At 59.7% G+C, this 113,774-nt stretch carries 104 protein-coding genes, 2 tRNA genes and 2 riboswitches (2 of these 108 cut by a window edge); of the genes, 68 read left to right on the plus strand and 38 right to left on the minus strand.

Features of this window, described 5'->3' with window-relative positions; genetic code table 11:
* A protein-coding gene (locus AC1DV6_RS15230) for a polyhydroxyalkanoate depolymerase (RefSeq protein WP_477978832.1) crosses the window boundary here: on the minus strand, positions 1-399 show its start. It extends 822 nt beyond the left edge of the window; the window shows 399 of its 1,221 coding nt (coding positions 1-399); its start codon is at positions 397-399; its stop codon lies beyond the left edge, outside the window.
* A 143-nt stretch (positions 400-542) separates the two neighbouring features.
* Here AC1DV6_RS15230 and AC1DV6_RS15235 point away from each other — a divergent pair, with 143 nt between their 5' ends.
* Positions 543-1,199, plus strand: a complete 657-nt coding sequence (locus AC1DV6_RS15235; RefSeq protein WP_477978834.1) for a glutathione S-transferase family protein — start codon at positions 543-545, stop codon at positions 1,197-1,199.
* Between the two features lie 5 nt (positions 1,200-1,204).
* On the opposite strand, the gene AC1DV6_RS15240 is transcribed toward AC1DV6_RS15235, so the two are convergent.
* A complete protein-coding gene (locus AC1DV6_RS15240) occupies positions 1,205-1,630 on the minus strand; it encodes a cupin domain-containing protein (protein WP_477978836.1) in 426 nt (141 codons plus the stop codon).
* Positions 1,631-1,763: 133 nt separating this feature from the next.
* Here AC1DV6_RS15240 and AC1DV6_RS15245 point away from each other — a divergent pair, with 133 nt between their 5' ends.
* The 5 genes from AC1DV6_RS15245 (at position 1,764) to AC1DV6_RS15265 (ending at position 8,218) form a co-directional block, all read left to right on the plus strand.
* Positions 1,764-2,255, plus strand: coding sequence for a hypothetical protein (locus AC1DV6_RS15245; protein WP_477978838.1), 492 nt, complete (start codon positions 1,764-1,766; stop codon positions 2,253-2,255).
* Between the two features lie 59 nt (positions 2,256-2,314).
* Complete coding sequence (locus tag AC1DV6_RS15250; RefSeq protein ID WP_477978840.1) at positions 2,315-6,286, plus strand: S8 family serine peptidase; 3,972 nt, start codon at positions 2,315-2,317, stop codon at positions 6,284-6,286.
* Positions 6,287-6,327: 41 nt separating this feature from the next.
* Entirely contained in the window at positions 6,328-7,425 is a 1,098-nt protein-coding gene (gene aroC / locus AC1DV6_RS15255) for a chorismate synthase (RefSeq protein ID WP_477978842.1), read from the plus strand.
* Between the two features lie 65 nt (positions 7,426-7,490).
* Positions 7,491-7,943 carry a type II 3-dehydroquinate dehydratase gene (aroQ, locus tag AC1DV6_RS15260; protein WP_477978844.1) on the plus strand — a complete coding sequence of 151 codons (453 nt, stop codon included), beginning with the start codon at positions 7,491-7,493 and terminating at the stop codon, positions 7,941-7,943.
* Positions 7,944-7,996: 53 nt separating this feature from the next.
* A complete protein-coding gene (locus AC1DV6_RS15265) occupies positions 7,997-8,218 on the plus strand; it encodes a DUF1161 domain-containing protein (protein ID WP_477978846.1) in 222 nt (73 codons plus the stop codon).
* A gap of 22 nt (positions 8,219-8,240) precedes the next feature.
* On the opposite strand, the gene AC1DV6_RS15270 is transcribed toward AC1DV6_RS15265, so the two are convergent.
* Both AC1DV6_RS15270 and AC1DV6_RS15275 read right to left on the minus strand, forming a co-directional pair.
* The gene (locus AC1DV6_RS15270) at positions 8,241-8,726 is read right to left on the minus strand and encodes a C40 family peptidase (RefSeq protein WP_477978848.1); all 486 of its coding nucleotides are present in this window, start codon (positions 8,724-8,726) and stop codon (positions 8,241-8,243) included.
* A complete protein-coding gene (locus tag AC1DV6_RS15275) occupies positions 8,717-8,962 on the minus strand; it encodes a hypothetical protein (protein WP_477978850.1) in 246 nt (81 codons plus the stop codon). Before AC1DV6_RS15275 ends, AC1DV6_RS15270 begins: the two co-directional genes overlap by 10 nt.
* A gap of 31 nt (positions 8,963-8,993) precedes the next feature.
* Here AC1DV6_RS15275 and AC1DV6_RS15280 point away from each other — a divergent pair, with 31 nt between their 5' ends.
* The 4 genes from AC1DV6_RS15280 to AC1DV6_RS15295 all read left to right on the plus strand — a co-directional run bounded on the left by AC1DV6_RS15280 (position 8,994) and on the right by AC1DV6_RS15295 (position 13,377).
* Positions 8,994-9,650: a glutathione S-transferase family protein gene (locus AC1DV6_RS15280; RefSeq protein ID WP_477978852.1), complete on the plus strand. Its 657-nt coding sequence runs from the start codon at positions 8,994-8,996 to the stop codon at positions 9,648-9,650.
* Between the two features lie 60 nt (positions 9,651-9,710).
* Positions 9,711-10,496 carry a DODA-type extradiol aromatic ring-opening family dioxygenase gene (locus AC1DV6_RS15285; RefSeq protein WP_477978854.1) on the plus strand — a complete coding sequence of 262 codons (786 nt, stop codon included), beginning with the start codon at positions 9,711-9,713 and terminating at the stop codon, positions 10,494-10,496.
* Positions 10,497-10,608: 112 nt separating this feature from the next.
* The gene (locus AC1DV6_RS15290) at positions 10,609-11,769 is read left to right on the plus strand and encodes a glycoside hydrolase family 18 protein (RefSeq protein ID WP_477978856.1); all 1,161 of its coding nucleotides are present in this window, start codon (positions 10,609-10,611) and stop codon (positions 11,767-11,769) included.
* Positions 11,770-11,781: 12 nt separating this feature from the next.
* Complete coding sequence (locus AC1DV6_RS15295; RefSeq protein ID WP_477978858.1) at positions 11,782-13,377, plus strand: peptide ABC transporter substrate-binding protein; 1,596 nt, start codon at positions 11,782-11,784, stop codon at positions 13,375-13,377.
* Positions 13,378-13,404: 27 nt separating this feature from the next.
* On the opposite strand, the gene AC1DV6_RS15300 is transcribed toward AC1DV6_RS15295, so the two are convergent.
* Entirely contained in the window at positions 13,405-14,019 is a 615-nt protein-coding gene (locus tag AC1DV6_RS15300; RefSeq protein ID WP_477978860.1) for an energy transducer TonB, read from the minus strand.
* A 295-nt stretch (positions 14,020-14,314) separates the two neighbouring features.
* On the opposite strand from AC1DV6_RS15300, the gene AC1DV6_RS15305 reads away from it, so the two are divergent.
* Genes AC1DV6_RS15305 through AC1DV6_RS15325 form a run of 5 tightly spaced genes read left to right on the plus strand, consistent with a single transcriptional unit; the run spans position 14,315 to position 24,893 of the window.
* Positions 14,315-15,466: a response regulator gene (locus AC1DV6_RS15305; protein WP_477978862.1), complete on the plus strand. Its 1,152-nt coding sequence runs from the start codon at positions 14,315-14,317 to the stop codon at positions 15,464-15,466.
* Positions 15,467-15,472: 6 nt separating this feature from the next.
* Positions 15,473-17,053, plus strand: a complete 1,581-nt coding sequence (locus tag AC1DV6_RS15310) for a GAF domain-containing protein (RefSeq protein WP_477978864.1) — start codon at positions 15,473-15,475, stop codon at positions 17,051-17,053.
* Positions 17,050-19,743: a PAS domain S-box protein gene (locus AC1DV6_RS15315; protein WP_477978866.1), complete on the plus strand. Its 2,694-nt coding sequence runs from the start codon at positions 17,050-17,052 to the stop codon at positions 19,741-19,743. The genes AC1DV6_RS15310 and AC1DV6_RS15315 overlap by 4 nt, the downstream gene beginning before the upstream one ends.
* Positions 19,744-19,748: 5 nt before the next feature.
* Positions 19,749-23,237: a response regulator gene (locus AC1DV6_RS15320; protein WP_477978868.1), complete on the plus strand. Its 3,489-nt coding sequence runs from the start codon at positions 19,749-19,751 to the stop codon at positions 23,235-23,237.
* A 24-nt stretch (positions 23,238-23,261) separates the two neighbouring features.
* Entirely contained in the window at positions 23,262-24,893 is a 1,632-nt protein-coding gene (locus tag AC1DV6_RS15325) for an ATP-binding response regulator (RefSeq protein WP_477978870.1), read from the plus strand.
* A gap of 29 nt (positions 24,894-24,922) precedes the next feature.
* On the opposite strand, the gene AC1DV6_RS15330 is transcribed toward AC1DV6_RS15325, so the two are convergent.
* Positions 24,923-25,837 carry a LysR family transcriptional regulator gene (locus AC1DV6_RS15330; RefSeq protein ID WP_477978872.1) on the minus strand — a complete coding sequence of 305 codons (915 nt, stop codon included), beginning with the start codon at positions 25,835-25,837 and terminating at the stop codon, positions 24,923-24,925.
* A gap of 95 nt (positions 25,838-25,932) precedes the next feature.
* On the opposite strand from AC1DV6_RS15330, the gene AC1DV6_RS15335 reads away from it, so the two are divergent.
* A complete protein-coding gene (locus tag AC1DV6_RS15335; RefSeq protein WP_477978874.1) occupies positions 25,933-27,159 on the plus strand; it encodes an MFS transporter in 1,227 nt (408 codons plus the stop codon).
* Between the two features lie 55 nt (positions 27,160-27,214).
* Here AC1DV6_RS15335 and AC1DV6_RS15340 read toward each other — a convergent pair whose 3' ends face one another.
* The 7 genes from AC1DV6_RS15340 to gcvT all read right to left on the minus strand — a co-directional run bounded on the left by AC1DV6_RS15340 (position 27,215) and on the right by gcvT (position 37,783).
* On the minus strand, positions 27,215-29,488 hold the full coding sequence (locus AC1DV6_RS15340; protein ID WP_477978876.1) for a patatin-like phospholipase family protein: 2,274 nt from the start codon (positions 29,486-29,488) through the stop codon (positions 27,215-27,217).
* 103 nt (positions 29,489-29,591) lie between these two features.
* The gene (locus tag AC1DV6_RS15345) at positions 29,592-30,032 is read right to left on the minus strand and encodes a hypothetical protein (protein WP_477978878.1); all 441 of its coding nucleotides are present in this window, start codon (positions 30,030-30,032) and stop codon (positions 29,592-29,594) included.
* Between the two features lie 141 nt (positions 30,033-30,173).
* Positions 30,174-31,787: a diguanylate cyclase domain-containing protein gene (locus AC1DV6_RS15350; RefSeq protein ID WP_477978880.1), complete on the minus strand. Its 1,614-nt coding sequence runs from the start codon at positions 31,785-31,787 to the stop codon at positions 30,174-30,176.
* A gap of 25 nt (positions 31,788-31,812) precedes the next feature.
* Complete coding sequence (locus tag AC1DV6_RS15355; protein ID WP_477978882.1) at positions 31,813-33,204, minus strand: L-serine ammonia-lyase; 1,392 nt, start codon at positions 33,202-33,204, stop codon at positions 31,813-31,815.
* A gap of 24 nt (positions 33,205-33,228) precedes the next feature.
* The gene (gcvP, locus tag AC1DV6_RS15360) at positions 33,229-36,132 is read right to left on the minus strand and encodes an aminomethyl-transferring glycine dehydrogenase (RefSeq protein WP_477978884.1); all 2,904 of its coding nucleotides are present in this window, start codon (positions 36,130-36,132) and stop codon (positions 33,229-33,231) included.
* A 97-nt stretch (positions 36,133-36,229) separates the two neighbouring features.
* Positions 36,230-36,601, minus strand: a complete 372-nt coding sequence (gene gcvH, locus AC1DV6_RS15365) for a glycine cleavage system protein GcvH (RefSeq protein ID WP_477978886.1) — start codon at positions 36,599-36,601, stop codon at positions 36,230-36,232.
* Between the two features lie 30 nt (positions 36,602-36,631).
* Positions 36,632-37,783 (minus strand): glycine cleavage system aminomethyltransferase GcvT, encoded by a 1,152-nt coding sequence (gene gcvT / locus AC1DV6_RS15370; RefSeq protein ID WP_477978888.1) that lies wholly within the window; start codon positions 37,781-37,783, stop codon positions 36,632-36,634.
* Between the two features lie 64 nt (positions 37,784-37,847).
* Positions 37,848-37,966: riboswitch (glycine riboswitch) on the minus strand.
* Positions 37,967-37,987: 21 nt separating this feature from the next.
* Positions 37,988-38,090, minus strand: a riboswitch (glycine riboswitch).
* A 247-nt stretch (positions 38,091-38,337) separates the two neighbouring features.
* Here gcvT and AC1DV6_RS15375 point away from each other — a divergent pair.
* Positions 38,338-38,703 (plus strand): RNA recognition motif domain-containing protein, encoded by a 366-nt coding sequence (locus AC1DV6_RS15375; protein WP_477978890.1) that lies wholly within the window; start codon positions 38,338-38,340, stop codon positions 38,701-38,703.
* 78 nt (positions 38,704-38,781) lie between these two features.
* Here AC1DV6_RS15375 and AC1DV6_RS15380 read toward each other — a convergent pair whose 3' ends face one another.
* The 3 genes from AC1DV6_RS15380 to AC1DV6_RS15390 all read right to left on the minus strand — a co-directional run bounded on the left by AC1DV6_RS15380 (position 38,782) and on the right by AC1DV6_RS15390 (position 41,842).
* A complete protein-coding gene (locus AC1DV6_RS15380; protein ID WP_477978892.1) occupies positions 38,782-40,254 on the minus strand; it encodes a M56 family metallopeptidase in 1,473 nt (490 codons plus the stop codon).
* Positions 40,251-40,625 (minus strand): BlaI/MecI/CopY family transcriptional regulator, encoded by a 375-nt coding sequence (locus AC1DV6_RS15385; protein WP_477978894.1) that lies wholly within the window; start codon positions 40,623-40,625, stop codon positions 40,251-40,253. Before AC1DV6_RS15385 ends, AC1DV6_RS15380 begins: the two co-directional genes overlap by 4 nt.
* Positions 40,626-40,741: 116 nt before the next feature.
* Entirely contained in the window at positions 40,742-41,842 is a 1,101-nt protein-coding gene (locus tag AC1DV6_RS15390; RefSeq protein WP_477978896.1) for a hypothetical protein, read from the minus strand.
* 93 nt (positions 41,843-41,935) lie between these two features.
* Here AC1DV6_RS15390 and AC1DV6_RS15395 point away from each other — a divergent pair, with 93 nt between their 5' ends.
* Positions 41,936-42,652: a lysophospholipid acyltransferase family protein gene (locus AC1DV6_RS15395; protein ID WP_477978898.1), complete on the plus strand. Its 717-nt coding sequence runs from the start codon at positions 41,936-41,938 to the stop codon at positions 42,650-42,652.
* Between the two features lie 81 nt (positions 42,653-42,733).
* Here the strand turns inward: AC1DV6_RS15395 and AC1DV6_RS15400 are convergent, their stop codons facing one another.
* Positions 42,734-43,459 carry an AsmA family protein gene (locus AC1DV6_RS15400; RefSeq protein ID WP_477978900.1) on the minus strand — a complete coding sequence of 242 codons (726 nt, stop codon included), beginning with the start codon at positions 43,457-43,459 and terminating at the stop codon, positions 42,734-42,736.
* Entirely contained in the window at positions 43,460-45,151 is a 1,692-nt protein-coding gene (locus AC1DV6_RS15405) for an electron transfer flavoprotein-ubiquinone oxidoreductase (RefSeq protein WP_477978902.1), read from the minus strand. It lies immediately after the preceding gene.
* Positions 45,152-45,253: 102 nt separating this feature from the next.
* Between AC1DV6_RS15405 and AC1DV6_RS15410 the strand changes: the two genes are divergently transcribed.
* Positions 45,254-46,036: an SDR family oxidoreductase gene (locus AC1DV6_RS15410; RefSeq protein WP_477978904.1), complete on the plus strand. Its 783-nt coding sequence runs from the start codon at positions 45,254-45,256 to the stop codon at positions 46,034-46,036.
* A 62-nt stretch (positions 46,037-46,098) separates the two neighbouring features.
* Here AC1DV6_RS15410 and AC1DV6_RS15415 read toward each other — a convergent pair whose 3' ends face one another.
* Complete coding sequence (locus AC1DV6_RS15415; protein WP_477978906.1) at positions 46,099-47,628, minus strand: S1C family serine protease; 1,530 nt, start codon at positions 47,626-47,628, stop codon at positions 46,099-46,101.
* Positions 47,629-47,718: 90 nt separating this feature from the next.
* Positions 47,719-48,477 (minus strand): 3-hydroxyacyl-CoA dehydrogenase, encoded by a 759-nt coding sequence (locus tag AC1DV6_RS15420; RefSeq protein ID WP_477978908.1) that lies wholly within the window; start codon positions 48,475-48,477, stop codon positions 47,719-47,721.
* A gap of 120 nt (positions 48,478-48,597) precedes the next feature.
* Between AC1DV6_RS15420 and AC1DV6_RS15425 the strand changes: the two genes are divergently transcribed.
* The 3 genes from AC1DV6_RS15425 (at position 48,598) to rimO (ending at position 50,704) form a co-directional block, all read left to right on the plus strand.
* Positions 48,598-48,674 (plus strand) — tRNA-Val (locus AC1DV6_RS15425).
* 133 nt (positions 48,675-48,807) lie between these two features.
* Entirely contained in the window at positions 48,808-49,257 is a 450-nt protein-coding gene (gene phaR / locus AC1DV6_RS15430; protein WP_477978910.1) for a polyhydroxyalkanoate synthesis repressor PhaR, read from the plus strand.
* Positions 49,258-49,297: 40 nt separating this feature from the next.
* The gene (rimO, locus tag AC1DV6_RS15435; RefSeq protein WP_477978912.1) at positions 49,298-50,704 is read left to right on the plus strand and encodes a 30S ribosomal protein S12 methylthiotransferase RimO; all 1,407 of its coding nucleotides are present in this window, start codon (positions 49,298-49,300) and stop codon (positions 50,702-50,704) included.
* A gap of 94 nt (positions 50,705-50,798) precedes the next feature.
* Here rimO and AC1DV6_RS15440 read toward each other — a convergent pair.
* A tRNA-Leu gene (locus tag AC1DV6_RS15440) sits at positions 50,799-50,885 on the minus strand.
* Positions 50,886-51,104: 219 nt separating this feature from the next.
* Between AC1DV6_RS15440 and rnr the strand changes: the two genes are divergently transcribed.
* Complete coding sequence (gene rnr / locus AC1DV6_RS15445) at positions 51,105-53,372, plus strand: ribonuclease R (RefSeq protein WP_477979070.1); 2,268 nt, start codon at positions 51,105-51,107, stop codon at positions 53,370-53,372.
* A gap of 14 nt (positions 53,373-53,386) precedes the next feature.
* On the opposite strand, the gene AC1DV6_RS15450 is transcribed toward rnr, so the two are convergent.
* The 4 genes from AC1DV6_RS15450 to AC1DV6_RS15465 form a co-directional block, all read right to left on the minus strand.
* Positions 53,387-54,868 carry an NAD(P)H-hydrate dehydratase gene (locus AC1DV6_RS15450; RefSeq protein WP_477978914.1) on the minus strand — a complete coding sequence of 494 codons (1,482 nt, stop codon included), beginning with the start codon at positions 54,866-54,868 and terminating at the stop codon, positions 53,387-53,389.
* On the minus strand, positions 54,819-55,706 hold the full coding sequence (locus tag AC1DV6_RS15455; protein WP_477978916.1) for an MBL fold metallo-hydrolase: 888 nt from the start codon (positions 55,704-55,706) through the stop codon (positions 54,819-54,821). The genes AC1DV6_RS15450 and AC1DV6_RS15455 overlap by 50 nt, the downstream gene beginning before the upstream one ends.
* Positions 55,707-55,715: 9 nt before the next feature.
* Positions 55,716-56,558 (minus strand): HDOD domain-containing protein, encoded by an 843-nt coding sequence (locus tag AC1DV6_RS15460; protein ID WP_477978918.1) that lies wholly within the window; start codon positions 56,556-56,558, stop codon positions 55,716-55,718.
* 62 nt (positions 56,559-56,620) lie between these two features.
* Complete coding sequence (locus tag AC1DV6_RS15465; protein ID WP_477978920.1) at positions 56,621-57,874, minus strand: NAD(P)/FAD-dependent oxidoreductase; 1,254 nt, start codon at positions 57,872-57,874, stop codon at positions 56,621-56,623.
* A 224-nt stretch (positions 57,875-58,098) separates the two neighbouring features.
* On the opposite strand from AC1DV6_RS15465, the gene rpsB reads away from it, so the two are divergent.
* From rpsB to AC1DV6_RS15575, 22 genes are all read left to right on the plus strand, one after another.
* On the plus strand, positions 58,099-58,851 hold the full coding sequence (gene rpsB / locus AC1DV6_RS15470; RefSeq protein ID WP_477978922.1) for a 30S ribosomal protein S2: 753 nt from the start codon (positions 58,099-58,101) through the stop codon (positions 58,849-58,851).
* A gap of 86 nt (positions 58,852-58,937) precedes the next feature.
* Positions 58,938-59,867, plus strand: coding sequence for a translation elongation factor Ts (gene tsf / locus AC1DV6_RS15475; RefSeq protein WP_477978924.1), 930 nt, complete (start codon positions 58,938-58,940; stop codon positions 59,865-59,867).
* 49 nt (positions 59,868-59,916) lie between these two features.
* Positions 59,917-60,639, plus strand: coding sequence for a UMP kinase (pyrH, locus tag AC1DV6_RS15480; RefSeq protein WP_477978926.1), 723 nt, complete (start codon positions 59,917-59,919; stop codon positions 60,637-60,639).
* Between the two features lie 67 nt (positions 60,640-60,706).
* Positions 60,707-61,267, plus strand: coding sequence for a ribosome recycling factor (frr, locus tag AC1DV6_RS15485; protein WP_477978928.1), 561 nt, complete (start codon positions 60,707-60,709; stop codon positions 61,265-61,267).
* A 3-nt stretch (positions 61,268-61,270) separates the two neighbouring features.
* On the plus strand, positions 61,271-61,987 hold the full coding sequence (gene uppS, locus AC1DV6_RS15490; RefSeq protein WP_477978930.1) for a polyprenyl diphosphate synthase: 717 nt from the start codon (positions 61,271-61,273) through the stop codon (positions 61,985-61,987).
* A gap of 23 nt (positions 61,988-62,010) precedes the next feature.
* Positions 62,011-62,856, plus strand: a complete 846-nt coding sequence (locus AC1DV6_RS15495) for a phosphatidate cytidylyltransferase (protein WP_477978932.1) — start codon at positions 62,011-62,013, stop codon at positions 62,854-62,856.
* Positions 62,853-64,052 carry a 1-deoxy-D-xylulose-5-phosphate reductoisomerase gene (gene ispC / locus AC1DV6_RS15500; RefSeq protein ID WP_477978934.1) on the plus strand — a complete coding sequence of 400 codons (1,200 nt, stop codon included), beginning with the start codon at positions 62,853-62,855 and terminating at the stop codon, positions 64,050-64,052. The genes AC1DV6_RS15495 and ispC overlap by 4 nt, the downstream gene beginning before the upstream one ends.
* Positions 64,053-64,069: 17 nt before the next feature.
* Positions 64,070-65,443, plus strand: coding sequence for an RIP metalloprotease RseP (gene rseP, locus AC1DV6_RS15505; protein ID WP_477978936.1), 1,374 nt, complete (start codon positions 64,070-64,072; stop codon positions 65,441-65,443).
* Between the two features lie 27 nt (positions 65,444-65,470).
* A complete protein-coding gene (gene bamA / locus AC1DV6_RS15510; RefSeq protein WP_477978938.1) occupies positions 65,471-67,777 on the plus strand; it encodes an outer membrane protein assembly factor BamA in 2,307 nt (768 codons plus the stop codon).
* The gene (locus tag AC1DV6_RS15515) at positions 67,777-68,295 is read left to right on the plus strand and encodes an OmpH/Skp family outer membrane protein (RefSeq protein ID WP_477978940.1); all 519 of its coding nucleotides are present in this window, start codon (positions 67,777-67,779) and stop codon (positions 68,293-68,295) included. Before bamA ends, AC1DV6_RS15515 begins: the two co-directional genes overlap by 1 nt.
* Before the next feature lie 22 nt (positions 68,296-68,317).
* Positions 68,318-69,298: a UDP-3-O-(3-hydroxymyristoyl)glucosamine N-acyltransferase gene (lpxD, locus tag AC1DV6_RS15520; RefSeq protein WP_477978942.1), complete on the plus strand. Its 981-nt coding sequence runs from the start codon at positions 68,318-68,320 to the stop codon at positions 69,296-69,298.
* Positions 69,295-69,744 (plus strand): 3-hydroxyacyl-ACP dehydratase FabZ, encoded by a 450-nt coding sequence (gene fabZ / locus AC1DV6_RS15525; protein ID WP_477978944.1) that lies wholly within the window; start codon positions 69,295-69,297, stop codon positions 69,742-69,744. The genes lpxD and fabZ overlap by 4 nt, the downstream gene beginning before the upstream one ends.
* Before the next feature lies 1 nt (position 69,745).
* The gene (gene lpxA, locus AC1DV6_RS15530; protein ID WP_477978946.1) at positions 69,746-70,540 is read left to right on the plus strand and encodes an acyl-ACP--UDP-N-acetylglucosamine O-acyltransferase; all 795 of its coding nucleotides are present in this window, start codon (positions 69,746-69,748) and stop codon (positions 70,538-70,540) included.
* Positions 70,541-70,641: 101 nt separating this feature from the next.
* On the plus strand, positions 70,642-71,775 hold the full coding sequence (gene lpxB / locus AC1DV6_RS15535) for a lipid-A-disaccharide synthase (RefSeq protein WP_477979072.1): 1,134 nt from the start codon (positions 70,642-70,644) through the stop codon (positions 71,773-71,775).
* Positions 71,747-72,376: a ribonuclease HII gene (rnhB, locus tag AC1DV6_RS15540; RefSeq protein WP_477978948.1), complete on the plus strand. Its 630-nt coding sequence runs from the start codon at positions 71,747-71,749 to the stop codon at positions 72,374-72,376. The genes lpxB and rnhB overlap by 29 nt, the downstream gene beginning before the upstream one ends.
* Positions 72,373-73,152 carry a TrmH family RNA methyltransferase gene (locus AC1DV6_RS15545; RefSeq protein ID WP_477978950.1) on the plus strand — a complete coding sequence of 260 codons (780 nt, stop codon included), beginning with the start codon at positions 72,373-72,375 and terminating at the stop codon, positions 73,150-73,152. The genes rnhB and AC1DV6_RS15545 overlap by 4 nt, the downstream gene beginning before the upstream one ends.
* A gap of 7 nt (positions 73,153-73,159) precedes the next feature.
* Complete coding sequence (gene ybgC, locus AC1DV6_RS15550) at positions 73,160-73,567, plus strand: tol-pal system-associated acyl-CoA thioesterase (RefSeq protein WP_477978952.1); 408 nt, start codon at positions 73,160-73,162, stop codon at positions 73,565-73,567.
* A gap of 393 nt (positions 73,568-73,960) precedes the next feature.
* Positions 73,961-75,127, plus strand: a complete 1,167-nt coding sequence (carA, locus tag AC1DV6_RS15555; RefSeq protein ID WP_477978954.1) for a glutamine-hydrolyzing carbamoyl-phosphate synthase small subunit — start codon at positions 73,961-73,963, stop codon at positions 75,125-75,127.
* Positions 75,124-75,780, plus strand: coding sequence for a leucine efflux protein LeuE (gene leuE / locus AC1DV6_RS15560; RefSeq protein ID WP_477978956.1), 657 nt, complete (start codon positions 75,124-75,126; stop codon positions 75,778-75,780). Before carA ends, leuE begins: the two co-directional genes overlap by 4 nt.
* Positions 75,781-75,805: 25 nt before the next feature.
* Positions 75,806-79,060, plus strand: a complete 3,255-nt coding sequence (gene carB, locus AC1DV6_RS15565; RefSeq protein ID WP_477978958.1) for a carbamoyl-phosphate synthase large subunit — start codon at positions 75,806-75,808, stop codon at positions 79,058-79,060.
* A 24-nt stretch (positions 79,061-79,084) separates the two neighbouring features.
* Positions 79,085-79,561 (plus strand): transcription elongation factor GreA, encoded by a 477-nt coding sequence (gene greA / locus AC1DV6_RS15570; RefSeq protein ID WP_477978960.1) that lies wholly within the window; start codon positions 79,085-79,087, stop codon positions 79,559-79,561.
* Between the two features lie 16 nt (positions 79,562-79,577).
* On the plus strand, positions 79,578-80,009 hold the full coding sequence (locus AC1DV6_RS15575; RefSeq protein ID WP_477978962.1) for a DUF4149 domain-containing protein: 432 nt from the start codon (positions 79,578-79,580) through the stop codon (positions 80,007-80,009).
* 99 nt (positions 80,010-80,108) lie between these two features.
* On the opposite strand, the gene AC1DV6_RS15580 is transcribed toward AC1DV6_RS15575, so the two are convergent.
* A complete protein-coding gene (locus AC1DV6_RS15580; RefSeq protein ID WP_477978964.1) occupies positions 80,109-80,585 on the minus strand; it encodes a YhbY family RNA-binding protein in 477 nt (158 codons plus the stop codon).
* A 59-nt stretch (positions 80,586-80,644) separates the two neighbouring features.
* Here AC1DV6_RS15580 and AC1DV6_RS15585 point away from each other — a divergent pair, with 59 nt between their 5' ends.
* The 8 genes from AC1DV6_RS15585 (at position 80,645) to AC1DV6_RS15620 (ending at position 88,840) form a co-directional block, all read left to right on the plus strand.
* Entirely contained in the window at positions 80,645-81,310 is a 666-nt protein-coding gene (locus AC1DV6_RS15585) for an RlmE family RNA methyltransferase (RefSeq protein ID WP_477978966.1), read from the plus strand.
* 126 nt (positions 81,311-81,436) lie between these two features.
* Positions 81,437-83,350 (plus strand): ATP-dependent zinc metalloprotease FtsH, encoded by a 1,914-nt coding sequence (gene ftsH / locus AC1DV6_RS15590; RefSeq protein WP_477978968.1) that lies wholly within the window; start codon positions 81,437-81,439, stop codon positions 83,348-83,350.
* A gap of 95 nt (positions 83,351-83,445) precedes the next feature.
* Entirely contained in the window at positions 83,446-84,315 is an 870-nt protein-coding gene (folP, locus tag AC1DV6_RS15595) for a dihydropteroate synthase (protein WP_477978970.1), read from the plus strand.
* Positions 84,312-85,643 carry a phosphoglucosamine mutase gene (gene glmM, locus AC1DV6_RS15600; RefSeq protein ID WP_477978972.1) on the plus strand — a complete coding sequence of 444 codons (1,332 nt, stop codon included), beginning with the start codon at positions 84,312-84,314 and terminating at the stop codon, positions 85,641-85,643. Before folP ends, glmM begins: the two co-directional genes overlap by 4 nt.
* Positions 85,640-86,143 carry a GNAT family N-acetyltransferase gene (locus AC1DV6_RS15605; RefSeq protein WP_477978974.1) on the plus strand — a complete coding sequence of 168 codons (504 nt, stop codon included), beginning with the start codon at positions 85,640-85,642 and terminating at the stop codon, positions 86,141-86,143. Before glmM ends, AC1DV6_RS15605 begins: the two co-directional genes overlap by 4 nt.
* A 278-nt stretch (positions 86,144-86,421) precedes the next feature.
* Positions 86,422-87,042 carry an RNA polymerase sigma factor gene (locus AC1DV6_RS15610; RefSeq protein ID WP_477978976.1) on the plus strand — a complete coding sequence of 207 codons (621 nt, stop codon included), beginning with the start codon at positions 86,422-86,424 and terminating at the stop codon, positions 87,040-87,042.
* Entirely contained in the window at positions 87,039-87,560 is a 522-nt protein-coding gene (locus AC1DV6_RS15615; protein ID WP_477978978.1) for a hypothetical protein, read from the plus strand. The genes AC1DV6_RS15610 and AC1DV6_RS15615 overlap by 4 nt, the downstream gene beginning before the upstream one ends.
* A 32-nt stretch (positions 87,561-87,592) precedes the next feature.
* Positions 87,593-88,840, plus strand: coding sequence for a hypothetical protein (locus AC1DV6_RS15620; protein WP_477978980.1), 1,248 nt, complete (start codon positions 87,593-87,595; stop codon positions 88,838-88,840).
* 874 nt (positions 88,841-89,714) lie between these two features.
* On the opposite strand, the gene AC1DV6_RS15625 is transcribed toward AC1DV6_RS15620, so the two are convergent.
* From AC1DV6_RS15625 to AC1DV6_RS15655, 7 genes are all read right to left on the minus strand, one after another.
* A complete protein-coding gene (locus AC1DV6_RS15625; protein WP_477978982.1) occupies positions 89,715-90,038 on the minus strand; it encodes a hypothetical protein in 324 nt (107 codons plus the stop codon).
* Positions 90,039-90,137: 99 nt separating this feature from the next.
* Complete coding sequence (locus AC1DV6_RS15630; RefSeq protein WP_477978984.1) at positions 90,138-90,434, minus strand: immunity 53 family protein; 297 nt, start codon at positions 90,432-90,434, stop codon at positions 90,138-90,140.
* Positions 90,435-90,512: 78 nt separating this feature from the next.
* Positions 90,513-90,959 carry a GNAT family N-acetyltransferase gene (locus tag AC1DV6_RS15635; protein ID WP_477978985.1) on the minus strand — a complete coding sequence of 149 codons (447 nt, stop codon included), beginning with the start codon at positions 90,957-90,959 and terminating at the stop codon, positions 90,513-90,515.
* Positions 90,960-91,125: 166 nt separating this feature from the next.
* On the minus strand, positions 91,126-91,803 hold the full coding sequence (locus tag AC1DV6_RS15640; protein WP_477978987.1) for an aquaporin: 678 nt from the start codon (positions 91,801-91,803) through the stop codon (positions 91,126-91,128).
* Positions 91,800-92,300: an arsenate reductase ArsC gene (locus AC1DV6_RS15645; protein ID WP_477978989.1), complete on the minus strand. Its 501-nt coding sequence runs from the start codon at positions 92,298-92,300 to the stop codon at positions 91,800-91,802. Before AC1DV6_RS15645 ends, AC1DV6_RS15640 begins: the two co-directional genes overlap by 4 nt.
* A gap of 20 nt (positions 92,301-92,320) precedes the next feature.
* On the minus strand, positions 92,321-92,779 hold the full coding sequence (locus AC1DV6_RS15650) for an ArsI/CadI family heavy metal resistance metalloenzyme (protein WP_477978991.1): 459 nt from the start codon (positions 92,777-92,779) through the stop codon (positions 92,321-92,323).
* 34 nt (positions 92,780-92,813) lie between these two features.
* Positions 92,814-93,167, minus strand: coding sequence for an ArsR/SmtB family transcription factor (locus tag AC1DV6_RS15655; protein ID WP_477978993.1), 354 nt, complete (start codon positions 93,165-93,167; stop codon positions 92,814-92,816).
* A gap of 303 nt (positions 93,168-93,470) precedes the next feature.
* On the opposite strand from AC1DV6_RS15655, the gene AC1DV6_RS15660 reads away from it, so the two are divergent.
* The 7 genes from AC1DV6_RS15660 (at position 93,471) to AC1DV6_RS15690 (ending at position 100,408) form a co-directional block, all read left to right on the plus strand.
* Entirely contained in the window at positions 93,471-94,571 is a 1,101-nt protein-coding gene (locus tag AC1DV6_RS15660; RefSeq protein WP_477978995.1) for a porin, read from the plus strand.
* Between the two features lie 158 nt (positions 94,572-94,729).
* The gene (locus AC1DV6_RS15665; RefSeq protein WP_477978997.1) at positions 94,730-94,933 is read left to right on the plus strand and encodes a hypothetical protein; all 204 of its coding nucleotides are present in this window, start codon (positions 94,730-94,732) and stop codon (positions 94,931-94,933) included.
* Between the two features lie 75 nt (positions 94,934-95,008).
* Positions 95,009-95,833 (plus strand): GNAT family N-acetyltransferase, encoded by an 825-nt coding sequence (locus AC1DV6_RS15670; RefSeq protein ID WP_477978999.1) that lies wholly within the window; start codon positions 95,009-95,011, stop codon positions 95,831-95,833.
* Positions 95,834-95,874: 41 nt separating this feature from the next.
* The gene (locus AC1DV6_RS15675) at positions 95,875-96,714 is read left to right on the plus strand and encodes a UDP-2,3-diacylglucosamine diphosphatase (RefSeq protein WP_477979074.1); all 840 of its coding nucleotides are present in this window, start codon (positions 95,875-95,877) and stop codon (positions 96,712-96,714) included.
* Positions 96,711-97,793 (plus strand): glycosyltransferase family 4 protein, encoded by a 1,083-nt coding sequence (locus AC1DV6_RS15680; protein WP_477979001.1) that lies wholly within the window; start codon positions 96,711-96,713, stop codon positions 97,791-97,793. The genes AC1DV6_RS15675 and AC1DV6_RS15680 overlap by 4 nt, the downstream gene beginning before the upstream one ends.
* 40 nt (positions 97,794-97,833) lie before the next feature.
* Complete coding sequence (gene ppk1 / locus AC1DV6_RS15685) at positions 97,834-99,942, plus strand: polyphosphate kinase 1 (RefSeq protein WP_477979003.1); 2,109 nt, start codon at positions 97,834-97,836, stop codon at positions 99,940-99,942.
* Positions 99,943-99,946: 4 nt separating this feature from the next.
* A complete protein-coding gene (locus AC1DV6_RS15690; protein ID WP_477979005.1) occupies positions 99,947-100,408 on the plus strand; it encodes a SixA phosphatase family protein in 462 nt (153 codons plus the stop codon).
* A gap of 133 nt (positions 100,409-100,541) precedes the next feature.
* Here the strand turns inward: AC1DV6_RS15690 and AC1DV6_RS15695 are convergent, their stop codons facing one another.
* A complete protein-coding gene (locus AC1DV6_RS15695) occupies positions 100,542-100,685 on the minus strand; it encodes a hypothetical protein (RefSeq protein ID WP_477979007.1) in 144 nt (47 codons plus the stop codon).
* 56 nt (positions 100,686-100,741) lie between these two features.
* Here AC1DV6_RS15695 and AC1DV6_RS15700 point away from each other — a divergent pair, with 56 nt between their 5' ends.
* On the plus strand, positions 100,742-101,779 hold the full coding sequence (locus tag AC1DV6_RS15700; protein WP_477979009.1) for a M14 family zinc carboxypeptidase: 1,038 nt from the start codon (positions 100,742-100,744) through the stop codon (positions 101,777-101,779).
* A gap of 225 nt (positions 101,780-102,004) precedes the next feature.
* On the opposite strand, the gene AC1DV6_RS15705 is transcribed toward AC1DV6_RS15700, so the two are convergent.
* The 3 genes from AC1DV6_RS15705 to AC1DV6_RS15715 all read right to left on the minus strand — a co-directional run bounded on the left by AC1DV6_RS15705 (position 102,005) and on the right by AC1DV6_RS15715 (position 105,351).
* Positions 102,005-103,504 (minus strand): Ppx/GppA phosphatase family protein, encoded by a 1,500-nt coding sequence (locus tag AC1DV6_RS15705; RefSeq protein WP_477979011.1) that lies wholly within the window; start codon positions 103,502-103,504, stop codon positions 102,005-102,007.
* A gap of 69 nt (positions 103,505-103,573) precedes the next feature.
* The gene (locus tag AC1DV6_RS15710; RefSeq protein WP_477979013.1) at positions 103,574-104,713 is read right to left on the minus strand and encodes an ABC transporter substrate-binding protein; all 1,140 of its coding nucleotides are present in this window, start codon (positions 104,711-104,713) and stop codon (positions 103,574-103,576) included.
* A 125-nt stretch (positions 104,714-104,838) separates the two neighbouring features.
* Entirely contained in the window at positions 104,839-105,351 is a 513-nt protein-coding gene (locus tag AC1DV6_RS15715; RefSeq protein WP_477979015.1) for a fasciclin domain-containing protein, read from the minus strand.
* A 186-nt stretch (positions 105,352-105,537) separates the two neighbouring features.
* On the opposite strand from AC1DV6_RS15715, the gene pstS reads away from it, so the two are divergent.
* The 7 genes from pstS to phoR all read left to right on the plus strand — a co-directional run bounded on the left by pstS (position 105,538) and on the right by phoR (position 112,123).
* Positions 105,538-106,581 carry a phosphate ABC transporter substrate-binding protein PstS gene (gene pstS, locus AC1DV6_RS15720; protein WP_477979017.1) on the plus strand — a complete coding sequence of 348 codons (1,044 nt, stop codon included), beginning with the start codon at positions 105,538-105,540 and terminating at the stop codon, positions 106,579-106,581.
* A gap of 108 nt (positions 106,582-106,689) precedes the next feature.
* The gene (pstC, locus tag AC1DV6_RS15725) at positions 106,690-107,655 is read left to right on the plus strand and encodes a phosphate ABC transporter permease subunit PstC (RefSeq protein ID WP_477979076.1); all 966 of its coding nucleotides are present in this window, start codon (positions 106,690-106,692) and stop codon (positions 107,653-107,655) included.
* Positions 107,652-108,515: a phosphate ABC transporter permease PstA gene (gene pstA, locus AC1DV6_RS15730; protein WP_477979019.1), complete on the plus strand. Its 864-nt coding sequence runs from the start codon at positions 107,652-107,654 to the stop codon at positions 108,513-108,515. Before pstC ends, pstA begins: the two co-directional genes overlap by 4 nt.
* A gap of 31 nt (positions 108,516-108,546) precedes the next feature.
* Positions 108,547-109,326, plus strand: a complete 780-nt coding sequence (pstB, locus tag AC1DV6_RS15735) for a phosphate ABC transporter ATP-binding protein PstB (protein WP_477979021.1) — start codon at positions 108,547-108,549, stop codon at positions 109,324-109,326.
* A gap of 16 nt (positions 109,327-109,342) precedes the next feature.
* Positions 109,343-110,044: a phosphate signaling complex protein PhoU gene (gene phoU, locus AC1DV6_RS15740; RefSeq protein WP_477979023.1), complete on the plus strand. Its 702-nt coding sequence runs from the start codon at positions 109,343-109,345 to the stop codon at positions 110,042-110,044.
* Positions 110,041-110,763 carry a phosphate regulon transcriptional regulator PhoB gene (gene phoB, locus AC1DV6_RS15745; protein ID WP_477979025.1) on the plus strand — a complete coding sequence of 241 codons (723 nt, stop codon included), beginning with the start codon at positions 110,041-110,043 and terminating at the stop codon, positions 110,761-110,763. The genes phoU and phoB overlap by 4 nt, the downstream gene beginning before the upstream one ends.
* A 16-nt stretch (positions 110,764-110,779) precedes the next feature.
* Complete coding sequence (gene phoR, locus AC1DV6_RS15750) at positions 110,780-112,123, plus strand: phosphate regulon sensor histidine kinase PhoR (RefSeq protein WP_477979027.1); 1,344 nt, start codon at positions 110,780-110,782, stop codon at positions 112,121-112,123.
* A gap of 6 nt (positions 112,124-112,129) precedes the next feature.
* Here phoR and AC1DV6_RS15755 read toward each other — a convergent pair whose 3' ends face one another.
* A protein-coding gene (locus AC1DV6_RS15755; protein ID WP_477979029.1) for a hypothetical protein crosses the window boundary here: on the minus strand, positions 112,130-113,774 show its 3' portion. 62 nt of this gene lie beyond the right edge of the window; only the last 1,645 of its 1,707 coding nucleotides appear in the window; its start codon lies beyond the right edge, outside the window; its stop codon occupies positions 112,130-112,132.

The following is a 113,774-nucleotide window of genomic DNA, read 5'->3' on the forward strand; positions in this document are numbered from 1 at the left end:
GGTGATGTAGACGTCGTGGTCTTGCAGTAGCGTGCGCAGCGTTTCGCGCAGCAGCGTGGCGAAGTGGCCCGACAGGGGCGCGACCAGCAAGACAGGGGGCTGGTGCGGCAGGTCGGAAGGAGTGTCTTTTTTGAAATGCAGCAGGGTGCCGAAAGGCAGGGTCAATGCGCTTTCTTCGGTGACTGCCAGATCGCGCTCGCCGACCTTGACGGACGTGATGCCGTAGGCCGGGCGCGAGTGCGTCAGCCGCATGCGGGAGAACACCTCCATTGACGCGGACAGTTTGCGCAACACGCCGCCTTCGGAGTTGCCGAACCACATGGCCGCGCTGCCGCCCTGTGCCATCAGCCGGAATGGGGACATCAGGTCGGACTGGGTCTGGTAAGCCTGGTAGAGCATGGTGTTCCTGCGAAGAGTCGGACTTGTGGCCCGGAAGCCTAAATGCAGGCAAGTAACGGGCCAGTTCGGGCGTAGAACTTACAAGTGGCTGTCAGGGTTGGCACAGGGCTTGCGACGCATTTGCACCTTTAAGGAGCATTGCCATGGCCAAGGCCGTACTGACGATCAGCAGCAAAAACTACGGTGCCTGGTCCTTGCGCGGCTGGCTGCTGGCCAAGCTGTCGGGGCTGGAGTTCACCGAGAAGGTGATCCCGGCGGACGATCCGGCGATGAAGGCCGAGATGCTGCTCTTGGCGCCGAGCATGCTGGTTCCTTCGTTGCAACACAACGGCATCAAGGTCTGGGACACACTGGCGATTGCCGAATACCTCAATGAAATCAAGCCCAAAGCCGCTCTGCTTCCGGCCGACGGCAAAGCGCGTGCGCATTGCCGTGCGATCTGCGGCGAGATGCATTCGGGCTTTTCGTCCATGCGCGGCGCGCTGCCGATGAACATCAAAGGCCACTTCCCCAAATTCAAAATCTGGTCACGCGCGCAGGCCGATATCGACCGCGTGCTGAAGATCTGGAAAGAGTGCCTCAAGACCTATGGCGGGCCTTACCTGTTTGGCAAAACACCCACGGTGGCGGACGCAATGTACGCGCCTGTAGTGACGCGCTTTCTGACCTATGACGTGACGCTGGATAAGGCTTGTGCAGCCTATGCCAAGCGCATCATGGATTTGCCCGCGATGAAGGAATGGATCGCTGGTGCCCAGGAAGAACCCGAAGAACTCGAAGAGTTGTCAGCAGACTTCTAAACTGGCTACTTCCAGGGCGTGCAAGGCGGAATGTCGCAAACCGGCTCCACGTCGATGGTCTTGAAATCCGCAGGCGAGACGATCTCCAGGTATTCCATGTCGGGCGAATAGTCGAACAGGTAGTGGCGAATGCCGGGGCGTTGGTGCACCACATCGCCGGCCTGCACCAGCGTTTCCTTGTCCTCGTACATGAACTTGGCCCAGCCCTTGGTCATGATCACGATCTGGAAATCCGCCTCATGCCGATGCCAACCCGTGCCTGTTTCTGGTGCCATATTGGCCTTCACCAGGTGCGCGATCACCTTGCCGTGCGTGGCTTCGGCAATCCCGAGGTCGCGGTACAGGAAGAAATCACGCAAACCACCCGGAGCGAAAGAGGTGTCTTCGGGTTTGACATGGGAGAACTGCGTGGTGTTGGTGCGGTCCAGCATGGATGCTCCTTCCAAAAGTGGGCAAGAATCTAATAAAGACACTGAAATGGTGCGGTGCAACAACATGCATAAACCGTTCCAGTTGCCCGGGCATTGCGCTACGGGCGTGGCCATTCGCCTCTAGACTCAGCCCGTGATCGCATTACTTCGCAAGATCGTCAAGCCCTTGGTGGCCGTCCTGGCCCTGCTCCTTGTTTTTGAGGAATGGCTGTGGGAGCGTCTCAAAGCGTTCATGCGCCGCGTGGCCGATCACCCCTGGGTGCATCGCCTGGAAGCGCATCTGCGGCAGATTCCACCTTGGGCCGCTTTGCTCGTGTTGCTGCTGCCCGGTGCGCTTCTGCTGCCTTTTAAGGTTGCGGGTCTGTGGGCGATTGCGCACGGCTATCCGGTGTTGGGCCTGGTCATCTTTGTGTTGGCCAAAATCAGTGGCACCGCGCTCGCCGCCTACCTCTTCGATCTGGTTCGGGAGAACGCGCGCAAGCTTGCGTGGTTCAACTGGCTTTATCTGTGGATCAACGGTTGGCTGCAGCGCGCACGCGCTTGGCTGGCAGCGCAGCCTGCCTATGTGGCCGCAAAGGCTTGGGCCCGACGCGTCAAGGAACAGGTCAAGGCGTGGTTCGCTTAGAAGGAAAGCTGGATTTCGTTGGGTAAGATGCGCAGCGCCAACTCTTACCAAGGTTTGAAATGCGTTTTTCTTTGCAACCGGCCTTCGCGCTTACTCTGCTCGGAAGTCTCTTTGCCGCCAACATCACTCTGGCCGCACCCGCTGAACCCAACGTCGCCAAATTCCGGGCGGCGCTGATCCCCAAACATGAGATCGCTGCCGATGCCTTTGTGAAGGCGCACCCCACATGGGATGGGCGTGGCGTGGTGATCGCCATTTTTGACACCGGTGTGGATCCCGCTGCGGCGGGCCTTGCGACCACGTCGACTGGCGAGCGCAAGATCATGGACATGCTGGACGCTTCGGGCTCCGGCGATGTGGATACCACTACCAAGCGCAAGGCAGATGCCACAGGCAAGCTCACGGGTTTGAGCGGTCGCACGCTGGTGTTGCCTGCTGGCATCGTGAACCCATCCGGCGAATTCCGCCTGGGGCTCAAGCCAGCATCTGAATTGTTTTACGGCGATGTGCTCAAACGCGTGACCGACCGCCGTGCCGCGCAGCGCGCCGCCGCTGCAACCGTGCGCCTGGCCGCGCGCGACCGCGGCGATGACGCCGCCAAACTCAAAGCCGCGCGCGCCAAAGCCCCTGATGAACGCAGCCGCACCGAGCGCGACCTGATTGCGCGCGATGTTGCGCTTGCCGCATTGGAAGATGACAAGTCCTCTGACAGCACCGGCCCACTGTACGACTGCGTGCTGTGGAACGACGGCAAGACCTGGCATGTGCTGGTCGATACCGACGAAGACGCTGACTTGCGCAACGAGAAGGCATTGCGCCCCTACGGTGTGGCCGGCGAGTACGGCTCGTTTGGCGGCATTGCCAACACCACCTTTGGCGTGCAGGTGTACGAGAAGGGTGATTTGCTGTCCATCGTCACTGTCAGCGGCGCCCACGGCACGCACGTGGCCTCTATCGCTGCAAGCCACTTCGCCAATGAACCGGCCCGCAACGGCATTGCACCTGGCGCGCGCATCGTGTCGATCAAGATTGGCGACATCCGCGCCCGGGGCAGCTCGTATGGCACCAGCGAGCTGCGCGCGTCTGCACTGGCTGCGCAGTACAAGGTCGACATCGTCAATGCCAGCTGGGGCGGCCGCTCCAAGCTGCAAGACGGCCGCAACCGCAACAGCCTGGTCTACGACATGATGATGGAGCGCTACAACATGCTGGCCGTCATCTCCGCCGGCAACAACGGCCCTGCGCTCGGCACCGCCGGCAGCGCTGGTGCCGAAGCCAGCCGCGTGCTGGGCGTGGGCGCCTACATGTCGCCTGAAATGGGTCAGGTTCTCTACAACACCCTCGCAGACAGTGCCGAAGCAGCACAGCAGTTCACCAGCCGCGGCCCCACCAAAGATGGCGATTTCGGTGTGGACCTGATGGCGCCCGGAGCCGCTTATGCATCCGTCTCTGCAGAAACCCGCCAAAGCGCCGACATGTACAACGGCACCTCGATGGCCTCGCCATCTGCTGCGGGTGTGGCGGCGCTGGTTCTCAGCGCTGCGCGCCAGAACAAGCTCGATGCCAATCCGGCTCTGTTGCGTTCTGCATTGATTCTTGGGACCACACCGCTGCCCAAAGAAGATGTGTTCACGCGCGGCTCCGGCCTGATCAACGCGCCTGGCGCCTGGAAAAAGCTGAATGAGTTGCAAGGTGTCAGCGCCTTCAGCACGTTCTATGACCTGGAAGTGGACCAGGGCACATTCACCAACAAGGGCCGCGGCTTCTTGTTGCGCGAAGCGGTCACCGAGCCGCGCCGCCGTGTTGCGGTCAAGATCACACCGGCTTGGACCGAGTCCACGCCCGTCGCTGCGCGCACCGCGTTTGAGAGCGATGTGATTCTGAAGTCTTCCGCCTCTTGGGTTACAACGCCGCAGTATGTGCACCTGACTGGCGGCCCGCGCACCGTCAGCATGGTGGTGGATGTGCCGCCGGTGCCTGCCGGTGCGATTGGCTCCGTCAACGTGGCGCAGGTGGATGCTGTGTTGGCGTCCAAGCCATCCTTGGGTCCGGTGTTCTCTATCCCGGTCTCCATCATCCAGCCCGCACCCGCCAGTGCGTTTGTCGACAACAAGCTGGAAACTTCGCTGGCGTTCAAGCCTTCGGAAACCAAGCGCCTGTTTGTCAAAGCCCCGCTCGAAGCTTCGGTGCTGCGCATCTGGGTCAAACACCAGACCCGCGATTCGATGAACCGGCGCTTCGGCGTGCAGGCTGTTGCCTATTCTGCTCAGCGCGGGATTGCCGAGATGGAGACCGTGCGCACGCTGAACCTGGACCCTGGTGCGGAGCAGTCGTTTGACCTGCGCCTAAAGCCAGGCAGCGTGGCCGAGATCGCGTACACGCTGCATTTCGCTGCCTTGGGTGACGCGACATTGCAGACGCGCCTCGAATGGGTTGGCGCTGGCGTGGACACGGCGCCCTTGGTGATGCCTGCCAACTCAGGTTGGACCACGACTGAGCTGAACCCTTTGAGTGATCGCACCGTGAAAGTCGATGCCAAGATCGACCGCGCCGTGCATATCTTCCTGCCGCAAAGCACGACCGCGCTGAAGATGGACGAGCGCGCCGAGTTGCCCGCATCCGCATTGACTCCCGGACCTACGCGCGTCCACATGCTGCGCCAGCGCTTTGTGCTGGACCTCAAGGAGGCTATGACGGCCCACGTGCTGGAGCCTTCGGACTACGACCTGGAAGATGCGGTGGGAGGAGGGCGCGTAACGCTGGTGCATGAATCCGGAGAAGTGTTGTTTGACTCGACAGGCGCCAATGTGTTTACCCGTCCTGCGGTGAAATTCCCCAAGGGCAAAACCACCGGTATCCGCGAGTTCACCGCGCCCGACAGCGAACTGCTGGCCAGCATCAGCACCGCGCCCCTGCGCCTGTCAGAAGCCCTGAAGACAGCCAGCCCACTGCCGTTGCGCGCGAGTTTGCGTGATCGCCTCACTGGCAAGGACACCACGGAATTGCGCCTGAAGGCTGGCCGCGAGGAAGAGCTGTTTCTGCAGGACAAGCCGGTGGACGACCTCGCCAAGCACGAACCCAAACCGGCGCATTTCACCGGTGAACTGACCGTGCGCGACACCGAGAATCGCGAGCTTGGCAAAAAACCCATCGTCTATATGCCCGGAGCATCCCCGGCCAAGACCACCAACGTGGACCCCAAGGCCAAGCCGGTCAAGGACCCGCGTACCGAGGTGGAGAAGTTGGCCGATACCCAGTTCGACAGCCGCCTGGCCTTTGTCCGCGATCAGCGCGGCACGACCGATGCTGCGACCAAGGCGCGCCGAACAGAAGTGCTCACTGCCTTGCACAGCGAACGCCCCGCAGATGCTGCCGTAGTGTTTGAGCAGGCGCTGGATGCAGCCTTGGCCGCCGGGTTGGCGGGCGATAGCTGGCCCAAAGCCAAACCGTCTGCTGAGGGTGACGCCGACAAGGCAAAAGACAAAGACGAAGCTGCAACCAAGAGCGCTGCTGTGATCAAGCCTGTTGCCGGCGCTGAAAAATCGGTGATCGCCTTGCTGGACGAAGCCCACAAACTGGCCAAGCCCGATGCGGTAGCGCAGTACTTTGGTGCGCCACCTGCCGTCGTAGCGGGTGACCTGACGTCCAAGCCCGCGCAAGAGCGCGAGAAGAAGCTGATGACTGCACAGCGCGAAACCTTGGCCAGGATCGAACGCCTGCGCGCCGATGTGTTGCGCGCGACCGGCCAGTGGGATGCGGCTTGGAAAGCCTTCGCGCAGATCAAGCGCTGGGAACCTGAAGCCGACAAGCAGACCCGTGCCGTGGAGTCCGCGATGCTGGAACAAAACGGTTACCTGGGCTTGGCGCTGGATGCCATGAACGCCCGCATCAAGGACGAACCGGGCAGCACCAAGCTGCGCACGGAGCGCTTGGCGTTGTACGAAAAGCTGGGCTGGAGCGACATGGCGGCCCGCGAGAAACTGCGACTGGCGCAGTTTGCGCAGCAAAAGAAGGCGACCGATAAGCTTTGATGCAAATGAATGCGAAGCGGCGTCAGAGATAATGCCTCTCCATGAGCGGCAATACCTTCGGACACCTCTTCGCAGTCACCAACTTTGGTGAATCCCACGGCCCGGCCATTGGCTGCGTGATTGACGGTTGCCCCCCGGGCATGGAACTGAGCGAGGCCGACATCCAGGGTGACCTGGACCGCCGCCGCCCCGGCACCAGCCGCCACGTGACCCAGCGCAACGAGCCCGATGCCGTGCAGATCCTCAGCGGCGTCTACCAGGGCAAGACCACCGGCACGCCGATTGCGCTGTTGATCCAGAACACAGATCAGCGCAGCAAGGACTACGGCAACATTCTCGAAACCTTCCGCCCTGGCCACGCCGACTACACATACCTCCAGAAATACGGCATTCGCGACCCGCGCGGCGGTGGCCGCTCCAGCGCGCGCCTGACTGCGCCCATGGTCGCCGCAGGCGCAGTGGCCAAGAAGTGGCTCAAGGAAAAATACGGTACCGAGTTTCGTGGCTGCATGACGCAGATCGGCGAGATGTCGATTGCGTTTGAATCCTGGGAGCACGTACCCAACAACCCGTTCTTCGCCCCGATTGCCGATGTGCAGGCGCTGGAGGACTACATGGACGCACTGCGCAAAGCCGGTGACTCCTGCGGTGCACGCATCCGCGTCAGCGCGTCCAACGTGCCCGTGGGGCTGGGCGAGCCGCTGTTCGACAAGATGGATTCCGACATTGCCTACGCAATGATGGGCATCAACGCCGTCAAAGGCGTGGAGATTGGCGCCGGGTTTGCCAGCGTGTCGCAGCGCGGCACGACGCATGGCGACAGCTTGACCCCGCAAGGCTTTGCGACCAACAACGCCGGTGGCGTACTGGGCGGCATCAGCACAGGGCAGGACCTGGAAGTCAGCATTGCGATCAAGCCGACCAGCTCCATCATCACGCCGCGTGATTCGATTGACGTGCAGGGCAACGCCACGCAAGTAGTGACCAAGGGCCGCCACGACCCCTGCGTGGGCATACGCGCGACGCCGATTGCTGAAGCGATGCTGGCATTGGTGGTGATGGAGCACGCGCTGCGCAACCGCGCGCAATGTGGTGATGTGGAGAAAATTCTTGCTCCAATTGCTGCCAAAAAGGCCTAGAGCGCCCGTAGAATGTGCGTAAGCAGCTACTAAATCAATAGCATTTCACTCTGGCACCGCACCCCATGAAAACAGCTCTGATCCTCAACGGCCCGAATCTCAACCTGCTCGGCACGCGGGAGCCACAGGTCTACGGCTCGCAAACGCTGGCTGACGTAGAGGCGCTGTGCGAGCGCGCCTGCGCGGCGAATGGGTTTGCGCTGGACTTTCGCCAGACCAACCACGAAGGCGCGCTGGTGGACTGGATCCATGAGGCCGGCAAGCTGCACGCCAAGGGCAAGTTGGCCGGTGTGATCCTGAACGCTGGCGCCTACACCCACACCAGCATCGCGTTGCTCGACGCGATCAAGGGCACGGGTATTTCGCTGATCGAGCTGCACATCAGCAACGTCCACGCCCGCGAAGAATTCCGCCACCATTCGTTTATCTCGCCCGCTGCGAAGGCGGTGATGGCCGGGTTTGGCGTCAACGGCTATGCATTGGCCATTGCCGGACTGGCAGGATTTGTGGCCGCCTGAGAGGCGAACTTGCCAGTAAACTTTGCGTTCATCGTTTCAATTCGGAGAGAAAAATGAAAAAATTCGCCCTGTCCCTCGGTTTGCTGCTCAGCTTTGGTCTGGCCCATGCAGGCAAGTCCTGTGAAGAACTCAAGACGGAAATCACTGCCAAGATGGAAGCCAAGGGCGTCAAAAGCCCCAAGCTGGAAATCGTAGATAACGATAAAGCCGGCGATGCCAAGGTCGTCGGCAGCTGCGACGGCGGCACCAAGAAGATCACTTACGCAAAAAAGTAAGCGCTGATCCAGGCCTTCCCAACTAAGGCCTGCGAAAGGCCACTTGCTGCTGCGACCAGTATTTCGATTTCAACTGGTCCAGCCGCACCTCACCCCCGGTCGATGGTGCGTGCACAAAGCGCCCGTCGCCCACATAAATCCCCGCATGCGTCGCGTTGCCGCCTTGGCTGAAGATCACCAGGTCGCCCGTGCGAACACTGTCCGTTGGGACGGGCGAACCCCACTTCACCAGGGATGACACGGAGCGCGGCGCCAGCACGCCGCCCCGTGCCTTGTAAACATAGCCAATCAGCCCGCTGCAATCGAAGCCACTGGCGGGCGTATTGCCGCCGTAGCGGTACGGCGTGCCGACCAAGCCAATGGCCATCACCGTGACCTCATCGGCCTGGTCAACAGTAAGGCGGGCTGCAATGGGTTTCGGAGGAGGCTGGGGCGGAGGCGCGGTCGCACACCCGGCCACCAGCACCGTGCTGACGAATGCCATAGCCAGACGCGCCATCAGTTCCATTTGAAGTACACCCAAGCTGTCAGCAGCGCGCCGATCACCCACAGCATCCAGGTCTCGGACACTGCATAGGGATAGAACATCAAGGCGCCTCCTGCAAACATCAACTCCGTTCTTTGCGACTTCCGCCCGCGCCTAAAGCTTAGGTAGCCGACGATGCTGAAAACCAGGCAGCCCAACAGGTAGGCCGGGCTTGGTAAAGTCAGGCCCATGGACTGCAGGGTTTTCAATTCATTCATGCGCCATCGTAACGTCGAACGGTAAACCACCATGAGCCATCCAGCGACACCGACCATTACCGCCTTTGAACGCTCGCCCGATGGCGGCAAGGGGCTGGCGCGAGACACGCGCGTGCGCTGGGCGCTGGAAGAGGCGGGGCTGGCCTACGAAGTGCGGCCGGTGTCGTTCGCTGCGATGAAGGAGCCCGCGCACCGTGCTCTGCATCCGTTTGGTCAGATTCCGACCTACCAGGAGGGCGATCTGGTGCTGTTCGAATCGGGCGCCATCGTGCTGCATGTTGCGCAGCACCACGCAGGCTTGTTGCCCGACGATGCAAACGCTCGGGCGCGCGCGATCAGCTGGATGTTTGCCGCGGTCAATACGGTGGAGCCACCCATTCTGGATCTGACCACGGTCAAGCTGTTCGAGGGCGACAAACCCTGGCGCGACCAGCGGCTGCCCCTGGTGCTGGAGCGCCTGCGGGTTCGGCTGGGTGATCTGTCTGTGCGCCTGGGCAATGCCGACTGGCTAGATGGCGCATTCAGCGCGGGCGATCTGATGATGGTGTCGGTGCTGCTGCGCTCCAGGCCATCGGGCATGCTGACTGAATACCCCAACCTTGCCGCCTATGTGGCCCGTGGTGAAGCGCGGCCTGCGTATCAGAGGGCTTTTGACGCGCAATTTGCGTTCAATAACAAGCAAGGCTAAAACTTGTATCTCGCAAAACCATCGCCATATACGTTGCATCCCCGCCTTTGAGATATCGCCATGACTGCCACTGCTTTGCCCTCGCTGTTCGTTTCCCACGGTGCTCCCTTGTTTGCCATTGAGGCGGGCAACAGCGGCCCGGCGCTGGCAGCGTGGGGCGCGAACCTGCCAGCGGACCTGCGTGGCGTGGTCGTGATGTCGCCGCACTGGATGGCGCGCATGCCTGCGGTGATGACCAATCCGCAGCCCAAGACCTGGCATGACTTTGGTGGCTTTCCAGACGAGCTCTACAAACTGCAATACCCCGCACCCGGCAGCCCGGCGTTGGGCCAGCAAGTGATTGATTTGCTCAAGGCGGCTGGCATTGACGCGCCGGGCGATGCGAACCGGCCTATGGACCATGGCACCTGGGTGCCGCTGATGCATCTGTTGCCCAAGGCGAATGTGCCGGTGGTGCAGGTGGCTTTGCCTGCGGGCTTCGGTCCGCGCGAGGTGTTTGCGATGGGCGCAGCGCTGCGCCCCCTGCGCGAGCAGGGCATTTTGGTGATGGGCTCGGGTTCGATGACGCACAACCTGGGCGAGTTCTTTGGCGGCGGTGCGCCGGTTTCGCCCTATGTCACTGAGTTCTGCCGCTGGATTGAAGACCGATTGAACGAAGGCAATCTGGACGCGCTTTTCGACTACCGCACCCAGGCACCCAACGCTGTGCGTGCGCACCCGACCGATGACCATTTCCTTCCGCTGTTCTTTGCGCTGGGCGCCGCGAGCAGCGATGCGCGGCCCACCTACCTGACCCGCGAAGTGATGTACAGCATGTTGGCAATGGACAGCCTGTATTTGCAATAAAAAGTGCCCGTAACCCGCATGTAACTTGCGTGAGCAGCTACTGAAAATATAGCGCTAAGACCGGGTACGATGGCGGACGATTTCTTCGTCCCTCCAACCCCGGAGTCTTTTGATGCGCGCATTGCTTCTCGGCCTGCTGGCCGCTAGTCTGGTCACTTCCACCCACGCGGCGCCAGCCGCAGGCAACAAGGTGGTGGGCTACTACATTGCCTGGGCGCGCGACGCCCGCAGCTTCCCACCCGAGAAGATCGACGCAAAGAAACTCACCCACATCAACTACGCCTTCGCCAACATCGTGGACGGCAAAGTGGCGGTGGGTTACCCCGATGTGGACGCCAAGAACTTCGAAGGCCTGCGCGCGTTGAAGAAAGCCAACCCGAAGCTGAAACTGCTGGTGTCGGTCGGCGGCTGGGCCTGGTCCAAACACTTCTCGGATATCGCGCTGACGGACGCAAGCCGCACGCTGTTTGCGAACAGCGCAGTCGACTACATGCGCAGCTTCCAGTTGGACGGTGTCGACATCGACTGGGAATTTCCGGTCAGCGGCGGCGACCCTGGCAACAGCGCGCGGCCCGAAGACAAGCGCAACTTCACCTTGCTGCTGCAATCCCTGCGCAAAGCCTTGGATGCCGCTGGCAAGAAAACCAAAACGCATTACCTGCTGACGATTGCCACCAACCCCGGCCCCGACTACCTGCGCAACACCGAGCTTGGCGACGTTGCCAAGACGGTGGACTGGATCAACGTGATGGGCTACGACTACCACGGCCCCTGGGGCAAGCGCGCTGGCCCTCTGGCGCCGCTGTGGGCGGATGGCAAGGACGACACGCAGACCAGCACGTCGGGCAAGTTTGTTGCCGCAGGCATAGACGGCCACATCAAGGCCGGCGTACCGCTGAAGAAGATCGTGCTGGGTGTGCCTTTCTATGGCTATGTCTGGAAGGGTTGCCCCGACGCGATGCACGGCGAATACCAGACATGTACAGGCCCGGCCAAGGGCACGTGGGAGGAGGGCAGTCTGGAGTACGCGGACATCGTGGCCAACTACCTGAACAAACCCGGCTTCACACGCTATTGGAACGACGCCACCAAAACACCGTCGCTGTACAACCCCGAAAGCGGCACCTACATCACCTACGACGACGCCGAGTCCATGGCCCATAAGCTGGATTACGTGGTGCAGAAGAAGTTGGGCGGCGTGATGATCTGGGAGCTGACTACTGACCGCCAACGCGCTTTGCTGACACCAATTGCCAAGAAGCTGTTGCCGTGAGGTAATTGCGGCATGAAATATTTCCTCAATACCGCGTTAGCCCTGTCTCTGGTGCTTCTGCACGGCCCGTCCTGGGCGCAAACCCCGCCGTTGCACGCCACGCAAGAGCTGGTCCGCAGCAATGGCACCGAGCCCGAGTCGCTGGACCCGGCGCTGTCGGAGACAGTCAATTCCACCATCATCGTCTGCGACATCTTCGAGGGCCTGACCGCGATTGACCGCGACGGCAAGGTCGTGCCCGGTGTCGCGCAGTCGTGGAAGCAGACCAACCCGACGACCTGGGTGTTCACCCTACGCAAGAACAGCACGTTCTCGAATGGGGACCCTGTCACCGCCAACGACTTTGTATACGCCTGGCGCCGCTTTCTGGACCCCAAGACGGCGTCCACCTATGCCAACACCTATGGTGTATTCCTGGTGAATGGCGCTGACATCGCCGCTGGCAAGAAGCCGCCCACCGAGCTAGGCGTCAAGGCGCTGGACGCCAACACGCTGGAGGTCAAGACCACCGTGCCTTTGCCGTTCATGCTGAGCCTGGTCGCCAACCAGCAGTTCGCGCCCATCAACAAGGCCGCCATCGACAAATATGGCCGCGAATGGACCAAGCCCGGCAACCTGATTGGCAATGGCCCCTTTGTGCTGCAAGAGGCAGTGGTCAACAACAAGATCGTGCTGGCCAAAAACCCGCGCTACTGGGACGCCGCCGCCGTCAAGCTGACCAAGGTGACCTACCTGCCGATTGAAGATGGCAACGCCGATGTGCAGCTCTACAAGTCCGGCGAGACCGACATGGTTTACCAGACACCCCCGGGTAGCTACCCCGCGCTGAAGAGCGCGTACCCGCAAGAGATACGCAACACGCCGCTTTTGGCGATCCGCTATTACGCGTTCAACACCAAGGACCCGGTGGTCAAGGACGTGCGCGTGCGCAAGGCCCTGTCCATGGTGCTCGACCGCGACATCCTCGCGCAGAAGATCACCGCAGACGGGCAGCTTCCACTGTACGGGCTGATGGTCAAAGGCATTGAGGGCGCGAGCGTGGGCAATTACGACTGGGCTACCTGGCCCATGGCGCAAAAGGTCGAGGAGGCGAAGAAGCTTTTGGCCCAGGCGGGCGTCAAGCCCGGCACCAAACTCAAGCTGATGTACAACACCAGCGACTACCACAAGAAGATGGCGATCTTCGCCGCCAGCGAATGGAAGACCAAGCTGGGTCTTGAGGTGGAGATGGACAGCCTGGAGTTCAAGGTCATGGTCAAGCGCCTGCATGACCAGAGCTACCAGATCGGCCGCTACGGCTGGACCGCCGACTACAACGATGCCACCTCGTTTCTGTCCATCGTGCAATGCGACAGCGAACAGAACATGACAGCAAGCTGCAGCCGCCCGGCCGATGCGTTGGCCGACAAAGGCAATCAGGAAACCGACCCCGCCAAACGCAGCGCGCTGCTAAGCCAGGCCGCCAACCTGGCAATGGAAGACTACCCGCTGATCCCACTACTGCAACGCACGATGCCGCGGCTGGTCAAGACATGGGTGGGCGGCTACAGCGACCGCAATGCGCTGGACCGGATTCGTAGCCGGGATCTGTTTATCCTGAAGCATTGATATTTAGTCGGCAGCCGCAGGCGGTACCTACTCCAGCCGGAAGTTGAAATCCTGCGTGGCGGTCATATCCGCTGCGCCGTCATTGCTGCAGCGGTATTGCAGCATCGCGGCCCTGACCGCATCGTGAAAGATGCGCGGGCCGGACAGTATGGTCACGCTGCGAACCCGGCCGTTCTGGATCACCGCCAGGGCGCGCACCACGCCAATCGTGCCGTCCTGCAAGGCCTTGCGTGGCATCTGCGGAGCGACTTGGGTCGGGCAGGCTACGCGCATGTCGGTCTGTGTATTGCTGGTTTGCGCCAGCACGGGTTCAGCGGCGGGCGCCGGCGCGGACTCTATCGTCACGCTACTGGGCTCGGTGGGCGCGACATCCGGCACGGGCACAAACGTGTCCTGCGGCACTGGCGGTGCTTCCGATTTGGGTGGTTGCTTGACTGGCGGCTTGGGCGGCTCCGGCGGCAGCAGTTGCTCAATTTGCACGATCACCGGCGGCCTCTTGGGTGTCGGCAATACCGTTACCCCCATGCCTGCGATCAAGACCCAGGCAAGCAGCGCATGCGCGACCACCACCACGGCCATGCCCTTGTAGCGGCGTGACGGGTCGCGCTCCTGATAGTTGTATTCCATGCCGAATGTGTTCATGAGACAGGCCTCCATGGTGGTTCGATCACACTTCCAGTAGAGCACCCCGAAGGTCGCTTTGTTAGTGCGTTGACATACAGAAGGCTGCAAATTCTGCAGGCCACGCCATTCGTGGGCGGGGGCGTCAGTCGAACTACAAATCCATCTGATTTCCGGGTATCAGATGTATGGTTTGGGCGACGGATTTGGATAGGCAGCTGCTTGAAGGCCCATATCGCCAAATAGTCTGGTCTTTGCAGTGCCCAACCGGTGTATGCTTTCAGCGGCTTCAGCACATGATCCTAGGGAGAAAAGATTGGCGCACACACTGGATTTCACCGAAAAACCTACGGTCCTGGTAGTCGACGACACGCCCGACAATTTGACATTGATGTCCGGGCTTCTGAAGAGCCAATACCGGGTGCTCCTCGCCAACAACGGCGAAAAGGCGATTCAACTGGCGCGGGCAGAGGCGGAGCCGGACCTGATCTTGCTGGACATCATGATGCCGGGCTTGTCCGGCTACGAGGTCTGCAAGATCCTCAAGGACGATCCGGCGACTGCTCATATCCCCATCATCTTCCTCACTGCCATGACGGCGACCGAAGAGGAAAAGAAAGGGCTGGAGCTTGGCGCCGTGGATTTCATCACCAAGCCGGTCAATCCGCCAGTCGTCCTGGCACGGGTGGGCACCCAGTTGCAGGTCAAGGCCGCCGCCGATTTTCTGCGCGACAAGAACGAATTTCTGGATGCCGAAGTGCAGCGCCGCGGACAGGAGCTTGCGGCTATTCAGGATGTGACGATTCTGGCCATGGCTTCGCTGGCTGAAACGCGCGATAACGATACCGGCAACCACATTCGCAGAACCCAGCACTACCTGCGCTTGCTGGCTGATCAGTTGCGCGATCATCCGCGTTTTAGCCGCTTTCTGGATGAGCGCACGATAGATATTCTGTTCAAATCGGCGCCGCTGCATGACATCGGCAAGGTCGGGATTCCAGACCGGATTTTGCTCAAACCGGGCCGCTTCGAGCCGCACGAGTTTGAAATCATGAAGACCCACTGCAAGCTGGGCCGCGATGCAATCCAGCACGCAGAGGACCAGTTGGGTCTGCAAGTGGAGTTTCTGAAATACGCCAAGGAAATTGCGTACGGGCACCAGGAAAAATGGGACGGCAGCGGCTACCCCGAGGGCCTGTCGGGCGATTTCATTCCGATATCGGCACGCCTGATGGCGGTGGCGGATGTTTACGATGCGCTGATCAGCCGACGCGTCTACAAAGAAGGTATGCCGCACGAAAAGGCGGTCTCCATCATTGCCGAAGGACGCGGCACACACTTTGACCCCGACATGGTCGATGCCTTTCTGGTGATTGCGGAGCAGTTCCGGGCAGTGGCTCAAAGATTTGCGGACACGGACCAGGACCTTGTCGATAAAGAGCAGGCCTTGAACACCATTCGGGGCTAACGGTCTGTGATCCGCCCAGCCACTTATTTGGCGCAACACCGGCGGGTGGCGTGGGGGCTGATTGTCTGCATTGCAGCTGTCGCAGCGGTACTGGTGTTCTGGCTTGATTTGGCGATACGCGCTGACCAGCGCCAGACACAGTTGCAGCACGAAGCCCAGCGTAGCGGGCTGGAGATCGTGTCATCCACGCTCAACGGCAATCTGATGGGTTCAATCACGCTATTGGGCCTGCTCGATGGTGACATCAAGCAGGAGGCCACCAACGGGCTGATCAACGATGACGCCAGCGTCCAGTCCACGATGTCCATCGTGGGCAATGCTTTTGGCGCTGAGGGCGCATTTGTGGTCGGTGAAGACGGCGTTGTGAAGTCGTCATGGGACCGCGTCAACAAACCTTCTACCGGGTTGGATGTGCGCTTCCGACCCTATTACAAGACCGCTGTGCGTGGCCAATCCAGTGTGTACGCGGCGGTCAGCATGGCGCGCGGTGACCGTTCGCTGTATTTTTCGGCGCCCGTGTTTTCCGAGCGCGCACGTTCCAGCTCGGGCGTAGGTGCTGTTGTGGCCCGCACTACGCTGGATCGGGTCGACGGACTGCTGCAAGGCAAGTACGACATTGCGCTGCTGCTGTCGCCACAGGGCGTGGTGTTCGCAGGCAACCGCGTCGATTGGGTGGGACGACTGGCAGGTGAGGCCACGCCCGAACGCCTCAAGGCGATTCGCGAGCTCAAGCAGTTTGGCGCCATGTTCGAGACTGCGGTGCCGCAGGCTTTGCCTATTATCCCTGCCGCTGGCACACAGACACTGGACGGCCAGTCCTACGCGGTGGCAACAGCGTTGGTGAACTGGAACGATCCGGCCGGAGACTGGACGCTGGTGGTGATGGAAGACCTGAGTCGCACAGTGCCCCTGGCCCCAACCGCCTGGCGCGCCACTGCACTGGCGGTACTGGTGTTGCTATTGGGCTGGTTGTGGCTGCGTTTGCTGCGCGTGCGTTACGCGCAGAGCCGGGCATCAGAGCAACTGCAGGCCTATGCGCACGAACAGGAGGCGCAGGCCCGTTACCGGACGCAACTCGGTGCCTTGTCGTTGCGACTACAGCATTGCGAAGATTGGGAGCAGTTCGCCATGGCGTTCTTTCAGGGCGCGCGCGAGATGGTGGGCGCAACCCAGGGCGTGCTTTACGTGGCCACAGGTGAGCGCACGGGCGACGCGTTGAGGCTGGCGGGCTGCGCTGCCTGCGCCGAGCCGCCGGAGGCTTTGCTGCAGCCAGGTGATGGCCTGTTGGGGCAATGTGCACTGGAGCGGGAGAAGCGGGTGATCGCCACGCCGCCGGACGGAATCTGGAACATCCGCTCGGGGCTTGGAGGCGGACGCGTGGCCGCATTGTTGTTGGCGCCGCTGGTGATGCAGGATCGCCTGATTGGTGTGGTTGAACTGGCCTTGCCAGAGTTGCCAGATACACAGAATCAGGTGCAGCTCGATGAACTGGTGTCTCTGCTGGAAAACCATCTTGAAATCCACCGGCGGACATCGCAATTGAAGGCGCTTTCGCAAGCCAGGGAATTTGTTGAGGAATCTGCATGAACCGACTCACACGTGCACTGGAGCAATGGACGCTTGGCAAAAAGCTGACGGCAGGCTTCTCCCTGCTGATGCTGTTTGCTATTGGCGTGGGGCTCATCAATCTGCAGGCGCAGCGAACCCTGATTGCCCAGATCAAACAGCTCAACGACAAGGAGTTGCTGGGCGTGTCCGCTGCGCGTGCGGCGCAAGTCCAGTACGCCGTAATCGGGCGGGAAATACGCCAGGCATTGTTGGCCGGCTCCGGGCCCGAACGGGTCATCGCGTTGAAGGTGATCAGCGATGCCGAGGTGGAACTGAACAACAACATTAGTGAGCTGCGCGGCCTGATCAATCAGGACGTCAACAGGCGGCGCCTGCAAACTTTTGAGTCGGAGCTGGCCTCCTACAAGGCGCATCGGGAGAAAGTGCTGGAACTGATGCGTACGGGGCAGGATGAAGCGGCGCGTGTCTATCTGGCATCGGCCACTTTCCGTGCCCCCGGAGTCGCCGCCAACAATGCCATTGCCGAACTGGCCGAAGCCAAGGAGGCTCAGGCGCGCGCGGGAGTGGACCATGCGATTGCCGAAGCCGCCCATACGGTACGCATCGCTGTGGTGCTGCTGATCTTCGGTACGCTGCTCAGTGCGCTGATTGCGTTGCTGGTTGCGCGCTCGATTCGTAAACCGATTTCCAGTATCCGCAACGCAGTGCAAAAACTGGCGGACGGTGACTTGAGCGCCGAAGTGCCTTGCGCAGACTACAGCAACGAAATTGGCGAGGTCGCCCGCTCGGTCCTGGTGCTGCAGCAAGGTGCAACTGCAATGGACAGCATGAGCTGGGTCAAGGGAAACCTGGCGGAAATATCCAACGCATTGCAAACCGCGGGCAGCTTTGCCGAGCTGTCTCAGGTGCTGTTCTCGCGGCTGGCGCCGCTGGTGCACATAGGACACGGTGCTTTCTATATCCACGATGAAGAGGGGCACCGGCTGCGATTGTTGGGCGGTTATGCGCTGCGCGAGCGCAAGGAGCTGAATCAGTATTTTGCTATTGGGCAAGGGCTCGTCGGCCAATGCGCGATGGAGCGGGCGCCGATTGTATTGACCCAGCCACCGCCCGACTATGTGCGCATAGGCTCAAGCCTGGGCGATGCGGCGCCGGTGATGATTGCGGTGCTGCCCGTGCTGCGCAGCGAGCGGCTGTTGGGGGTGCTGGAGTTGGCCACCTTTGAGCCTCTGTCAGAACGCCAGCAGTCTTTGCTGGACGGCGTTATGCCAAATCTGGCGATGAACCTGGAAATTCTGGAGCGCAGCGTGCGCACCAACAAGCTGCTGGAGGAGACGCAGCGCCAGGCGCAGGCAATGCAGCAGCAAGCCGCAACGCTGGAAGAACAGGCGGTTGAGCTTGAAGCGCAAAAGGATTCCATTGCCGCTACTGAGGCTTGGTACCGAGGCATCATCGAGTCCGCGCCAGACGGCATGCTGGTTGCCGATGCGGATGGCACGGTGACCATGGTCAACCCGCGCCTGGTAGATCTTTTTGGCTATACCGAGGCGGAAATCGTGGGCCAGAAGGTAGAAATGCTGGTACCGATGTCCATACGCGGCCGACATCCTTCACTGCGCGAGGGATTCATGCAGATCGGGGTCTCTCGCAACATGGGTAGCACCGACGGGTCCTTGAGAGGTGTCCGCAAGGATGGCAGTGAATTCGCGGTCGAGGTTGGCTTGTCCCGCCTTCCCGCCATTGGTGGCCGTGGCGTATGCGTGTGCGCCTCGGTGCGCGATGTTACCGAACGCAACCGCGTTGAACAGGAAGTCCGAAACAGCCAGCGCCAGATTCGCACCATGGTCGACAGTATCGGGTCCATCATCACCCTGAAGGATCGCGAGGGCCGGTACCAGTTGCTGAATGCCACTTACGCGAAATTCGTTGGCATTAGCGAGAAAGATCTTCTCGGAAAAAGCGCACACGACCTGTTGCCCCAAGAAGTGGCAGAAAAAATTGGGGTGATTGAACGCCAGGTGCTGGAGACCGGAGAACCTGTCACCTATGAGGAATACATCCCCACCGTGGACCGGTCGGAAATGCGCTCATTCATGACAACAAAGACGCCACTCATCAACGAGGCTGGCGAGATTTACGGCATCTGCAGCATTGCGACCGACATTACTGAACAACAAAAGGCCCGGGAAGCCATGCGCGTTGCCAATGCCGAGCAAACCGCGATGTTCGAGGCAACCACACTGGGTATCGCCTTTATTCGCAACCGCACCATCGTGCGCAGCAACAGCCAGTTGGATGCGCTGTTCGGTATGTCCGAGGGCAGCCAAATCGGCCACTCCACGCGCATCTGGTACGCCAATGACGCGGATTACAACGTCGGAGGCGATGGCGTCTACGACCAACTCGCGCGCGGTGAAATGCACCAGCGCGAACAGGAGCTAGTGCGTGCCGACGGCTCGCGCTTCTGGTGCCAACTGAGCGGCGCGGCGATTGACCGCAACGATCTGGGCAAGGGCACGGTGTGGATGCTGCAGGACATCACCGAGCGCCGCGAGAGTCAGGCAGAGCTTGAAGAGCGCATGCGGGATCTGGAGCGCTTCAACCGACTGACCATAGACCGAGAAGACAGAATGATTTCATTGAAGCTTGAAATCAACGATTTTCTCGCCCGGTCTGGACAGCCGCAAAAATACAAGATCGTGGAGTGATGGTGATGCACAGTGATCCCAACCCCGGTGGCGACCTTCAGGTACTCAACGAACGCGCCTGGTTAATGCAGGCCGAGGACACCGTTGCGTCCAATGCACTAGCCTTGCAGGCGCTGGCGCGTGCGCAGGCGCAAACCGATAGAAAGGCCGAACTGCAGGCGCAGCTCACCAGCTTTTGCTGTGCGTCGCGACTAGGTCAGCAAGGCCCCAATGACGCAGACCGGCGAGCACTCAAGACCGCCTGCGCCGAAACGGGCGATGCACAGTTGCTACTACGTGCCAGCTTCTGCGTAGCACAATGGTCTGCCTATGCACGGGCGTCCAACACTGCGGTGGCCGAATTGGCCGAATACATGGATTCTCTGGCGGATGCGCAAGACATCGACCGGTTCCTGATCTATATCCTGCTCGGTGTCAGCAAACACGAACTCGGGGAACTGGAAGAGGGGCTGCGCCTGTTTTACCGAGCCGCTGATGCCGCGCGCCGCACAGGACTGCCCACCACTCTGGCGCGTGTGCTGAGCAATATCGGCGAAGCGCAGTTGGCCCAGGGCAATCAGGATGAAGCGCTCCGGGTGCTGTCCGAAGTGGACACCATGCTGGGCAAGCAACCCATGACCGATGCCAGCCTGCAGGTTCGGGCCAATTTGATCGATACGCATCTGGGACTGGGGCACAACGACGTTGCCATGCGGCTGGCCCGCCAGTTTGAGGATTTCGTGCAACGAGTTCCCAACGTTCTGCCGCGAGTGGTCTTCGTCATGCATTGCACCATTGCACACGCGTTTGCTGCGTGTGCCGAATGGGAGCTTGCCCGCAAGCATCTCACACTGGCCAGCGCATTTCTGGCGTCCGATCCGGACAAATCCAGGCTGCTGCGCTTCTCCGCGATTATGGCTCTGGTAGAGCGAAACACCTCCAATCCACAGGAGGCGTTGCGCTTGCTAACGGAGGCAGAACCCCATGCCGACGACTCGAGCAAGCTGCAACTGCTGCTACCCGTTGCGCAGCAGCGCATGCTCACACATGCGGCGCTGGAGCAATGGAAAGACGCCTATGCCTGGAGCGGCCGCTATTTCGCGTTGTTTCGGCAGTTACAGGACAGCGCCGCGCGCTCACGCGCCAATATGCTCAAGGTCGAGGATGAGATGTCACGGAGCCACCATGCAGTGGAAAGCCTGCAGGATCAGATCAAGCAGTCAGACCGCGCCCGTCGGGCCATGCTGAATATGCTGGAGGACCTGGACGAAGCCAGGCAAAAGGCTGATATCGCGACCCAGGCCAAGAGCGATTTCCTGGCCAATATGAGTCATGAAATACGCACCCCGATGAACGCCATCATTGGCATGAGCCATCTGGCACTGCAAACCAATCTGGACAAGAAGCAGCGCAACTACGTCGAGAAGGTGCACCGCTCCGGTGAAAACCTGCTGGGCATCATCAATGACATCCTCGATTTCTCCAAAATTGAGGCCGGCAAGATGGGCATGGAGACCATTGATTTCCGCCTCGAAGATGTGATGGACAACCTGGCGAATCTGGTGGGGCTGAAGGCCGATGACAAGGGCCTGGAGCTGCTGTTCAATGCTTCGCTTGATGTGCCCACTGCGCTGCGCGGTGACCCGCTGCGGCTTGGGCAGGTGCTCATCAACCTGGGCAACAACGCCGTCAAGTTCACGGACAAGGGTGAAGTGGTTGTCGGCATTGAGAAAACTTTCGAAGACGCAGATTCGGTGGAGCTGCATTTCTGGGTGCGCGACTCGGGCATAGGTATGACCCCGGAGCAGTGCGGCAAGATGTTCCAGAGCTTCAGCCAGGCAGATGCCTCCACCACCCGAAAATACGGTGGTACCGGGCTGGGACTGGCGATATCCAAAAATCTGGTGGAGTTGATGCAAGGCCGTATCTGGGTGGAAAGCGAGCCTGGCAAAGGGTCTGTCTTCCATTTCAGTGCGAAGTTTGGAGTGCAGGACACACCCCAGCCACGGCGCATGTTCCGGGCCGACGAACTGCTGGGTGTGCGCGTTCTTGTTGTCGATGACAACGCGACTGCGCGTGAAATCCTTTCTTCCATGGCGAAGTCGTTTGGGCTGGAAGTTGACGCCGCCTGGGATGGGCCAGAAGCCCTGCGCATGATGTCGGTTGCAGACCGCAAGCAGTTGCCGTATGACCTGGTGCTGATGGACTGGAAGATGCCCGTGATGGATGGCATAGAAACCATCCATCAGCTGCGCAGCCAGGACTTGCAGCATGTGCCCACCGTGATCATGGTCACGGCCTATGGTCGGGAAGAAGCCATGGGTGCGGCAGAACAGCGCGGGGTGCGACTTCAATACGTGCTGACCAAGCCGGTCACCGCTTCCACGCTGCTGGAGGCCTTGGGCGAGGCTCTGGGCAAGGGTGCGCTGGTTGAAACCCGCGCAACGACCAAGTCCGAAACACAGACCGAAACCGTTGCGCATCTGGCCGGTGCCCGGCTCTTGCTGGTGGAAGACAACGACATGAACCAGGAACTGGCCATGGAGTTGCTGCGCAGCGCCCAGATCGATGTGGTGCTGGCAAACCACGGCCAGGAAGCGCTGGACATTCTGGCGCGTGACGCAGATTTTGATGGCGTACTGATGGACTGCCAGATGCCGGTGATGGATGGCTACACAGCCACCCGCGAAATCCGCAAGAACCCGGCCTTCAAGGAACTTCCCATCATCGCGATGACAGCCAATGCCATGGCGGGTGACCGTGAAAAAGTCATTGATGCTGGCATGTGGGACCATATCGCCAAGCCGCTGAATGTGGAAAACATGTTCAGCACGATTGCCAAGTGGGTCAAGCCCAAGGTCAGGGCGGCCGGTATCGCGGCGCAACCTGAAACGGTTTCGATCGCTGCGCAACGGTTCCATGGTTTGCCTGACCTGCCGGGCATTGATGTGCGCGCCGGCTTGTCCACCTCTATGCAGAACGTCAAGCTCTATACCCGTCTTCTGGAGAAATTCCGTGACAGCCAAGGCCCATTTGCGGGCCTGTTTGAAGCGGCCCTACAGGACTCGGACGCTAGCGCAGCGGCAAGAGCCGCCCACACGCTCAAGGGCACTGCAGGGAATATTGGCGCACTGGAGGTGCAAGCGGCGGCGGGCGCATTGGAGAAGGCCTGCCTGGAAGATGCGGGTGAAGCAACACGCAACGCCCTTCTGCAAGCTGTGTTGCGGGCCCTGGAGCCAGTCATCGCGGGTCTGCAAAATCTGGCAGGCCCTGCGATCGAGCCTAGCCAAACGGCCTCAGCAGCCGAGTCTGGCTATGATCCCCAGCCCGCGCTGCAACAATTGGGACAGCTCCTGGCCGGCAGCGATGCTGACGCAGCCGATGTGCTGGAAGAAATCCAGATTCAAACCAAGGGGACGGCGCTTGCAAAGGAGTTGGTGGCCGTGGACCGAGCGCTGAGTGCTTTTGACTTCGACGAAGCTCTGGCGCAACTCAAACGAATACTTGCCAAATGAAAATTATGACCCGGGAGCGAAGAGATGTCTTTTGCTGAGGAACAAGGCGCTTTCCAGCTAGACAGTCGCAAGGCCTATCTGGTGGTGGATGACTTTGACACCATGCGGCGTGTGACGGTGAACCAGCTCAAGTTGCTGGGGGCATCGAACATCATCACCGCCAATGATGGCGCGGAGGCGCTACGCATTTTGCACAACCAGCGCGTCGACATGATCCTGTCCGACTGGAACATGCCGGTGATGACCGGGATAGATTTGCTCAGGGCAGTGCGCGCAGACGAGAAACTGTTCACGCTGCCCTTTGTGATGATTACCGCCGAGGCCGAGCGCCACCATGTGCAAACCGCAGTGTCCTGCGGCGTCAGCGCAATGCTGCTCAAACCCTATTCACCGAATCAGCTGGGCCAACGACTGGCAAAGGCACTTGCTGTCAGACACCGCCGGATGGTGCCCGAGCCAAAACCAGAATTGGAAGTTGCCCCCGCGTCAGACGGTATGACGGAGGGTTTCCACGGCGTAATGGTGCAGGTGCCGCCCCAGGGTGATGGGCGCATGACCGTGCTGGTCGTGGACGATACGCCGGACAACCTCACCTTGCTGGGACACCTTCTCAAGGACGAGTACCGTGTGCGACTGGCCTCCAGTGGCGCCAAGGCGCTGGAAATCTGCTGGTCTGATGACCCGCCCGATCTGGTTCTGCTTGACGTGATGATGCCGGAGATGGATGGCTTCGAAGTCGCCAAACGTATGCGTGGGCACCCCAATTCCGAAGCCACTCCGGTGATATTCGTGACTGCTCTTACCACCGCCGATGCCCACACCAAGGGCATGGCGTTGGGTGCGGTGGACTTCATCACCAAACCCATTGACCCGGAATTGCTAAAGCCCCGCGTGCGCAACTTCATGCGCTACGTCCAAATGCGCAAATCCATGCAAGCCGACTTTGATGGCATTGTCGAATCGGCACGCTTGCGTGAACAGGTCGAACACATCACGCGACACGACATCAAGGGCCCATTGGCTGGGGCTTTGGGCCTATTGCAAAGCATGGTGGCAGACGACAACACCACACACCGCCAGGCCGAGCAGCTCAATTTGATTGAAGAGACGGTCATGACCATCATGAACATCGTCAACCTGTCGTCTGAGCTACTGAAGATGGAGACCGGCACATTCCAATTGCGCGCCACGCCAGTGGACCTGCCTTCGGTATTGCGCCGCATTGCGGAACTGAATCGCCAGGCCTACGCGAGCAAACACCTGTCCATTTCGGTGGATGTGGATGTCCCGGTCGGTACCGAACTGCCCCGCGCAATGGGCGATGCCACGCTGTGCTACTCGTTGTTTCAGAACCTGGTGAAAAACGCCTGCGAAGCGGCGCCGGAGGGCAGCAAGATCACCATCACGATGTACGACGAAGAGCCGCTGCGCACGGTGGTGCACAACACCGGTGCGGTTCCTGCTTCCATTCGCGAGAATTTCTTCGAAAAATACGTGACCTCGGGAAAGCAGGGCGGCACGGGACTGGGCACCTATTCGGCAAAGCTGCTCAGCGAGGCCCAGAAAGGCGAGATCAGCCTGGAGGTGGATGATGGTGCCAACACCACGTCGGTCACCGTGCGGCTGCCCCGAAGTGGAGACTCCAGTCAAGCATGACTGCTGTGGGGCGTTTGCGGTAGCCGCAGTTAACGTCCCACATCCCAAGGCGGCGTATCTCCTAGTCTGACCGCCAGAAAGTCCACGAACGCCCGCACGCGCGGTGGCACCAATCGCCTCTGCGGCATTACGGCCCAGATGCCGGTGGCGGAGAGCGGGTAGTCCGGCAACAGCAGTTGCAAACGCCCGGCCTTCAAGTCGTCGGCCACGTGCCAGGTGGAATGCAGCGCAATGCCGCTGCCGGCCACGGCCGCATCGCGCAGCAGTTCGCCGAAATTGCTCTCCAGTCGGCCGCGCACCTGCACGGTGGTTTCACCGCCCTGGCCATCGCCCATCGTCCAACGGTCTTGTCTGCCCTGTGCGCCGGTGAGTACCAAGCAATCATGCTGTGCCAAGTCGGCAGGCACTTGCGGCGTGCCGCGTTGCGCGAGGTAATGTGGTGAAGCCACCAGCACACGCTTGTTGGGCGCAAGCCGCCTGGCGACGAGCGTCGAGTCATCCAGCGCGCCTATGCGCACGGCCACGTCGAAGCCGGCCGTCACCAGGTCCACCATGCGGTCGGTCAGATCTACATTGACGCGCACTTGTGGGTGTAGCGCCATGAACTCCAGCAGCAGCGGTGACAGATGCAGCAGCCCGAAGGTTGCGGAGGTGGTGACGGTCAGCGTGCCGCTGACTTGTTCGCCGGACTGGCGCAGACTCCCCACCAATGCGTCCAGATCCTCCACCAAGCCGCGCCCCTGCTCGGCCAGCGCCAGGCCCTCTGGCGTGGGGTGCAGTCGGCGGGTCGTGCGGTGCAACAGGCGCACGCCCAGCTCTTTCTCTAGCCGCGCCAGCCGCTGGCTGGCTACGGCCGGACTCAGGTCCAGGCTGCGGGCGGCGGCGCTGATGGAGCCCTGGTCCAGCACGCGCAGGAATAGGGCTAGGTCGTCCAAGCGTTCCATTTATAAGAATCTATTGAGAGTGATTCATCATTTTGCTGCTTTATTTAAAAACTGCAAACCGCGACCATAGCGTCAATCTTTTTTGGAACCCCAGCATGAACGCCACCGCACCCTCCAACCGCCTGCCACCAGCGCTATTCGCGCTGACCGCCGGTGCCTTCGGCATAGGCACCACCGAATTTGTCATCATGGGTCTGCTGATACAGGTGTCCAGCGACCTGGGTGTATCCATCGCTGCCGCCGGGTTGCTGATCTCTGGTTATGCGCTGGGCGTGTTCGCTGGCGCTCCGTTGCTGACCGCGCTGACCGGCCGCTGGCCGCGCAAGACGGTGCTGCTGGCGCTGATGGCCGTGTTCACGCTGGGCAACCTGGCCTGCGCGCTGGCGCCCAATTACGAGCTGCTGATGGCCGCGCGCGTGTTGACCTCGCTGGCGCATGGCACCTTCTTCGGTGTCGGCTCGGTGGTGGCCACCAGCTTGGTGGCACCTGAGCGCAAAGCCAGTGCGATCTCCATCATGTTCACCGGCCTGACCGCGGCCACGTTGCTGGGTGTGCCGGCGGGTGCCTGGCTGGGCCTGCACTTCGGCTGGCGCGCGACCTTCTGGGCCGTGGCCGTTTTGGGCGTGCTGGCGCTGGCGGTGATTGCTGCGCTGGTGCCCAAGGACGAGGCTGCGGCGCAAGGCACTTCGTTCCGTGAAGAGATCCAGGTGCTGGCCCGACCCCAGGTATTGCTGGGTCTGGCGATGACGGTGTTTGGCTTTGCCGGTGTGTTCGCACTGTTCACCTACATCCAGCCACTGCTGACGCAGATCAGTGGTTTCAGTGCGGCAGCGGTGTCGCCCATCCTGCTCGTATTTGGCGCGGGTTTCATTGGCGGCAACCTGTTGGGCGGAAAACTCGCCGACAAGCACCTGGTGCGCACGTTGCTGGGCACGCTGGTGGCACTGGCCGCTGTGCTGGGCGCGATGACGTTTGCGCTGCACACCCCATGGGCCGCCATTCTGTTCACCGGCCTGTTGGGCGCGGCCGGTTTTGCCACTGTGGCACCGCTGCAGTTGCGGGTGCTACAGCAGGCCGAAGGCGCGGGGCAAAACATGGCTTCCAGTCTGAACATCGCCGCTTTCAATCTCGGCAACGCGTTAGGCGCCTGGCTGGGGGCGAAAGTAGTGGCCAGCACACTGGGCCTTGGCGCATTGGGCTGGGTAGGGGCGTTGCTGACACTGGTGGGCCTGATGCTGGCCGGTGTGAGCGTGTGGCTGGAGCGGCGTCAGTTGGAGCCGGCTCGAAAATTCATGCAATTGAAACAGCAAGCAACGCGTTAAGTTGCTCGATAGCGCGAGAAAGTACAGGGGCTGAGGCCTGATTGGCCGCAGGCCGCTACCAGAAGTTGAAGCGCTTGCCGATCTGCATGAAGATGTTGCGGTTGTCGCCGCTGCCAGTGGCTACACCCAAATAGATGTCGCCGATCTTGCTGTCCAGCGCGAGGAACAGCGTGCCGCTGTATTTGGTGGTGCTGGTGTTGGAATGAATCCAGGCGTCGCCCGCCTCGGCCACCAGGCCCACATAGGTGGGGGAACGGAATATGCCGACGTTGACCAACTGGTACATGTAAGTGGCCTGCACATGGGCCAGGCGGTCACCGCTGAACTGGCCCAGCCGGAATGCTCCCATGCTCTGAAAACCGCCCAGGTACAGCGGGTACAGCAAGGTAGGCGCAATGCAACTTCCGCAGTTGTCGATGTAGTCTGCGCCCAGATTGGCGCCCACGTTGAAGACGTGCGGCCCGATGTGCCCGGCCCATTTGGCATTGATGCGCTCACTGGCGTTTTTGGTGCCTGATATTGAATGGTCCAGCGCCACATTCAGGAAGTAACCATCCGTCGGGAACGTGGGCGAGTCCAGCGAGTCTGCCGTGTACTGGGCTTTGAGACCGGTAAAGCTCAGTTGCAGGTCTTGCAGCGTGTACGTGGTGTTGATGCCACCCGGGTCTGTGAAGATCACCGTCTTGGCGGTGTCTATACCCAGTTGCGATTGGTTCGCCACCAGGCCCAGCCGGATGTTGGCGTTCTTGCTCAGGTTCCATGACACATTGGCGCCGAGCTCTTGTGTTTGCAATGTAGAGATCGCCAGTTTTTGAGCCAACAGTGTGTCAGGCCGGTAGATCGGCTGCACGCTGGCGTTGTACGAGGTATAGACATTGATACCCCAGTTCTCGCTCATGGGCTGGAACAGGCGCACCGCCAGCTCGGTCTGCGTGCCGCCGCGTGCGTCTATGCCCAGCTCCAGACCTGAGGGCGTGAGCCATGGCCTGCGGTAGCCCATGCCGATCGAGAACAGGTTGGTACCGCCGAACTCGGAGGAGAGCCCCAGGCTGGTCTTGAAGAAATGCGGCCCATAAGGTTTCTCGTTGACGTCAACCACCAGCTCGTAAAACTCGTCATTGACCTGGAGCAACTGGTAGTCGATGCGCTCAAAGTTGCCCGTGGTGTACAGGTCGTCAATCTGCGCGCCGACTTCCTTGGCGCGGTACTCCTTGTCCTTGAGCGCAGCCAGCCTCGCTTCGATGTAGTGGGCCGGAATATTGACGTTGCCAGTCACGCGGATGCTGCTGAGCTTGATCTCGCGCTGCTGGAAGTTGGGTGCCGGGCCATAGGCAGGCGGCTTGTTGCTGCCGGCGCTTTGCGCCAGTTGCTGGAACTGCGCATCGTGTTCGGCCACGGCGCTTTCGCCCACCATGATGACTTGCTTTGATTTGCCAAAATCCGCGAACGCGACATTGACCAGTTGCGGGTTCACCAGAATGTCTTGCGGGCGCAAGAGCGCAATGCTGCGGCGCTCGTTTTGTGTGATCAGCAGGTCCAGCATGCGGTTGGCGACCGTGAGCGCGTTGTCGGATGCGAGATACAGGTTCTCCGGCTCCTTGAGGCCCAGGTAAGACACGACAAGCACGTCCGCGCCTTCGCCCAGCGCCACCTCCACCGGTACGTTGGACACCAGCCCGCCATCCACATAGGTCTCGCCCTCAATCTCCACCGGCGCAAACACACCGGGCGCCGCCATGCTGGCGCGAATCGCCAGGTGCAGCGGCCCGCGGTCAAACACCTTCATGCCGCCGTCGCGGTAGCGCGTTGCCACCGCGCGAAACGGAATCTTCAGATCGTCAAAGCTGCCGTTGGGCGCTACGTTGCTGGTCAGCTCCTGCAGCAGCGTCAAAAACCGCTGTCCGTCGCTCACGCCGCGCGCAAACGTCAGGGCGCCATCCTTCAGGCCAAACTCGATGTTGACGGGGTACTTCTGCTGGTATGCGCGCACGCGGTTGGAGAGGTCTTTGCGCTCCACCTGGTCCAGCGCCACGCTCTCCGGGTCCAGGTTGCCTATGACTTTTTCAATCGCATCGGTAGACATGCCGCTGGCATACAGCCCGCCAATCACCGCGCCCATGCTGGTGCCGACCAGTCGGGAAATCTTCACGCCATCTTTCTCCAATCGACGCAGCACTGCCAGATGCGCGAACCCCTTCGCGCCGCCGCCCGCCAGCACGACGACGACTTTGGGCTTGTTGTCTGGCGGCGGCTTCTTGGCCGGTTGGGCGAAAGCGTGGGGACCGAGCAGGCTGGCAAGCAGGAAAAGGAGGAGGGCGCGAACTGGCATGGCCCAAGTCTAATCGGCAATCCAGTTCAGAGGCATTTCGGCCTCTGATGCGCATAGAACGTGCGTAAGCAGCTACTGAAACAATAGCATTCACTGGCCCGGACTACTTGCTCGTACCTGCCGACGCCGGTTGCTGGGGTGGGCTGGCCACTACTTCTGTGGTGACCAGCTCTCGCAGGATGCCGCCTCCGGCAACGCTACCGCTGACCGTGCCTGCGCCGCGGATTCTTGCAATGCAGGCGGTGCGCTCGTCACCTGCCAGGGCTTCGCAGCGCAGCAATGCATTGCGCTGGAGCTGCTCGGGGCTGAAGGTCGGGTTGGTGCCGGGCTTCTCGGCCAGCACGGCCTTGGCCTCCCGCATGCAGGATTCAAAGGCCTGCCCCGTGTTTCCGGTACGACAGGCTTTGATATCTGCTTCGTAGCGCCGCTGCTTTTCACCGCGGTCTTGTGCGGCAACGCCAATCGCTTGCCCGCAGAGCAGCGCCACCACGCCCACGCCCACTGCGCGGCGACAAAACTGAAAGGTGCTTGAGGTTAACTTCATCGGTACTCCTTTTGCATCGCAGAAGGCGACGCCAGGAATGCAGCGTGCCCACGCTTGCAGCGCGGGTCTGTTCGATGCCTAACGTAGGGGTAGCCAAGGGGCGCGGCAACTGCGCAACTGAGGGCAGGTGCGCGGAGCGAATCAACCGGGCGCTACGCGATAGCGTTGGCCACCATCATGTTTGGCCTGGTACATGGCGTTGTCGGCAGCAATTTGCATGGCGTGTGGTGATAGCAAGCCATCCCCCATGGCGATTCCGATGGAGGCACTGAGCGTGCGCGGCTGAGACTTCAGCATAAAGACGGGTTCCAGCGCGGCCAGGCATTTGGCGGCAACGGCCGTGGCGACTTGCAGCGCCACTTGTGGGTCTGCATCCAGATCGGCCAGCAGCAGGGCGAATTCGTCGCCGCCGACGCGCGCTAGCGTGTCGGACTCGCGCAGGATGTCCTTCCAGCGCTGCGCCACTTCGGCCAGCGCCTGATCGCCTGCCGCGTGCCCCAGTTGGTCGTTGATAGGCTTGAAATGGTCCAGATCCATGCACAGGAAGGCCACACGACTGCCTTGGCGATTCGCACGTGCCAGCGCTTGCGTCAGCCGGTCAGCCAGTAGCGCGCGGTTGGGCAAGCCGGTCAGCACATCGTGGTGTGCCATGTGCGCCATCTCCGATTGGCTGGAGCGCAACTTCTCCAGCAGGCGGTTGAAGGCTTCGGTCAGATGGCCCACTTCATCCTGGCGCACCACGGTCAAGGGCTCCAGCGGTATTTCGTCGCGCGTCATCCGGTCCGCCTGCTTGGCGGCCTGCAGCAGCGGGCGAATGACGTAGTACATCAGGATGCTGATGACCAGCAGAAATGCGATCAAGGTTAGCGTGCTGTTGATTGCCACAAACCGTTTGGTGCGTAAAACGACAACGAGGGCCTCATCAGTCGGAATGCGGGCCACGACAAACCACCCTGTGCTGGGCACCGCTGCCATCGCAGAAATTTCTTCAATACCGAAGGCGTTGACGGTAATGCCAGAGCCCCGGAAACCTTCCATCGCGCGATCGTGCAACAGGTTGACCCCGGGCGCGGGCGTGGGCTTGAGCACCATGTTGGGCACAGTGGACGCGATGAACAATTTGTCACGCGGAGAAATCAGCAGCATGCCGCCTTGTTTGCCGATGCGGTCCTGGTCGGTGAACGAGAGGAACCCTGGCGCTGCCAGAGCCGTGACACCCATCAACAGTGCGCGTACGGTGCCCGTGGCGTCCTTTACCGGCATCATCAAAGGCAGCACAGCCTGCTTGGTGGCACTGTCCCAAATCGGGCGACCGGTCACTAGCGTTCCATGCCGTGCCAGCTGAATCAAATCCTGATCACTGTCGGACAGCAAAGCCTGGTCACTCTGGCGGGCGTAGCCTGCAATGGTCTTGCCATCGGGCGTGCACAGCATCAGGCCTTCGGAAAACAGAGGCTGGTATTGGTGCCGCAAGGCTAGCCAGCTTTGCAACGCTGCGGGCTGTTGCAGCAAATCCAGCGGCAATGTGGCCGCCAGCTGCGTGAGCATGGTCTGGCGCTCCACCATCTTCTGGTCCACCTCTCGGGCCACATAGTTGGCCAACGTGAGCTGCTGTGCAGCCATCACTTCGGTGAGGTTCTCGCGCAGATAGTGGCTGAGGGTGAAGTAACGCACCACATTTCCTGCCACCAAAAGCAGGACGCCAATCAAGATGATGCGGGTGGCAATGCTGTTGGCAAAGCGGCGAAAATTCATGCCGCCATGATAAGGCCGCAAGAGGTCAGCATTCGACGATATTGACCGCCAAACCGCCCCTTGCTGTTTCCTTGTATTTGGTCTTCATGTCGGCACCGGTTTCGCGCATGGTTTTGATGACCTTGTCCAGACTCACATGGTGAATGCCGTCGCCATACAGCGCCATGCGCGCCGCGTTGATCGCCTTGACCGACGCAATCGCGTTGCGTTCGATGCAGGGGATTTGTACCAACCCGCCTACCGGGTCACAGGTTAGGCCCAGGTGGTGTTCCATGCCGATTTCGGCGGCGTTTTCCACCTGCTCGGGCGTGCCGCCCATCACGGCGCACAGTGCAGCGGCGGCCATCGAACAGGCCACGCCCACTTCGCCTTGGCAGCCGACTTCGGCACCGCTGATGGACGCGTTCTCTTTGTAGAGGATGCCAATCGCCGCAGCGGTCAGCAGGAAGTCGATCACGCCTTTGTCATTGGCGCCATAGACGAAGCGGCTGTAGTAGTGCAAGACGGCCGGGATGATGCCTGCAGCGCCGTTGGTGGGAGCAGTGACCACGCGGCCACCTGCGGCGTTTTCTTCGTTGACAGCCAGCGCGTAGAGGTTGACCCAGTCCATCACCTGCAGCGGATCACGCAGTGCGGCTTCGGGGTTGCTGGTGAGCGCCTGGTGCAGCGCCAGCGCGCGGCGCTTGACCTTGAACGGGCCGGGCAGAAAGCCCGGTGTTGCGCAGCCGCGCTTCACGCAGTCTTGCATGACCTGCCAGATGCGCAGCAGGCCCGCATCAATCTCGGCATCGGTGCGCCAGTGTTGCTCGTTGCGTCGCATGATTTGCGCAATGCTCAAGCCTTCGCGCTTTGCCAATACCAGCAATGCATCGCCACTGGTAAACGCCAGCGGCAACACTGTTGCGTCGGGCGCAATGACCTTGTGGCGCGCGCCATCGGCGGCCACTTCGTCCGTGACGATAAAGCCACCGCCTACCGAGTAATAAATGCGGTTCGCCAGCTCATCACCAGCCGCGTTGAACGCGGTAAAGCGCATGCCGTTGGCGTGGAAGGGCAGGGTTTCGTTGCGCAGAAAGAGGAGGTCGTCGCGCTCGTGGAATGCAATGGGGTGCGTGCCCAGTAGCGGCAGTTGTTTGGATTCGCGGATACCTGCGAGCAGGCCGGGTATCGCGTCGATCTCCACGACGTCCGGCTCATGGCCGCACAGGCCCAGCAAGATCGCGACATCGCTGGCGTGGCCCTTGCCAGTGGCACCGAGTGAGCCGTACAGACGGCACTCAATACGCGTGGTTTGCTTCAACAAGTCGCCATGCTCCAGCCGCAGCGCGAACTGCCGCGCAGCCCGCATCGGCCCCACGGTATGGGAGCTGCTGGGGCCTATGCCGATCTTGAACAGGTCAAATACTGATACAGCCACAGCAGTTCCTTAGAGAGAAGCCAATCAGGCTTCAGCGTATTCCGACAGCGGCACGCAAGAGCAGAACAGGTTGCGGTCACCATAGACGTTGTCCACGCGACCTACGGGCGGCCAGTACTTCACTTGCTTCAGCGTTGCCAAGGGGAATGCGCCCGTCTCACGTGGATAAGCGCGGTCCCACTCGGCGCCCAGCAAGCTGGCGGCAGTGTGTGGCGCATGCTTCAGCGGATTGCTGTCTTGCGGCCACTCGCCCTTTTCAACGCGGGCAATCTCGCCGCGGATCGCGATCATTGCATTGATGAAGCGGTCCAGCTCGGCCAGCGTTTCGCTTTCGGTGGGTTCCACCATCAGCGTGTTGGGTACCGGGAAGCTGAGTGTCGGCGCGTGAAAACCGTAGTCCATCAGGCGCTTGGCCACGTCTTCGGCCATCACGCCGCAGGTGTCCTTGAAACCGCGCAGATCCAGAATGCACTCGTGCGCCACGTGGCCGTTCTCGCTGGCGTACAGCGTGGGGTAGTGGTCTGCCAGGCGCGAGCTGATGTAGTTCGCTGCCAGGATGGCCGCTTCGGTCGCGTGCTTCAGGCCTTCAGCGCCCATCATGCGGCAGTACATCCAGCTGATAGGCAGCACGGCCGCGTTGCCCAGTGGTGCTGCGCTGACTGCGCCCACCTTGCTAGCAATACCGCTGGCAGCATGGCCGGGCAGGAACGGCACCAGATCTTCCACCACGCACACAGGGCCGACACCGGGGCCGCCGCCGCCGTGCGGAATGCAGAATGTCTTGTGCAGGTTCAGGTGGCTCACGTCGCCGCCAAACTCGCCGGGCGCAGCCACGCCCACCAGTGCATTCATGTTCGCACCGTCCACATAGACACGCCCGCCATGGCGGTGCACCAGTGCGCACAACTCCTTGACCGAGGTTTCAAACACGCCGTGCGTGCTGGGGTAAGTGATCATGATGCAAGACAGATTCGCACTGTGCTGTTCGCACTTGGCTTGCAGGTCCGCCATGTCCACGTTGCCCATGTCATCGCACTTGGTGACGACAACCGTCATGCCCACCATCTGCGCGGAGGCGGGGTTGGTGCCGTGCGCGCTGCTTGGGATCAGGCAGATATTGCGGTGTTTGTCGCCGCGCGACTCGTGCCAGCCCTTGATCGCCAGCAGACCCGCGTACTCGCCCTGGCTGCCCGCGTTGGGCTGCAGGCTGATGCCCGCGTAGCCGGTGGCGGCGCAGAGCCATGCGCGCAGTTGCTTGTCCAGCTCGGTATAACCCAGGCGCTGGTCGGCAGGCGCAAACGGGTGGATGTTCGCAAACTCGGGCCAGGTGATCGGAATCATCTCGCTGGTCGCGTTCAGCTTCATCGTGCACGAGCCCAGCGGGATCATGCTGCGGTCCAGCGCCAGATCTTTGTCCGACAGCATGCGGATATAGCGCAGCATGCCGGTCTCACTGTGGAAGGTGTTGAAGACCGGGTGCGTCATGAACTTTGATGTGCGGCGCAGCGCGGCCGGGATCAACGGCGCAGCGTCGGCTTCGAAGTCGGCAACCTTAGGAATCGCTTGACCGGGCTTGGCGAAGAAGCTCCAGATCAGCGCCACGTCGTCGCGCGTGGTCGTTTCGTCCAGCGACAGCAGGATGTATTCATCCCAGGCGATTTGCACGTTGGCGCCCATGGATACTGCGCGGGCAGCTATCTCTTTGGTAGCGCCGCCGGTTTTGATGGACAGCGTGTCGAACGCGCTGAGCAAGGTTTCGCGATGGCTCATCGTGTAGCCGAGTGCCTGCAAACCCTTGGCGGTGATCGCGGTCAACGTCGCCACGCGGGTGGCGATGCGCGTCAGGCCTTCGGGGCCGTGGTACACGGCGTACATGCTGGCAACAACGGCGGGCAATACCTGCGCGGTGCAGATATTGGACGTGGCCTTTTCACGGCGGATGTGCTGCTCGCGCGTTTGCAGCGCGAGGCGGTAGGCCGGGTTGCCATGCGTATCAATGCTGACGCCCACCAGACGGCCAGGCATCGAGCGCTTGTATTCGTCGCGGCAAGCCATATAGGCCGCGTGCGGGCCGCCGTTGCACAGCGGCATGCCAAAGCGCTGGGTTGTGCCGACCACGATGTCCACGTCCATTTCGCCGGGCGATTTCAGCAGCGTCAGCGCCAGCAAGTCGGCGGCCAGGATGAAGGCGGCGTTTTTCGCGTGCACCTTTTTCACTTCATCGCTGAAGTCACCAATTGCACCGCTGGTCGTGGGGTACTGGTCCATCACCGCGAAGTAGTCGCGGTTAGCGGTCCAGTCGTTCCAGTCTTCACCGCTCATCGCCACCAGCACTTCAATGCCCAGTGGCTCAGCGCGGGTCTTGATCACTTCAATGGTTTGCGGGTGGCAATCGCCGCTGACGATGAACACATTGCCCTTGCTCTTGACCGAGCGCTTGGCCAGTGTCATCGCTTCGGCGGCGGCAGTCGCTTCATCCAACATGGACGCGTTGGCGATGGGCATGCCAGTCAGGTCGCAAACCATGGTCTGGAAGTTCACCAGTGCTTCCATACGGCCTTGCGAAATCTCGGCCTGGTAGGGCGTGTAGGCGGTGTACCAAGCGGGGTTTTCCAGGATGTTGCGCAGGATCACGCCGGGCGTGTGCGTGCCGTAGTAGCCCTGGCCGATGAAGCTCTTGAACACCTTGTTCTTCGCCGCCATCGCCTTCAGCTCGGCCAGCGCAGCCGCCTCGGTAATCGCAGCGGGGATGTCCATCTTGGTCGTGCGCGCGATCGAGCGCGGCACGATGCTGTCGATCAGCGTGCGGCGAGACGTCTCGCCAATGGCCTTGAGCATCAGCGTTTCGTCTGCGACGGAAATGCCGATATGGCGCGCGACAAACTCGCTGGGGTTTTCGAGTTGTTTCAGAGTGGGTGTAGTGGACATGGCGGCAAACTATCAAACCGTTCGCCCTGAGCCTGTCGAAGGGCTGGCGAAACAGTGAAGAGAGAGGGCTTCGACAGGCTCAGCCCGAACGGAGCTTTTAAGCAGCCGCAGCGAAGCTGGTGTAGCTGGTTTCGTCCATCAGCTCGTCCAGCTCGGCAGCGTTGGAGAACTTCACCTTGAAGAACCAGCCTGTGCCCAGCGGGTCGGAGTTTGCCAGCGACGGATCAGCGCGCAGCGCTTCGTTCACTTCGGTGATCTCGCCGGTGACGGGCATGTACACGTCAGCCGCAGCCTTGACGGACTCGACCACACCGGCAATGTCTTTGGCGTTGAAGGTGGTGCCCACTGCAGGCAGGTCCACAAACACCACGTCGCCCAGTGCGTCCTGCGCGTGGACGGTAATGCCCACCGTGGCGGTGTCGCCATCAATCTTGAGCCATTCGTGTTCGGGTGTGTACTTGATCGTCATGGTGCGCTCCTGAAAAGTGAAGAGTAAAAATTAACCGCGGAAATAATTGGTGGGGACAAAGGGCATGCTGGATACCAACATCGGTACAGGCTTGCCGCGCACGATGGCGACGACTTGCGTGTCCAGCGCGCTGAACGCCGCGTCCACGTAGCCCATGGCCACGCACTTGTCGATGGTGGGGCCGAGCAGGCCGCTGGTGACTTCGCCGATCTTGTTGCCATTGCCGTCCTGCAACTCGGTGTGGTCACGCACTGGAATGCGCTCCTGTGCGATCAATCCAACACGTTTTCGGGCTCCAGGCCGCGCGGGGTCTGCGAGAGCAGCTAGGATTTTTGTAGCGCCGGGGAAGCCGCCTTCGCGCGCACCGCCTGCGCGGCGCACCTTTTGCATGGCCCACAACAGGCTGGCTTCGACCGGCGTGGTGGTCGTATCAATGTCGTTGCCATACAGGCACAAGCCTGCCTCCAGGCGCAGCGAGTTGCGCGCGCCCAGGCCAATCGGCTTGACTTCGGGTTGCGCCAGGAGTGCGCGGGCCAGCGCGTCTGCGTGGTCGTTGTGCACGGAGATTTCAAACCCGTCTTCGCCGGTGTAGCCGCTGCGGGTCAGGAATACATCGATCTTTTGCGTGTCCGTGTTGATCGTGAAATTGCCGCCGGTCATGAATACCAGCTTTTCAACGCCGGGAGCCAGACGGGAGAGGGCGGTCACGGCCTGCGGCCCCTGCAGCGCCAGCAGCGCGTATTCGGGCATGGTGATCACATCGCAGCGGCTGCCGATCTTGGCTTGGATGTGTGCAATGTCGCCCACCTTGCAGGCGCCGTTGACGATCACGAAAAGCTCATTGCCGCCCTTGTTGAAAAACATCAGGTCGTCAATGATGGTGCCTTCGTCGGTCAACAGCAGGCCGTAGCGCTGCTTGCCCACGGCCAGGTCGATCACGTCCACCGGCATCAGGCTCTCGAACGCAGCAGCAGCGTCGGGGCCGACCAGGCGCAACTGGCCCATGTGGGACACGTCAAACAGACCCGCGGCTTTGCGGGTGTGGTGGTGTTCGGCCATCAGGCCAGCGGGGTATTGCACCGGCATGGAGTAGCCGGCAAAGGGCACCATGCGGGCGCCCAGCTCAATGTGCAGCGCGTTCAGCGGTGTGGTCAACAGGGATTCAGCAGAGGGAGCGGACATGAAGTCTCCAGGGGCAGGGGCAACTCAAATCTCGGGGGGCGCACACGATGGTACGCCGCCTGAGGCTGCCCCCACTGTCCGCTTTACCTGAGAGATTCACCGGGCCTGCTGCATCAAGCGCAGACTGCGGTTTGCTCCTTCGGTGGGCTGCAACGCATGCAGCCTCTCTCCAGTGGGGAAACGTCAACTCCGGGTGAGGGATGTCAACGCTGGTCAGTCCTTTTGCCTGAGCGTTCAGACCGCTGCAATCAGCAATCCTGCGCCTTCGGCGGCTTCCTCACGGGAAACTCTCTCCTGACGGGTGTGAATTCTAAAGCAGATGTGATTCAGGGAGTAAACTCCTCGTGTTACTGCATTTTGCTTTCCTTTGCAGTATTTGTTGTCTGACACGGTTACGGCACCTCACACGCCGCTCCGCACCTCTTTGGCCGATAGTCTCGGCCTTCCCGGTCGTCAAACTCCCCCAGCGGCGAGCTTTACTCCGGAATTATTTCCTCCCCCCAGCTTCATACGGTTTACAAAAAACCGTGGTCGCTTTTTTGAAAGATCCCACCATGGGCAAGAAACTTTACGTCGGCAATCTCTCCTACTCGGTAGATGACCAATCCCTGAACCAGAACTTCTCCGAATTCGGCACCGTCTCGTCGGCCAAGGTCATGATGGACCGCGACAGCGGCCGCTCCAAGGGCTTCGGCTTTGTTGAAATGTCCAGCGACGCAGAAGCCCAAGCAGCCATCGAAGGCATGAACGGCAAGAACATCGGCGGCCGTGACATGGTCGTCAATGAAGCCCGCCCAATGGAGCCACGCACCGGCGGTGGTGGCGGCTTTGGTGGCGGTGGCGGTCGTCGCGAAGGCGGCGGTGGTGGTTACGGCGGTGGCGGTGGCGGTGGCTACGGTGGCGGTGGCAATCGCTACTAAGGTCTAGACCTCAGTGAAAAAAAACCGGCTCCAGGGCCGGTTTTTTTTCGTGCGACTGCTGCATGTCTAAACCAGTAATTACATGGCCTTGGGCGAAATCAGCAGCGTGAATTCGTGCGTGGGTTGCTGGTCCTTTTTGCCGATCCGAATTGTGGCGGGCGTTCCTAGCTTGGTCAGGATCTTGGGAGCGCCGGGAGCTTCTTCGCTGTCATTGCATTTGAATTGCAGTTCGGCAAAGGCCATGGCGGCACCCGTCTCACCCCGGTGCGGTTTGACATCCAGTTTGAAGGTGCATCCATACGGCTGGTCCACTCCCAGACCGAAAGAAACGGGCCGACCTGGAAGGACAGGCACATTGATCTTGGCGGTGTACCACTTGCTCCGTTCGTCGTACTCGTATTCCGTGGCCACGTGCGTGAATACCACTTCATAGCCATTCGCGGTAACCACCGGTTCTGGTGTTGCTGCTTCTTTTGCCAATTCGGCAATAGTAGGCGCCAGCGGTTCCGGTGCTTTGGCGGGGACTGGCTTCTTCATGGGCTTGGACGCAGTGCCCAGAGGCGCCGCTGCCAATGGCGTGACTGGAGCAGGCGCCTCTACTGCCGGCACAGCTTTCGGAACTTGCGGCGGGTTCAACACCGCAACAGGCTGTGTCTCGGTGTTGCTGACAGCCCACGCGCTGTAGCCACTGCATAGTGCCAGTGTCATCAAGATTACTTGCATGGTGGTGCGGCGAACGGGTGAGGTAACAGGGCGAGTCAATTGCATGATGCGGTCCTTGAGTGGGTGGTGGGCTTGCCAGTGGCAGCCCACGGGTAGGCGAGAAGCTGACATTTGGGTTTTGAGAATGGTGGCGGCGTAACTTTGGCGCTGGGTTGGGTATTGCTGGATAACGGCCATGTCGCAGGCCAGCTCCTGGTCAAACCGAAAACGGGCAGCGGCAAAGTAAACCAGCGGGTTAAACCAGAAGACGACTTGCACCAGCGCCGCAAAGGCATTGGCGAACAGATCGCCGCGCCGCAAGTGGACCTGCTCGTGCGCCAGGATCAGAGCCTGTTCCTGCGCGGTGTAGCGAGTCGCAAAGTCCACCGGCACAACGATCCTGGGGCGAAACAAGCCAATCAACAGCGGCCCCGCCGCGTTATGCGCGGCCCGGTAGACGCGCGCAACACCCACTGCTTGCAACGGGCCGAGCGTGGAACGAAATTGCAACTGTTGCCAGATCATCAAGGCGAATCCAATCACCGCTCCAGCCAGCCAGGTCGCCAGCCAAAGGCGCTGCTCAGAGATAAGGTCAGGTGCAGCCAGCACTGGGTTCCCGTAGGTGACAGTGACTGACGACAGGGAAACACCAAAGACAGGTAGCTCTGCTGCTGGATGCGGTAGCTGTGCCGCAGCCATTACGAGCGGTAGCATCAACCAGCTGGTGTAGGCCAGCATCGGGTTACCCATGCGCAAGAGCGCGATCCGCACACAAAGCACCAAAAGCAGGGTGGCTGTACAAATCACAGTCTGCGTCTGCAGTAGCTGCAGCAATGCGGAGTCGCTCATTTTTCCATCTCCTGAATTAGCCTCTTGAGTTCCGCGATGTCACGTTTGCTTAGCTTTTTGTGTTTGCTGAAGTGCGCTACCAGCGGGGCAACCCGACCGTCAAATAGCCGGTCCAGCAAACCCGTGCTTTGTGAGTGCAGCCAGTCCTCGCGTAGCAGAACTGGGGCGTAGAGATAGCGTCTTCCCTGTGACTCGGCACTGATCGCCCCCTTTTTTAGCAGCCGATTTATCAGCGTCTTGATCGTCGCCTCTTGCCATTCCTGCTGCTCGCCAAGTGCAGCGATGATGTCTTCGGCCGCCAGCGGGTGCCGGCCCCAGAGGACTTCCATCACCACGGATTCGGCTTCGCTGATTGAGATGCTACTGTCCATTGCGTTCTTTCAATTACATGTGTAATTGATGCCAATGTTTACGCATGTAAACAATGTTGTCAAGAACTTTCTGAGCTTTATTGCGGCAAGACCTTTGCCGCGCGCGTCTTTAGTCTTTAGTCAGGGCCTGACTCATTCCGCACCATCGCCAGTTCCCGTAGCGCCCTTAGCGTCTGATTCCGACTGCCTTGTTCCAGAGCCGCTTTCAACTGGATGGCGGATTTGAGGGCCGCCACTTGCAGCGGCAGGTCATCGGTCTTCTCTGCAATCTCCGATATCTGGAGCTCGATGCGCAGCGAGATGTGGGTGGCGTTGGCTTTGACCGCTGCTGCCTCGGCTTGCCGCGCTGACTGCAGGGCCGTTTTGAAATCGGTGCGCGCGGCCTGACAGCGAGCGCGCAGCAGGAACATGGTGGCCAGGCCCCAATGGTGGTGGCAGGCCTCCAAGGCGCGCTCTGCGGGCTCCAGCAATTCGAGGGCGCGCTTCGAGTCGCCTTTCTCGGCGGCAACCTCCGCGATGCGCACATCGCATTCGGCGGCGATGTCTTCCAGGCCTTGCGCGTGGGCCTGGGCGCGTGCGGCTTCAAACTTGCGCAAGGCGCTGTCATGCAGGCCCAGGCGCAGTTCGTTGACAGCCAAGTTGACGGTGTTGATAACCCGCAGCTCGCCCAGGCGCATCAGGAAGCGCGCGCGCTGGCTGACGGGCAGGCGGCGCTCCGAGCCATCGAGCGTGTCCAGCGATGCACCCAGCTCCGAGAACACCTGCACCGCGAGCGCAGTGGCATCCAGCGCGTCGCAGATCTGGCCGATGCCCAGCTTGCACCAGGCCCAGTTGATGTAGTCATCGCAGGCGCGGGCGATCTTCATGCCGCTGGCCCAGTGTTCCAGCGCCACGTGGTATTCGCCGCGCGAGTAGTAGGCCCGGCCAATCAGGTGCAACAGGTGCGCCTGCTCATCCGGCTCGGCCATGCGCTCGGCCCGGGCTTGCGCGTCCTTGAGCCATGCGATGGACTCTTCCGAGTAGCCCGCCTGGTCGATGACGAGGCCGAAGGTTTGCGCGATCAGGATGAAGGCGGCATCGTCGCCCATGGAATTGGCCAGCTCCATGGATTCGATGCATTCGTTGTACAGCTCGGCGCTGCGCTCCGTGCGGCTGGCATGCTGAAGATGGGCGACGACGGATTTGAATTTGGTATTGATGGCGTCAAAGAGAAGCATGTCGGATTTACCTGTACCTGAATTCAATATGATTGGGCGCAACAGCGACGGTTTTAGCAGGATTTCCTCTGCAAACTGCGATCGATTTTGCAAATGCTCCATTTTTTCCGACACATCCTGCTGGGACTCCACTTTCTCATCGCCAGTTGCCTCAACCTGTTGATTGGCATCTTCCGCCCCCGCAACCGCGACAACAGCCGCATCTTTGGCCGCGTCTATTCGCTGCCCGCGATACGCATCATGGGTTTGCAGCCGCATTGGGAGGTAGACGATCTGATGGCGATGCCCAATCCGTATGTGCTGGTGATCAACCACCAGTCCAACTACGACCTGTTCATCTTGGGCAGCATCGTGCCGCGGCGCACGGTGACGATTGGCAAGAAGAGCCTGAAGTGGATTCCGTTTTTCGGCCAGGTGTACTGGTTGGCGGGCAATGTGCTGCTGGACCGCGGCAATGCACAAAAGGCGAAAGAAGCGATGCTCAAGACCACCGATGTGATGCAGCACGAAGACACATCGATCCTGGTGTTCCCCGAAGGCACGCGCAATCTGGGCCAAGGCCTGCTGCCGTTCAAGAAGGGTGCGTTCCAGATGGCGATCAACGCGGGCGTGCCCATCGTGCCGCTGTGCACCAGCAACTACAAGCGCGACATGCGGCTGAACAGCTGGCACAGCGGCAAGCTGCGCATTCGCGCCTTGCCGCCCATCCCCACCGAGGGCCTGACGCTGGACGACATGCCCGCGCTGATGGAGCGTTGCCGGGCGCAGATGGTGGCGTGTATTGCGGAGCTGGACGCGCAGACGGCGTGAATGCCGTTTGCGGATTGCTATCGTTTCAGTAGCTGCTTACGCACATTCTGCGGGCATCAGAGGCCGATTTGGCCCCCAATCCTACTTGCCGAACAAGCCCTTGATGGCCGCGCCTGCTTTGTCCAGCATTTGACCGGTGGACTGCAGCATGCGCTCGAAACTGATGGAAGCGACGAGGCGCGAGCGGATCGCGTTGGCGACGATGCCGCCGAGCTCACCCGGCGTGACGCCGCCTTGCCCGCGGCCAATGTTTTTCAGCGTGATGTCGGGCAAGTCGACGTCCGCTGTCTTGCTGCTCCAGGCAGGCGCAATCGCGTGGGCGCGGGCGCCGCGGATGGTTAGGGAATCGACGATCAGCTTTCTGCCACTGCTCTTGCCAGAAACGGCTGGCGTGGTCTCGCCGATGTAGACCGAGATGTTGCGCAACAGCGCGTCGAAGTTGGTCAGGCTTTCGCCTTTTTCATAGACCACGTCGGGCGCTTCGATGGCGATGCGGCGGATAACAATGACTTTATCGGTGACGGTCGCGATGTCCACGTCCACCTCGATCTTGCCGACCTGCAGCGCGTGCGCCGTCTTGAAGCCCTTGGGATTGGCGACGCTCAGATCGTGGATGCTGCCTTTGCCGTCCGTCGGGGAGAGATGCACCGCGCCAACCTTGACCGTGGCATCGGTCATCGCGCTGCCGTAGTTCTGGATCGCGCTTTTGGCGATGTCGTCCAGGTTGCGCGAAAGCCACCACACCCCTGCCGCCACGGCCACAAAGACCAGCAGCGCGGCGACGAGTGCGATGCGCTTTAAATTCAATTACATCCCTGCGTAGTTCGGCCCACCGCCGCCTTCGGGCGTGACCCAGACGATGTTTTGCGTCGGGTCCTTGATGTCGCAGGTCTTGCAGTGCACGCAGTTTTGCGCATTGATCTGCAGACGGTCCGTGTTGTCTTCGTTCTTCACAAACTCGTACACACCGGCCGGACAGTAGCGCGCCTCAGGGCCGGCGTACTTGGCGAGGTTGATGGCAACGGGCACGGCCGCATCCTTCAGCGTCAAATGCGCGGGCTGCTGCTCTTCGTGGTTGGTGTTGCTGATGAACACGCTGGAGAGTTTGTCAAAGGTCAGCTTGCCATCGGGCTTGGGGTAAACGATGGGCGTGCACTCGGCTGCGGGCTTCAGGTACGCGTAATCGGGCTTGGTGCGGCGCAGGGTCCACGGGATGTGGCCGCGCAGCACGAACTGCTCAAAGCCGTTCATCAGCGTTGCAACGGTCAGGCCGTACTTGAACCAGTTCTTGAAATTGCGGTCCTTGTGCAGCTCTTTGCGCAACCAGCTCTTCTCAAAGGCTTCGGGGTAAGCGGTGAGTTCATCATGCTGACGACCAGCGAGCACAGCGTCGTAGGCGGCTTCAGCGGCCTGCATGCCGGTCTTGATCGCGGCGTGGCTGCCCTTGATGCGGCCCACGTTCAGGTAGCCCGCGTTGCAGCCAATCAGCGCGCCACCGGGGAACACGGTCTTGGGCAATGCATTGATGCCGCTGGCGTTGATCGCGCGTGCGCCATAGCCCAGGCGCTTCGCGGTCACTTCGCCCTTGTCGTTTTCAAAGTAGTAGCGCACGTTCGGGTGCGTCTTCCAGCGCTGGAATTCTTCAAACGGGCTGAGGTAGGGGTTGGAATAGCCCAGGCCAGTCACAAAGCCGAGCGCAATCTTGTTGCCTTCGAGGTGGTACAGGAAGGCGCCGCCGTAGGTGTCGGATTCCATGGGCCAGCCGGCGGTGTGCATCACAAAGCCTGGCTTGTGGCGCGAAGGGTCAATCTCCCACAGTTCCTTGATGCCAATGCCCCAGCTTTGCGGGTCGCGGCCTTCGTCGAGCTTGAACTTGGAAATCAGTTGCTTGCCCAGATGGCCGCGCGCGCCTTCGGCAAACACGGTGTATTTGCCCAGCAACTCCATGCCGAGCTGGAAGTTCTCGGTGGGTTCGCCGTCTTTGCCGATACCCAAGTTGCCAGTGGCAACGCCTTTGACAGAGCCGTTGTCGTTGTAGAGCACTTCGGCGGCGCTGAAGCCGGGGAAGATTTCCACGCCCAGCGCTTCGGCCTGTTCGGCCAGCCATTTGGTCAACGCGCCCAGGCTGATGATGTAGTTGCCATCGTTGTGCGCGAACGGAGGCAGGAAGATGTTGGGGACGCGGAAGGCCGCCTTTTCGCCGAGGAACACATAAGCATCGTCGACCACCGGCTGGTTCAGCGGGGCGCCCATTTCTTTCCAGTTGGGGAAGAGCTCGGTCAGCGCAATCGGGTCCATGATGGCGCCAGACAGGATGTGCGCGCCGGGCTCGGAGCCTTTTTCGAGCACGACGACGGAGACGTCGGTGCCCTTTTCGGCGGCGAGTTGTTTCAGGCGGATGGCGGTTGCCAAGCCACCGGGGCCTCCACCGACGACCACAACGTCGTATTCCATGGATTCACGGGGGCCGAATTGGGCCAGAATTTCCTGGTTGGTCATGCTGTGTCTCGCTTGATAATGGGCTGGGTCAATCGCTCGATTTTATTCGCGCTTTCTGCGAAAACGAACGGTCGTTCTTTTTGATAAGTAGAGGCACTCTAAATGGCTTACAGCATAGATCTTTCCGGCCGGGTAGCTTTCATCACGGGCGCCAGCAGCGGGCTTGGCTCGCAGTTCGCAAAAACACTGGCCAGCGCTGGCGCTGCGGTGGTTTTGGCGAGTCGCCGAGTGGACAAGCTCAAAGACTTGCGCGCAGCGATTGAAGGCGAGGGCGGCAGTGCCCATGTCTACGAGATGGACGTGAACAACTACGACGCGATCAAGTCGGCTGTGGCACACGCAGAGACCGAAGTCGGTTCCATCGACATCTTGGTCAATAACTCCGGCGTCAGCACCACGCAGCGCTTGCAGGATGTGTCACCCGATGACTACGACTATATGTTTGACACCAACGTCAAAGGCGCGTTCTTTGTGGCGCAGGAAGTGGGCAAGCGCATGCTGGCCCGCGCCAAGGGCGCCGCACCCGGCAGCTACACCGGCGGCCGCATCATCAACATTGCCTCAATGGCGGGCTTGCGCGTGCTGCCGCAGATTGGCGTGTATTGCATGAGCAAGGCGGCCGTGGTGCAGATGACCAAGGCAATGGCGCTGGAGTGGGGCAAGTACGGTATCAACGTGAATGCGATCTGCCCGGGCTATATCGACACCGAGATCAACCACAACCACTGGAAGACCGAGGCCGGCCAGAAGCTGATTCAGATGCTGCCGCGCAAGCGCATTGGTCACCCGAAAGACCTGGACGCGCTGCTGGTAATGCTGTGCTCCGACGAGAGCCATTTCATCAATGGTGCCGTCATCGCGGCGGATGACGGCTTCGGAGCTTAGGGTGAAAAACTGGCTACAAGGCGCATAGATATTGCGTGAGCAGCTATCGTTTGGATAGCGCCTTAAGGTTGGGCTTTGCCTTTCCAGACATCCATGATGGCGTCCGTGCCTTGGCTGCGGATGCCGTTGTCGGCGAGGATGTCATCGGTGGCGGCCAGCATTTCCTTGTGGTTAAACACCAGGGTCTCTGATCCGCGTGAATCCATTTCAAACACCGCGAAGTTGTCCTTCAAATCACGCAGCACGGCCACCAGATGGCGCAGGCTGCGAATCCGGGTGCCGTTGACCGACTGAATCACCATCGCTGTGGGGTTGGAGTAACCGGTAGAGAGCTTGTGCGGAAACAGCGGCGAGGAGATGATGACCAACTCTTCGGTATTGGCATCGGGTGCGTCGCCCCGGCGTGTCACCAGCGGGCTGCGCGCAGAGCCGAAGGCCGCCATCATGTTGCCGTTGTTCTGGATCGCGGCAGTGAATTGCCCAGTGGCCTTGGAAAACACCATGGGGCCATAGACAAAATAGGGCGGGTAGCCGTTTTGCAGATCCGGGATCAGCATGGGTCGGTCTGCGCTGACCGGCACCTGGATCTTCAATGGATTGCCATCCCGCACGACCGTTAGTGGTGTCAGGCCGTCTTTGGTGACACGGGGCACAAGGAAACGAAAGCGTACGCGCAAATCCGGTGTGAGCTGGACCATGCCCAGCGAATCGACAGGCGTATTGCCAATGTGGGTGATGACGTCCCATTGCTTGAGCGGATAGGCCGGGTCGTCGCGGAACGGGCGGCGCACGATGATGCCGCGCACGTCTTTGCCAATCTTGAGGAAGGGGCGCAGCGCCGGGTTTTCCAGCGTTTGCAGATCGTCGTACATATCGGGTTTGCCGTCGTAGCGGCCATCGGCGATGTCCGCCAGGAAGAGGTTGATCTCTTCATTGGGGATGATGTAGCCGATGCTCTGCGCACCATCCAGCCGGCTGAAGGCCAGGCCGATCATCTTGTTGTCTGCCACGGCGGGGCCGCCGCTGTTGCCAGCATTGATGGCGGCGTCGATCTGGATACGCAGGCCGGAGACAGGGAAGTTGTAGCTCGTGTATTCGATGCGTGACACGATGCCTTTGGTGATCGACAGAGACGTTCCACCTGTGGGGTAGCCGTAGGCGAGCACCGCGTCCTTGATTTCCGGCATCTTGCTGGCGCGGGGCAGCGGAGGGTGGGTCTTGAAGAAAGAGTCGTCCTCCAGTTGCAGCACGGCAAGGTCAATGCCCGGTGCAATCGCAACGACCTTGGCGTCCAGCTTGTCGCCGGACTGGTTGGCCTGCACCTGCACCTGGCTGGCGTGCAGCACGACATGGGCATTGGTCAGGATGCGGTTGCCTTCGATCACCACGCCTGTGCCAGAGGAGTCACGCGGGGATTGCTTGGTCCAGGGCTTGAACGGATCGGGTGAGCGGGATGTGGAAAAAATCTTGACGACTGCGTTCTCGACGGACGAGGTGTCTGCAGCGTCGGCTGCCCATAGAACGGTGGGCAGGGCGGCGAGAGAAGTCAGAACCAGGCGCAACACCAGAGTGCGCGTGCGAATCAGGGCCATGAAGATATCCAGAAATCAGCCAGAAGTGGCAACCGGATTCTTGCACGGCCCGACCGCGTGCGCTGCGGCACGCGGCTATTTACAGAGCTTTTACCGGGGTGCCAGGCGGATCGCGCCGTCCAGGCGAATCACTTCGCCGTTGAGCATGTCGTTCTCAAAAATATGCACAGCCAGCTTGGCGTAGTCCAGCGGCGTACCCAAGCGCGAAGGGAAGGGCACGCTGGCGGCCAGCGAGTCCTGCACTTCCTGGGGCATGCCAAACATCATGGGCGTGCCAAAAATGCCGGGGGCGATGGTCATGTTGCGGATGCCGTTGCGGGCCAAATCGCGCGCGATAGGCAGCGTCATGCCAACGATGCCACCCTTGGAGGCAGAGTAGGCGGCCTGGCCGATCTGGCCGTCATAGGCTGCGACGGAAGCGGTGGAAATCATTGCGCCGCGCTCGCCAGTGGCTTCGGGGTCGTTCTTGCACATCGCGTCAGCTGCCAGGCGGATCATGTTGAAGCTGCCGACCAGATTCACGGTAATGCATTTGGTGAACACGCCCAGGTTGTGCGAACCATTTTTGCCCACGGTTTTTTCGGCGGGCGCAATGCCTGCGCAATTCACCAGGCCCATCAGCTTGCCCAGGGAGACCGCTTTGGCGACCACAGTCTGGCCGTCCGCTTCATTGCTGACATCGCACTTCACAAAGGTGCCGCCAATTTCCTTGGCAATGGCTTCGCCCTTTTCGGCCTGCATGTCGGCAATGACGACTTTGCCGCCCTTGGCCGCCAGCATGCGCGCCGTGCCTTCACCCAGGCCCGATGCGCCGCCGGTAACGATGAATACTTTGCCTGCGATGTCCATGAAATGCTCCTGAAAAGAATTGACGTTTACGTAAACGTCAAATTATGGCGCAATGCGAACGCTTCTGAGTGTTTGTGTAGAAGGTATGCAAAACACTGCTATAATCTGAGGCTTCGACTTAGGCGCATAGCTCAGCTGGTTAGAGCACCACCTTGACATGGTGGGGGTCGTTGGTTCGAGTCCAATTGCGCCTACCAAGTTTTCTCCTTCTTGGTTCTCCTCCCCGTTTTTTGTATCTATAGGGTTACCCTGGTTACTCCTTTCGTGGGCGCTCTCTAGAATGTGCTGCACTGCAATACATTTTTGGCCTGTGTGGGCCAGCCACTTGCCATGACCAGCAAAACCACCAAAGAGAACAAAGATCCACAGCGGATCATCAAGAAGTACCCGAATCGCCGCCTGTACGACACCGACACGTCGACCTACATCACGTTGACCGAGATCAAGCAACTGGTGATGGACAGTGAGCCTTTTGTGGTGCGGGATGCGAAGACCAGTGAAGATTTGACCCGCAGCATCCTGCTGCAGATCATTCTGGAAGAAGAGGCGAACGGTAGCCCCATGTTTACGGCGCCGGTGCTCTCCAACATCATCCGCTTCTACGGCCACACCATGCAGGGATTCATGGGCGGATATCTGGAAAAGAACATGCAGGCGCTCATGGACCTGCAGTCACCCATGATGCAGGGTGTGATGAGCAATACGGTGTTCCAGCAAATGCAGGAACAGATGCAAAAACAGACGGAACAATTCCTGGGAACGTTTGGGCTGAAGCGCTAAGGCGCAGCGGCGACGGACGGACTCGGGGGACAATCGCACTATGAGTGAAACTATTTCTCCCGCACAACCTCCCGTAAAAGCCGCGCCCAAAGTCGGCTTTGTCAGCCTGGGCTGCCCTAAAGCCCTGACCGATTCCGAACTGATCCTGACGCAATTGAGCGCAGAGGGTTACGAGACTTCCAAAACGTTTGAAGGTGCCGATCTGGTGATCGTCAACACCTGCGGCTTCATTGACGACGCCGTCAAGGAAAGCCTGGACACGATTGGTGAAGCATTGGCCGCGAACGGCCGCGTTATCGTCACTGGCTGCTTGGGCGCCAAGACCGGCGAAGACGGCGGCAACATGGTGCGCCAGATGCACCCCAAAGTGTTGGCGGTGACTGGCCCGCACGCGACCCAAGAGGTGATGGATGCAGTGCACCTGAACCTGCCCAAGCCGCATGACCCGTTTACCGATTTGATCCCGGGCGCTTTTGGTGTTGCCGGTATCAAGCTGACGCCGCGCCATTACGCGTATTTGAAAATCAGCGAAGGCTGCAACCACCGTTGCACCTTCTGCATCATCCCCAGCATGCGCGGTGATCTGGTGTCGCGTCCAATTGGTGACGTGCTCAAGGAAGCCAAGGCATTGTTTGAAGGCGGCGTAAAAGAGTTGCTGGTGATCAGCCAGGACACGTCTGCTTACGGCGTGGATGTGAAGTACCGCACAGGCTTTTGGGACGGCAAGCCGGTCAAGACCCGCATGCTGGAGCTGGTGCAGACGCTGGGCGAAATTGCCGAGCCTTATGGCGCCTGGGTGCGTATGCACTATGTGTACCCGTATCCGAGCGTGGATGACATTCTTCCTTTGATGGCAACCGGCAAGGTGTTGCCGTATCTGGACGTGCCTTTGCAGCACAGCCATCCCGATGTGCTGCGTCGCATGAAGCGCCCTGCCAGTGGCGAAAAGAATCTGGACCGTATTCAGCAATGGCGCGCTGCTTGCCCTGAGCTGGTAATCCGCAGCACGTTCATTGCCGGATTCCCCGGTGAGACAGAAGCGGAGTTTGAGCACTTACTGGATTTCGTTCGCGAAGCGCAGATCGACCGGGCGGGTTGTTTTGCCTACAGCCCGGTGAATGGTGCGGCTGCGAATGAATTGCCGGGCATGTTGCCTGCCGAACTGCGCGAAGAGCGCAGGGCGCGCTTCATGGCTGTGGCGGAAGAGGTATCGATCCAGCGGCTGCAGCGTCGCGTGGGTTCGATCATGCAAGTTCTGGTTGATTCCGCGCCAGGCATGGGTAAGAAGGGTGGCGTGGGCCGCAGCTATGCCGATGCGCCTGAGATTGATGGCGTCGTACGGCTGTTGCCGCCAGAGAAAATCAGCAAGACGTTGAAAGTTGGCGAATTCACCAAGGCACGCATTGTCAGCGCACAAGGGCACGACCTGGTCGCACTGCCGATCTAAACAGGAAGTGGGGGGATGCTGCGCATTCCCCCAAAAGGGAATTTCAGACAAAGAAAAAGCCCTGTGATTTTCATCACAGGGCTTGTCTTGTTGGTGGTGCCCAGGAGAAGACTCGAACTTCCACGGTCGTGAAACCGCTAGCACCTGAAGCTAGTGCGTCTACCAATTTCGCCACCTGGGCAACGACTCAAATTATAGCACTGGTATTCGGACTCTTTTGGTTGGCAATGCAACTTTTTTGCTGCTACGGCAAAACAACATTGCCACAGCACTGCATGGTGCTTCAAGACAAATTCACAACATTTCTAGCGCATACTTATAAGCGTCTATCCAACTCTGCCTTTAGGGCGCCTCGGGAAAGAGAGAGGGTTTTATCAAAAACATTAGCCATTCCAGCGGACTGCTGGACGAAGTTGAAGGCGTCGTGCAAGGTCACCGCGATGGGCACGGTTTCGTAGCCCGTGACGATGGTGCTCCCGACATCTATTTGCCACCCAATGAAATGCGGGCGGTACTCCACAAAGACCGCGTCAAGGTGCGCATTGTGCGCAGCGACCGCAAAGGTCGGCCCGAAGGCCGCGTGGTGGAAATCACAGAGCGTTCCACCCAACCCATCATTGGACGTTTGCTACAGGAAAGCGGTGTCTGGTTGGTAGCGCCAGAAGACAAACGCTACGGCCAGGACGTATTGATCCCCAAGGGCGCTACGAGCGTTGCCAAGCCGGGCCAGGTGGTCGTGGTGGAGTTGGTAGAGCCTCCTGCATTGTTTGGCCAGCCGGTAGGCCGCATCAAGGAAGTGCTGGGTGAAGTGGACGACCCCGGCATGGAGATTGAAATTGCGGTACGCAAATACAGCGTGCCGCATGAGTTCTCCCAGGCTTGTATTGCTTTGGCCCGTACGCTACCAGACAAAGTACGCCCACAGGACCATGCCAACCGCGTGGACCTGACGGATGTTCCGCTGGTCACCATTGACGGTGAAGATGCCCGCGACTTTGATGATGCGGTGTATTGCGAACCCAGTACCAAGGGCAAGGGGAAGTCAGCACAAAAGGGCTGGCGCTTGCTGGTGGCAATTGCTGATGTGAGCCACTACGTGGAAACCGGCTCTGCGATTGATGTCGACGCCTACGACCGCGCGACCAGTGTGTATTTCCCGCGGCGCGTGATTCCTATGCTGCCGGAAAAGTTGTCCAACGGCTTGTGTTCACTGAACCCTGAAGTTGAGCGCCTGTGCATGGTGTGCGACATGTTTGTCACCGAAGATGGTGAAGTCGACGCTTACCAGTTCTACCCTGCAGTGATGTGGAGCCATGCCCGGTTTACCTATACCGAAGTAGCGGCGATTCTCGGCAACACCAAAGGACCAGAGGCCATCAAACGCAAAGCCTTGGTCGGCGATTTGCTGAATCTGCATGGGGTGTTTCAGGCGCTGTCCAAATCGCGCTTGAAGCGCGGCGCGGTGGACTTTGAGACCACCGAGACGCAGATCATTTGTGACGAAAACGGACGCATTGAAAAGATTGTTCCGCGCACACGCAACGTCGCGCACCGCGTCATTGAAGAAGCGATGCTGGCAGCCAACGTATGCAGTGCGGACTACATTGCGCAAAGCAAGCATTTGGGCCTGTTTCGGGTGCACGAAGGGCCAACGCCGGAGAAGAAGGAAATCCTGCGCAACTATTTGAAAGCAACGGGCCTTGGCATGACCATCAGCGACGATCCGTCGCCAGGTGAGTTCCAGGCGATTGCCAATGCCACCAAAGACCGGCCTGACGCGCAGCAGATTCATTCCATGTTGTTGCGTTCGATGCAACAGGCGATTTACACACCCATCAACAGCGGGCATTTCGGTCTGGCGTATGGGGCCTATACCCATTTCACCAGCCCCATTCGGCGCTACCCAGACTTGCTGGTGCACCGGGTCATCAAGGCGATTTTGGGTAAGACGCGCTACCAGTTACCAGACCTGCCAACGCCTGGTGAGGCGCACGCAAAGCTGACACGCCGATTGGAAAAGGGCATGGCATCCAAGGTGGCCGACGGTGGTGCAAAGCCTAAAAAGGCAAGCGCCGAAAACATGGCCTGGCAGGCTGCAGGATTGCATTGCAGTGCGAACGAGCGCCGTGCGGACGAAGCCAGTCGCGATGTGGAGGCTTGGCTCAAGTGCAAATACATGCGCGAGCATTTGGGCGAGGAATATGGTGGCGTAGTGACATCTGCGACCAGCTTCGGCTTGTTTGTGACGCTGGATGCGATGTATGTGGAAGGCTTGGTTCACATCACTGAACTGGGTGGCGAGTATTTCCGGTTTGACGAAATGCGTCAGGAGCTGCGTGGAGAACGCACGGGTACGCGCTATGCCATCGGGACGCGCGTACGCATTCAGGTCAGTCGTGTGGATCTCGATGGCCGCAAAATCGATTTCCGGTTGGTGCAGGAGGGCGAAGGCCTGGTTGGGCGTGCAATGGCTGACAAAGGCAATTCGCGCGAAGCCAAGTCGCGTCCCGTGGTGCTGGACCGGTCAGACAGCGATATGTTGGTGCGTCCAGCCTTCCGTAAAGAGAGCGGTCGCCCGCGTGCCGGGGCGGACAAGACTGCAAGGTCGTCCAAAGGCAGCGAGAAATCTGTGCCTTCCAAGAAATCGGGCAATCGCAAACGCCGTTAAGGGGGAATTCGCCGTTACAGGCTTTGCGCCAAGGCTGCCGCGGTCAGATGCTTGTCGGTGGGCCAGCGATCCGCTGCCTGTCCATGCACATGGACCGCGCAACTGGCAGCCTGGTGTGCTGTCAAGCCTGCGGCGAGGTACGCGCCCGTCAATCCTGCCAGCACGTCGCCGGTTCCCCCCGTCGCCAGTCGTGCGCTGCCACTGGTGTTGATCCTGGCTAACTCACCAGGGCTGGCAATGACGGTGCCCGAGCCCTTGAGCGCCACGGTGCAATGCAATTGATTTGACAGTGATTGCGCGGCTTGCAGGCGGTCCGCTTGTACAACGGCTGTTGTGGTTTTCAGCAAGCGCGCCGCTTCCAGCGGGTGCGGCGTGGCAACCGTCGTGTCGGGTTCGCGCAGCTGCAATAACGCGATGAGTTCGGTAGAGTCTGCCAGTGCGTTGAGCGCGTCGGCATCCAGGACCAAATGCCTTGCAGTGGTCAGCACTCGCTGCAACTGCGCATGAATAGCCAAGCCGCCGCCGCATCCAGCCACGACGGTGAGGGCGGGGTAATCCAGCGAGTCCGCATTGCGCAGCATCAACTCAGGATGGTCTGTTAGTGCATTGGGGGCCTGTTCGTCCAGCAAAGCGAGATAGATCCGGCCTGCGCCTCCATGCAAAGCACCAAGCGCAGCCAGGACCGCGGCACCCGTCATGCCTTGGCATCCGCCCACCACTGCGACATCGCCATAGCTGCCTTTATGGCTATTGTGGAGTCGCTCTCCTCTGGCCATTTGTGCGTTGAGCAGGGCGCAAGGTTCTTGCGCTGATTCAATGCCCAGTTGATGAAACCAGATATCGCCGCAGGCGTCGCGGCCATCCGCCGTAAACAAGCCTGCCTTGGCGCCGAGCAATGTCAGTGTGGAGTGGGCGCGAACGAAGATGGCGCCAGTGCTCCCGGTGAATGCATTCAGACCCGTGGGCACGTCTACTGCCAGCACCGGTACTTGGTGCGCGTTTATATGTTGCACCCATTGCGCGCAGTCCGTTTCAAGCGGGCGGTTGGAGCCGATGCCAAAGAGGGCGTCGATGCAGAAATCCCAGTCGGCAGGAATACCTTCTGCAAATGCTACGCCAGCCTGTTGGGCGCGTTGCAGTGATTGCGCGGCATCTGCAGGTAATGCAGTGCTTGGACGCAGCAGTGATACGACAGGCTCTTTTCCCCATTGGCGCAGATGCATTGCCGCTTCCAGTCCATCGCCCCCGTTGTTTCCCGGTCCGCACGGGATCCAGATTTTTCGGGCATGGGGTGCGAGCGCCATTGCACATTGGGCAATCGCCAATCCCGCTCTTTGCATCAGTACGTGCGCCCCAAGCGAAGCTTGAGCCGACTGTTCGATGCTGCGCAGCGCAGCTTGGTCGTAGAGGGGCAGACCCAGTGGATGGTCTGTGCCAGTGATACGTCTAAAACTCGTAGACATCACCTTCGCGCGCGAGGCGAATGTCCATCCCATTTGCTATTGCACTGTGGGTCTTCAGCGCATCGGCGAATACTTGTTCCAGTGCATCGTCGCTGCGTGTAGGTTCGTGGTGGGTGCAATACAAAACCTTGACGCCTGCGGCGTGGGCGCTCTTGATGCTGGTGCTGTACGTGCCATGTCCCCAACCCACTTTGGAGACGTACTCGGCGTCGGTGTAGGAGCTGTCTGCAATCAGTACATCGACGCCTTGCATGGCTTTGTGTATGGCTTGCGCCTTTTCATCGACGAAGACCTGGTATTCGCCATAGGCCTCGTCGCCAGGTTGGTAGATGTTGTACGGTGGCTCATGGTCACCGGTAAAGAAAACGGACTTTCCGTTGCACTCAATCTTGTAGCCGAAGTCGATCACGGGGTGGTTCAGCAGGCACGGTGTAACCGTTGCGGAACCGATCTGGACGGGTTGGTCCGGCATCAGTGTGACGTATTCCATGCGGGCTTTCATCTCCGCCTCGCGCACCGGGAAATAGCTGTACTGCAGTTGAACCGCCATTACGTGCTCTATGCCTTTGCCGGTTACGGGGTCGAAGGCTCCGTGCAGGCGCAGTGTGTTGCCGGGTATGAAGTTCGGAATGAACATCGGCAGACCCTGGATGTGGTCCCAATGGGAGTGCGTGATCAGCACATTGGCTGTTACCGGCAATTCAGCCAATAAGGTTTGCGACAGAGGGAATATGCCAGTGCCAGCATCGATGACGATCAGCTCGTTGTTATCCGTGCGGATTTCAATGCAGGTCGTATTGCCGCCATAGCGCACCGTCTTGGGTCCGGGCGATGCGATGGAGCCTCGTACACCCCAAAATTTAACTTTCATGCCTGCCTCTCACAGTTTGGCGAAGATTTGCGCCTCTTCAAACAATGCGTTCAGATCGCCCATGGATGCAATCACTTCGTCCATGGTGCCGCCCAGGCGCTTTTGAACGGAAGCGGGAAATTCGTCTATGCACGGATTGCCACCAAACCCGAACTTCAGTTTCTTGCTGATCTGGTTGGCCCCGAAGACGCAGGCAATCATGTCGGTGTCCCTGAAGTCAGAGACATGCTGATGCCGAATGGTCTCAACCAGATGGGGAGCAAAGCGCCATTTTTCGACCAGCATGGCGCCTACGATGACGTGATCTGCACCTATGGTCTGCTGAAGCGCCGCATGCAGCGAGGTTCCGTTGGTCTGGCTGATTGCAAGAGCTGCCCGGAATTCATTGGGCATGAATTGTGCAAAAACGACCTTGCCAAAATCGTGCAACAACCCGCCAATAAAGCAGTCCATGGGGTCGGCGTCTTTGACTTTGCCCGCAAGTTGTTTAGCCAGTCCAGCCGTGGCCAGGGAGTGCAGCAAATATTGCTGCACATCGAACCCAGATGCATTGTCCTTGGGTAGCATTCCAATCGCCGCAATGCTCAGAGCCAGATTCTTGATCGTGTTGAAACCCAGATAAACCACTGAGTGCCCAATGGAGGTAATTTGCTTGGGCAGACTGTAGTACGCCGAATTCACGACTTTCAGGATCTTGACTGTAACGACGGGATCCTTGTCGATGACCTCCACCAGATCCTTGGGCGTGCTGTTGACGTCGCGGGTCAGTTCCAGAATGCGTTGTACGCTTTTGGGAAACGCCGGCATGCCATCTACTGCGGCGGTGAGTTTTTGCGATAGTTCAGGGCTCATGGATTTGGAGGGCTGCAGATGAGGCATTGTGTCAGCACATTGCCGTGCCGAAAAGGGTTTTTTCAGCCCGCAAAGCGATCCGGTCGTAGCGATTCAATATCGACTTCGCACTGCTTGCCCTGGATTCGATCTGCCAGGATGCGTGCACAACCTTGTGCCAAGCCCCAGCCATTGGCGCCATGCCCAGCGTTGATCCATATGCCGGGTGTGGGCGTAGGGCCGACCACGGGCATGGAATCCGGCGTAAATACCCTTGCGCCGCGCCAACTCTGGACCCCCGTCGTCACATTGGCGGAGCCGGGGAAGTAGTGGTGCAATGCTCGGAAAAGACCATGCACGGTCTTGTCATTGGGTTGCCGGGACGCGCCCCCGATCTCGGCGCCGCCGGCCACCCGAACACGCATGCCCTGGCGTGAAAAGACAACCCCAGTATCCATGGTGATGACGGCGCTACGCGGGGCGTGCAACGGCTCTCTCAGTGCCGCACTTAATGTGTATCCGTGCACCTGGGTCACCGGCAGGCGCAGTTTGGTCGCCGCTGCCCAGCCCATGGCGTCCGAACCAGGACAAAGTACTACGGCATCAAAGCTGGGTTGCTCTGCCCAGTCGGAAATTTCCAGCGTGTGTTGCCGTGCCGCGTGCGCTTTCAGGACATGGGCATTGAAGTGGAACTGCGCTCCCAGCTCTGTGCAGGCAGTGCGCAGCAGCATTGCAAGCTGGCGGCAGTTGCCGACTTCATCGTTAGGGAAGTGCAGCGCGCCATGGAATGCAACCGCCTGACCCAAACCGGGTTCTACGAGCCTGGCCTGCTCGGGAGACAAATCCTTATAAACAACCCCGAGTTCTTTCAGGTGTGTCAGTCCTGTTTGCAGGGCTTGATGGTCTTTTTCGGTAGGCGCCAGAAGCATTGCGCCTTCACCACGTTCAAATTCCAGTCGGTGCTTGGCCACAATGGCTTGCATTTGCGACTGGCTCCAGGCCATCAACTTTTGGTAGCCGCTGAATGCAGGGGAGAGTTCGCCAGCTTTGGGTGTGCGGGACCAATTCCTCAGCCAGCGCAATTCGGCCAGCGAGGGAATTGCGCGCAGTTTGATGCGCGCACTGCCGGTCAACCTGCGGGTGGATGCGCCCGCGGGCCAGTCGGGCAGGGTCCAGGGGTTAATCAGACTGGCGCTGATCAGGCCGCCAGTGGCAAAGCTGTCGCAGCTGGCTGCTGCCCCGGCTTTGTCAAATACCTGCACAGCGTGGCCATCGCTGGCCAGCTCATAGGCGGTGGATATCCCGGTAATGCCGGCCCCGATAACAGCAATTTTCATGGGGTAGTGGCGTGGCAGGAGATTTGCCGGCTTGGGGTAAGGAACATGGGGCAGGGTGGTGGGCGGGCGTGTTATACTCTTTGGGTTTTGCTGACGGTACATTCTGTTCGTTGGCAATTCAATCGCAAACCAGCCCCGTCAAGGTGTTGCCCGGCCCGGAAATTCTAACTTCCTTGCCAGCAAATAGCGGACTGGATTTAAGACCTAACCTTTGGAGTATTTTTATGGCAGTTACTATGCGCGAAATGCTGGAAGCCGGCGTTCACTTTGGACACCAAACCCGCTTCTGGAACCCCAAGATGGCGCCGTTCATCTTCGGCCATCGCAACAAGATTCACATCATCAACCTGGAAAAATCCTTGCCGATGTTCCAGGAGGCTGCGAAGTTCGTTCGCCAGTTGTCCGCCAAGCGCGGCACCATCCTGATGGTGGGTACTAAGCGCCAAGCACGCGAAACCGTCGCTACCGAAGCGCAACGCGCAGGCGTTCCTTTCGTTGACCAGCGTTGGTTGGGCGGCATGCTGACCAACTTCAAGACCGTCAAGACCTCGATCAAGCGCTTGAAGGACATGAAGGTTCAGCAAGAAGCTGGCCTGGACGCCATGAGCAAGAAAGAACAGCTGATGTTCGCTCGCGAACTGGAAAAGCTGGAAAAGGACATTGGCGGTATTCAGGACATGAACACGCTGCCAGACGCAATTTTCGTGATCGACGTGGGTTACCACAAGATTGCGATCGCTGAAGCCAAGAAGCTGGGCATTCCTCTGATCGGTGTTGTTGATTCCAACCACTCGCCAGAAGGCATTGACTACGTGATCCCCGGTAACGATGACTCGGCCAAGGCTGTGACGTTGTATGCCCGCGGTATTGCAGATGCAATCCTGGAAGGCCGCGCCAATGCTGTTGACGATGTCGTCAAGGCGGTCGCTGCTGAAAGCGAAGACGAATTTGTGGAAGTGAACGAAGCTGCTGCGTAAGCCTCGTTGCACCCTAAAAAGGGGGCTTGTGTGCCCCTTTTTTTTAGCTCTTATTTAAATTATTGAACCGAATACGGAGAATCGAAATGGCAGCAATTACAGCAAGCATGGTCGCGGAACTGCGTGGCAAGACTGACGCCCCCATGATGGAATGCAAGAAGGCACTGACTGAAGCCGAAGGCGATATGGTCAAAGCAGAAGAGCTGCTGCGCGTCAAGCTGGGCAGCAAGGCTGGCAAGGCCGCAGCCCGCGTGACCGCTGAAGGCGTTATCACCACGGCTTTTGAAGGCAATGTTGGTGCAGTGCTGGAAACCAATTGCGAAACCGACTTCGTGACCAAGAATGACAGCTTCCTGGCGTTGGCCAATACTGCCGCCGCACTGGTGGCCAAGCACAATCCGGCCGATGTGGCTGCCTTGAGCGCTCTGGCCTACGAGCAAGACGGTTTCGGCCCGACACTGGAAGACGTACGCAAGGGTCTGATCGGCAAGATCGGTGAAAACATGACCTTCCGCCGCTTCAAGCGCTACGCTGGCACCAACAAACTGGCTTCTTACCTGCACGGCACCCGCATTGGTGTGGTCGTTGAATTCACAGGTGATGACGTCGCTGCCAAGGATGTTGCGATGCACGTGGCTGCGATGAAGCCTGTGTCGTTGACCAGCGCCGAAGTGCCAGCCGAACTGATCGAACGCGAGCGTTCTGTTGCGACCGCCAAGGCTGCGGAAGATGCTGCTGTGGCTACTGCTGCAGGCAAGCCCGTGCAATCCGCCGAAATCGTTGCCAAGCGCATCGAAGGCGGCGTGCAGAAGTACCTGAAAGAAGTATCCTTGGTGGACCAGGTCTTCGTTAAGGCTGCTGATGGCAAGCAAACCGTTGGCGCGATGCTGAAGGAGAAGGCTACGGACGTGAAGAGTTTCACGCTGTATGTGGTCGGCGAAGGCATTGAGAAGAAGGTAGACGACTTCGCAGCGGAAGTGGCCGCGCAAGTCGCTGCAGCCAAGCAAGCAGCCTGATTCGGATATAAAGACGCCCATTGAAACCACGCAACCCCGGGAGTTACCCATGAGCCAAGACAAGCCCGCCTACAAGCGCATATTGCTGAAGTTGTCGGGTGAGGCTTTGATGGGGGATGACCAGTTTGGCATCAATCGCGACACCATCGTACGGATGGTGGACGAGATAGCTGAAGTCACGCGAATGGGCGTGGAGGTTGCGGTGGTGATTGGTGGTGGCAATATTTTTCGTGGAGTAGCAGGTGGCTCGGTCGGCATGGACCGGGCGACTGCGGACTACATGGGTATGTTGGCCACTGTCATGAACGCGTTGGCACTGGGTGACACCATGAATAAGGCGGGTCTGATGGCCCGCGTCATGTCTGCGATCGGGATTGAACAGGTCGTGGAGCCGTATGTGCGACCCAAGGCTCTGCAATATCTGGAAGAGGGCAAGGTCGTTATCTTTGCCGCTGGCACCGGCAATCCTTTCTTTACGACGGATACCGCGGCAGCTTTGCGCGGTGCCGAGATCGGCGCAGAAATCGTGCTGAAGGCGACCAAGGTTGACGGTGTTTACTCCGCAGATCCAAAGCGCGATCCCAACGCGACGCGTTATTCCAAAATCACCTTTGATCAGGCCATGTCACAGAACCTGGGCATCATGGATGCGGCTGCCTTTGCGCTGTGCCGCGACCAGAAGTTACCGATCAAGGTGTTTTCCATTTTCAAGCACGGCGCGCTCAAGCGCGTGGTGATGGGCGAGGACGAGGGCACGCTGGTCCACGTGTAATGGGCACATCCAGCTGATTCGCGGGTCGATGCGTACTGCCCAGTATTGACCAATCCAGGAGAGAAGTATGTCGATTGCAGAAATCAAAAGCAGCATGGAAGGCAAGATGGACCAGTCCATCGCCTCGCTCAAAAACAATTTGACCAAGGTGCGCACCGGCCGCGCCAACCCGGCCTTGCTGGACACTGTTCAGGTGGACTATTACGGCTCCAACGTGCCGCTCAGCCAGGTTGCCAATCTTTCCCTCATAGACGCCCGGACTATCGGAATCCAGCCTTGGGAAAAAGGCATGGGTGCCAAGATTGAAAAGGCCATTCGCGAAAGCGATCTGGGCCTCAACCCGGCCAGCATGGGTGACCTGATCCGCGTGCCGATGCCGGCGATGACCGAAGAGCGCCGCAAGGAATTGACCAAGGTCGTACGTGGCGAGGGTGAGAACGCCAAAATCGCCGTGCGCAACCTGCGCCGCGACGCCAATGAGGCGGTCAAGAAACTGGTGAAGGACAAACTGGCGTCAGAAGATGACCAGAAGCGCTCTGAAGCAGAAATTCAAAAATTGACGGACAGGCACATCGCTGAAATCGACCATCTCGTTGCGTCCAAAGAACAGGACCTGATGGCGGTCTGACCCATGACGGTCCAGACTGCAGTTCCGCGCCACATTGCCATCGTGATGGATGGAAATGGGCGATGGGCGTCGCAGCGATTTCTGCCTCGCATAGCAGGCCACAAGCAGGGCGTCGACGCACTCAAACGCATGGTCACGGCCTGCGCCCAACGCGGCATTCAGGTACTAACCGTTTTTGCCTTCTCCTCCGAGAACTGGAAGCGCCCCGCTGACGAAGTGTCGGGGCTTATGGATCTACTCGCCATGGCATTGGCGCGAGAGGTCAACCAACTTCAACGCGATGGCGTTCGCCTGCACTTCGTGGGCGCACGGTCTGGGCTGTCTGAAAAAGTGGTGCAAGGTTTGCAGGAGGCAGAGCGCAAAACCGCGGACAACCAGCGCTTGGTGCTCAATGTCTGCTTCAATTACGGCGGACGCTGGGACATCGTGAACGCGGCAGCTCGACTGGTTGAGCAAGGTGCAACCGTTACCGAAAAAGCTTTGTCGCAAACCATGTCGCTGGCCCACGTTCCAGATCCTGATTTATTGATCCGCACGGGCGGAGAGATGCGCATCAGCAACTTCCTGCTGTGGCAGTGTGCTTATTCCGAACTGTATTTCTCTGACAAACTGTGGCCTGACTTCGACGAGGCGGCACTGGATGCAGCTTTGCAGGACTATGCTTCACGTCAGCGCCGCTTTGGCCTGACGTCGGAACAACTTTTACAGCCTAGCGCTTAGCGCGGCTAACCCGGATCCTCCTGATGCTCAAGCAAAGAATCATTACGGCGGTCGCGCTGTTGGCGGTCTTGCTACCGGCCGTTTTTTACCGTGATCCGTTGGCGTTCGCACTGGTTGCGACGGCGCTCATCGCAGCAGGCGCTTGGGAATGGGGTAATTTGAACCAAATTGCCGGTCGCTCTTCGATTGCTGTGGGTGTCCTGTGCGCGGCACTGTGTCTCGCATCCTGGCATTTCGGTCTGCAGTACGACGCGCTGCGTGCGCTGTGGATCGGTCTGGGCAGCTTCTGGGTGGCGTTGGGCGCCTGGTTGTTGGTGCGCGGATCTACCGCCTGGCAGCGTATTCCCAAATGGCTGCGGATCGCCGGTGGGGTACTGGCCTTGTGGGCGGCCTGGCTGGCGGTGGTGAAGGCCCGACTTATCGGTATCAACTTCCTTTTCTCAGTCCTGGTACTGGTCTGGGCCGCGGACATATTCGCCTATTTCGCTGGCAGGACCTTCGGCGGCAAGCTGTTCAAAAATAAACTCGCGCCGAGCATCAGCCCTGGCAAGACTTGGGAAGGCGTAGTGGGGGGGCTGTGCGGTGTATTGCTGTGCGCATTTGTTTGGCGTTGGGCGGATGCGCAGATGCCTGCTGAGCCTTCCAGCATCTACACCCGTTTGAGCGCCAATGGCACGAGCTTCATGCTGCTGGCCGTCGTCTTTCTGGGCGCCATGAGTGTGGTGGGTGATCTGGTGGAGTCGCTGTTCAAACGCAGCGCGGGCATCAAGGACAGCAGCAACCTGCTGCCCGGCCATGGTGGCGTGCTCGACCGTGTGGATGCACTGCTGCCGATACTCCCTCTGGCCATGATGTTTGCAAGCCTATGAGTTTCGCGAAGCAACGCGTCGTCATCCTCGGGTCTACCGGATCCATCGGCGTCAATACGCTGGATGTCATCGTCCGTCACCCTGAGCGCTTCGAAGTCTTTGCGTTGACAGCCTCAACCAGTGTGGACAAGCTGTATGCGCAGTGCGTCGCCTGCCGCCCCCGGTTCGCCGTGATGTCCAGTGCTGCGCACGCTGCTCAATTGGCCGACCTATGTCGCACTGCGGGTCTGAATACACAGGTGCTCTCCGGTTCGGCAGCCATTACGATGGTGGCATCCCACGAGCTGGCGGATAGCGTCATGGCAGCCATCGTCGGTGCTGCTGGCCTTGAGCCTTGCATGGCTGCTGCCCGAGCCGGTAAGCGGTTGTTGCTGGCAAACAAAGAGGCGCTAGTCGTTGGCGGTCAATTGTTCATGGATACGGTGACCGCTGGAAAAGCAATCTTGCTGCCCATCGACAGCGAGCACTCCGCGATTTTCCAGTCGCTTCCAGAGAATCCGCTGGACTGGCCAGCGCGCATCGACAAAATCATTTTGACAGCCTCTGGCGGTCCATTCCGGCGTAGGGATCCTGAGAGTCTGCATGCGGTGACACCCGAGGAGGCCTGCGCCCATCCCAACTGGGTGATGGGGCGCAAGATTTCGGTGGATTCCGCCACCATGATGAACAAGGCGCTGGAAGTGATTGAGGCCAAGTTTTTGTTTGGTTTGGTGCCCGAGCAGATCAGTGTGGTCATACACCCGCAAAGCGTCATTCACTCCATGGTGCAGTACGTAGATAACTCGGTGGTGGCCCAATTGGGAACGCCCGATATGCGGGGGCCGATTGCATATGGCCTGTCGTGGCCTGAGCGCATCACTTCGGGGGCGTCCGCGATCGATTTCGCGTCCCTGTCTGCGCTTACCTTCGAAACCTTTGATTCACCTGCGCACCAGAAGCGCTATCCGGGTCTTGCCCTTGTTTGGGATGTGTTGCGCGCGCCAGCGGGTACCACGGCGGTTTTGAATGCCGCCAACGAAATTGCCGTGGCTGCTTTCCTGGATCGCCGCATTCGCTACGACCAGATTCACCATGTGAATGCGGAACTGCTGGACACCATGTTGCCAGAAGCCCCTACATCGCTGGAAGACTTGCTGGCGATTGACCGCGAAGCCCGGGAAGCTGCCGAAGCAATCGTTCGGCGCTGGGCGCACTGAACTGACTCGGCAATTTCATGCAGGCATTCGCACAAGCAGGTTTGGGGTTTGTCGTTGCCATCGGCGTGCTGGTCACGCTGCATGAGCTGGGACATTTTGGGGTAGCACGCGCTTGTGGCGTGCGCGTGCTGCGCTTTGCGATTGGTTTTGGCCCAAGGCTTGTGGGCTGGACTTCGAAGCGCTCCGGCACGGAATATGTGATTGGCTTGTTGCCGTTGGGCGGCTACGTCAAGATGCTGGATGAGCGCGAGGCTCCCGTCGACGCAGCGGACCGCCATATGGCTTTCAATACCCAAGCCCTGGGCAAGCGCGCAGCGATTGTTGCGGCTGGCCCCTTGGTCAACCTGTTGCTGGCAGTGCTGCTGTTTGCGGCGGTAGGCTGGAACGGCCAACTGCAATCCGCAGCCGTATTGCCCAGTCCTTTTGCCGACTCCATGGCCGCGGCGCGTGGGATGCATGGCGGTGAACGCGTCACCGCTGCGGCTCTTGACGGTGATGAATTGGTCGAGGTGCGGTCATTCGAAGACTTGCGTTGGTGGATCATGCGGGCCGGTTTGTTTGGTCAGGACTTGCGCCTGGAGTACACGACCGAATCTGGGCGCCCTGGTCAAACAGTGATATTGCCCGTGAGTGCATCTGTCAATCGGCAACCGGATCCGGCCCTGTTTCGCGAGGTCGGGTGGATGGCTCCACGCTTTGCCGCTGTCATAGGGGATGTTGGTGCGGGTGGTGCCGCGCACGCTGCAGGGTTGCGGCGCGGTGATCACGTGCTCGCAGTGGATGGTCGGCCTGTGGTCGACGCTGCCCAATTGCGTGAATGGATACTCCAGTCGGGTCGTACGGGTGTGGCCGAACCGCAGACTTGGCGGATTGCGCGCGACGGTGTGGCGCGCGACGTGCTGATTCAGCCCAAAGTCATCACGGTTGCTGCAGGCAAGATCGGTCGGATAGATGCCGCGATTGGCGCACCACCAGAAACCCTCACGGTGCGCCATGGCGCCTGGGATGGACTGGTGATGGGATTCCAGCGCACATGGCAGATGTCGACCTTCAGCCTAACCATCCTCGGACGCATGCTGACGGGTGAAGCTTCGGTAAAGAATTTGAGTGGACCCATCGCAATCGCCGATTACGCCGGACAATCTGCAGCGCGTGGCCCTACAACGTTTTTGCTGTTTTTGGCTATGGTTAGCGTCAGTCTCGGTGTGCTGAACCTGTTACCGTTGCCGGTTCTGGATGGTGGGCACCTGATGTATTATCTTTGGGAGGGGCTTACGGGCCGACCGGTATCAGATTCCTGGATGAACAGACTGCAACCCGCTGGATTGGCTGTGCTGCTTTTGATGATGTTCGTTGCTGTTTTTAATGACTTGACGCGCTATTTGGGTTGACCGCGCTGTTTCTCGAATTTTTCCTACATGACACAAATGAATTTCAAGCTTGGCTATTTTCGCTCGCTCGGCTGCGTGCTTGCGTTGGGGGTAGCCACCCATGCGGCTTGGGCGCTAGAGCCTTTTGCAGTGAAAGACATCCGTCTGGAGGGATTGCAACGCATCGAACCAGGTACCGTGTTTGCCTCGCTTCCCGTGCGCATCGGTGACACCTACACAGACGAGAAAGCCGCTGCCTCGATTCGCGCGCTGTTCGGTCTGGGTCTGTTCAAGGACGTGCGGATTGATGTCAAGGACAACGTACTGGTCATCATCGTCGAAGAGCGCCCAACAATCGCCGCAGTGGATTTCACGGGCACCAAGGAATTCGACAAGGAAGCACTGACCAAAGCCCTGAAAGACATCGGTCTGACCGATGGCCGCCCCTTTGACAAGGCGCTGGTGGACCGTGCCGAGCAGGAACTCAAGCGCCAGTACATCAACCGAAGCATGTACACCAGTGAAGTGGTAACGACGGTGACGCCCATCGAGCGCAACCGTGTGAACCTGAGCTTTGCGGTGACTGAGGGTGATGTGGCGAAGATCAGCGAAATCCGCATCGTGGGCAACAAGGTATTTTCGGAGTCCACGCTGCGTGGACTGTTTGACCAGGACACGGGCGGCTGGCTGAGCTGGTACACCAAGTCAAACCGCTATTCGCGCACCAAGCTCAACGCGGATATCGAAACCCTGCGCTCCTACTACATGTCGCGCGGATATCTGGAGTTCAAGGTGGAGTCCACGCAGGTGGCCATTGCCCCCAACAAGCAGGACGTGAGCATCACCATCAATGTGACGGAGGGTGAGCGGTTTGTGGTGTCCAAGGTCAAGCTGGCTGGCAACTACCTGGAGAAGGAAGCTGAGTTCCAGACGCAAATCGCCATTCGTGCCGGAGAGGCCTATAACGCGGACCAGGTGGCCGCGACGGTCAAGGCCTTTACCGACTACTTCGGCAATTTTGGCTTTGCGTTTGCCCGCGTTGAACCCAAGACCGAGATTGATCGCACCACCAATCGTGTCGAAATCACGCTGCAGGCGGATCCTTCCCGCCGGGTTTATGTGCGCCGCATCAACGTCGCTGGCAATGACCACACACGCGATGAAGTGATCCGCCGTGAGTTCCGTCAACTGGAATCGGCCTGGTACGACGGCGAAAAGATCCGCCAGTCGCGCAACCGTGTAGACCGTTTGGGTTACTTCAAGGAAGTGACGATGGACACGTTGGACGTGCCCGGCTCTCCTGATCAGGTGGACCTTACGGTGACGGTCGCTGAAAAGCCGACCGGCAGTCTGAGTCTGGGGGCGGGCGTTTCCAGTGCCGATGGTCTGGGTCTGCAATTTGGTTTCCGGCAGGACAACGCCTTTGGCTCTGGTAACTCGCTGGGTATCGAGCTCAATACCAGCAAGTACAACCAGACCATTGTGTTCAACACCACCAATCCGTATTTCACGGAGGACGGCATTTCTCGCACGATTGACGTGTCCCAGCGCACTTCCAAACCCTATGCGGATATCGATAGCTACTCTATCGAAACCAGTAGTGTGGGTATGCGCTTCGGTGTGCCGTTTACAGAGTCGGACACCGTGTATTTTGGCGCGGGCATTGACCGTACCACCATCATTCCCGGATTGCTGTTGCCCACCGTGTACCAGGACTTTGCCAACTCGTATGGCTTCACCAGCAATTCCGTGCCTCTGAGCCTTGGTTGGGGACGCGATACGCGTGACAGTGCCTTGGTGCCCAGCACCGGCAAAGTGATGCGTGTTAATGGCGAATGGAGCGTCGCAGGGGAATTGCGCTATGCCCGCCTGAGTACGCAGTACCAGCAGTTCTATCCCGTGAGCCGGAAAATTACCGCTGCCTTCAATGCCGAATTGTCGGCAGGTATGGGTACCAATGGACAGACCTACCCCATTTTCAAGAACTTCTACTCCGGCGGTTTGGGTTCGGTACGTGGATTTGAGCCAGGCAGCCTGACGACTGAATTCCAGCGCCTGAATGGCACGACGGCAACCGGCGGAACACAGAAGATCAATTTCAACGCAGAGTTGCTGTCTTCACTCCCCGGCGGCGGAGCAGACCGCACGCTGCGGGTGTACACCTTCCTGGATGCAGGTGGCTTGTACGGCGCCGATGAAACCATCAAATTGGGCGAAATGCGCTCTTCGTATGGCATTGGTATCAGCTGGATTTCACCGGTGGGGCCATTGCGTCTTGCCTATGCCCGTCCCCTCACCAAGTTCGATAGCGATAAAATCCAGAACTTGCAATTTCAGATCGGAACTTCTTTCTAATGAAAACTATCCAAAAGACACTGTGGCTGGCCATCCTGGGTACGGCCTGCGCGGCCATGTCCTTGGGCGTGCAAGCGCAAGAATCCAAGATCGGTTACATCAACACGCAGCTGATCACCACGCAATCCGCGCCAGCCAAAGCGGCCCAGGCCAAACTGGAGCAGGAATTTTCCAAGCGCCAGAAAGAACTGGTCGATTTGCAGACGGGTCTGAAAGCGTTGAACGACAAGTTCGAGCGTGACGCGCCGACGTTGACCGAAAGCCAACGTACCAGCCGCCAGAAGGAATTTGCGGAACAAAGCCGTGATTTCCAGCGCAAGCAGCGCGAGTTCCAGGAAGACCTGAATGGCCGCCGCAACGAAGAATTGCAGCAAGTGCTGGACAAGGCCAACAAGGCTGTGCGCCAAGTGGCAGAAGCGGAAAAATACGACCTGGTCATCCAGGAAGTGGTGTACGCCAGCGCCAAGCACGACATTACTGAAAAAGTCATGAAGATTCTCAACGCCGGATCGAAGTAATCCTGCATTGAGGGGCGTCCCCATGGAGCTCACTTTAGGCTTTGTGGTGGAGTCCCTGGGAGGCACCCTCCATGGTGATGGTGCCGCTCGAATCACCGGATTGGCGCCGCTCGAAGCGGCGACCCCCACCCAGCTCAGCTTCCTGAGCAACCCCCGTTACCAGCAGCAATTGCGCGACAGCCGCGCAGCTTGCGTGATCGTAGCGCCTGCCATGCAAGAGGCCGCGCTTGCGCGCGGTGCCTGCATCGTGACGGACCAACCCTACCTGTATTTCGCCAAAGTCACGCAGCTGTGGCGTCGTTCGCAGCCGCGTCCGGCTGGCGGTATCCATGCCAGCGCAGTGATTGATCCGTCCGCGACTGTGCATCCCAGCGCGACGATTGGCCCTTTGTGCGTCGTAGAGCGCGGTGCGCAGATAGGTGCGGCGACGGTACTCAAGTCACGCGTAACCGTGGGTGAGGATTGCCGCATCGGCGAGCGCTGCTTGGTCCACCCAGGCGTCGTGATCGGTGCCGACGGCTTTGGTTTTGCACCCAATGGTGAAGCCTGGGAAAAGATCGAACAGCTTGGCGCAGTACGCATCGGCAACGATGTGGAAATCGGTGCCAACACCTGCATCGACCGCGGCGCGTTGCAAGACACCGTGATCGAAGACGGCGTGAAGCTGGATAACCTGATCCAGATCGGCCACAACGTGCGCGTGGGCAAACACACGGCCATGGCCGGTTGCGTGGGCGTTGCGGGCAGTGCTGACATCGGCGAGCGCTGCACAATTGGCGGCGGTGCGATCGTGCTGGGGCATTTGTCGATTGCCGACGGCGTTAACATCTCGGCCGCCACTGTGGTCACGCGCTCGATACGCAAGCCCGGTACCTACACCGGCATGTTTCCCATTGATGAAAACGCGCAGTGGGAAAAGAATGCCGCTTCATTGAAGCAGCTGCACTCCCTGCGCGAACGGGTTCGTGCCTTGGAAGAAAAATTAAGAGAGACGAAACCATGATGGACATTCACAAAATTCTGAAACAGCTGCCGCACCGCTATCCCTTCCTGCTGGTGGACCGCGTGTTGGAGCTTGAAAAAGGCAAGACGATCAAGGCGCTGAAAAACGTCACCATCAATGAACCATTCTTTGAAGGCCACTTTCCGCATCGCCCGGTGATGCCGGGTGTGCTGATGCTTGAAGCACTGGCCCAGGCGGCTGCTTTGCTGGCGTTTGACGCACTGGACACCACCCCGAACGACGAGATGGTCTATTACTTCGCTGGCATTGACGGCGCGCGCTTCAAGCGGCCAGTCGAGCCAGGCGACCAGTTGATTCTGGACGTCGAATTGCTGCGCATGAAAGCCGGTATCTTCAAGTTCATGGGCCGGGCTTCGGTCGCTGGCGAGCTGGCGGTGGAGGCCGAGTTGACCTGCGCGATGCGCGCGATCCCGCAAGGAGCCTGAGATGGCCAACATCCACGCCACGGCCATTATCGAACCGGGCGCCGAGCTGGACTCCTCAGTCACAGTTGGCCCTTACACGATCATCGGACCCCACGTCAAAGTCGGCGCTGGCACGACGATTGGCCCGCACTGCGTCATCGAAGGCCACACCACGATTGGCAAAGACAACCGCATCTTCCAGTTCAACTCGTTGGGTGCGATTCCGCAAGACAAGAAGTACGCCGGTGAGCCCTGCGAGCTCATCATTGGCGACCGCAACACCATCCGCGAGTTCTGCACCTTCAACATCGGTTCACCGGGGGACATCGCCAAGACGGTGCTGGGCAATGACAACTGGATCATGGCCTATGTGCATCTGGCGCATGACTGTGTGGTCGGCAACAACACCATCTTCGCCAATAACTCGCAACTGGCGGGCCATGTGCATGTAGACGATTGGGTGATTCTGGGCGGCTTTACGGTGGCTCACCAGTTTGTCCGCATTGGCGCCCACGCGATGACGGCGATGTGTTCTACGCTGTTTGCCGATGTGCCGCCGTTTGTGATGTGCCAGGGGCAACCTGCCGGCGCGCGTTCGATGAACTTCGAAGGCTTGCGCCGCCGGGGCTGGACACCCGAGCGCATCTCCGGTGTCAAGGCCATTCACAAGGCACTGTACCGCGACGATCTGACGCTGGAACAGGCCAAGACCCGCATCAGTGAGTTGGGCGTGGAGCGTTCCGAAACGGCACCGGACGTCGCCATGATGCTGGCTTTTCTGGACACCACCTCGGCACAGCGCGGCATCGTGCGGTAATGCAACCCACCTTGAGCGCCGCCGGGCCGCCCCAAGGCGCGAAGGCCCCCTCGGGGGGCAGCGAACCTCACGCAGTGGGGAGCGTGGGGGTCACATTGGCTATGGTGGCGGGCGAGGCCTCTGGCGACTTGCTGGCAGGCCTGATTTTGCAGGGCATGAAAGCCCGCTGGCCCGAACTCAAGGCGCAGGGCATTGGCGGCCCGCAGATGGCCAAACAAGGCTTTAACGCCTGGTGGCCACACCATCTGCTGTCGGTACACGGCTTCAGCTGGGAGTTGCTGCGCCGCTACCGTGAGATCGTGGGCATCCGCAAACAGCTGGGTGACCGACTGCTGAGTGAGCGGCCTGATCTGTTCATTGGCGTGGACGCACCGGATTTCAACCTGCATCTCGAAGCCCGCCTGAAAGCGCAGGGCATCAAGACCATCCACTTTGTCTGCCCCTCGATCTGGGCCTGGCGGCCTGAGCGCATTGAGAAGATCCGTAACAGCGTGGACCACGTGCTGTGCATCTTTCCGTTCGAGCCTGCGCTGCTGGCACGCAATGGCATTGCCGCCACCTATGTGGGGCATCCGCTGGCGCAGGTGATTCCCTTGGTACCGGATCGCGCGGCGGCCCGTGTTGCGCTTGGCTTGCTGCCCGAAGACGACGTGGTCGCCATCCTGCCTGGCAGCCGCCGCTCCGAGATCGACCACCTGGCTTTGAGGTTCTTTCAGGCCGCAGAGCGCATAAAACTTGCGTGGCCAGCTACTAAATTCATAGTACCCGCTGTGCCCGGTTTGCAGGCCGAGATCGAAGCACACGCCCGCGCAAGCGGCATGGCTGAGCACTTGCAGATTCTGAGCGGCCAATCGCATACGGCGCTCGCTGCCTGCGACATGACGCTGATTGCCAGCGGCACTGCCACGCTGGAGGCCGCCTTATTCAAGCGGCCGATGGTGATCGGGTACCACATGAGCTGGCTGTCCTGGCGCCTGATGCGCAACAAGCGCTTGCAGCCCTGGGTCGGTCTGCCCAACATTCTGTGTGAAGAGTTTGTCGTGCCCGAACTGTTGCAAGACGCCGCCACGCCAGACGCGCTGGCACAAGAAAGTTTGGTCTGGCTGAACGCCAAGCACCAGGACCCTGCGAAAATCGAGGCCTTGCAGAAACGCTTCGAAGTGCTGCACCAAGAGCTCCAACGCGACACACCCACCCTGGCCACCGATGCAATCCAAAAAGTTCTTGAAGGCTGAACAAGTCGCCTTCAGCTTCGACATGCCCGGTCTGGTTGCCGGTGTGGACGAGGCCGGGCGCGGTCCGCTGGCGGGGCCGGTCGTGGCAGCGGCGGTGATTCTGGATGAATTGCGCCCCATCAAAGGCTTGAACGATTCCAAGAAGCTCACGGCCAAACAACGAGAAAAACTGTTCGACGAAATCCGCGCCAAAGCCCTTTGCTGCTCGATCGCGCAGGCGAGTGTCGAAGAAATCGACGAACTCAACATCTTGCAGGCCACGCTGCTGGCGATGCGCCGCGCGGTCGAAGGCTTGCGGCTGAAACCCGCCAAGGTGCTGGTGGACGGTAATCGCCTGCCCAAGCTCGACGTGCTTGCAGAAGCCATCGTCGGTGGCGACGCGCTGGTGCCGTCCATCTCCGCCGCGTCCATCCTTGCCAAAGTCACTCGCGACCGCTGGTGCGCCGAGTTGGATGCGCAATACCCGCAGTACGGCTTTGCCGGCCACAAGGGTTATGGCACAGCCGAGCATTTGGCCGCGCTCAAAGCGCATGGCGCCTGCCCGCAGCACCGCAAGACGTTTCGCCCGGTAACAGATGTGTTGGGTATGGTGCCCGTATGAGCTACGTTGCCAGCCAACCCGTGGTCGTCAGCTCGCGCGACAACCCCTTGCTCAAGGAGTTGCGCAAGACAGCGCAGGACAACGTGGCCTACCGCAAGGCAGGCCGCTTCTGGATCGAAGGCGATCACCTGTGCAGCGCCGCGCTTGCTCGTGGCGTGAAACCCGCCATCGCTGTATTTTCCGAGTCTTTTATGCCTCTAGCGCCCGCAGGATATGCGCAAGCAGCTATCAAAAGCATAGTAGTCCCAGATGCATTGTTTGCTGAACTGAGTGGCCTGGAGTCACCCGCCAAGGTCGGCTTCGTGCTGGACCTGCCCACCGACACGGAGTTGCAGCCTCGGGTCGCAACCGTGATCCTGGACCGCGTGCAGGACGCAGGCAACGTCGGCTCCATCCTGCGCAGTGCCGGGGCCTTTGGTTTTCGCCAGGTGGTCGCGCTCAAAGGCACCGCCGCGCTGTGGAGCCCCAAAGTCCTGCGCGCCGGCATGGGGGCGCACTTTGGTTTGCACCTGATCGAAGGCGCGGAGTTGGGCGCGCTGGACGCGTTGGCTGTGCCTATCGTTGTGACCAGTTCCCACCAGGGGGAGCTGGTGCAAAACCTGAAACTCCCCCAGCCCTGCGCGTGGGCCATGGGCCACGAAGGGCAGGGGGTTAGCGCCGAACTGTTCGCCCGCGCCAAATTCTTTGCCCGCATCGGCCAGCCCGGCGGCGAAGAGTCGCTCAACGTCGCTGCTGCGGCGGCGATCTGTTTGCATGCCAGCAGTCTTGCAGGCTAAAAGAGCGATGACCCCGCATTCGCACCCCCACACCGTGCGCGTGTACTGGGAAGACACCGACGCCGGTGGCGTGGTCTATTACGCCAACTACCTCAAGTTCATGGAACGCGCCCGCACCGAGTGGCTGCGCGCGCTGTGTGTGCACCAAGAGGCGTTGCGCGCGCAAGAGGGCGTGCAGTTTGTCGTTGCCGACATGCACGTGCGCTACCTAGCTCCGGCCAAGCTGGACGATCTGCTGACGGTGACGGTTTCCGTGGCGGAGCAGGGCAAAGCGTCGATGTTGCTGGAGCAGCAGGTCTGGCGCGGTGACACGTTGCTCGCGCAAGGTCAGGTGCGCGTGGGTTGTGTGGATGCGCAGACACTGGCACCAAAGCGTATGCCTGCTAGCGTTCTGGATGCACTTCAATCTGCCTGAGCCAGAGTATGTGGATTCGCTAGCACCGCGCTGAGTGGCAGGCGTAGGCCGGCGCCCTCATGGCGTTACGCAAAATCGGTTGCCGGCCTAAGCCTGCCACTCAGCGCTTGTCTCGAACGAGTGATTTGTCTTCTGTGCTGGATGCGCCCAACCGCGCAAGGTGAGGAGGAAGTCCAAGCCGACAACCGATTTTGCGTAACGCCATGAGGGCGTCGGCTTGGGCTTCTTCCTCACCGTCCGAGCCAGAAGCAAATGGTCGTCCGCTATAATGGGCGGCTTTCCAGAAAACAGCCGTCCCAAGCGCCTTTCAAGCACATTTCCCTCTACTGAGCACCCGCCAAGAGCCATTCTTGAGCGCGTTTGGGCGTACCCGTAACCCATTCGGAGAACCCAGTGCTTTTGTCTCTCAAGGGAACCACCCCACCCGCCATCCTGGCGCTCGCAGACGGCACGGTCTATATCGGCAATTCCATTGGAGCTCCGGGCTCCACCGTCGGCGAGGTTGTGTTCAACACCTCCATGACCGGCTACCAGGAAATCCTCACGGATCCTAGCTATTGCCAGCAGATCGTCACGCTCACCTATCCCCACATCGGCAACTACGGCATCAACGCTGAAGACGTGGAGTCCAACAAGGTCCACGCCGCCGGCCTGATCATCAAGGACCTGCCGCTGGTTGCGTCCAACTTCCGATCCACGCAAACGCTGAGCGAATACCTGACTGCCGAAGGCACGGTGGCCATCGCCAACATCGACACCCGCCAATTGACCCGCCAACTGCGCACGCAGGGCGCGCAAAACGGTTGCATCCTGGCCCTGGCCGCCGGTGAAGCCGTGAGCAAGGAAGCGATTGCCAAGGCGGTTGCCGCTGCGCAAGGCGCACCTTCGATGTCCGGCCTTGATCTGGCCAAGGTTGTGTCATCGAGCGAGAGCTACGCTTGGACCGAATCTGAATGGGTGCTGGGCAAAGGCTACGGTCAGCAAACCGCACCTAAGTTCCACGTCGTTGCCTACGACTTCGGTGTGAAGAAAAACATCCTGCGCATGCTGGCCGAACGCGGTTGCAAGGTCACCGTGGTGCCTGCGCAAACCTCGGCTGCCGATGTGCTCAAGCTGAAACCCAACGGCATCTTCCTGTCGAATGGCCCGGGCGATCCGGAGCCTTGCGACTACGCGATCAAAGCCACGGCAGAACTGATCGAAACCGGAACGCCGACCTTCGGCATTTGCCTTGGCCACCAGATCATGGCGCTGGCCTCCGGCGCCAAGACCTTCAAGATGAAGTTTGGCCACCATGGCGCGAACCATCCGGTCAAAGACCTAGTCAACGGCCGCGTCTCCATCACCAGCCAGAACCATGGTTTTGCGGTGGACGAGAAGACACTGCCCGCCAACCTGCGTCCGACCCACATCAGCCTGTTCGACAACACGTTGCAGGGGCTGGAGCGCACCGACAAGCCTGCGTTCTGCTTCCAGGGCCACCCGGAAGCATCGCCCGGCCCGCACGACATTGGCTACCTGTTTGACCGTTTCATCAAGGAAATGGAACAGCGCGCATGAGCTTTTACGGCGTTACCGACATCTGGACGTACGCGATAGGCGCGTTGGGCATCATCTTGCTGCCCGGCCCCAACTCGTTGTTCGTGCTGTCGGTCGCCACCGCGCGCGGTGTCAAAGCGGGTTACCAGGGTGCGGTGGGTGTTTTTCTGGGTGACACCATTTTGCTGGTCTGCACCGCGTTGGGCGCAGCTGGCTTGCTACGCAGCAATCCGGCGTTGTTCATGGTTGTGAAATACGCTGGTGCTGCCTATCTGGCCTGGTTGGGTGTGAATCTGCTGTGGTCTGCGATCCAGAAATGGCGCAGCAATGATGCACCTGTTGCTGCCGTGGCCGAGACGCCCGCGCACTTGGCCCACCCGTTCAAGCGCGCGCTGGTGATCAGCCTGCTCAACCCGAAGGCGATCTTGTTTTTACTGTCGTTCTTTGTGCAGTTCATTGATCCGACCTACGAAACACCGGCCGTTCCGTTCCTGATTTTGAGCGCCATCGTGATGGCCTTCAGCGCGCTGTATCTGTCGGCACTGATATTTGCTGGCGCACGTCTGGCGCAGGCTTTCCGCGCACGCAAGCGCCTGTCGGCTGGTCTGTCCAGCAGTGTGGGTGCCCTGTTCATGTGGTTTGGAGCGAAGCTCGCCACCGCAAGTTTGAATTGAGATTAAGAAGAGTAGAGAAGTAGAAATGCCAAAACGTACCGATATAAAAAGCATCCTGATCATTGGCGCCGGCCCCATCATCATTGGCCAGGCCTGCGAGTTCGACTACTCCGGCGTGCAGGCCTGCAAGGCGCTGCGCGAAGAGGGCTACAAGGTCATCCTGATCAACAGCAACCCTGCGACGATCATGACGGACCCCGCGACTGCGGACGTCACCTACATCGAGCCCATCACCTGGCAGACGGTCGAGAAGATCATCGCCAAGGAAAGGCCTGATGCGATCCTGCCGACCATGGGCGGCCAGACCGCGTTGAACTGCGCGCTGGACCTGTGGCACAACGGTGTGCTGGACAAATACAAGGTCGAGCTGATTGGTGCTACGCCCGAAGCCATCGACAAGGCCGAAGACCGCCTGAAGTTCAAGGACGCAATGACCAAAATCGGCTTGGGCTCCGCCCGCTCCGGCATTGCGCACAGCATGGAAGAAGCCTGGGGCGTGCAAAAAACGCTGGGCTTCCCCACCGTCATTCGCCCCAGCTTCACGCTGGGCGGAACGGGCGGCGGCATCGCCTACAACGCCGAAGAATTCGAGACCATCTGCAAGCGCGGCCTGGAAGCTTCGCCGACCAACGAGCTGCTGATTGAAGAATCGCTGCTCGGCTGGAAAGAGTACGAGATGGAAGTGGTGCGCGACAAGGCGGACAACTGCATCATCGTTTGCTCGATCGAAAATCTGGACCCGATGGGTGTGCACACCGGCGACTCCATCACCGTGGCACCGGCGCAGACGCTGACCGACAAGGAATACCAAATCCTGCGTAATGCCTCGTTGGCAGTGCTGCGCGAAATCGGTGTGGACACCGGCGGCTCCAACGTGCAGTTCTCGATCAACCCGGTCGACGGCCGCATGGTCGTCATCGAGATGAACCCGCGCGTGTCCCGTTCTTCCGCACTGGCCTCCAAGGCGACCGGCTTCCCGATTGCCAAGGTAGCGGCCAAGCTGGCTGTCGGCTTCACGCTGGACGAACTGCGCAACGACATCACTGGTGGTGCAACGCCGGCATCGTTTGAGCCCTCTATCGACTACGTCGTTACCAAGATTCCGCGTTTCGCGTTCGAGAAATTCCCCGCAGCCGACAGCCGCCTGACCACACAGATGAAGTCTGTGGGTGAAGTGATGGCGATGGGCCGCACCTTCCAGGAGTCATTCCAGAAAGCCCTGCGCGGCCTTGAAGTCGGCGTGGACGGTATGAACGAGAAGACGCAAGACCGCGAAGTGCTGGAAAAAGAATTGGGCGAGCCCGGCCCCGAGCGCATCTGGTACGTGGGCGATGCGTTTGCCCAAGGCCTGAGCGTGGACGAAGTCTTTGCGCTGACCAAGATCGACCCATGGTTCCTGGTTCAGATCGAGCAGATCGTCAAACTGGAACTTGAAATCGAAAACCTGCCGCAGCCCGAGACCGGCAGTGCGCTGGACAACATCGATGCCGCCACGTTGCGCGCCCTGAAGCAAAAGGGCTTCTCGGACCGTCGACTTGCCAAGCAATTCCGCACCACGGACACTGCTGTGCGCAACAAGCGCCGTGCTCTCGGTGTGCGCCCGGTTTACAAGCGCGTGGACACCTGCGCCGCCGAGTTTTTCACGAATACCGCTTACCTGTATTCAACCTACGAAGCAGAAGGCTCCGAGTGCGAAGCCGCGCCCACCGACAAGAAAAAGATCATGGTGCTGGGCGGTGGCCCGAACCGCATTGGCCAGGGCATTGAGTTCGACTACTGCTGTGTGCACGCTGCGCTGGCGATGCGCGAAGACGGCTACGAGACCATCATGGTCAACTGCAACCCCGAGACTGTGTCCACCGACTATGACACGTCCGACCGTTTGTACTTCGAACCGCTGACGCTGGAAGACGTGCTGGAAATCGTCGACAAGGAAAAACCGGTTGGCGTGATCGTGCAATACGGCGGCCAGACGCCTTTGAAGCTCGCGCTGGACCTGGAAGCCAATGGCGTGCCCATCATCGGCACATCCCCCGACATGATCGACGCCGCCGAAGACCGCGAGCGTTTCCAGAAACTGTTGCATGAACTGAAGCTGCGCCAGCCGCCGAACGCCACAGCGCGTGCCGAACCGGAAGCGCTGGAGAAGGCTGCTGCACTGGGCTATCCGTTGGTCGTGCGCCCCAGCTACGTGCTGGGCGGACGCGCGATGGAAATTGTCCACGAGCAGCGCGATCTGGAGCGCTACATGCGCGAAGCGGTCAAGGTCAGCAACGATTCGCCGGTGCTACTGGACCGCTTTTTGAACGACGCGATTGAGTGCGATGTGGACTGCATCCGCGACTCCGCTGGCGTGACGTTTATCGGTGGCGTGATGGAACATATCGAACAAGCGGGCGTGCACAGCGGCGACTCCGCCTGTTCCCTGCCGCCATACAGCCTGTCCGAAGTGACCGTCACCGAAATCAAACGCCAGACTGCTGCCATGGCGCAAGCGCTGAATGTGGTGGGTCTGATGAACGTGCAGTTCGCGATTCAGACCGTCGAAGGTCAGGACGTGATCTATGTGCTGGAAGTGAACCCGCGCGCCAGCCGCACGGTGCCATTCGTTTCCAAGGCTACTGGCATTCAGCTGGCCAAGGTCGCAGCGCGCTGCATGGCCGGTCAGACGCTGGCCAGCCAGGGTATTGGCAAGGAAGTCACGCCGCCGTACTTCAGCGTCAAGGAAGCCGTGTTCCCGTTCGTCAAGTTCCCTGGCGTGGATACCATCCTCGGCCCTGAGATGAAATCTACCGGGGAAGTGATGGGCGTGGGCAAGACCTTCGGCGAAGCCTTCGTGAAGTCACAACTGGGCGCAGGCGCCAAGCTGCCGCGCTCGGGCAAGGCGTTTATCTCGGTCAAGCAAAACGACAAGCCACGCGCAGTGGAAGTCGCGCGCAAGCTGGTGGCGCAGGGCTTTGAATTGGTCGCAACCAAAGGCACAGCCGCAGTGATCTCTGCAGCGGGCATCCCTTGCGGCGTAGTCAACAAGGTGACCGAGGGCCGCCCCAACATCGTGGACTTGATCAAGAACGAGGAAATCGTCATGGTCATCAACACGGTGGAAGAGCGCCGCAACGCGATTGCCGACTCCCGCTACATCCGCACGTCCGCGCTGCTGGCCCGGGTCACGACGTACACCACCATCGCCGGCGCTGAAGCAGCGGTCGAGGGCATGAAGTACCTGGACCACCTGGACGTTATCTCTGTGCAGGAAATGCACGCGCAGCTGTCTGCATAATCCCCATCTTTTATAAAAACGACCATGGCAACCTATCCCATTACCAAGCGCGGCGCAGATTTGCTCAAGGCCGAGTTGCACAAACTCAAGACGGTGGAGCGTCCGGCAGTGATCGGCGCGATCTCGGAAGCCCGCGCGCAGGGCGACCTGAGTGAAAACGCCGACTACGACGCCGCCAAGGAACGCCAGGGCTTTATCGAGGGCCGTATCCAGGAAGTCGAAGGCAAGCTTTCCGCCGCCCAGGTAATTGATCCTTCCATCATCCAGGCCGACGGCCGCGTGGTGTTTGGTGCCACCGTGGAGCTGGAGGAAGAAGAATCCGGCCAGCGCGTGAAGTACCAGATCGTTGGCGAAGACGAAGCCGACCTGAAGCAGGGCCTCATCAACATCAGTTCACCGATTGCCCGCGCGTTGATCGGCAAGGAAGAGGGCGACACTGCAGTCGTTCTGGCCCCTGGCGGCGAAAAAGTCTACGAAGTCGTCGCAGTGCAGTACATCTGAGCGGGTGTCCAAATTGGTGTCTAGCGCGCTGCGCAGCTTGCCGTTGTGGGTTGCCGCAGCTTGGGCCATGAGCCTGACCACACTGGGCTTTTTCGTCGTGCCCATGCTGTTTATCCATCTTCCGGAAAAGGCGATGGCTGGCCAAATGGCAGCACACCTGTTCACGGTACAGACCGGAGTATCTACTGCCTGCGGCGTGGCCTTGCTTCTGCTTTTCAGATCAAAAGAGCCGCTAGCGCCCGTAGATACTGCACAAGCAGCTACACTTTTTGTAGTGGGTGGGGTGTTGCTGGCGTTGCTGTCCGAGTTTGCCGTCGCGCCACACATCGTCGCCCGCGACAACCTGGCGCTGTGGCACCGGGTCGGCAGCGGCATGTATCTGCTGCAATGGGTTTGCGCGTTAGTGGTCTTCTGGAAATTGACGGCAGCGGCAACCCAAAAAACCTGAACTCGCTATAAAGACCAAGGGCCGGGTGCCGCCTTTGCGTAACGCACAAGGCACCCGGCCCTTGGTCTTTGTAGCAGGCAACAACGCTGCCGAAAATACTCAGGTCTGGCTGCGCTTCTTCAAGCTGGTCTTTGGCTTCGGCTTGGCTCGCTTGATGTTGCCGCCCGGGGTCAGACGCTGGTTGCCCAGCACGCGCAGCGTCTTGATTTCGGGGCGCTGGCCGGGACGCTTGCTGTGTTTGATGATCTTCACATCGCGAGGTCCGGGCATGCGGTCTTCGTCAATGGTTTTTTCTTTTTCTGCCTTCGGGCGCCACAGCACCAGCAGCTTGCCGATGTGCTGGATAGGCGCAGCGTTCAGGTCGGCAGCCAGCGTCTGGAACATCAGTTCGCGGGCCGTGCGGTCATCCGAGAACACCCGGACCTTGATCAGGCCATGGGCGTTCAGCGCAGTGTCCACTTCTTTTTTGACGTTGACGGTGAGGCCATCGCCACCCACCATGACCACGGGGTCCAGGTGGTGGGCTTCGGATCGGTGTTCTTTGCGCTGGGCAGGAGTCAGTTGAATTTGGGGCATGTGGGTATTATCCGTGCAACGGTAACGGGGCGGTAGAGCCGCCCCCTCAGAAAGTAACGATGTCCATCATCAAAAAAAGCGGCACCAAGGTCAACAAGGCTTGGCTGCACGACCATATCAACGACCCCTACGTCAAATTGGCCACCCGGGAAGGGTATCGGGCGCGGGCGGCCTACAAGCTCAAGGAGATTGACGAAAACTTTGGTTTGATCAAGCCGGGCTATCTGGCGGTGGACCTGGGCTGCACGCCCGGGGCCTGGAGCCAATACCTGCGCCGGCGCATGTCGCCCCAGGGAGCGGCTACCGGTGCGCTCAATGGCACCATCATTGGGCTGGATCTGCTGCCGATGGACCCGATTGAGGGGGTGACCTTCATTCAGGGAGATTTTCAGGAGGCAGAGGTACTGGTCAAGCTGGAGGCCGCACTGGCGGGGCGCTTGGCCGATGTGGTGGTCTCCGATATGGCCCCGAATCTGTCGGGTATCTCCTCCGTGGACTCGGCGCGGGTTGAAAACCTGGTCGAACTGGCGATTGAATTTGCCCAGCAACACATGAAGCCGCAGGGCGCGCTGGTTGCAAAAGTTTTCCATGGCCCCAGCTATAACTCGGTGGTCAAGCGGTTCAAGGAGGCGTTTGTGGTCTTTAAACCCTACAAGCCCAAGGCTTCTCGCGACCGTTCGTCGGAAACCTTTCTGGTTGGGATTGGCCTCAAAAAGCAGGCATAGCGCCGCTTTGGCCTTGCAGCCCTTGTGGCTGAAAACATGAATATTGCGTTCCCCACGCCTTGAAAAGCCTAAAATGGCTCCCAACTGGGCGAGGTATGTCGCATTGCGCCCTTATTGGAGCTTGGCTTGAATAATCAGTGGTTTTCTAAAATTGCAGTCTGGTTGGTGATCGCTTTGGTGCTGTTCACCGTGTTCAAGCAATTTGATGCACGCGGAACATCCTCTGCGGGCGTCGTCGGCTATTCCGATTTCCTGGAAGAAGTCCGCAACAAACACATCAAGAGCGCAATCATCCAGGAAGGCCCGAGCGGTACAGAAGTTTCCGCCGTCACTACGGATGACCGCAAGATCAAGACCACCGCAACCTATCTGGACCGCGGCCTGGTGGGTGATCTGATCAACAACAACGTCAAGTTTGACGTCAAACCCCGCGAAGAAGGCTCCCTGTTGATGACCCTGTTGGTCAGCTGGGGCCCGATGCTGCTGCTGATTGGCGTCTGGATTTACTTCATGCGCCAGATGCAGGGCGGCGGCAAGGGCGGCGCGTTCAGCTTCGGCAAGAGCAAGGCCCGCCTGTTGGACGAGAACACCAATCCAGTGACCTTTGCCGACGTGGCCGGTTGCGATGAAGCCAAAGAAGAAGTCAAGGAAGTCGTCGACTTCCTGAAAGACCCTGCCAAGTTCCAGAAGCTGGGCGGCCGCATTCCTCGTGGTTTGCTGCTGGTTGGCCCTCCAGGCACCGGCAAGACATTGCTGGCCAAATCGATTGCTGGCGAAGCCAAAGTACCTTTCTTCAGCATTTCCGGTTCTGACTTCGTCGAAATGTTTGTCGGCGTAGGCGCATCCCGCGTGCGCGACATGTTCGACAACGCCAAGAAAAATGCGCCTTGCATCATCTTCATCGATGAAATCGATGCCGTTGGTCGCCAGCGTGGCGCTGGCCTGGGCGGTGGCAATGACGAACGCGAACAAACCCTGAACCAGATGCTGGTTGAGATGGACGGCTTTGAGACCAATGTCGGCGTGATCGTGGTCGCTGCGACCAACCGCCCTGACATTCTGGATGCAGCGTTGCTGCGCCCCGGCCGCTTTGACCGCCAAGTCTATGTGACGCTGCCCGATATCAAGGGCCGTGAGCAGATCCTGAATGTGCACATGCGCAAGGTGCCTTTGGGCCAGGACGTGAACCCCAGCATCATTGCCCGTGGCACGCCCGGCATGAGCGGTGCTGATCTGGCCAACCTGTGCAATGAAGCCGCCTTGATGGCCGCGCGTCGTAACGCCCGTGTGGTCGAGATGCGCGACTTCGAGAAGGCCAAGGACAAGATTTACATGGGCCCTGAGCGCGTGTCCATGGTGATGACCGACGACGAAAAACGCGCTACGGCGTACCACGAGTCCGGACACGCCATCGTTGCTGAAATCCTGCCTGACACGGATCCGGTGCACAAGGTCACCGTCATGCCGCGCGGCCGCGCGTTGGGCGTGACCTGGCAACTGCCAGAGCGTGACCGCCTGAGCCGCTATCGCGAGCAGATGCTGGCCGAAATCAGCATCCTGTTTGGTGGCCGTGTGGCGGAAGACAAGTTCGTCAAGAAGATTTCTACCGGCGCGTCTAACGACTACGAACGCGCCACGCGTATTGCACGTGATATGGTGACCCGCTATGGCATGAGCGAGGTGTTGGGCCCGATGGTGTATGCAGAAAACGAGAGCGAAGTATTTCTCGGACGCAGCGTTACTCAGACCCACAACATTGCTGGTGCCACCATGCTTAAGGTGGATCAGGAAATCCGCCGCATTCTCGACGAGCAGTACGCCATCGCCGAAAAGGTGTTGACCGAGCATGCCGACAAGGTTGAAATGATGACCAAGGCTTTGATGGAATGGGAAACCATTGGCCGCGAGCAGGTCGAAGACATCATGGCCGGCAGGGAGCCGCGTCCACCCAAGGACTGGACCCCGCGCACGCCCAACTCGGGCGGTGGCGATGGCGGCACGCCTGCTGTGGCTGCCGATCCTGCACCAACAGCAGCCTGATCCGCAAAGACCGCATCTGGCGGTAGATCGATAAAACGGGGCCTTGGCCCCGTTTTGCTTTTGGGAGCGGCTTTGCAGCACTGATAATGGCCGCCATGTACTGGCAAACCACCCGCTACCAACTCGATTTGCAACGCCCGCACGTGATGGGCATTGTCAATGTCACGCCCGACTCTTTTTCTGATGGTGGGCAATACGCCGCGCCGGGCGCGGCATTGCGTCACTGCGAGCAACTGCTCAAAGATGGTGCCGACATTCTGGACATTGGTGGCGAGTCTTCTCGCCCTGGCGCCGAGCCATTGCCGCTGGTCGAAGAGCTGGAGCGCGTGCTGCCGGTTCTGCGCCATGCGGTCACGCTGGGTGTGCCTGTTTCCATAGATACCTACAAGCCGCAATTGATGCAGGTCGCACTCGATATGGGTGTGGACATCATCAACGACATCTGGGCATTGCGTCAGGGTGATGCGATGCAGGTGGTCGGTCAGCACCCCAACTGTGGCGTGTGTCTGATGCACATGCACCGGGACCCGCAAAGCATGCAGCTCGAACCCATGCAAGGCGATGCAGTCGCTGAGGTGCTATCGTTTTTAGAGCGGTCTACGCAGTCTCTGCGCGCGCTAGGGGTCGATTCGACGCGTATTTGTATTGACCCCGGCATTGGTTTTGGCAAGACGGTAGCGCAGAACTTCGCGCTCTTGGCGCAGCAGGACAAACTGCTGGCATTGGGCTATCCCCTGCTGGCAGGCTGGTCGCGCAAGTCGTCGCTGGCGGCGGTGACACAGACCTCGCTGTCGCAGGTGGCGAGCATGGATATCCAGGACCGCATGGTGCCCAGCGTGGCCGCTGCGGTGCTCTCGGTGGAGCGCGGTGCGCGGGTCGTGCGTGTACATGACGTCAAGGAAACAGTGCAGGCGCTGAAGGTGCTGGCTGCCGTGCAGCAGAACAAAAACGAGGACAAGGTATGACGAGACAATATTTCGGAACCGATGGCATTCGCGGCACCGTGGGCCAGGCGCCCATCACACCAGACTTTGTGTTGCGCCTCGCGCATGCCGTAGGCCAGGTGCTCAAAAAGACAGAGGCGCGCCCGACAGTGCTGATCGGCAAGGACACACGCATCTCCGGCTACATGCTCGAAAGCGCGCTGGAGAGTGGTTTCAATTCTGCGGGTGTCGATGTGGTGTTGCTAGGGCCGTTGCCCACACCTGGCGTGGCTTATCTGACGCGTGCGCAGCGCGCGTCGCTGGGTGTGGTTATCAGCGCCAGCCACAATCCGTTTGCCGACAACGGCATCAAGTTTTTCAGCGCACAAGGCACCAAGTTGCCGGACGCGTGGGAGTTGGATGTAGAGGCCGCACTGAAGCTGGCGCCGGTGTGGGCAGAGTCTGCCAACCTGGGCCGTTCGCGCCGCCTGGACGATGCAGCAGGGCGCTACATCGAGTTTTGCAAGAGCACGTTTGCCAATGATCTGACACTCAAGGGCATCAAGATCGCGGTCGATGCGGCGCATGGCGCCGCATACCACATTGCACCCAAGGTGTTCCACGAGTTGGGCGCCGAAGTGATAGCGATTGGTTGTGCGCCCGATGGCTTAAACATCAACAAGGATGTCGGCGCAACACACCCCGCCGCGCTAGTGCAAGCGGTGAAAGAACACAAAGCCGATTTCGGTGTGGCGCTGGATGGTGACGCCGACCGGCTGCAACTGGTGGATGCCGAAGGCCGCCTGTACAACGGCGATGAGCTGCTGTATCTGATGGCCGATGACCGACTGGGCCGCGATGAAAATGTACCGGGTGTGGTGGGCACGCTGATGACCAATATGGCGGTGGAAGTTGCGCTCAAGAAGCGCGGTGTGCAGTTTGTGCGTGCCAAAGTGGGCGACCGCTATGTGCTCGAAGAGCTGGACAAGAACAAATGGATTTTGGGTGGCGAGGGTTCCGGGCATTTGCTGGCGCTGGACAAACACACGACCGGGGATGGGCTGATTTCCGCGCTGCAGGTGCTGCAGGCCTGCGTGCGCAGCGGTCGCAGCATGGCGGAGCTGTTGAAGGATGTGACGCTGTTCCCGCAGACGCTGATCAACGTGCGGCTGGCGCCGGGGCAGGACTGGAAGTCCAATGCACGCATGGCTGCAGAAACCAAGACGGTTGAAGCGGAGCTGGGTGACACCGGACGGGTATTGATCCGCGCCAGCGGCACTGAGCCCTTGGTGCGTGTGATGGTGGAAGCGCGCGATGCCGCCGTGGCCCAGCGCAGCGCCGAACGCATTGCCGAGACGCTAAAGGTATGAGCGCGGACGCTATTCGCGTGGTGCAGGCCGACTATGCCAACCCCAGCCACGCGCAGGCGCTGGTGGCGATGCTGGATGCCTATGCCCTTGATCCTATGGGTGGTGGTCATGCGTTGACTGACTTCGCGCGCGACAACCTGGTGGCCTCTCTAGCAGCCCGACCGCAGGCCTTCAGCATCCTGGCGTTTGATGGTGTCGACGACAACACGCCCGTTGGCCTGGTCAATTGCATAGAAGGCTTCTCGACGTTTGCCTGCAAGCCGCTGGTTAATGTGCACGATCTGGCGGTGAAGGATGGTTATCGCGGCCAGCGTATCGGTGAGCGCATGCTGGTACTGGCCGAAACACTGGCGCGCGCCCGCGGTGCCTGCAAGATCACGCTGGAAGTGTTGGAGGGCAACGCCAACGCTATCCGTTTGTACACACGCTGCGGCTTTGCCAACTACCAATTGGGCGATGCGATGGGCAATGCCCAATTTCTGCAAAAGTGGCTGGACTAAGGCCCCCACGCTCCACCGCTGCGCGGGTCGCTGATCAGGCCTAGCCAGAGGCTAAGGCTCTTCAGGCTGTCCAAAGCCACGTAGGTGGCTTTTGAGCCGCAGCCTTCAGCCCCAAGGGGGCTAACCCGCCTTGGGGCGGCCCGGCGGCGGGTTGCCCCTTTTTTCAGAAAAATCCGGATTTATTTGGGGTACAGCGGGAACTTTTTCCCGTTGCCGTTGCAATACAAGGGAGGGCAGTCGAACATTGCGACTGCCACACCCTTACCAATTAATCCTTCATGTCCTTTTTTGGCACCCACTGGAGTTTGAGTCGCACTGTTGATGCAGTCGGGCTGTGGACGCGCGCTGTCGGTGGCGATGCTGCGGCGCTGGATGCGCTGTACCGCCAGGAGTCCGGTCCGGTCTATCGGTATGCGCTCGCCGTGTGTGGCAACGAGTCATGGGCGGCCGACGCCTTGCAGGACGCCTTTCTGGCTCTGCTGCACCAGCCACAGAACTTTGACGCCGCGAGGGGCTCGCTAGGTGCGTACCTGTGCGGCATGGCGCGCCACCACTTGCTTGCGACGCGCCGTGACCGTCTGCATACCGCGCAAGTCATCGATGCCGATGACGAAACCCAGGTCGAAGACGACTGGGCCCCGGACCCACAAGACCAACTGCTGCGTCTGCAGTCCTTGCAATCCCTGCATGAAGCGCTGTCTGCGCTGCCTTGGGCCCAGCGCGAGGCGCTGGTGCTGGTGGATCTGCAGGAGCGCGATTACGCGCAGGCCGCTGCCATCGCGGGCATTCCTGTGAACACCTTGCGCACCCGCTTGTTGCGCGGCCGTCGCCGCCTGCATGAGGTGCTTTGTACATCCTCTTCCACTCAGGGCACCGCCCGCAGCCGGAGAATCGCATGACACTCGTTGAAACCCTTCCCAGTCCCGAGCCATGCTATGCCAGCCACGTGTCTGGCGCACTGGCGGATGCACGCAATCACCTGAACGCGTGCGAACCTCCTCCTCGTGTGCATGCAGCGTTGCTGCGTTCCCTGAACTTGCCGCGTGCCGCGCTTACACCCGAGCGCACCGGCTTTTGGCAATCCGCTTCCCAGTGGTTAGTGCGTCAACGCTGGCCGGCGGCAGTGGTTGCGTTGCTCGCGGTGTTGGTGGTCGCCAGCGTGCTGGAGGTTCCGTTTGGCGTGGCACCCATTGCTGCTGATATTGAGGACAGCTATGGCGATGGCTTTGTACCGGTGGGCAACACCGCAGCGCTGTCGACCGGCTCCACGGCCTGGCTGGTGCGTACCGAAATGTCACGCCAGCAATTGATTACCTTGGGTCTGCCGTTTGACCCTGCGCGTGCCGCCGAGCGCGTGCCCGCTGAAGTTTTGTTGCGCCCCAACGGAGAGTTGTTGGCGGTGCGCTTGGTTCGTTAATTCTTTCGCTCATTTTTTGCCAGGAGACCATCATGAAAAATTCATTGTCAGTATTGGCCGCTGCAGCGGTATCGCTGTGCGGCGCCTCTGTTGCGCTGTCTGCGCAAGCCCAGGAGCGCGTGGTAGTGGCGCCTGAGGTGCGCGTGGAACTGCTGGCGCAAGCGCCCACGGCGAAGCCCCTTGCCATGCAGCGCGAAGTCCGCATCGTCACGCCGGGCGAAAGTTTGCAAAGCAGCCGCGTGGTCAAGGGCGCTCCGTATTGCGCAGACGCCGTTCATGAGACCACGCAGTGGCTGGTGGACCCGTCCAGCGGCACGCCCAACAAGATAGTGCGCAAGAACAGCACACGCATGTGCCGTGATAGCGAAGGCCGCACGCGCCAGGAGATCGATGGCGCAGGCCACAAGCAGGTGTTTCTGCGTGACCCCGTCGCCAAGGAAAGCTGGATGCTGGACCCGGAACGCAAGACGGCTATTCGTCTGGGCGCGATAGCGCCCGCAGCCCCCGGCGGGCAGCCTGGCGATAGCGCGGCTTGGCGCGAATATGGTGAGCGCATGCGCGATTGGGCGAAAGATCTCTCCAGCCGCGTGCGCCATGAAATGATGAGTGTGCCTGCCGTGCCGCCCGAACCGCCAGCGCCTGCGGTTCCTGCGGCACCGGCAGCACCCGCTGCTCCCATGGCGCCGCCCGCTCCGCCAGCACCCCCAGCGCCGCCCGCATTCATTGCCGACGGCACACCTTCTCCGGTCTATGTCACACGCAATGAAACTGTGTCTCCCGACGGTAAACGCCGTGAGGTGGAGGTGCATGTGATTCGTCGCGGGCCTGGCGATGCGACTCTGCCGCCACTGGCCGATATGGCGCCCCCCGGAGAAGTGGCGATTCGCGCCGAGCGCATGGCGCCACGTGGTGCCGGTGTGATGACATCCATTCCCGCCAAAGACATCGAAGGCGTCAAGGCCAACGGCGAGCGCACCACCTGGACGATTGAGGCCGGCAAGATTGGCAACGAGAAAGCCATTGTGCAAACCCGCGAAGTCTGGACATCGCCTGAGTTGATGTTGACCGTTTACAGCCGCGACGTGGACCCTCGCAGCGGCGAGACGGTCTACCGGCTAAGCAACCTCAAGCGCGGCGAGCCGGATGCAGCACAGTTCAAGGTGCCAGCAGGTTATGAAATCACCGAACCCAGCATGGCGCCGCGTGGTTTGAAGATCCTCAAGCAGAAGGCACCGGCGCCAGCGCCTTCCCCGGCTCCTGCAGCTACAGGAAAAGGCTAGTTGAAACTGTTGGCGCTACAGGGAGATTTGTATGAAATCGGCCTGTAGTGCCCGTAGAATGTGCGTAAGCAGCTATGTATTTGGTAGCAACTTCGTTTTGCAAGGAACGGACCAAACGGCTTCCGCTCGTCCCGCAATGCCCGCTCTACGGGAACACAATTCGCAAAGTAGTGGCTCAGCCTATTGCGCAATGGGCTTCAGCTTTAGGCTGTTTGCGGACTTGGAGCGTGCTCCAAAGCAGTCGCTCGAACCTAACGCTCCAGTTGGACTTAACTTGTCAATGCGTGTCGGTATCGAACGACCTGTTTGATCGCATTTACTTCACTTTTGGTCAATCGGATTCCGCCTCGTAGAAGGAAAAACCTAGGCCTGCGCTTCTACGTACGCAGCCTTCAACGGAACTAGATTCGACAACTGTGAGAAGAGGCTCCTCAGTGCCTGTGAAATGGCTCATTAGACTCAAGCCTTGCCACTCGCGAACGATGTGGGCTTTTGCCTTCGACTCTGCCTCAAGCCTTGACGAAGCAGTAACGAAGCGAGTGGTGTAGAAGCCGACACATTTCTCCTTGGTGTTCTGTAGGGGTAACTCAAAGCCACCGCCTTCAACCATCACGCGGTACATACTTAGTTTGCCGATAGCCACAACTGGCAACCTAAACCAGCGAAGAAATCGCAAGAATGCGCCGACCAGTCCACCAACCCCGATTGTCGATATAGACGCGCTGTCTCCTCTAGTCCCGTGCTCAATCACGTCGATTCCAATTCAACCGATCCGTCCCCGTTCGGCAAACGAAAGAATACCGTTGCATTTGGTTTTGTTGCGCTTGTCATGGTTTCAAAAGATTGCTGTATGTCCGCTTCCGCTGCGTTGCGGTTATTGACGAACGGCAGCCAATATCCACGAAAAAGAAACAATGGACCCGGCGATGCCTAAGACAGACACTACCAAATACGCCATTCGATATGCAATCGGATTCTCATTCTTGGTGAGAGAACCGCCATTTCTAAGTGGCATGTCTTCTTCTGAAATATACATTGCCGTGAGCGCACACAAATAGGAAACACTCACGAGCCCACCGGCTAAGACAATAAACATTCTGGATTGGAAGATGGCAGCAATGACTGAACTGACGATGGCGGAGATCACCAGTGCTGCACTGCTATGCATCCATCTTCGCCTGACGAGTTGTCGTTCCATTTTGCTATTGGTATTGAATCAGGCGATCATCTTCCAGCCAAACATGAGTACCGATCGATGTCTGCTTCCGCTGCAAAGTGGAATCCGCAGGTTCAATTCTCATTTCGCAGTAGCCCAAGTTAGAAATGTGGATATGAGTTCCGTCAAATTGTGGACCCCACCGTAACCCAAGAACTTGCCACCCTCCACTTTGCAAAGTATCCAATCGATATCTTGCCCGTTATCTCCTCGCTGAATAATGCCAAAGGGCTTTTCAAAAACATCGGTGTCAATCAAATCTATTTCCAGAGACCAGCCCGGATTGTCTAGCGTCTGAAGACTCAAACCGTAAGAGTGCTCCCAGTCACCATCACACTGGGATGCGTACCAGGATTGCAAGAGTTTCAATTCATTCATGTCAAATGGGTGGGTTCTGTGGGCGTCCGCTTTCGCTGTAAAACAGAAATCCGCTGTATGCGCAAACCGTACTTTCTGTTAGGCGGGGAATTTCGCAGTGAATGCTTTCTTCGACTGGGAATCAAATCCTGCGCTCTCATAAAAGTGATGTGTGGCTTCATCTTTCCGACCAGTCATCAACATCACTTTGTAGCAGCGTTGGGACCAAGCAAATTCCAAAGCTTTAGCTAGCAATGCCTTTCCATAGCCCCGGCCCCTGTGCTTCGAATGGGTCACCACGTTCTCAATTAATCCGTACGGCCGCGCCCCACGCGTTAGGTTTGGAATAACCATGATGGTGCAGCTTGAAACTAACTCCCCTGCGACAAAGCCTCCGAGATAGCGGCAGCGCGGATTTGCAAGCACTTCCGCCCAAATTTCAGCTAGCTGTTCATGGCCAGGCGATGGATCGTCAGCGATATGCAGGTGTGTATAGAGACGCATTAATGCATCAAGGTCTTCAGTCCGAAGTGAAAGGATCTCCATATCTCAAATATAGGCTGTTGGACAGTCTCTGTGGTTGACCGCTATCGCTGCGAAGGAGTCATGCTCCCGCTGAGTTTATAGCCGCGGACGATGCTAGCTTGATGGTGACGGGTTAAAACCGTCCAGCTTCCGGTTCGCTTCGTGACCAGTCCGCAGACTTGGCGTTTCAGTGTGCGTTTGGGTGGATAGCAAAGCGGTTGGCGAGTTGCGTGCCGCACCAGGCACCCAGGCATTGCGCGAGCACAAAGTTCAGCGCGCTGGATGGCGCAATGCCAGCAAAGCTGTCACTGAACATGCGGCCCAACACGGCGGCCGGGTTGGCAAACGATGTGCTGGCGGTGAACCAGTAGGCGGCGCCGATATAGCAGGCGACCAGTGCGCTGGCTTTGCCTGCGGGCGCGCGCAAGATGACAAACAGCAATCCGGCCGTAGCCACTGCTTCGGCCAGCAACTGGCCCCAACCGCCACGCAAATGTTGGCTCGCGTGCAGTAGCGGTAACTCGAACATGGCGTTGGCCAGCGCCGCACCAGCAATGGCACCGAGCAACTGAGATGCTATTAAAAGAGTAGCTGGCCACGCACGTTCTGCGGGCTCCGCAGGCTTTTTTGACCACATAACCAGAGTGACCAGTGGATTGAAATGTGCGCCACTGATAGGCCCGAGAGTTTCAATCAGCACGTACAGTGCGAACACTGTGGCCAGCGTGTTTGCCAATAGCGCGACACCGTCGTTCCCACCGCTGATGCGCTGAGCCATGATGCCGGAACCTATGACCGCGCATAGCAGTGCAGCCGTGCCAACGAACTCCGCCAGCAGGCGGGTTTTCAAGGGAACCGCACTCATGTGTTCGCCAAGTCTTTGGCAGTTTGTTGAATACGCATCACGTCCAGCCTGTCTGCGGGCAGGTTGACCAGCCGGTCCAGGCGGCGGCGGATCGCGTGCAACGTGTGTTGGAAAGCCGCAGCCTTCTCTGAATCCGTTCCATCACCCGCAGACGGGTCGGCGTAACCCCAGTGCGCAGTCGCGGGTTTGCCGGGCCAGTAGGGGCAGACTTCGCCCGCCGCGTTGTCGCAGACGGTAATGATCAAGTCCATCTGCTGCGCGTCGGGCAATGCGAACTCATCCCAGCTTTTGCTGCGCAGGCCGTCGGTAGAAATGCCTGCTGCTTGAAGGGTTTGCAAACCAATTGGATTGGGTTGCTGGTTGTCACGCGGGCTGCTGCCGGCCGAATGGCCGACAAAGCGGCCACCGCCGATGTGGTTGAGCGTGGCTTCGGCCAGGATGCTGCGCGCAGAGTTGTGCGTGCACAAGAAAAGAACATGGATGGGCTGGAATGGCATGGCTTTTAAAGCTTTGGGAGTTAACAGCAGGCAGACGCCTTTGCTACAGATTTGGTAGCTGGTTGTGCACAGCAGGCGGGCGCTACAGCCATTTTTTCCTTGGATTCGTTGAACATCGGAATGTTCTCCAGCGTGTGGAACTGCTCCCACGCGACGCCTTGCGGGTCGGTCAGCCAATACTTGTCGCTACGGGCATAGCAGCAGGTGGTTTCGCCTTCATCGAGCAGCGCCATGTCGGCGCGCGTGGCGTTGGCTTTCAGTGATTCCAGCGCTTCGGTGGATTCGACCTGGATACCCAGATGGTCCACACCCAGTGTGCCGCCACGGTTGGAGATGGCGAAGTTCACTGGTGGGTCTTGCAGCATCCACTTTGCGTAATCGCCTTCCTGGCGGGTAGGCTGCTGGTTGAACAGCGCAGAGTAGAAGGCAATGTTTTTGTTCAGGTCTTCAACATGAACGTGTACATGAAAGCGGTTCATCAAAGGCTCCTTGGGTGGGTTGGGAAAAGTTTCTTCAGCAACTGCGGCAGCCGGTACCTGCAGAGTCGCTGACTTCGCAGGACTGGCCTTCGCAGCAGTGTTCGGTGAGGTAGGCGAGCAGGGCGTTCATCTGGCTGAAGTCGGCGCGGTAAATCAGGTTCCGCCCGCGCTGCTCGGCGTCCACCAGACCGGAGTGCGACAGCTCCTTCAGGTGGAAGGACAGCGCGCTGGGTGAGGACTCGAGTTGTTGCGCTAGCACGCCAGGCGTCAAGCCTTCCGGCCCGGCGACGACCAGTGCCTTGAAGGCACGCAGGCGCTGGGTCTGGGCCAGTGCGGTGAGGGCTTTGACGGCGCTCACCTCATCAAAAACATCAGTTGCTGTATTCATATTTCAATAATACTTGAAATATTAAATTGTTGCAATTGACGCTTGCATTACTACGTTGGTCAGCGCGCCGGGCGGTAGTGGTCAGTGGTCCGCTGAACGCTGCTCTTCTCGGTCCGGCAGCACGCCAAGCCAAAGCGCAACGGAATACACATTTCCAAACGACTTCCATGAAATTTCTGTGACGTGGCGAGCGAACCACTGCACGCATTGAAGTGTCAAAACACTGAAACATTCGAAACCTAAAGTTCGCGTCGTCCGAATGCGATCAACGCAACGGCGTAACCCAACACGAAAGTTTCAGCAATGACATCCCTCTTCCGCAAGACCACCCTCACACTGGCCATGGCCGCAGCTCTGCTGCCAGTTGCATCCTTTGCGCAAACCACTACTCCCGTGCCTGGCGTGACCTTGTATGGCACCTTGGAAATGGCACTGGAATCGAATAGCGATGGCACGACCAACCGCACCGCGCTGCAAAACTTCTCATCCAACTTCGGTATCAAGGGCGAGCGCCAAGTCAGCGGTGATCTGTCCGGCATTTTCCAGATTGAAACCGGTATTGCGCCTGATGACACATCGCAGAGCAAGACGCTGGCCAACCGCAACAGCTTCATTGGTCTGCGCAGCAATGCGATGGGTACGCTGATCATCGGTACCAATGACATGCCCTTGAAGGACCTGAAGGGCACGACCAAGATCATGCTGGGTGAAGGCGAAGCGATGGAGACGATCATTCACGGCCGCGGTACATCCCAGTCCGTGGGCTCCGCCGTGTTCGGACAAGTACACACCCGCAAGACCAACCTGGTGGAGTACATCAGCCCCAAGTTCAGCAATTTCGTTGCCAAGTTTGCGTACTCTCCCGATGAAGTGGCTCCTGCTGCAGCCGGTGCGGTTCCCGCGTACAGCCAGCCGATGACCGGCGGCTCTGTGGAATACAACGATGGCATGTGGAATGCCGGCCTGGCCTTCCAGTCGCAAGACAACTACATCAAGCCCACAGCCACCACGTCCGGCCAAGCACTGCAGGCGACCAAGCTGACGCTGGGCGCGCAAATGGGCGACTGGAAAGCTGGACTGGCATTCAGCACCATCGACAACAACGCAGGCAAGAAGACCAACAACTGGATGATCTCCGGCGCGTACGCGATGGGCCCGATTGTCTTCAAGGGCAACTACGGCGCATCCAGCGAATCCGCCAGCGGCGCAGCCGATGACCTGACGCTGGCCGGTCTGGAAGTGGATTACTTGCTGGACAAGTCCATCACGCTGTATGGCGCGTACTCGCAAATCACCAACAGCAAAAACGCCAAGGGCTTCTACACCCAGTCGGACAATTTCCCTGCACCGGCTGCTGGCAAGAACCCGACTGCGTTCAACCTGGGTGTCCAGTTCAAGTTCTAAGTTCATAGGGTTGATGCCGCGTGAGCGGCAATCCGCAAACACCCGCCTTCAAACCGTGGGTGTTTCTTTTTGGGCTGTCACTAAATCTTCATGCCATTGCCATGAACAGGTCACGCGCGCCACTCAGAATTCCTGTCAATCGAATGCAGGAGTGCAGTGTGAAGCGGGAATACAAAAAGTTGTTTGAGCAGGTGCAGCAGTTGCTCCAGAAGGTGGGAGCGGCTGGCCTGCAGGCGCAGGGGCTGCAGTTCAGTCCCATCGACAACAACCCGCGCCACGGCCGGGTTTCGCTGGGACACGTGGGTACGGTGGAGGTGGTTCAACGGTTTGGGCAATGGTGGGTGATGCCACAACGCAGTTAGCCATTTTCTTTTGCCCCGTTTCCCCGGGGCTTTTTTTTGATTGAAACAAAGACAAACGTGAATGAGGAGAGCACCATGATGAAAGCAGAGATGATTTCTTTGGAGTCTGCTGGCAATGATCTGACGCCACGCCATGCGCCGGCTGTCGCGCCCGTCAGTGCGCCGGGCACCCTGCAAGGTATGGAGGTGTTCTGGGCGCGGCACCAGGACGAAGTGCGGGCCGCACAGCGGTTGCGCTATGACGTATTCGCCGGCGAAATGGGTGCGCGGCTGACTACGCCCATTGCCGGCCACGATATGGATCTCTTTGACAACTACTGCGAGCATCTGCTGGTGCGGGTGCAGGAGACCGGCCAGGTCATCGGCACCTACCGCGTGCTGACCCCGGTGCAGGCCAAACGGGTCGGTAGCACCTACAGCGATACCGAGTTTGATCTGACCCGTTTGCGCGCGATGCGTGAGCGTATGGTGGAACTGGGCCGCAGTTGTGTGCATGCGGACCACCGACATGGCGCTGTGATCATGGCGCTGTGGCGCGCGTTGGGTGAGTTCATGACACGCAACCAGCTCGACACGATGATTGGTTGCGCCAGCATTCCGATGCTGCACAACGGCATGGTCAGCGGGGACCTGGCGGCCAGTATCTGGCGCAAGGTGCAGGTCGACCACATGGCGCCCATTGAGTACCACGTGCGCCCACGGCTGCCGCTGCCGATCGAGCAGCTCGACTCCTCGCTGGATGTAGAGCCACCGGCGCTGATCAAAGGCTATTTGCGTATGGGTGCCAAGGTTTTGGGCGCACCGGCCTGGGACCCGGATTTCAATTCAGCGGACCTGCCGATGCTGATCCGGATTGCAGATCTGCCGTCGCGTTACCGCAAGCACTTTCTGGGGGCATGATGCGCGCCGCCTTCGAAGCCATGGCTGCTAACTCCCCTGTGATGGGCAGTGGGGCCCAGACCGACCATGACGAGGACAGTGGCGGCAAGCGCTTTCGTGCGGTGTTCATTTCTGACATCCATCTGGGAACTGCCGGATGCCAGGCAGACGCGCTATTGGATTTTTTGAAGTACCACCCTAGCGACTACCTCTATTTGGTGGGCGACATCGTGGACGGCTGGCAGTTGCGTCGCCGCTGGTACTGGCCGCAGGCGCACAACGACGTGGTGCAAAAGCTGCTGCGCCGTGCGCGCAAGGGTTGCCGAGTGACCTTCATTCCCGGCAACCACGACGAATTTGCGCGTGCCTTTGTGGGGCACCAGTTTGGCGGCATTGAAGTGCACGAAGACACAACGCACACCACCGCGGATGGTCGGACCCTGTGGGTTACGCATGGCGATTACTTTGATGGCGTGATCCAGTGCGCCAAGTGGCTGGCCTACCTGGGCGACAACGCCTATGAGTTCACGCTGAAGCTCAACCGCCATCTGAACTATCTGCGCGGCCGTTTGGGCCTGCCGTACTGGTCGCTGTCGGCGTACCTGAAGCACAAGGTGAAGATGGCGCTGAACTACGTGACCGATTTTGAAGTCGCGGTGGCCAACGAAGCGCGCAGCCGCGGCCACCATGGCGTGGTGTGTGGCCATATTCATCGTGCAGAAATGCGGGAGATCGACGGTGTCTTGTATTGCAACGACGGTGACTGGGTCGAGAGCCGCACGGCGCTGGTGGAGCACATGGATGGCCGCCTGGAGTTGGTGACCTGGCCCGGCAGCGACGGGCCAGCGCAGGCCAGTCCGCAGAAGCTTGTGGCAACCCAATGGCAGGAGGCAACTGTATGAAGCTCGCTTTGATTACCGATGCCTGGCAGCCCCAAGTCAATGGCGTGGTGACCACGCTGGTGGAGCTGGTGCGCGAGATGGAGCAACTCGGGCACAACGTGGTGGTGATCCACCCCGGTTTGTTCACGACGCGTCCTTGCCCGGGCTATGACGGTATTGACCTTGCGGTTCGCCCGGCCAAGCGGCTGCGGCAGATACTGCAGGAAGCCGCACCGGATGCGATTCATGTGGCCACCGAAGGCCCGCTCGGCTGGGCTGCGCGCAGCTATTGCAAAAAACACAAATTGGCGTTCACCACCGCATTCCATACCCGCTTCCCTGAAATCCTGAAGGCCGCGCTGAGGGTGCCTTTGTGGATGGGCTATGCGCTGTTTCGCCACTTTCACAGCGCTTCCAGTGGCGTGCTGGTGCCGACGCCCAGCGTGCAGCGCATGCTGGATGCACGCGGCTTTCGCAATCTGCGCACCTGGACGCATGGTGTGGACATGCAGTTGTTTACCTATGTAGACCAACCGCAGCGCTTTGAAGCGTTGGGGCGACTGGCCCGTCCAGTGTCGCTGTTTGTCGGGCGTGTGTCTTATGAGAAGAATATTGACGCATTCCTGAAGCTGGATGTGCCGGGTACCAAGGTGGTGTGCGGGGTTGGACCGCTGGAAGAGTCATTGAAGGCGCAATACCCACAGGTGCGCTGGCTGGGGCTGTTGCCACGCGACGAGCTGGCCAAGGTCTATGCGGCGGCCGATGTGTTTGTGATGCCAAGCCGATCCGAAACCTTTGGCCTGGTCATGCTGGAGGCGATGGCTTGCGGTACGCCGGTGGCGGCGTATCCTGTGGAGGGGCCGTTGGAGGTGGTGGGTACGCCTGCGAAGGGTGGGGTGCTGAGTGAGGATCTGGCCGCTGCCTGGTACAAGGCGCTGGCGATACCCCGGCACGAAGCCAGGGCCCGTGCGCTGGATTTCAGTTGGGCGCATGCCTCCCGTCTGTTCATCAGCCATTTGGTGCCCGCTACGGCAAAAACGGGGGATGACCGGGCTTGGGCGCGGCAGGTGACTGTCACAGAACTGTCATCCAAGAGTTAAATAATTTCTTCATTGTTTTGTCACAGACAGGTTGCCCCGCATGTTGCCTTTTCTTCGTAAACCCAAAGCGGCACCGTCTGTCGCGGGCTCTCCAGAGTTACTGGACCGCGACCACAGCATCCTGGCATTCAATGAACGGGTATTGAGCTGGGCTATCCGGGATGACGCGCCGCTGCTGGAAAGGCTGCGTTTTTTGTGCATCGTCTCCAGCAACCTGGATGAGTTCTTTGAGGTGCGCGCCGAGCCGCATTTGACGGCCCACCAGAACAATGACCGCAAGGGCCCTTATTCGGTCGCCACGTTTGACCGCCTGAGTGAATCGCTGCACACGCTGGTGGCAAGCCAATACGCTCTGTATAACGAAAAGCTGATGCCCGCTTTTGAGAAGCAAGGCATACGCATAGTCTCCCACGGCGACCGCAACGCCGCACAGCGCGCCTGGGCCAAGCAATATTTCGACCGCGAAGTCAAGCCGTTGCTGATTCCGGTCGGTCTGGACCCTTCGCACCCGTTCCCACAGGTGGCCAACAAGTCGCTGAACTTCATTGTGCGCCTGGGCGGCAAGGACGCGTTTGGTCGCGAGAACGAGATCGCTATCGTCAAGGTACCGCGCGTGTTGCCGCGCCTGATCCGCATACCTGCCAAGGTGGCTGGTTCCAAGGTGTTGCTTGTGTCGCTGTCCAGCATCATCCGGGCGCATCTGCAAGAACTTTTTGTCGGGCGCACCGTAAGCCAGTTTTCGCAGTTCCGCGTCACGCGCCATTCGGATTTGGCAGTGGACGAAGACGACGTCAAAAACCTGCGCACGGCGCTGCGCCAGGGCCTGGTACACAGGCATTACGGTCAGGCGGTTCGGCTGGAAGTGTCGGCTGGGTGCTCCGACTTTTTGGCCGACTTTTTGCTCCAGCAATTTGACTTGCCGCAGAAGTCGCTGTTTCGCGTTCCGGGTCCAGTGAATCTGGTGCGACTCACACAACTGATTGATCTGGTCGATCGGCCGGACCTGTGTTTCCCTCCGCACAAGGCGGTGTATCCGCTGCAATTGGCCGCAGGGGTGCCGATTTTTGAGCAGCTGCAACACCACGATGTGGTGATCCACCAGCCGTTTGAAAGCTTTGACGGTGTGTTGAGTTTCTTGCGCGCGGCGGTGCATGACCCGCAGGTGCTGGCCATCAAGCAAACCATTTACCGCACGGGTGCAGATTCGGAGCTGATGGACTTGTTGCGCGAAGCCGTGCGCCGCGGGAAGGAAGTCACCGTGGTGGTGGAACTCAAGGCACGCTTCGACGAAGAGGCCAACATCAACTGGGCCGAAATGCTGGAGTCGATTGGTGCGCAAGTTGTGTACGGCGTGGTGGGGCTCAAGACCCATGCCAAGATGATGCTGGTCACACGTCGCGAAGGCAAATCGCTGAAGCGTTATGGGCATTTGTCTACCGGTAACTACAACCCGCGCACAGCGCGCCTGTACACCGACATCAGCCATATCACTGCAGATACCGCGCTGACCACCGACATGGAGCATGTGTTCGTTCACCTGGCCAGCCAAAGCAAGTTACCGCGTCTCTCCAAGCTGTGGATGGCGCCGTTTTATCTGCACAAGAACCTGCTCGCACGCATCGAGTCGGTGGGGCGCACGGCTGCAGCCGGCAAAGACGCGCGCATTGTTCTGAAGATGAATGCGCTGACCGATGAAGACCTGATCCACGCCTTGATCAAGGCGGGCGCACAGGGCGCCAAGATTGATCTGATCGTGCGCGGCGCTTGCATGCTTCCGGCGCAGGTGCCGGGCTATACCGACAACATCCGCGTGCGCTCGGTGATTGGCCGGTTTCTGGAGCACTCCCGCGTGTTCTATTTCCGCGAGGCGGGTGAGGAATCGCTGTACCTCTCCAGCGCCGACTGGATGAACCGCAACATGGTGCGCCGCGTGGAGCTGGCCTGGCCGGTGACAGATCCTGTGCAGCGGCAGCGCATTGTGGACGAATGTTTGGTGGCGTACCTGCATGACAACGTGGACGCATGGGAACTGGGGCAAGACGGCAAATACACGCTGTGCCGTCCCGCAGGCGATGGCAAGACCATGGGCGTACAGGCTGCGCTGATGGCGCGCTACAGCAGTCCATCCCAGGGCCAGCGCGGAGATTGAGGCAATGGATTTAATTCTGTGGCGGCACGCCGAGGCCATTGATTTGGAGCTGGTCGGCGACGATTTCATGCGCAGCCTGACACCGCGTGGCGAGAAGCAGGCGGATCGCATGGCGCAATGGCTGGACCGGCAACTGCCTGCGGGTGTGAAGGTATTGGCCAGCCCGACGGTGCGCACCGAGCAAACCGCCAGAGCGCTGGACCGCAAGTTCAAGACCTGTGGGGTTTTGGGCCCGTTGGGTACACCACAAGAATTACTGGAACTGGTGCAGTGGCCCCATGGCAAGGGCTGCGTGCTGGTGGTAGGGCACCAGCCCACCTTGGGTCAAACGATTTCCCAGTTGTTGGGGCTGGGTGCCGAGGAATGCAGCGTCAAGAAGGGTGCGGTGTGGTGGCTGCGCTACCGCGAGCGCGAGACAGAAGGGCAGACGCTGGTCGTGACCGTCCAGTCGCCTGACCTGCTTTGAATCTTCGGTCAGTCTGCCATCAACAGCGCATCTGCGGCGTCAAACCCGTCTGGCACACCGAGCGTGCACCAGCCATCATCAAACAGCGCATCCAGCCAGTACTGCAAAGAGACGTATTTCTTGAACATTGTGGTCACCGTAGTTTGGTCACGAACACAGGGCGTCCGGCGGTTGCCGACCAGATTCGGGCACGCAACAACGCAACGACTTCCACCACACCCCACAGCAGGCAGGCTGGCACGATGACCCATCGAATGGAAGCAGGTTTGCGTTGCATAGTGGCTCCGTGTTTGGCTTTGACGATTGAAGATACCTGTGGGGTATGACCGTTTGATGAATTCGCAAAAACACCACACGGCGGTTTTTTCCGAGCTACCCGAGCTGTCGGCGCTGATGCGTATCCTGGAACTCGGTGGTGCTCGTCTGGAAAGTCGTGTGGTGCGGGAGGTGGTGTTGCCCAATGGCGTGTGCTACCCCATCCATGCGGTGATGCTGGGCAACCCAGACCCCAACGTTCCTGCGGTCGGCTACTTTGGTGGTGTGCATGGGCTGGAACGTATCGGCTCGGAAGTGGTTATCGCCTATCTGCAAAGTCTGGTGATGCGTTTGCAGTGGGATAGCAGCCTGCACCGCCAACTGGAGACCCTGCGGATGGTGTTCATGCCCATCGTCAATCCCGGCGGCATGCTGCTGGGAACACGAGCGAATCCGCAGGGCGTGGACCTGATGCGCAACGCCCCGGTAGATGCCTTGGAACCAGTACCCTTCATGGTGGGCGGCCAGCGTTGGAGCGCACGCCTGCCGTGGTACCGCGGGGCACAGGGGCAGAGCATGGAACTGGAGAACGAGGCTCTGTGCGAAGTGGTGCGACATGAGTTGCTCAACCATCCGGTCAGCATGGCGTTGGATTGCCACTCCGGCTTTGGCACCAGCGACCGTGTCTGGTTTCCGTTTGCGCACACGCGAGAACCCATGGCGCATTTGGCGCAAGTGCATGCACTCAAAACCATATTCACCGAAGCCCATCCACACCACCGTTACATCGTCGAGCCGCAGAGCCTGCAGTATTTGGCGCACGGAGATATTTGGGATCATTTGTATCTGCAGGCGTTGACTGAACCTGAGCGCGTATTTCTGCCGCTGACGCTGGAGATGGGTTCGTGGTTATGGGTCAAGAAGAATCCGCGCCAACTGTTTTCGCGCCACGGTATTTTTAATCCGCTGATCGAGCACCGGCAGCAGCGTGTCGTGCGGCAGCACCAGTTGTTTTTGGACTTCCTGTCACGCGCGGCTTGTGGTCAGCATTTGTGGATGCCTGACGCGGGGAAGAAGGCTTGGCACCATGGGCAGGCTTTGCAGGAGTGGTACTGAGCTTTGGGGCCAAACTACCTTTCTGGGGCGCTGCGCAAGGAGGTATGCGCGGTGCCTCATGGTGTGCCTAAGGCCACACAAATCGGCCCCACGCATACCCCCTCACGCAGCGATCTTGCAGCGTGCGTCTGTCCGCAACCAACAACGCTACTTCTCGTCGGGGTGGGGAATGTCTGGGAGCCGATTTTGTGTGGCCTTAGGCACACCATGAGGCTGAATTGGAACTCAGACGCCGTTGAGCGAAAGCTTCCAGGGCGTCTTTTCCCAAGCAACCGCTTCCTCACGCAGCAGATGTGCAGACTGCGGGTAGCGGGTGGCCCAGCCGTCGCGGCACGTCAGTTGAAACTGCTTGCCACTTTGTGCAGAGGCCTCAAGAGAGACCCCTGTCATGTCCGGATCGCGGCGCGCATGGCAGAGGATGATGGCCAACCGCAGTGCCAGTACTTGCAGCAACAGGCCGCTGTCTTCCAGCATCGCCGTCTCCACTTTGCGAAGCTTGCCCCTTTGCCCTAACACCAGCAAACTGAGTCGGTGCATTTCGGGGATAGAGAAGCCCGCGGCGTCGGCGTTGTCCAGGATGTAGGCGCCGTGCTTGTGGTAATCGCTGTGGGAGATATGGCTGCCGATTTCGTGCAGTTGCGCGGCCCAGGCGAGCTTGCGAACATAGCGGTCTTCATCGGGCAGGGTGTTGGTGGCGCATTGCTGAAACAAGGCAACGGCCACTTTGCCCACACGCGCGCCGTGCACGGCATCGACGGAGAACTTGCTGGCGAGGCGCTTGACGCTGTTGACGCGCAGATCGCCCGCGCTGTCGGTGCGGCCCATCAGATCGCAGATCAGGCCGTGGCGCAGGCCACCTGCGGCTTTTTCCATGGTCGTGATTTGCAGCAACTTGAAGACGGCGCGCATCACGCTGACGCCGCCTCCAATGATGACCTTGCGGTCTTCGCGCATGCCACCGAGGCGCAAGCGGTCCACGCTCTGCGCGGCAATCAGTTTGTCCATCAACCAGTCCAGGCCCTCCTGGGTGATGCTGTTGGCCGGCCAACCGGCTGCGACCAGTACATCACCGATGGCGCTGACGGTGCCTGCAGAGCCATAGGCCATGTCCCAATGCTCGGGGCTGTAGACGTCGAAGGCTTCGTCCATCACTGCGGTGGCGGCGATCTCGGCTGCTTCAAAGGCGCGTTTGGTGAACTGGCCATCCGGGAAATAGCGCTTGGACCAGGCGATGCTGCCGACGCGGAACGATTCCATCACCTTCGGAATCGCGCCCTGGCCCAGGATCATCTCGGTGGAGCGGCCACCGATGTCAATCACCAGGCGACGCTCGTCAGAGGCGGGCAGCATTTGCGCCACGCCTTGGTAAATCAGGCGGGCCTCTTCGCGGCCTGAAATCACATCAATCGGAAACCCGAGCACCGCATTGGCACGGGTCAGGAAAACATCGCGGTTGCGGGCTTCGCGCAGTGTCTGTGTGGCGACCGCACGTACTTCGCGGGGTTGGAAGCCGGCCAATCGCTCGCCGAAGCGGGCCAGGCAGTCCCAGCCTGCCTGCATGGCTGCGGGGGTGAGGTTGCGTTCCTCATCCAGCCCGCCTCCCTGGCGGACGGTTTCCTTCAAATATTCTGTGCGGATGAATTCGCCATACTCAATCCGGCCGATTTCCAGACGAAAGCTGTTGGATCCCAGATCCACGGCGGCGAGGCGATCTCCGATAGGCATGTAATTCTTGTGCTGAGGTTGGACAGGACGCAGGCGAGCATAGCATTCGGCTAGCAGTGTTTATGTGCCCTAGCCCACCACACGGCCGTCGGCAGAGATCATGCTTTGGGTGACGTAGGCGGCGCCGCGCTGGCGCAACTGCGGATCGGCGCGAAAGCCGCCGATGTCCACTGCGCCGCGCTTTTGAAAGGCCTGGAGCACGCTTTGTCGCGACAAACCGCCATCGATGCCTGACAACACCTCGTAGCTGTAGCGACCGGCGAGATAGCCCGCCAGGCTTTGGGGAGTGGGGGGCTCGTCGTACAGGCGCCCCAGTGTGTCACGGTAGGCTCGGACAGATGGCAAAGCAGAGTTGACCAAGGGCACAACCTGCGTGGCAATGACCGCGGAATTGCGTGACAGGCCCAACTGGCTGAGGACTTGCAGGTTCACATCGGCCATGGCGACGATGTAGCGCTGTGCCGCCTGCTTGCCAATGCCTTGCGAGAACTGCAGAAGTTCTGGCGTTCCACCCATAAAAATCAGAATGCGTGGGCTCTCGGGCGTCAGCGTGCGGCCCAGCTGCTCCAGATCGGCGACTGGCCCATAGCTGCGCAGCCGCAGCTTCAGTGCCAATGCGGCCTGATCGACTTCGTCGCGGTAGCTTGCGTATTCGGCGGGAGTGGCATAGACGACACCCAGATCGGCAATACCCACGACCGACAGCGATTTGATCGCATGCGCAATTTGCTCCTGCCGTGACGCGAAGATGGAGAAGGTGTTGTCCATGCCGGGCTGCCGGGAGTCCTGCAGCCAGGGGGCGATGTGGGCAATGTCCGGCAACTCGCGGCGCAGCAGGTCGGCGATCTGGCGGGCGGCGTGGTCGCCCACGGTGCCCAGCAAGCCGACCACACCGGGTTGCGCGCGGATGGTCTCAATCGCGGTGCGCAAGCTTGCGGTCGAGCCATCCACCTCCAGCGTCTGCAGTGCTACGGGCCGCCCGCGCAGTCCGCCCTTGGCGTTGATGTCTTGCCATGCAGCCCGTGTCCCCGTCACAAAGTCTTTGGTGACGTCGATCTGGCCGGCCGATGTATCGGCGATCTGGACCAGCGTGGGGGTTTTGCCGCCCGTACGCTGGGGCTGTGCCCAGGCGGGGCTGAGGTGGCTCAGCCCGAGGCTGGCTGCTCCCAGCAAAACGGCACGGCGGCGCAAGGCGAGGTTCAACGACATGGATTATTTTTGAAAAGGCACCCAATGGATGCTATGAAAAAGTGAGCTGCTTACGCGCGTTCTACGGTCGTAAGAGGCCTTTTTGAGGGTGAAAGAGCAGGGTGAGAGCACCCTGCTATAGCCGCTTATTTCTTGGCAGGTGGCAGCAGCACGGTGTCGATGACGTGCACAACGCCGTTGCTGGCAGCGATGTCGGCCTGGCTGACTAGTCCGTTCTCGACGGTCACAAAGTCACCCGCTTTGGACAATTCCAGCTCTGCGCCATTCACGGTTTTGGCCTTGCCGTTCTTGACGTCAGCGGCCAATGTCTTGACCGGCAGCACGTGGTAGGTCAGCACGGCTTTCAGGGCCACGGGGTCTTTACCCAGGGTTTCCAGCGTCTTGGCGGGAACGGCCTTAAACGCTTCATTGCTGGGGGCAAACACGGTGAACGGTCCGGCGCCCCGCAGCGTGTCGGACAGGCCCGCCTGGACGACCAGGCCGTTGAGCGTGCTCAGGGATGGGTTGGCGGCGATCGTGTCAGCCACTGGAACCGGGGTCGGTACGGAGGCGCAGCCAGCCAGCGTGGCGGCCAGTGCGGCCACCAAAATGGGGAGGCGAACGAGGTTTTGGACTGGGGCGAAGGATGTGTGGCGCATGGTGCTCTCCTGGATGAAAAGCCGCAGCGTATCGGTCTTGTATGACAAAGATGTGACGTATTGGCGAACCCGATGTGACAGTGAAATTTCCAAAAATTGGTGAATTTGGCTGGTTTGTCACATGATTGTCACGAAGCCTTCTTAAAGTTCGCTCGTTCCTTAATATTTTTCATCACGAGGGTTCCCATGCAAATCTCCTCCAAGCAAACATTCATGTCCCTAGCCGTTGCGGCCTTGGTCGGCTTCGCCGGCGCCGCTGGCGCCCAGGAAATCACCGGTGCGGGCGCTTCGTTCCCTGCCCCGATTTACGCCAAGTGGGCGTCTGACTACAACAAGGCCACTGGCGTCAAGGTGAACTACCAGTCCATCGGCTCCGGCGGCGGCATCAAGCAGATCGATTCCAAGACCGTGGATTTCGGCGCATCCGACATGCCCCTGAAAGACGAAGATCTGGCCAAGAAAGGCCAAACCCAGTTTCCTACCGTGATCGGTGGCGTGGTGCCCGTGATCAACGTCAAGGGCATTGAATCCGGCCAGCTGAAGTTGACAGGCCAAGTGCTGGGTGACATCTACCTGGGCAAGGTTGCCCGCTGGAATGACCCGGCGATCAAGGCGCTGAACCCCACACTGCCTTTGCCTGACGCCGCCATCGCACAAGTGCGCCGCGCAGACGGTTCCGGCACCAGCTTCATCTTCACGAACTACCTGAGCAAGGTCAACGCCGAGTGGAAGTCCAAAGTGGGCGAGGGCACAGCGGTGAACTGGCCTGTGGGCGCGGGTGGCAAGGGCAATGAAGGCGTGGCCGCTTTCGTGGGTCGCCTGCCCAACTCGATTGGATATGTGGAATACGCCTACGTCAAGCAAAACAAGATGACCTACGCCCAGATGCAAAACGCGGCGGGTAATTTCGTGAAGCCTGATGACGAGACCTTCAAGGCCGCAGCCGCTGGCGCTGACTGGAGCAAGTCGTTCTACCAAATCCTGACGAACCAGTCTGGCAAGGATGCATGGCCCATCTCTGGCGCGACCTTCATCCTGATGCATCTGAAGCAGGACAAGCCCGCCAACGCAGCCGAAGCCCTGAAGTTCTTCAATTGGGCGTATGTCAATGGCGGCAAGGTGGCTTCCGATCTGGATTACGTCCCTATGCCTGCGGCGGTGGTGACTGCGATCCAGAAATCCTGGGGCGAGATCAAGGATCCCGCTGGCAAGGCCATTGCTTACAAATAAAGTGCCCCTGAAACTGATAATTGCCTGAAGGAGCGTCCTCCCATGTCCTCTACACTCGTGCATGAGAGTGCCTCCCCGGGCAGTTTTGTCAACCAACCCGCACGCGCCATGCATCCCACTCCTCCTGTAAAAAGGGCCAAGTCCGGCCCTTGGGCCGACCGATTGTTTGGCCTCGTTGCCAAGTGTGCGGCGCTGGTGACGCTAGGTCTGCTGCTGGCCATCCTGACCTCGCTGACCATCAGCGCTTGGCCTGCCATCAGCAAATACGGCTTCTCTTTCCTGACAAGTACCGCCTGGGACCCTGTCAAGGAAGAGTTCGGCGGCCTGGTGATGGTCTACGGCACGATTGCCACTTCACTGATCGCGCTATTGATCGCTGTTCCGGTCAGCTTCGGTATCGCACTGTTCCTGACGGAGTTGTCGCCCGCCTGGCTCAAGCGTCCACTGGGGACTGCGATTGAACTGCTGGCAGCTGTGCCGTCCATTGTTTACGGCATGTGGGGTCTGCTGGTGTTTGGTCCGGTGCTGGCTACCTATGTTCAGCAGCCCTTGCAGGCCGCGTTTACCGGCGTTCCGTATCTCGGTGCCTTCGTTTCCGGGCCCCCGGTGGGCATCGGCATTCTGTCGGCCGGCATCATCCTGGCGATCATGATCATTCCGTTTATCTCGGCAGTGATGCGTGATGTGTTTGAAGTGACACCTCCGCTGTTGAAAGAGTCCGCCTACGGCTTGGGCGCGACGACATGGGAAGTGGTGTCCAAAGTCGTCTTGCCGTATACCAAGACGGGTGTCGTTGGCGGCATCATGCTGGGCCTGGGTCGCGCCATTGGCGAGACCATGGCCGTGACTTTTGTGATCGGCAACTTCAACCAGCTTGATTCTTTGAGCCTCTTCCAGGCGGCCAACAGCATTACTTCGGCCTTGGCCAACGAGTTTGCTGAAGCGGGCGAGGGCCTGCACCAAGCCTCGTTGATGTACCTGGGGCTGGTGCTGTTCTTCATCACCTTCGTGATTCTGTCCTTGTCCAAACTCCTGCTGTCACAACTGCGCAAAAGCGAAGGGGCAAAAACATGAGCGCGCTCACCATGCAGCAAACACGGGCTGCCAAATTCGCACGCCGCAACCGTGTCAACAAGATTGCCACTGGTCTGGCTTTGGCGGCGATGGCCTTTGGCCTGTTCTGGTTGTTCTGGATTTTGTGGGAAACGATTCGTCTGGGCATTGACGGTCTGACCGTTGCCACGCTGACGCAAATGACGCCGCCACCCAATGAAGAGGGTGGTCTGGCCAATGCGATTTACGGCTCCTTCCTGATGGTGGCGCTGGCAACCTGTGTAGGCACACCGATTGGCGTGATGGCGGGCATTTATCTTGCCGAATTCGACACCAAGAGCTGGCTGGCTTCACTGACACGCTTTGTGAATGACATCCTCTTGTCGGCACCCAGCATCGTGATTGGCTTGTTCGTGTACTCGGTCGTCGTGTCGCGCTTCAAGTCTTTCTCTGGCTATGCGGGCATTCTGGCCTTGTCGCTGATCGTGATTCCGGTGGTCATTCGCACCACAGAGAACATGCTGCAACTGGTTCCCTCTGGCTTGCGCGAAGCGGCTTACGCCCTGGGTGCTCCCAAGTGGAAAGTGATTTTGAGCATCACACTGAAAGCGGCGCGTGCGGGTGTCATTACCGGTGTGCTGCTGGCTGTGGCCCGTATCGCCGGAGAAACTGCACCGCTGTTGTTTACGGCACTGAGCAACCAGTTCTGGACTTCCTCGTTGAGCGAGCCCATGGCCAGCTTGCCGGTCACGATCTTCAAGTTTGCGATGAGCCCCTATGAGAACTGGCAAAAGCTGGCGTGGGCGGGAGTCTTCCTGATCACCATGACGGTGCTGGCACTGAATATCGTTGCGCGTTTCATGACGCGTCCCAAGGCCTAAGCAGGTCTTACTTTCAAGACACTTGAACACCATGAATACATCACCCAACGCCCCACCGAAGACCAAGATTGCGGTCAAGGACCTGAACTTCTATTACGGCAAGTTCCATGCGCTGAAAAACATCAACCTGGAGATCCCGGAGAACCGCGTTACCGCGTTCATTGGCCCCTCTGGTTGCGGCAAGTCCACGCTTTTGCGCGTTTTCAACCGCATGTTCGAGCTGTATCCGGAACAGCGTGCTGAAGGGCAAGTGATGCTGGACGGCGAGAACCTGCTGACCAGCAAGGAAGACGTCGCACTGTTGCGCGCCAAGGTCGGCATGGTGTTCCAGAAACCCACGCCGTTCCCGATGTCCATCTACGACAACATTGCCTTCGGCGTGAAGTTGTTTGAATCGCTCAATGCGACCGACATGGAAGAGCGCGTAGAGTGGGCATTGCGCAAATCGGCGCTGTGGGGCGAGGTCAAAGACAAATTGCACCAAAGCGGCTCCAGCCTGTCGGGTGGTCAACAACAACGTTTATGCATTGCGCGTGGTATTGCGATCAAACCCGAAGTGCTGCTGCTGGACGAGCCCTGCTCGGCGCTGGACCCGATCTCCACGGCCAAGGTGGAAGAGCTGATCGTGGAATTGAAGAGCGACTACACCGTGGTTATCGTGACGCACAACATGCAACAGGCCGCCCGTTGCAGCGACAACACCGCCTATATGTACCTCGGTGATCTGGTCGAATTTGGCCCGACCGAGCAACTGTTCTTCAAGCCGACCCGTAAAGAAACGGAAGACTACATCACCGGACGCTTCGGCTGACCGATCAGGAGGACCTATGCCCGATAAACATCTCTCTACCCAATTCGACAGCGAACTGACATCCGTCTCCACCCAGGTGATGGAGCTGGGCGGTCTGGTTGAATCCCAGATTCGCCAGGCGATTTACGCGCTGTCCCAGTTCAGCGTGGAAGTGGCCAACGAAGTCACCCAGCGCGAAGCGCAAGTCAATGCCATGGAAGTGGAGATTGACCGCAACCTTTCCAGCATCATCGCCCGCCGCCAACCCACAGCGCGCGATCTGCGTCTGTTAATCGCAATCTCCAAGACCACCGCGAATCTGGAGCGCGTGGGCGACGAGGCCGAAAAAATTGCCCGCATGGTGCGTTCCATCATCCAGAGTGGTGCTCCGCGCTCCTTGCCTTCACTGGAGCTGCGCGTGGCTGCCGATCTCGCCTCCGGCTTGCTGAACAAGGCGCTGGACGCGTTTGCGCGTCTCGATGTCAACGCCGCAGTGTCCATCCTGAAAGAGGATGACCTGATCGATGCAGAGTTCGACGGCTTTGTGCGCAAGCTGATCACCTACATGATGGAAGACCCACGCATGATTTCGCCAAGTCTGGATCTGCTGTTCCTGGCCAAGGCGATTGAGCGCATTGGCGACCATGCCAAGAACATCGCCGAGTTCATCATCTATGTGGTCAAGGGCGAAGACATTCGCCACTCCAGCATGGAGAAAATCGAATCGGTGGTTCAATGAAAAGCATGCCCGCCGTTCTGATTGTGGAAGATGAGCCGGCGATCGCCGAGCTGATCGCTGTCAATCTGCGGCACAACGGTTTTCGGCCCACCTGGGCGATGGACAGCGCCAGTGCACAGCGCGAGCTGGATGCGACGGTGCCCGATCTAATCTTGCTGGACTGGATGTTGCCCGGTGAGAGCGGCTTGACGTTGGCCAAGCGCTGGCGCGCCGATGCGCGCACCAAGGATATTCCCATCATCATGTTGACGGCCCGCGGCGATGAAGCGGACCGCGTTGCCGGGCTGGATGCGGGTGCGGATGACTATATTTCCAAGCCTTTCTCCACCAAGGAATTGCTGGCCCGGGTGCGCGCAGTGCTGCGGCGCCGTACGCCTGAGCAGGTGGGCGATACGGTGACCATTGCGGGTTTATCGCTGGACCCGGCAACACACCGCGTGGTGTTTGAAGAGCAATCCTTGAAGCTGGGCCCAACCGAGTTCAAGTTGCTGTCTTTCCTGATGACCCATGCAGAGCGTGTGCACAGCCGTGCCCAGTTGCTGGACAAGGTGTGGGGCGACCACGTCTACATCGAAGAGCGTACGGTGGACGTTCATATCAAACGCTTGCGCGAAGCACTCTTGCTGGCTGGCCCGATGGTGGAAACCGTGCGCGGTGCGGGCTATCGGCTGACCGCCAAACCCGCTGTTTCGGTAGCTCCGGAAAAGACCAGCGCCTAATTCGCCACAATACGGCATGCTGTGGCGTTTCGTCTCCTTTTTGCTGTGTCAGCTGATTCCGGCCGCCGCCGTATGGAAATTCGGTAATCCGGAATTCAAAACTCTGGAGATCGCTCTTGCGCTGGTCTTCGGGGGACTGCTGTGGCTCATCCTGGATGTGCTGCGTGGCATGCGTCTGCTGCGCTGGCTGCGCAGTGGAGATACTTCCAGCATTCCATTGGGCAGCGGGCTGTGGGGAGAAGTGTTTGACCGCGTGCGCAAGCTGGTCCGTGCACGGGACAAGGAAATCGTCGCCAGCGAAGGCCGTCTGCAGGATTTCCTGGCGGCCTTGCAGGCGTCCCCCAATGGCGTTGTGTTGCTGGACGCCAGTGGACGCATCGAATGGTTCAACCAGACTGCGGCCGACCATTTCGGCTTTGATGCCAAGCGGGACTTGCTGCAGCACTTCGGCAATCTGGTGCGCGACCCGGAGTTTGCGGCCTACGTCGCGACGGGGGATTTCCATACCGATGTTGTGATGCCTGGGCGAGACCATTCGATCTCCAAGCCTGTGAAATTGTCCGTACATCTGCATCCCTACGGTGGTGGCCGCAATCTGCTGCTGTCGCGCGATATCACCTCGGTCGAACAAGCAGAGGCCATGCGCCGCGATTTCGTTGCCAATGTCTCTCATGAAATCCGCACGCCGCTGACGGTGTTGTCCGGCTTTGTGGAAACGCTGCAGTCCCTTGCACTCGATGAAAACGACCGCCAGCGCTACCTGTCGCTGATGGCGCAACAGGCGCAGCGCATGCAGACGCTGGTCAACGATTTGTTGATGTTGTCGCGGCTGGAGGGCAGTCCCTTGCCTTCAACGCATGAGTGGGTTTCTATTGAAAGCCTGATGGCTCCGTGCCAGGCCGATGCGTTGGAGCTGTCCCGAATGGTGTGGGGGCGCGAGCAGGGTTTGCACTTTGAGAGTCTTGCGGGCTGGGAGATAGCGGGTTCCAGCGCCGAACTGCACAGCGCGTTGTCCAACCTGATCACCAATGCGATTCGCTATACGCCGGCGGACAAAGAAGTGGATATATCGTGGACCGAGCAGCCCGATGGAACACTGGTCTTTGCCGTGAAGGATACGGGTCCCGGCATTGCACCGGAACATTTGCCGCGTTTGACCGAACGCTTCTATCGCATCGACCGCAGCCGGTCGCGCGACACCGGGGGAACAGGCCTGGGCCTCGCGATCGTCAAGCATGTGGCGCAGCGCCATGGGGCCGAGCTGCAGATTGAAAGCACCCCAGGAAAAGGGTCTACCTTTTCATTGCACTTCCCGGCATCCCGGTTGCGCCACGCAGTTTCGCTGGCGTTGGCGGCCTAAAAGTTCTTAGGGGCGAGACCGGTACACCGCGATGGCTTCGTTGTGGTCCGCTGGGTGGCGGACGGTGTCTACGAGCTCCCAGCGTGCTTCATCAACTACCATGCCGCTGTCGGCTGGCAAGTCAGGCTGTGACAGCAACCAGGGACAGGTTTGCGGGGCATTGACGGCTTTCAAATCCAGCTTTCCATAGACGACCAGAGCGGCAGCCAAACCTTGGTCCAGCAGCTGTGTTTGTACGCATTCGGTCGGGTTCAACTTCGTGCGAGCTGCCTTGACCAGGGCGCCATAGCTTTGTGTGTAGTTCAGCAGAGGCATCCATAGCGTCATCAGCAGCAGCCAGCACAGCGCAGCGCCGCACCCGGGCAGCACCAGACTTTTCCAGACGGCACGCCGGTGGCGGCCCACACGCCATTTCACCAGCCAGGCCCAGGCCAGGGTGGCCAATAGGGCTGCGGCCAATGCGACGCAGGAAAACTGGCTGACAAAGCCGGGCGCCAGGCGCGCGACGTTGGCTGCCGGTTGCGGCGGAAAGCCGGTTTGCATCGCTATCCAGACCACCCAGATCGTCAGCCCGCAGGTTGAAAAAAAGATCAGCGTAAACCAGTCGATCAGCGACCCCATCTGGCGCTTCAAGGTTGGCAATGCAAACGCAGCCAGCGCAGCGCAAGCAGGCAGTGCAAGCAGCAGCGTGCGATCAGACATGCCAGTCGCGATGGCGGCCAATACACCGACGAAGACAAACCAGGCGGGGACCGCAAGGTGCACGTGAACCTGCGTTGTAAACAACTGCTTGCGCCAGCGCCAGAACGTCCACAACGCCAATGCACCGGCGGGCCAGGTAAACCACAACAGCAGTTCACCAATGCCTCGCCAAGTCGACCAGGCCAATGGCAGCGCCACGATTTTCGATTGCCATAACTGGAGCGGGAATGCCATGCATGCCACCAGCACCGCGGCAAGTGCAAGGCAGACGACTTGCCAGCGTTGTGCAATCGGGTGTTCTGTGTCTGTGCTGTGTTGCTGCGCGTGCAGGGCCAGCAGCGCGCTTGCGCCGAGGCCAAAGATCAGCGCAAGCAAGGGAGCGCCAGACAGGGCCAAGCATGCGATGGCCAATGCACCGGACACGGTCGCACCCACTCTGCGGTAAGGCATGGCGGATATCGAGAAAAACAGCAAGGCGCTGAAACTCAGCTGCGCCAAGGCAGGCGTCGTTTCGTGCGACAGCTGCGCCAATCCGAGTGAGGCGATAAATGCCAGCAAGCCACCGTCTGCAATGGCGCGGGCGTAGTCTGCGGGAAGGGCTTCGCCGCCAAAAGCAAACGGCACTGGCTGCGCTTCCGGGCTTCGCGCGAGGTAATAGGTGCCGTACCATGTCGCCATCAGACCCAGTGCGAGCAGCAAGGCAAAAGGAATACGGACTGCAAAGTCTGCTGCCATCCAGGAGGGGGCAAGCTGAATGGCCCAGGCGCCCAGCCAGTACGGCAGCAGGGCGGGTTGTTCCGGTGCCATACCCAGCAATGTGGGGGACAACCAGCTCGCCGTTCCATCCGCCAGTTGCGACATGAAACCGAAAGCCGCCATGTCGGCGTTTTTCCAGGCCTCACGCCCGAGGAAGCCGGGGATGACATAGGCCACGCAAAACAGCAACAAG

The organism is Rhodoferax sp. P2_H8_2, assembly GCF_056403235.1.

Excerpts from the sequence above, each read along its gene's own strand:
- AC1DV6_RS15235 (WP_477978834.1), top strand. The coding sequence starts at position 543 with ATGGCCAAGGCCGTACTGACGATCAGCAGCAAAAACTACGGTGCCTGG.
- AC1DV6_RS15240 (WP_477978836.1), bottom strand. The coding sequence starts at position 1,630 with ATGCTGGACCGCACCAACACCACGCAGTTCTCCCATGTCAAACCCGAA.
- AC1DV6_RS15250 (WP_477978840.1), top strand. The coding sequence starts at position 2,315 with ATGCGTTTTTCTTTGCAACCGGCCTTCGCGCTTACTCTGCTCGGAAGT.
- aroC (WP_477978842.1), top strand. The coding sequence starts at position 6,328 with ATGAGCGGCAATACCTTCGGACACCTCTTCGCAGTCACCAACTTTGGT.
- aroQ (WP_477978844.1), top strand. The coding sequence starts at position 7,491 with ATGAAAACAGCTCTGATCCTCAACGGCCCGAATCTCAACCTGCTCGGC.
- AC1DV6_RS15265 (WP_477978846.1), top strand. The coding sequence starts at position 7,997 with ATGAAAAAATTCGCCCTGTCCCTCGGTTTGCTGCTCAGCTTTGGTCTG.
- AC1DV6_RS15270 (WP_477978848.1), bottom strand. The coding sequence starts at position 8,726 with ATGGAACTGATGGCGCGTCTGGCTATGGCATTCGTCAGCACGGTGCTG.
- AC1DV6_RS15275 (WP_477978850.1), bottom strand. The coding sequence starts at position 8,962 with ATGAATGAATTGAAAACCCTGCAGTCCATGGGCCTGACTTTACCAAGC.
- AC1DV6_RS15280 (WP_477978852.1), top strand. The coding sequence starts at position 8,994 with ATGAGCCATCCAGCGACACCGACCATTACCGCCTTTGAACGCTCGCCC.
- AC1DV6_RS15285 (WP_477978854.1), top strand. The coding sequence starts at position 9,711 with ATGACTGCCACTGCTTTGCCCTCGCTGTTCGTTTCCCACGGTGCTCCC.
- AC1DV6_RS15290 (WP_477978856.1), top strand. The coding sequence starts at position 10,609 with ATGCGCGCATTGCTTCTCGGCCTGCTGGCCGCTAGTCTGGTCACTTCC.
- AC1DV6_RS15295 (WP_477978858.1), top strand. The coding sequence starts at position 11,782 with ATGAAATATTTCCTCAATACCGCGTTAGCCCTGTCTCTGGTGCTTCTG.
- AC1DV6_RS15300 (WP_477978860.1), bottom strand. The coding sequence starts at position 14,019 with ATGAACACATTCGGCATGGAATACAACTATCAGGAGCGCGACCCGTCA.
- AC1DV6_RS15315 (WP_477978866.1), top strand. The coding sequence starts at position 17,050 with ATGAACCGACTCACACGTGCACTGGAGCAATGGACGCTTGGCAAAAAG.
- AC1DV6_RS15320 (WP_477978868.1), top strand. The coding sequence starts at position 19,749 with ATGCACAGTGATCCCAACCCCGGTGGCGACCTTCAGGTACTCAACGAA.
- AC1DV6_RS15325 (WP_477978870.1), top strand. The coding sequence starts at position 23,262 with ATGTCTTTTGCTGAGGAACAAGGCGCTTTCCAGCTAGACAGTCGCAAG.
- AC1DV6_RS15330 (WP_477978872.1), bottom strand. The coding sequence starts at position 25,837 with ATGGAACGCTTGGACGACCTAGCCCTATTCCTGCGCGTGCTGGACCAG.
- AC1DV6_RS15335 (WP_477978874.1), top strand. The coding sequence starts at position 25,933 with ATGAACGCCACCGCACCCTCCAACCGCCTGCCACCAGCGCTATTCGCG.
- AC1DV6_RS15340 (WP_477978876.1), bottom strand. The coding sequence starts at position 29,488 with ATGCCAGTTCGCGCCCTCCTCCTTTTCCTGCTTGCCAGCCTGCTCGGT.
- AC1DV6_RS15345 (WP_477978878.1), bottom strand. The coding sequence starts at position 30,032 with ATGAAGTTAACCTCAAGCACCTTTCAGTTTTGTCGCCGCGCAGTGGGC.
- AC1DV6_RS15350 (WP_477978880.1), bottom strand. The coding sequence starts at position 31,787 with ATGAATTTTCGCCGCTTTGCCAACAGCATTGCCACCCGCATCATCTTG.
- gcvP (WP_477978884.1), bottom strand. The coding sequence starts at position 36,132 with ATGTCCACTACACCCACTCTGAAACAACTCGAAAACCCCAGCGAGTTT.
- gcvH (WP_477978886.1), bottom strand. The coding sequence starts at position 36,601 with ATGACGATCAAGTACACACCCGAACACGAATGGCTCAAGATTGATGGC.
- gcvT (WP_477978888.1), bottom strand. The coding sequence starts at position 37,783 with ATGTCCGCTCCCTCTGCTGAATCCCTGTTGACCACACCGCTGAACGCG.
- AC1DV6_RS15375 (WP_477978890.1), top strand. The coding sequence starts at position 38,338 with ATGGGCAAGAAACTTTACGTCGGCAATCTCTCCTACTCGGTAGATGAC.
- AC1DV6_RS15380 (WP_477978892.1), bottom strand. The coding sequence starts at position 40,254 with ATGAGCGACTCCGCATTGCTGCAGCTACTGCAGACGCAGACTGTGATT.
- AC1DV6_RS15385 (WP_477978894.1), bottom strand. The coding sequence starts at position 40,625 with ATGGACAGTAGCATCTCAATCAGCGAAGCCGAATCCGTGGTGATGGAA.
- AC1DV6_RS15390 (WP_477978896.1), bottom strand. The coding sequence starts at position 41,842 with ATGCTTCTCTTTGACGCCATCAATACCAAATTCAAATCCGTCGTCGCC.
- AC1DV6_RS15395 (WP_477978898.1), top strand. The coding sequence starts at position 41,936 with ATGCTCCATTTTTTCCGACACATCCTGCTGGGACTCCACTTTCTCATC.
- AC1DV6_RS15405 (WP_477978902.1), bottom strand. The coding sequence starts at position 45,151 with ATGACCAACCAGGAAATTCTGGCCCAATTCGGCCCCCGTGAATCCATG.
- AC1DV6_RS15410 (WP_477978904.1), top strand. The coding sequence starts at position 45,254 with ATGGCTTACAGCATAGATCTTTCCGGCCGGGTAGCTTTCATCACGGGC.
- AC1DV6_RS15415 (WP_477978906.1), bottom strand. The coding sequence starts at position 47,628 with ATGGCCCTGATTCGCACGCGCACTCTGGTGTTGCGCCTGGTTCTGACT.
- AC1DV6_RS15420 (WP_477978908.1), bottom strand. The coding sequence starts at position 48,477 with ATGGACATCGCAGGCAAAGTATTCATCGTTACCGGCGGCGCATCGGGC.
- phaR (WP_477978910.1), top strand. The coding sequence starts at position 48,808 with ATGACCAGCAAAACCACCAAAGAGAACAAAGATCCACAGCGGATCATC.
- rimO (WP_477978912.1), top strand. The coding sequence starts at position 49,298 with ATGAGTGAAACTATTTCTCCCGCACAACCTCCCGTAAAAGCCGCGCCC.
- AC1DV6_RS15450 (WP_477978914.1), bottom strand. The coding sequence starts at position 54,868 with ATGGGATGGACATTCGCCTCGCGCGCGAAGGTGATGTCTACGAGTTTT.
- AC1DV6_RS15455 (WP_477978916.1), bottom strand. The coding sequence starts at position 55,706 with ATGAAAGTTAAATTTTGGGGTGTACGAGGCTCCATCGCATCGCCCGGA.
- AC1DV6_RS15460 (WP_477978918.1), bottom strand. The coding sequence starts at position 56,558 with ATGAGCCCTGAACTATCGCAAAAACTCACCGCCGCAGTAGATGGCATG.
- AC1DV6_RS15465 (WP_477978920.1), bottom strand. The coding sequence starts at position 57,874 with ATGAAAATTGCTGTTATCGGGGCCGGCATTACCGGGATATCCACCGCC.
- rpsB (WP_477978922.1), top strand. The coding sequence starts at position 58,099 with ATGGCAGTTACTATGCGCGAAATGCTGGAAGCCGGCGTTCACTTTGGA.
- tsf (WP_477978924.1), top strand. The coding sequence starts at position 58,938 with ATGGCAGCAATTACAGCAAGCATGGTCGCGGAACTGCGTGGCAAGACT.
- pyrH (WP_477978926.1), top strand. The coding sequence starts at position 59,917 with ATGAGCCAAGACAAGCCCGCCTACAAGCGCATATTGCTGAAGTTGTCG.
- frr (WP_477978928.1), top strand. The coding sequence starts at position 60,707 with ATGTCGATTGCAGAAATCAAAAGCAGCATGGAAGGCAAGATGGACCAG.
- uppS (WP_477978930.1), top strand. The coding sequence starts at position 61,271 with ATGACGGTCCAGACTGCAGTTCCGCGCCACATTGCCATCGTGATGGAT.
- AC1DV6_RS15495 (WP_477978932.1), top strand. The coding sequence starts at position 62,011 with ATGCTCAAGCAAAGAATCATTACGGCGGTCGCGCTGTTGGCGGTCTTG.
- ispC (WP_477978934.1), top strand. The coding sequence starts at position 62,853 with ATGAGTTTCGCGAAGCAACGCGTCGTCATCCTCGGGTCTACCGGATCC.
- rseP (WP_477978936.1), top strand. The coding sequence starts at position 64,070 with ATGCAGGCATTCGCACAAGCAGGTTTGGGGTTTGTCGTTGCCATCGGC.
- bamA (WP_477978938.1), top strand. The coding sequence starts at position 65,471 with ATGACACAAATGAATTTCAAGCTTGGCTATTTTCGCTCGCTCGGCTGC.
- AC1DV6_RS15515 (WP_477978940.1), top strand. The coding sequence starts at position 67,777 with ATGAAAACTATCCAAAAGACACTGTGGCTGGCCATCCTGGGTACGGCC.
- lpxD (WP_477978942.1), top strand. The coding sequence starts at position 68,318 with ATGGAGCTCACTTTAGGCTTTGTGGTGGAGTCCCTGGGAGGCACCCTC.
- fabZ (WP_477978944.1), top strand. The coding sequence starts at position 69,295 with ATGATGGACATTCACAAAATTCTGAAACAGCTGCCGCACCGCTATCCC.
- lpxA (WP_477978946.1), top strand. The coding sequence starts at position 69,746 with ATGGCCAACATCCACGCCACGGCCATTATCGAACCGGGCGCCGAGCTG.
- lpxB (WP_477979072.1), top strand. The coding sequence starts at position 70,642 with ATGGTGGCGGGCGAGGCCTCTGGCGACTTGCTGGCAGGCCTGATTTTG.
- rnhB (WP_477978948.1), top strand. The coding sequence starts at position 71,747 with ATGCAATCCAAAAAGTTCTTGAAGGCTGAACAAGTCGCCTTCAGCTTC.
- AC1DV6_RS15545 (WP_477978950.1), top strand. The coding sequence starts at position 72,373 with ATGAGCTACGTTGCCAGCCAACCCGTGGTCGTCAGCTCGCGCGACAAC.
- ybgC (WP_477978952.1), top strand. The coding sequence starts at position 73,160 with ATGACCCCGCATTCGCACCCCCACACCGTGCGCGTGTACTGGGAAGAC.
- leuE (WP_477978956.1), top strand. The coding sequence starts at position 75,124 with ATGAGCTTTTACGGCGTTACCGACATCTGGACGTACGCGATAGGCGCG.
- carB (WP_477978958.1), top strand. The coding sequence starts at position 75,806 with ATGCCAAAACGTACCGATATAAAAAGCATCCTGATCATTGGCGCCGGC.
- greA (WP_477978960.1), top strand. The coding sequence starts at position 79,085 with ATGGCAACCTATCCCATTACCAAGCGCGGCGCAGATTTGCTCAAGGCC.
- AC1DV6_RS15580 (WP_477978964.1), bottom strand. The coding sequence starts at position 80,585 with ATGCCCCAAATTCAACTGACTCCTGCCCAGCGCAAAGAACACCGATCC.
- AC1DV6_RS15585 (WP_477978966.1), top strand. The coding sequence starts at position 80,645 with ATGTCCATCATCAAAAAAAGCGGCACCAAGGTCAACAAGGCTTGGCTG.
- folP (WP_477978970.1), top strand. The coding sequence starts at position 83,446 with ATGTACTGGCAAACCACCCGCTACCAACTCGATTTGCAACGCCCGCAC.
- glmM (WP_477978972.1), top strand. The coding sequence starts at position 84,312 with ATGACGAGACAATATTTCGGAACCGATGGCATTCGCGGCACCGTGGGC.
- AC1DV6_RS15605 (WP_477978974.1), top strand. The coding sequence starts at position 85,640 with ATGAGCGCGGACGCTATTCGCGTGGTGCAGGCCGACTATGCCAACCCC.
- AC1DV6_RS15610 (WP_477978976.1), top strand. The coding sequence starts at position 86,422 with ATGTCCTTTTTTGGCACCCACTGGAGTTTGAGTCGCACTGTTGATGCA.
- AC1DV6_RS15615 (WP_477978978.1), top strand. The coding sequence starts at position 87,039 with ATGACACTCGTTGAAACCCTTCCCAGTCCCGAGCCATGCTATGCCAGC.
- AC1DV6_RS15620 (WP_477978980.1), top strand. The coding sequence starts at position 87,593 with ATGAAAAATTCATTGTCAGTATTGGCCGCTGCAGCGGTATCGCTGTGC.
- AC1DV6_RS15625 (WP_477978982.1), bottom strand. The coding sequence starts at position 90,038 with ATGGAACGACAACTCGTCAGGCGAAGATGGATGCATAGCAGTGCAGCA.
- AC1DV6_RS15630 (WP_477978984.1), bottom strand. The coding sequence starts at position 90,434 with ATGAATGAATTGAAACTCTTGCAATCCTGGTACGCATCCCAGTGTGAT.
- AC1DV6_RS15635 (WP_477978985.1), bottom strand. The coding sequence starts at position 90,959 with ATGGAGATCCTTTCACTTCGGACTGAAGACCTTGATGCATTAATGCGT.
- AC1DV6_RS15640 (WP_477978987.1), bottom strand. The coding sequence starts at position 91,803 with ATGAGTGCGGTTCCCTTGAAAACCCGCCTGCTGGCGGAGTTCGTTGGC.
- AC1DV6_RS15645 (WP_477978989.1), bottom strand. The coding sequence starts at position 92,300 with ATGCCATTCCAGCCCATCCATGTTCTTTTCTTGTGCACGCACAACTCT.
- AC1DV6_RS15650 (WP_477978991.1), bottom strand. The coding sequence starts at position 92,779 with ATGAACCGCTTTCATGTACACGTTCATGTTGAAGACCTGAACAAAAAC.
- AC1DV6_RS15655 (WP_477978993.1), bottom strand. The coding sequence starts at position 93,167 with ATGAATACAGCAACTGATGTTTTTGATGAGGTGAGCGCCGTCAAAGCC.
- AC1DV6_RS15660 (WP_477978995.1), top strand. The coding sequence starts at position 93,471 with ATGACATCCCTCTTCCGCAAGACCACCCTCACACTGGCCATGGCCGCA.
- AC1DV6_RS15670 (WP_477978999.1), top strand. The coding sequence starts at position 95,009 with ATGATGAAAGCAGAGATGATTTCTTTGGAGTCTGCTGGCAATGATCTG.
- AC1DV6_RS15675 (WP_477979074.1), top strand. The coding sequence starts at position 95,875 with ATGGGCAGTGGGGCCCAGACCGACCATGACGAGGACAGTGGCGGCAAG.
- AC1DV6_RS15680 (WP_477979001.1), top strand. The coding sequence starts at position 96,711 with ATGAAGCTCGCTTTGATTACCGATGCCTGGCAGCCCCAAGTCAATGGC.
- ppk1 (WP_477979003.1), top strand. The coding sequence starts at position 97,834 with ATGTTGCCTTTTCTTCGTAAACCCAAAGCGGCACCGTCTGTCGCGGGC.
- AC1DV6_RS15690 (WP_477979005.1), top strand. The coding sequence starts at position 99,947 with ATGGATTTAATTCTGTGGCGGCACGCCGAGGCCATTGATTTGGAGCTG.
- AC1DV6_RS15695 (WP_477979007.1), bottom strand. The coding sequence starts at position 100,685 with ATGCAACGCAAACCTGCTTCCATTCGATGGGTCATCGTGCCAGCCTGC.
- AC1DV6_RS15700 (WP_477979009.1), top strand. The coding sequence starts at position 100,742 with ATGAATTCGCAAAAACACCACACGGCGGTTTTTTCCGAGCTACCCGAG.
- AC1DV6_RS15705 (WP_477979011.1), bottom strand. The coding sequence starts at position 103,504 with ATGCCTATCGGAGATCGCCTCGCCGCCGTGGATCTGGGATCCAACAGC.
- AC1DV6_RS15710 (WP_477979013.1), bottom strand. The coding sequence starts at position 104,713 with ATGTCGTTGAACCTCGCCTTGCGCCGCCGTGCCGTTTTGCTGGGAGCA.
- AC1DV6_RS15715 (WP_477979015.1), bottom strand. The coding sequence starts at position 105,351 with ATGCGCCACACATCCTTCGCCCCAGTCCAAAACCTCGTTCGCCTCCCC.
- pstS (WP_477979017.1), top strand. The coding sequence starts at position 105,538 with ATGCAAATCTCCTCCAAGCAAACATTCATGTCCCTAGCCGTTGCGGCC.
- pstC (WP_477979076.1), top strand. The coding sequence starts at position 106,690 with ATGCATCCCACTCCTCCTGTAAAAAGGGCCAAGTCCGGCCCTTGGGCC.
- pstA (WP_477979019.1), top strand. The coding sequence starts at position 107,652 with ATGAGCGCGCTCACCATGCAGCAAACACGGGCTGCCAAATTCGCACGC.
- pstB (WP_477979021.1), top strand. The coding sequence starts at position 108,547 with ATGAATACATCACCCAACGCCCCACCGAAGACCAAGATTGCGGTCAAG.
- phoU (WP_477979023.1), top strand. The coding sequence starts at position 109,343 with ATGCCCGATAAACATCTCTCTACCCAATTCGACAGCGAACTGACATCC.
- phoB (WP_477979025.1), top strand. The coding sequence starts at position 110,041 with ATGAAAAGCATGCCCGCCGTTCTGATTGTGGAAGATGAGCCGGCGATC.
- phoR (WP_477979027.1), top strand. The coding sequence starts at position 110,780 with ATGCTGTGGCGTTTCGTCTCCTTTTTGCTGTGTCAGCTGATTCCGGCC.